This is a genomic window from Christensenella sp. MSJ-20 (assembly GCF_044357945.1).
In the GTDB taxonomy this organism is placed as follows: domain Bacteria; phylum Bacillota; class Clostridia; order Christensenellales; family QAND01; genus QAND01.
Window position 1 is genome coordinate 1373592 of sequence record NZ_CP076563.1, and the last position, 114615, is coordinate 1488206.

At 52.5% G+C, this 114615-nt stretch carries 119 protein-coding genes and 1 riboswitch (2 of these 120 running past the window's edge); of the genes, 72 read left to right on the forward strand and 47 right to left on the reverse strand.

Annotation, left to right across the window (positions count from 1 at the left end):
* The 6 genes from KP626_RS06985 to KP626_RS07010 all read right to left on the reverse strand — a co-directional run.
* Nucleotides 1-1756: the 5' portion of a DUF859 family phage minor structural protein gene (locus KP626_RS06985; RefSeq protein WP_395976130.1), read on the reverse strand. The gene continues 71 nt to the left of window position 1, outside the view; 1756 of the gene's 1827 nt are visible here — the first part of the coding sequence; the start codon lies at nt 1754-1756; its stop codon lies off the left edge, out of view.
* Between the two features lie 12 nt (nt 1757-1768).
* Nucleotides 1769-3649, reverse strand: a complete 1881-nt coding sequence (locus KP626_RS06990) for a hypothetical protein (protein WP_395976132.1) — start codon at nt 3647-3649, stop codon at nt 1769-1771.
* A complete protein-coding gene (locus KP626_RS06995) occupies nt 3642-3992 on the reverse strand; it encodes a hypothetical protein (RefSeq protein ID WP_395976134.1) in 351 nt (116 codons plus the stop codon). Before KP626_RS06995 ends, KP626_RS06990 begins: the two co-directional genes overlap by 8 nt.
* A gap of 203 nt (nt 3993-4195) precedes the next feature.
* Nucleotides 4196-4507 (reverse strand): hypothetical protein, encoded by a 312-nt coding sequence (locus KP626_RS07000; protein ID WP_395976136.1) that lies wholly within the window; start codon nt 4505-4507, stop codon nt 4196-4198.
* A 477-nt stretch (nt 4508-4984) separates the two neighbouring features.
* A complete protein-coding gene (locus tag KP626_RS07005) occupies nt 4985-5179 on the reverse strand; it encodes a hypothetical protein (RefSeq protein WP_395976138.1) in 195 nt (64 codons plus the stop codon).
* Nucleotides 5180-5190: 11 nt separating this feature from the next.
* On the reverse strand, nt 5191-5397 hold the full coding sequence (locus tag KP626_RS07010; protein WP_395976140.1) for a helix-turn-helix domain-containing protein: 207 nt from the start codon (nt 5395-5397) through the stop codon (nt 5191-5193).
* 520 nt (nt 5398-5917) lie between these two features.
* Between KP626_RS07010 and KP626_RS07015 the strand changes: the two genes are divergently transcribed.
* The 5 genes from KP626_RS07015 to KP626_RS07035 all read left to right on the forward strand — a co-directional run bounded on the left by KP626_RS07015 (nt 5918) and on the right by KP626_RS07035 (nt 9469).
* Nucleotides 5918-6259, forward strand: a complete 342-nt coding sequence (locus KP626_RS07015) for a helix-turn-helix domain-containing protein (protein ID WP_395976142.1) — start codon at nt 5918-5920, stop codon at nt 6257-6259.
* A gap of 221 nt (nt 6260-6480) precedes the next feature.
* Complete coding sequence (locus KP626_RS07020) at nt 6481-6828, forward strand: hypothetical protein (protein ID WP_395976144.1); 348 nt, start codon at nt 6481-6483, stop codon at nt 6826-6828.
* A gap of 46 nt (nt 6829-6874) precedes the next feature.
* Entirely contained in the window at nt 6875-7702 is an 828-nt protein-coding gene (locus tag KP626_RS07025; protein WP_395976146.1) for a hypothetical protein, read from the forward strand.
* A 75-nt stretch (nt 7703-7777) separates the two neighbouring features.
* Nucleotides 7778-8848, forward strand: coding sequence for a tyrosine-type recombinase/integrase (locus tag KP626_RS07030; RefSeq protein WP_395976148.1), 1071 nt, complete (start codon nt 7778-7780; stop codon nt 8846-8848).
* A 24-nt stretch (nt 8849-8872) separates the two neighbouring features.
* Nucleotides 8873-9469: an epoxyqueuosine reductase QueH gene (locus KP626_RS07035; RefSeq protein WP_395976150.1), complete on the forward strand. Its 597-nt coding sequence runs from the start codon at nt 8873-8875 to the stop codon at nt 9467-9469.
* A 407-nt stretch (nt 9470-9876) separates the two neighbouring features.
* Here the strand turns inward: KP626_RS07035 and KP626_RS07040 are convergent, their stop codons facing one another.
* The 8 genes from KP626_RS07040 to KP626_RS07075 all read right to left on the reverse strand — a co-directional run bounded on the left by KP626_RS07040 (nt 9877) and on the right by KP626_RS07075 (nt 21640).
* Nucleotides 9877-10932 carry a sulfatase-like hydrolase/transferase gene (locus tag KP626_RS07040; protein WP_395976152.1) on the reverse strand — a complete coding sequence of 352 codons (1056 nt, stop codon included), beginning with the start codon at nt 10930-10932 and terminating at the stop codon, nt 9877-9879.
* A 446-nt stretch (nt 10933-11378) separates the two neighbouring features.
* Nucleotides 11379-11702, reverse strand: coding sequence for a hypothetical protein (locus KP626_RS07045; protein ID WP_395976154.1), 324 nt, complete (start codon nt 11700-11702; stop codon nt 11379-11381).
* Between the two features lie 4 nt (nt 11703-11706).
* The gene (locus KP626_RS07050) at nt 11707-13161 is read right to left on the reverse strand and encodes an oligosaccharide flippase family protein (protein WP_395976156.1); all 1455 of its coding nucleotides are present in this window, start codon (nt 13159-13161) and stop codon (nt 11707-11709) included.
* Nucleotides 13162-13454: 293 nt separating this feature from the next.
* Nucleotides 13455-15599 carry a VWA domain-containing protein gene (locus tag KP626_RS07055; RefSeq protein WP_395976158.1) on the reverse strand — a complete coding sequence of 715 codons (2145 nt, stop codon included), beginning with the start codon at nt 15597-15599 and terminating at the stop codon, nt 13455-13457.
* Complete coding sequence (locus KP626_RS07060; RefSeq protein WP_395976160.1) at nt 15596-16600, reverse strand: hypothetical protein; 1005 nt, start codon at nt 16598-16600, stop codon at nt 15596-15598. The genes KP626_RS07055 and KP626_RS07060 overlap by 4 nt, the downstream gene beginning before the upstream one ends.
* 372 nt (nt 16601-16972) lie before the next feature.
* Complete coding sequence (locus tag KP626_RS07065) at nt 16973-18805, reverse strand: ABC transporter ATP-binding protein (RefSeq protein WP_395976162.1); 1833 nt, start codon at nt 18803-18805, stop codon at nt 16973-16975.
* Nucleotides 18802-20622 carry an ABC transporter ATP-binding protein gene (locus tag KP626_RS07070; RefSeq protein ID WP_395976164.1) on the reverse strand — a complete coding sequence of 607 codons (1821 nt, stop codon included), beginning with the start codon at nt 20620-20622 and terminating at the stop codon, nt 18802-18804. Before KP626_RS07070 ends, KP626_RS07065 begins: the two co-directional genes overlap by 4 nt.
* 133 nt (nt 20623-20755) lie before the next feature.
* Nucleotides 20756-21640, reverse strand: a complete 885-nt coding sequence (locus KP626_RS07075; RefSeq protein ID WP_395976166.1) for an amidohydrolase family protein — start codon at nt 21638-21640, stop codon at nt 20756-20758.
* 140 nt (nt 21641-21780) lie between these two features.
* Between KP626_RS07075 and KP626_RS07080 the strand changes: the two genes are divergently transcribed.
* Nucleotides 21781-22719: a 1-phosphofructokinase family hexose kinase gene (locus tag KP626_RS07080; protein WP_395976168.1), complete on the forward strand. Its 939-nt coding sequence runs from the start codon at nt 21781-21783 to the stop codon at nt 22717-22719.
* A gap of 87 nt (nt 22720-22806) precedes the next feature.
* Here KP626_RS07080 and KP626_RS07085 read toward each other — a convergent pair whose 3' ends face one another.
* The 6 genes from KP626_RS07085 to KP626_RS07110 form a co-directional block, all read right to left on the reverse strand.
* On the reverse strand, nt 22807-23796 hold the full coding sequence (locus KP626_RS07085) for a tyrosine-type recombinase/integrase (protein WP_395976170.1): 990 nt from the start codon (nt 23794-23796) through the stop codon (nt 22807-22809).
* A complete protein-coding gene (locus KP626_RS07090; RefSeq protein ID WP_395976172.1) occupies nt 23784-24026 on the reverse strand; it encodes a hypothetical protein in 243 nt (80 codons plus the stop codon). Before KP626_RS07090 ends, KP626_RS07085 begins: the two co-directional genes overlap by 13 nt.
* 210 nt (nt 24027-24236) lie before the next feature.
* On the reverse strand, nt 24237-24719 hold the full coding sequence (locus KP626_RS07095) for a hypothetical protein (protein WP_395976174.1): 483 nt from the start codon (nt 24717-24719) through the stop codon (nt 24237-24239).
* 2 nt (nt 24720-24721) lie between these two features.
* Entirely contained in the window at nt 24722-25159 is a 438-nt protein-coding gene (locus tag KP626_RS07100; protein WP_395976176.1) for a helix-turn-helix transcriptional regulator, read from the reverse strand.
* A complete protein-coding gene (locus KP626_RS07105) occupies nt 25159-25560 on the reverse strand; it encodes a hypothetical protein (protein ID WP_395976178.1) in 402 nt (133 codons plus the stop codon). Before KP626_RS07105 ends, KP626_RS07100 begins: the two co-directional genes overlap by 1 nt.
* 147 nt (nt 25561-25707) lie before the next feature.
* Entirely contained in the window at nt 25708-26046 is a 339-nt protein-coding gene (locus tag KP626_RS07110) for a helix-turn-helix domain-containing protein (protein WP_395976180.1), read from the reverse strand.
* Nucleotides 26047-26221: 175 nt separating this feature from the next.
* Here KP626_RS07110 and KP626_RS07115 point away from each other — a divergent pair, with 175 nt between their 5' ends.
* Nucleotides 26222-26545 (forward strand): hypothetical protein, encoded by a 324-nt coding sequence (locus tag KP626_RS07115; protein ID WP_395976182.1) that lies wholly within the window; start codon nt 26222-26224, stop codon nt 26543-26545.
* Nucleotides 26546-26736: 191 nt separating this feature from the next.
* Here KP626_RS07115 and KP626_RS07120 read toward each other — a convergent pair whose 3' ends face one another.
* Entirely contained in the window at nt 26737-27027 is a 291-nt protein-coding gene (locus tag KP626_RS07120; protein WP_395976184.1) for a helix-turn-helix domain-containing protein, read from the reverse strand.
* 156 nt (nt 27028-27183) lie between these two features.
* Here KP626_RS07120 and KP626_RS07125 point away from each other — a divergent pair, with 156 nt between their 5' ends.
* From KP626_RS07125 to KP626_RS07300, 36 genes are all read left to right on the forward strand, one after another.
* Nucleotides 27184-27369: a helix-turn-helix domain-containing protein gene (locus tag KP626_RS07125; protein ID WP_395976186.1), complete on the forward strand. Its 186-nt coding sequence runs from the start codon at nt 27184-27186 to the stop codon at nt 27367-27369.
* A gap of 56 nt (nt 27370-27425) precedes the next feature.
* Entirely contained in the window at nt 27426-27866 is a 441-nt protein-coding gene (locus tag KP626_RS07130; protein ID WP_395976188.1) for a helix-turn-helix domain-containing protein, read from the forward strand.
* Entirely contained in the window at nt 27863-28069 is a 207-nt protein-coding gene (locus tag KP626_RS07135) for a hypothetical protein (RefSeq protein WP_395976190.1), read from the forward strand. The genes KP626_RS07130 and KP626_RS07135 overlap by 4 nt, the downstream gene beginning before the upstream one ends.
* A 421-nt stretch (nt 28070-28490) precedes the next feature.
* Nucleotides 28491-28631, forward strand: a complete 141-nt coding sequence (locus tag KP626_RS07140; protein ID WP_395976192.1) for a hypothetical protein — start codon at nt 28491-28493, stop codon at nt 28629-28631.
* An 11-nt stretch (nt 28632-28642) separates the two neighbouring features.
* Nucleotides 28643-29506 (forward strand): PD-(D/E)XK nuclease family protein, encoded by an 864-nt coding sequence (locus KP626_RS07145; protein WP_395976194.1) that lies wholly within the window; start codon nt 28643-28645, stop codon nt 29504-29506.
* A complete protein-coding gene (locus KP626_RS07150) occupies nt 29499-30164 on the forward strand; it encodes a hypothetical protein (protein ID WP_395976196.1) in 666 nt (221 codons plus the stop codon). Before KP626_RS07145 ends, KP626_RS07150 begins: the two co-directional genes overlap by 8 nt.
* On the forward strand, nt 30161-30697 hold the full coding sequence (locus KP626_RS07155) for a hypothetical protein (RefSeq protein WP_395976197.1): 537 nt from the start codon (nt 30161-30163) through the stop codon (nt 30695-30697). Before KP626_RS07150 ends, KP626_RS07155 begins: the two co-directional genes overlap by 4 nt.
* A gap of 312 nt (nt 30698-31009) precedes the next feature.
* Nucleotides 31010-31363, forward strand: coding sequence for a single-stranded DNA-binding protein (locus KP626_RS07160; protein WP_395976199.1), 354 nt, complete (start codon nt 31010-31012; stop codon nt 31361-31363).
* 14 nt (nt 31364-31377) lie between these two features.
* Entirely contained in the window at nt 31378-32211 is an 834-nt protein-coding gene (locus KP626_RS07165; protein ID WP_395976201.1) for a hypothetical protein, read from the forward strand.
* Nucleotides 32211-33941: an AAA family ATPase gene (locus KP626_RS07170; protein ID WP_395976203.1), complete on the forward strand. Its 1731-nt coding sequence runs from the start codon at nt 32211-32213 to the stop codon at nt 33939-33941. The genes KP626_RS07165 and KP626_RS07170 overlap by 1 nt, the downstream gene beginning before the upstream one ends.
* An 11-nt stretch (nt 33942-33952) precedes the next feature.
* The gene (locus tag KP626_RS07175) at nt 33953-34132 is read left to right on the forward strand and encodes a hypothetical protein (protein ID WP_395976205.1); all 180 of its coding nucleotides are present in this window, start codon (nt 33953-33955) and stop codon (nt 34130-34132) included.
* The gene (locus KP626_RS07180; protein ID WP_395976207.1) at nt 34119-34496 is read left to right on the forward strand and encodes a DUF1064 domain-containing protein; all 378 of its coding nucleotides are present in this window, start codon (nt 34119-34121) and stop codon (nt 34494-34496) included. Before KP626_RS07175 ends, KP626_RS07180 begins: the two co-directional genes overlap by 14 nt.
* A gap of 552 nt (nt 34497-35048) precedes the next feature.
* Nucleotides 35049-35336 (forward strand): hypothetical protein, encoded by a 288-nt coding sequence (locus KP626_RS07185; protein WP_395976209.1) that lies wholly within the window; start codon nt 35049-35051, stop codon nt 35334-35336.
* Complete coding sequence (locus tag KP626_RS07190; protein ID WP_395976211.1) at nt 35333-35950, forward strand: zinc finger CCCH domain-containing protein; 618 nt, start codon at nt 35333-35335, stop codon at nt 35948-35950. The genes KP626_RS07185 and KP626_RS07190 overlap by 4 nt, the downstream gene beginning before the upstream one ends.
* 70 nt (nt 35951-36020) lie before the next feature.
* Nucleotides 36021-36242, forward strand: coding sequence for a helix-turn-helix domain-containing protein (locus tag KP626_RS07195; RefSeq protein ID WP_395976213.1), 222 nt, complete (start codon nt 36021-36023; stop codon nt 36240-36242).
* A gap of 311 nt (nt 36243-36553) precedes the next feature.
* Entirely contained in the window at nt 36554-37024 is a 471-nt protein-coding gene (locus KP626_RS07200) for a hypothetical protein (RefSeq protein ID WP_395976215.1), read from the forward strand.
* 561 nt (nt 37025-37585) lie between these two features.
* On the forward strand, nt 37586-37984 hold the full coding sequence (locus tag KP626_RS07205) for a hypothetical protein (protein ID WP_395976217.1): 399 nt from the start codon (nt 37586-37588) through the stop codon (nt 37982-37984).
* 363 nt (nt 37985-38347) lie between these two features.
* On the forward strand, nt 38348-39127 hold the full coding sequence (locus tag KP626_RS07210) for a metallophosphoesterase (protein WP_395976219.1): 780 nt from the start codon (nt 38348-38350) through the stop codon (nt 39125-39127).
* A gap of 127 nt (nt 39128-39254) precedes the next feature.
* Entirely contained in the window at nt 39255-39656 is a 402-nt protein-coding gene (locus KP626_RS07215; protein ID WP_395976221.1) for a terminase small subunit, read from the forward strand.
* Nucleotides 39656-41044, forward strand: coding sequence for a phage terminase large subunit (locus KP626_RS07220; RefSeq protein WP_395976223.1), 1389 nt, complete (start codon nt 39656-39658; stop codon nt 41042-41044). The genes KP626_RS07215 and KP626_RS07220 overlap by 1 nt, the downstream gene beginning before the upstream one ends.
* Nucleotides 41035-41679 (forward strand): hypothetical protein, encoded by a 645-nt coding sequence (locus KP626_RS07225; protein ID WP_395976225.1) that lies wholly within the window; start codon nt 41035-41037, stop codon nt 41677-41679. The genes KP626_RS07220 and KP626_RS07225 overlap by 10 nt, the downstream gene beginning before the upstream one ends.
* Nucleotides 41672-43003 (forward strand): hypothetical protein, encoded by a 1332-nt coding sequence (locus KP626_RS07230; RefSeq protein WP_395976227.1) that lies wholly within the window; start codon nt 41672-41674, stop codon nt 43001-43003. Before KP626_RS07225 ends, KP626_RS07230 begins: the two co-directional genes overlap by 8 nt.
* Nucleotides 43004-43015: 12 nt before the next feature.
* Entirely contained in the window at nt 43016-43534 is a 519-nt protein-coding gene (locus tag KP626_RS07235) for a hypothetical protein (protein ID WP_395976229.1), read from the forward strand.
* 75 nt (nt 43535-43609) lie between these two features.
* Nucleotides 43610-44551, forward strand: a complete 942-nt coding sequence (locus tag KP626_RS07240; RefSeq protein ID WP_395976231.1) for an N-acetylmuramoyl-L-alanine amidase family protein — start codon at nt 43610-43612, stop codon at nt 44549-44551.
* A gap of 13 nt (nt 44552-44564) precedes the next feature.
* Nucleotides 44565-44912, forward strand: a complete 348-nt coding sequence (locus tag KP626_RS07245; RefSeq protein ID WP_395976233.1) for a hypothetical protein — start codon at nt 44565-44567, stop codon at nt 44910-44912.
* Between the two features lie 14 nt (nt 44913-44926).
* Nucleotides 44927-45181, forward strand: a complete 255-nt coding sequence (locus KP626_RS07250; RefSeq protein ID WP_395976235.1) for a phage holin family protein — start codon at nt 44927-44929, stop codon at nt 45179-45181.
* 58 nt (nt 45182-45239) lie between these two features.
* The gene (locus tag KP626_RS07255; protein ID WP_395976237.1) at nt 45240-45362 is read left to right on the forward strand and encodes a hypothetical protein; all 123 of its coding nucleotides are present in this window, start codon (nt 45240-45242) and stop codon (nt 45360-45362) included.
* A 94-nt stretch (nt 45363-45456) separates the two neighbouring features.
* A complete protein-coding gene (locus tag KP626_RS07260; RefSeq protein WP_395976239.1) occupies nt 45457-46206 on the forward strand; it encodes a hypothetical protein in 750 nt (249 codons plus the stop codon).
* A gap of 191 nt (nt 46207-46397) precedes the next feature.
* Entirely contained in the window at nt 46398-46604 is a 207-nt protein-coding gene (locus KP626_RS07265; protein WP_395976241.1) for a hypothetical protein, read from the forward strand.
* A 15-nt stretch (nt 46605-46619) separates the two neighbouring features.
* Nucleotides 46620-47651, forward strand: coding sequence for a hypothetical protein (locus tag KP626_RS07270; protein ID WP_395976243.1), 1032 nt, complete (start codon nt 46620-46622; stop codon nt 47649-47651).
* Between the two features lie 88 nt (nt 47652-47739).
* Complete coding sequence (locus KP626_RS07275; RefSeq protein WP_395976245.1) at nt 47740-48642, forward strand: hypothetical protein; 903 nt, start codon at nt 47740-47742, stop codon at nt 48640-48642.
* A complete protein-coding gene (locus KP626_RS07280; protein WP_395976247.1) occupies nt 48642-50507 on the forward strand; it encodes a hypothetical protein in 1866 nt (621 codons plus the stop codon). The genes KP626_RS07275 and KP626_RS07280 overlap by 1 nt, the downstream gene beginning before the upstream one ends.
* Before the next feature lie 11 nt (nt 50508-50518).
* Nucleotides 50519-51373: a hypothetical protein gene (locus KP626_RS07285; RefSeq protein WP_395976249.1), complete on the forward strand. Its 855-nt coding sequence runs from the start codon at nt 50519-50521 to the stop codon at nt 51371-51373.
* Nucleotides 51374-51385: 12 nt separating this feature from the next.
* A complete protein-coding gene (locus KP626_RS07290) occupies nt 51386-51916 on the forward strand; it encodes a DUF859 family phage minor structural protein (RefSeq protein ID WP_395976251.1) in 531 nt (176 codons plus the stop codon).
* 15 nt (nt 51917-51931) lie between these two features.
* The gene (locus KP626_RS07295) at nt 51932-52837 is read left to right on the forward strand and encodes a hypothetical protein (protein ID WP_395976253.1); all 906 of its coding nucleotides are present in this window, start codon (nt 51932-51934) and stop codon (nt 52835-52837) included.
* A 2-nt stretch (nt 52838-52839) separates the two neighbouring features.
* The gene (locus KP626_RS07300; RefSeq protein ID WP_395976255.1) at nt 52840-59403 is read left to right on the forward strand and encodes an LPD23 domain-containing protein; all 6564 of its coding nucleotides are present in this window, start codon (nt 52840-52842) and stop codon (nt 59401-59403) included.
* Between the two features lie 10 nt (nt 59404-59413).
* Here KP626_RS07300 and KP626_RS07305 read toward each other — a convergent pair whose 3' ends face one another.
* The 7 genes from KP626_RS07305 to KP626_RS07335 form a co-directional block, all read right to left on the reverse strand.
* On the reverse strand, nt 59414-59866 hold the full coding sequence (locus tag KP626_RS07305; RefSeq protein WP_395976257.1) for a hypothetical protein: 453 nt from the start codon (nt 59864-59866) through the stop codon (nt 59414-59416).
* Between the two features lie 25 nt (nt 59867-59891).
* Nucleotides 59892-60329, reverse strand: a complete 438-nt coding sequence (locus tag KP626_RS07310; protein ID WP_395976259.1) for a hypothetical protein — start codon at nt 60327-60329, stop codon at nt 59892-59894.
* A 12-nt stretch (nt 60330-60341) separates the two neighbouring features.
* Complete coding sequence (locus tag KP626_RS07315; RefSeq protein WP_395976261.1) at nt 60342-61061, reverse strand: zinc ribbon domain-containing protein; 720 nt, start codon at nt 61059-61061, stop codon at nt 60342-60344.
* 48 nt (nt 61062-61109) lie between these two features.
* On the reverse strand, nt 61110-61511 hold the full coding sequence (locus tag KP626_RS07320; protein ID WP_395976263.1) for a hypothetical protein: 402 nt from the start codon (nt 61509-61511) through the stop codon (nt 61110-61112).
* A 462-nt stretch (nt 61512-61973) separates the two neighbouring features.
* Nucleotides 61974-62462 (reverse strand): type III toxin-antitoxin system TenpIN family toxin, encoded by a 489-nt coding sequence (gene tenpIN, locus KP626_RS07325; RefSeq protein ID WP_395978989.1) that lies wholly within the window; start codon nt 62460-62462, stop codon nt 61974-61976.
* A gap of 638 nt (nt 62463-63100) precedes the next feature.
* The gene (locus KP626_RS07330) at nt 63101-63892 is read right to left on the reverse strand and encodes an SDR family NAD(P)-dependent oxidoreductase (protein WP_395976265.1); all 792 of its coding nucleotides are present in this window, start codon (nt 63890-63892) and stop codon (nt 63101-63103) included.
* Complete coding sequence (locus tag KP626_RS07335; protein WP_395976267.1) at nt 63889-65073, reverse strand: aminotransferase class I/II-fold pyridoxal phosphate-dependent enzyme; 1185 nt, start codon at nt 65071-65073, stop codon at nt 63889-63891. The genes KP626_RS07330 and KP626_RS07335 overlap by 4 nt, the downstream gene beginning before the upstream one ends.
* Nucleotides 65074-65374: 301 nt before the next feature.
* On the opposite strand from KP626_RS07335, the gene pstC reads away from it, so the two are divergent.
* From pstC to typA, 13 genes are all read left to right on the forward strand, one after another.
* On the forward strand, nt 65375-66304 hold the full coding sequence (pstC, locus tag KP626_RS07340; protein ID WP_395976269.1) for a phosphate ABC transporter permease subunit PstC: 930 nt from the start codon (nt 65375-65377) through the stop codon (nt 66302-66304).
* Entirely contained in the window at nt 66291-67148 is an 858-nt protein-coding gene (gene pstA / locus KP626_RS07345; protein WP_395976271.1) for a phosphate ABC transporter permease PstA, read from the forward strand. Before pstC ends, pstA begins: the two co-directional genes overlap by 14 nt.
* A 4-nt stretch (nt 67149-67152) precedes the next feature.
* A complete protein-coding gene (gene pstB, locus KP626_RS07350; protein WP_395976273.1) occupies nt 67153-67914 on the forward strand; it encodes a phosphate ABC transporter ATP-binding protein PstB in 762 nt (253 codons plus the stop codon).
* A 298-nt stretch (nt 67915-68212) separates the two neighbouring features.
* Nucleotides 68213-68890, forward strand: a complete 678-nt coding sequence (gene phoU, locus KP626_RS07355; RefSeq protein ID WP_395976275.1) for a phosphate signaling complex protein PhoU — start codon at nt 68213-68215, stop codon at nt 68888-68890.
* Nucleotides 68891-68925: 35 nt separating this feature from the next.
* Nucleotides 68926-69642 carry a response regulator transcription factor gene (locus KP626_RS07360; RefSeq protein WP_395976277.1) on the forward strand — a complete coding sequence of 239 codons (717 nt, stop codon included), beginning with the start codon at nt 68926-68928 and terminating at the stop codon, nt 69640-69642.
* Nucleotides 69639-71366, forward strand: a complete 1728-nt coding sequence (locus KP626_RS07365; protein WP_395976279.1) for an ATP-binding protein — start codon at nt 69639-69641, stop codon at nt 71364-71366. Before KP626_RS07360 ends, KP626_RS07365 begins: the two co-directional genes overlap by 4 nt.
* Nucleotides 71367-71474: 108 nt before the next feature.
* Nucleotides 71475-72002, forward strand: coding sequence for a GNAT family N-acetyltransferase (locus tag KP626_RS07370; protein WP_395976281.1), 528 nt, complete (start codon nt 71475-71477; stop codon nt 72000-72002).
* A complete protein-coding gene (locus tag KP626_RS07375; RefSeq protein ID WP_395976283.1) occupies nt 71999-73816 on the forward strand; it encodes an NAD(+) synthase in 1818 nt (605 codons plus the stop codon). Before KP626_RS07370 ends, KP626_RS07375 begins: the two co-directional genes overlap by 4 nt.
* 94 nt (nt 73817-73910) lie before the next feature.
* Nucleotides 73911-74924 carry a polysaccharide biosynthesis protein gene (locus KP626_RS07380; protein ID WP_395976285.1) on the forward strand — a complete coding sequence of 338 codons (1014 nt, stop codon included), beginning with the start codon at nt 73911-73913 and terminating at the stop codon, nt 74922-74924.
* The gene (locus KP626_RS07385; protein WP_395976287.1) at nt 74921-76042 is read left to right on the forward strand and encodes an NAD-dependent epimerase/dehydratase family protein; all 1122 of its coding nucleotides are present in this window, start codon (nt 74921-74923) and stop codon (nt 76040-76042) included. Before KP626_RS07380 ends, KP626_RS07385 begins: the two co-directional genes overlap by 4 nt.
* Nucleotide 76043: 1 nt before the next feature.
* Nucleotides 76044-77168, forward strand: a complete 1125-nt coding sequence (gene wecB / locus KP626_RS07390; RefSeq protein ID WP_395976289.1) for a non-hydrolyzing UDP-N-acetylglucosamine 2-epimerase — start codon at nt 76044-76046, stop codon at nt 77166-77168.
* A 1-nt stretch (nt 77169) separates the two neighbouring features.
* Nucleotides 77170-78354, forward strand: a complete 1185-nt coding sequence (locus KP626_RS07395; RefSeq protein WP_395976291.1) for a glycosyltransferase — start codon at nt 77170-77172, stop codon at nt 78352-78354.
* A gap of 141 nt (nt 78355-78495) precedes the next feature.
* Complete coding sequence (gene typA / locus KP626_RS07400) at nt 78496-80322, forward strand: translational GTPase TypA (RefSeq protein WP_395976293.1); 1827 nt, start codon at nt 78496-78498, stop codon at nt 80320-80322.
* A gap of 40 nt (nt 80323-80362) precedes the next feature.
* Here typA and KP626_RS07405 read toward each other — a convergent pair whose 3' ends face one another.
* From KP626_RS07405 to KP626_RS07415, 3 genes are all read right to left on the reverse strand, one after another.
* Entirely contained in the window at nt 80363-81019 is a 657-nt protein-coding gene (locus KP626_RS07405) for a nucleotidyltransferase domain-containing protein (RefSeq protein ID WP_395976295.1), read from the reverse strand.
* Between the two features lie 61 nt (nt 81020-81080).
* Entirely contained in the window at nt 81081-82220 is a 1140-nt protein-coding gene (locus tag KP626_RS07410; RefSeq protein WP_395976297.1) for an aldo/keto reductase, read from the reverse strand.
* A 184-nt stretch (nt 82221-82404) separates the two neighbouring features.
* A complete protein-coding gene (locus KP626_RS07415; protein ID WP_395976299.1) occupies nt 82405-83541 on the reverse strand; it encodes an aldo/keto reductase in 1137 nt (378 codons plus the stop codon).
* A 496-nt stretch (nt 83542-84037) separates the two neighbouring features.
* Here KP626_RS07415 and glmS point away from each other — a divergent pair, with 496 nt between their 5' ends.
* Nucleotides 84038-85855 (forward strand): glutamine--fructose-6-phosphate transaminase (isomerizing), encoded by a 1818-nt coding sequence (glmS, locus tag KP626_RS07420; RefSeq protein ID WP_395976301.1) that lies wholly within the window; start codon nt 84038-84040, stop codon nt 85853-85855.
* Between the two features lie 108 nt (nt 85856-85963).
* Here the strand turns inward: glmS and KP626_RS07425 are convergent, their stop codons facing one another.
* The 4 genes from KP626_RS07425 to KP626_RS07440 form a co-directional block, all read right to left on the reverse strand.
* The gene (locus tag KP626_RS07425; protein ID WP_395976303.1) at nt 85964-86416 is read right to left on the reverse strand and encodes a DUF4368 domain-containing protein; all 453 of its coding nucleotides are present in this window, start codon (nt 86414-86416) and stop codon (nt 85964-85966) included.
* 5 nt (nt 86417-86421) lie between these two features.
* Nucleotides 86422-86721: a DUF6809 family protein gene (locus KP626_RS07430; protein ID WP_395976305.1), complete on the reverse strand. Its 300-nt coding sequence runs from the start codon at nt 86719-86721 to the stop codon at nt 86422-86424.
* Nucleotides 86722-87010: 289 nt separating this feature from the next.
* Nucleotides 87011-88204, reverse strand: coding sequence for a winged helix-turn-helix domain-containing protein (locus KP626_RS07435; RefSeq protein ID WP_395976307.1), 1194 nt, complete (start codon nt 88202-88204; stop codon nt 87011-87013).
* Entirely contained in the window at nt 88183-88878 is a 696-nt protein-coding gene (locus KP626_RS07440; protein ID WP_395976309.1) for a VanZ family protein, read from the reverse strand. Before KP626_RS07440 ends, KP626_RS07435 begins: the two co-directional genes overlap by 22 nt.
* A 184-nt stretch (nt 88879-89062) precedes the next feature.
* Nucleotides 89063-89181, forward strand: a riboswitch (molybdenum cofactor riboswitch).
* On the opposite strand from KP626_RS07440, the gene KP626_RS07445 reads away from it, so the two are divergent.
* The 4 genes from KP626_RS07445 to KP626_RS07460 all read left to right on the forward strand — a co-directional run bounded on the left by KP626_RS07445 (nt 89176) and on the right by KP626_RS07460 (nt 91842).
* Complete coding sequence (locus KP626_RS07445; protein ID WP_395976310.1) at nt 89176-90039, forward strand: substrate-binding domain-containing protein; 864 nt, start codon at nt 89176-89178, stop codon at nt 90037-90039. Its footprint overlaps the riboswitch before it by 6 nt.
* Nucleotides 90040-90153: 114 nt before the next feature.
* On the forward strand, nt 90154-90834 hold the full coding sequence (locus KP626_RS07450; protein WP_395976311.1) for an ABC transporter permease: 681 nt from the start codon (nt 90154-90156) through the stop codon (nt 90832-90834).
* Entirely contained in the window at nt 90831-91508 is a 678-nt protein-coding gene (locus KP626_RS07455; protein WP_395976312.1) for an ATP-binding cassette domain-containing protein, read from the forward strand. Before KP626_RS07450 ends, KP626_RS07455 begins: the two co-directional genes overlap by 4 nt.
* A gap of 109 nt (nt 91509-91617) precedes the next feature.
* Nucleotides 91618-91842, forward strand: a complete 225-nt coding sequence (locus KP626_RS07460) for a hypothetical protein (protein ID WP_395976314.1) — start codon at nt 91618-91620, stop codon at nt 91840-91842.
* Here the strand turns inward: KP626_RS07460 and KP626_RS07465 are convergent.
* Nucleotides 91839-92375, reverse strand: coding sequence for a cysteine hydrolase family protein (locus KP626_RS07465; RefSeq protein WP_395976316.1), 537 nt, complete (start codon nt 92373-92375; stop codon nt 91839-91841). The two genes, KP626_RS07460 and KP626_RS07465, sit on opposite strands and share 4 nt — an antisense overlap.
* Before the next feature lie 441 nt (nt 92376-92816).
* Nucleotides 92817-93059: an AbrB/MazE/SpoVT family DNA-binding domain-containing protein gene (locus KP626_RS07470; RefSeq protein WP_395976318.1), complete on the reverse strand. Its 243-nt coding sequence runs from the start codon at nt 93057-93059 to the stop codon at nt 92817-92819.
* Between the two features lie 145 nt (nt 93060-93204).
* Here KP626_RS07470 and KP626_RS07475 point away from each other — a divergent pair, with 145 nt between their 5' ends.
* The 6 genes from KP626_RS07475 (at nt 93205) to KP626_RS07500 (ending at nt 98525) form a co-directional block, all read left to right on the forward strand.
* Nucleotides 93205-93780: a nucleoside recognition domain-containing protein gene (locus tag KP626_RS07475; RefSeq protein WP_395976320.1), complete on the forward strand. Its 576-nt coding sequence runs from the start codon at nt 93205-93207 to the stop codon at nt 93778-93780.
* On the forward strand, nt 93781-94287 hold the full coding sequence (locus tag KP626_RS07480) for a spore maturation protein (RefSeq protein ID WP_395976322.1): 507 nt from the start codon (nt 93781-93783) through the stop codon (nt 94285-94287).
* A 164-nt stretch (nt 94288-94451) separates the two neighbouring features.
* Nucleotides 94452-95171, forward strand: a complete 720-nt coding sequence (locus tag KP626_RS07485; protein ID WP_395976324.1) for a 2-phosphosulfolactate phosphatase — start codon at nt 94452-94454, stop codon at nt 95169-95171.
* A 27-nt stretch (nt 95172-95198) separates the two neighbouring features.
* A complete protein-coding gene (gene metG / locus KP626_RS07490) occupies nt 95199-97151 on the forward strand; it encodes a methionine--tRNA ligase (protein ID WP_395976326.1) in 1953 nt (650 codons plus the stop codon).
* On the forward strand, nt 97148-97915 hold the full coding sequence (locus KP626_RS07495; RefSeq protein ID WP_395976329.1) for a TatD family hydrolase: 768 nt from the start codon (nt 97148-97150) through the stop codon (nt 97913-97915). The genes metG and KP626_RS07495 overlap by 4 nt, the downstream gene beginning before the upstream one ends.
* Before the next feature lies 1 nt (nt 97916).
* Complete coding sequence (locus tag KP626_RS07500) at nt 97917-98525, forward strand: TatD family nuclease-associated radical SAM protein (protein ID WP_395976331.1); 609 nt, start codon at nt 97917-97919, stop codon at nt 98523-98525.
* Nucleotides 98526-98580: 55 nt separating this feature from the next.
* Here the strand turns inward: KP626_RS07500 and KP626_RS07505 are convergent, their stop codons facing one another.
* Nucleotides 98581-99270, reverse strand: a complete 690-nt coding sequence (locus tag KP626_RS07505) for a zinc metallopeptidase (RefSeq protein WP_395976333.1) — start codon at nt 99268-99270, stop codon at nt 98581-98583.
* Between the two features lie 72 nt (nt 99271-99342).
* The gene (locus KP626_RS07510; protein WP_395976335.1) at nt 99343-100392 is read right to left on the reverse strand and encodes a hypothetical protein; all 1050 of its coding nucleotides are present in this window, start codon (nt 100390-100392) and stop codon (nt 99343-99345) included.
* Between the two features lie 126 nt (nt 100393-100518).
* Here KP626_RS07510 and asnS point away from each other — a divergent pair, with 126 nt between their 5' ends.
* The 5 genes from asnS to KP626_RS07535 all read left to right on the forward strand — a co-directional run bounded on the left by asnS (nt 100519) and on the right by KP626_RS07535 (nt 104580).
* Nucleotides 100519-101901: an asparagine--tRNA ligase gene (gene asnS, locus KP626_RS07515; protein WP_395976337.1), complete on the forward strand. Its 1383-nt coding sequence runs from the start codon at nt 100519-100521 to the stop codon at nt 101899-101901.
* 181 nt (nt 101902-102082) lie between these two features.
* Nucleotides 102083-102721, forward strand: coding sequence for a hypothetical protein (locus tag KP626_RS07520; protein ID WP_395976339.1), 639 nt, complete (start codon nt 102083-102085; stop codon nt 102719-102721).
* A gap of 88 nt (nt 102722-102809) precedes the next feature.
* Nucleotides 102810-103568 (forward strand): GNAT family N-acetyltransferase, encoded by a 759-nt coding sequence (locus KP626_RS07525; protein WP_395976341.1) that lies wholly within the window; start codon nt 102810-102812, stop codon nt 103566-103568.
* Nucleotides 103561-103815 carry a hypothetical protein gene (locus KP626_RS07530; RefSeq protein ID WP_395976343.1) on the forward strand — a complete coding sequence of 85 codons (255 nt, stop codon included), beginning with the start codon at nt 103561-103563 and terminating at the stop codon, nt 103813-103815. The genes KP626_RS07525 and KP626_RS07530 overlap by 8 nt, the downstream gene beginning before the upstream one ends.
* A 15-nt stretch (nt 103816-103830) precedes the next feature.
* A complete protein-coding gene (locus KP626_RS07535) occupies nt 103831-104580 on the forward strand; it encodes a class I SAM-dependent methyltransferase (RefSeq protein ID WP_395976345.1) in 750 nt (249 codons plus the stop codon).
* 96 nt (nt 104581-104676) lie between these two features.
* Here KP626_RS07535 and KP626_RS07540 read toward each other — a convergent pair whose 3' ends face one another.
* From KP626_RS07540 to KP626_RS07575, 8 genes are all read right to left on the reverse strand, one after another.
* On the reverse strand, nt 104677-106023 hold the full coding sequence (locus KP626_RS07540; protein WP_395976347.1) for an amino acid decarboxylase: 1347 nt from the start codon (nt 106021-106023) through the stop codon (nt 104677-104679).
* Nucleotides 106020-107399 carry a thioether cross-link-forming SCIFF peptide maturase gene (gene scfB, locus KP626_RS07545; protein ID WP_395976349.1) on the reverse strand — a complete coding sequence of 460 codons (1380 nt, stop codon included), beginning with the start codon at nt 107397-107399 and terminating at the stop codon, nt 106020-106022. The genes KP626_RS07540 and scfB overlap by 4 nt, the downstream gene beginning before the upstream one ends.
* Before the next feature lie 73 nt (nt 107400-107472).
* On the reverse strand, nt 107473-107622 hold the full coding sequence (gene scfA, locus KP626_RS07550; RefSeq protein WP_395976351.1) for a six-cysteine ranthipeptide SCIFF: 150 nt from the start codon (nt 107620-107622) through the stop codon (nt 107473-107475).
* A gap of 128 nt (nt 107623-107750) precedes the next feature.
* Nucleotides 107751-108419 carry an RluA family pseudouridine synthase gene (locus KP626_RS07555; RefSeq protein ID WP_395976353.1) on the reverse strand — a complete coding sequence of 223 codons (669 nt, stop codon included), beginning with the start codon at nt 108417-108419 and terminating at the stop codon, nt 107751-107753.
* On the reverse strand, nt 108416-109273 hold the full coding sequence (locus tag KP626_RS07560) for a class I SAM-dependent methyltransferase (RefSeq protein WP_395976355.1): 858 nt from the start codon (nt 109271-109273) through the stop codon (nt 108416-108418). The genes KP626_RS07555 and KP626_RS07560 overlap by 4 nt, the downstream gene beginning before the upstream one ends.
* A 9-nt stretch (nt 109274-109282) precedes the next feature.
* A complete protein-coding gene (ileS, locus tag KP626_RS07565; RefSeq protein ID WP_395976357.1) occupies nt 109283-112405 on the reverse strand; it encodes an isoleucine--tRNA ligase in 3123 nt (1040 codons plus the stop codon).
* A 655-nt stretch (nt 112406-113060) separates the two neighbouring features.
* Entirely contained in the window at nt 113061-114395 is a 1335-nt protein-coding gene (locus KP626_RS07570) for a TldD/PmbA family protein (RefSeq protein WP_395976359.1), read from the reverse strand.
* Nucleotides 114396-114402: 7 nt separating this feature from the next.
* On the reverse strand, nt 114403-114615 hold the 3' end of the coding sequence (locus KP626_RS07575) for a TldD/PmbA family protein (RefSeq protein ID WP_395976361.1). 1170 nt of this gene lie beyond the right edge of the window; 213 of the gene's 1383 nt are visible here — the last part of the coding sequence; the start codon falls outside the window, past its right edge; its stop codon occupies nt 114403-114405.

Genomic DNA, 114615 nt, shown 5'->3' on the forward strand with positions numbered 1-114615 from the left:
TTGTGGTAAAGCGAAAAATTAGGTTGACGTCCGCCGCCAACAGGAGATGCCCACGTCCATTGTCATCGGAAGGTGAGACCACCCAGGCCTCACCGCCTTTGCTTCCATCCGTTGAAACCGGCAGAAACGCGCTTGTTGCATAGTGTGTGGCCCAATAGTTTTGGGTACCAATCACCAGCAAAAACTTGTATTCGTAGATAGACTTTGTGAGAGTTATTGTTGTGTTATTGGCTGCAAGACTGCCGCGCCATACCACCTCTCCACCAATTCCAAGTGGTAGTGTGACCCCATTTACAGCAAAGCCAGTTGCAGCATTGATCACCCCTTCCGGTAATCCTTCCGGCATCATCTGGCCCACGGAAATGCCGTCCTGGGTCATATGCATTGTGGGAATGCCCCGATCTACGAGGGATTGGCCTGATCCGGAAATTGGAACGGCATCTGTGATTTCCAGCAATACATCAAAAGATGAGGTAATCGTGAACCCATCCACCCCTAGGTCCCCGGATATCATATCGTTGAATTGCCATGAATCCTCATTGATGGTCAAGGTTATGGCGATTGGATCAGAATACTCCTGAGCCGTTGTCAGCTTATATCGGTACTGTGCCGATAGGGTGTTTGTTACCAAGCCAAAGGACTTGTTGTCCCAGACGCCCTGAGCCTGTAACGAAACGGCACTATCCACGCTGTTTGCCCTTTGTGTGGTAATACTGGACACCCTGGGCGGGGTATACGGAATTAGCGTACCGAGCTTGGTTACAATGGTCTGATTTCCACGGCTGTCCACTGCTGCTACGGACACCGTACCGCTTGCCGCGTTTGGAACCTCGATGTACACATAGGAATCCTCGCTCCATGGCGCTTCTGCCGTAGCGTTGCCCACCGAAGCTATGTACTTCACGATAGCGGCTGATGTGGTGGATGTAGCTTTATTTGCCACAGGAATTGTGACTGTTACACTGGATACCCCGCTTATGATCTTGCTGCTATCCCCGGTAAGATCGGTTCTGGAGGCTGAGAAATCAAAAGCGGAAAATATGGGGGCGGCTCTTGACGGGACAACGCGTATGGTGCCATAAACGGTTTTGCGTCCCACCTCAGTGTTGCCACTATATGTAACGCACACAAGGCCATAGGAACCAGTGTTGCTGTTTGGAAGCGAAGCATAAAGCGCCGCTACATCGGCATCCGAAAAGGTGAAGGTTCCACTGGTTCCAACCCCACTAATAACCGGATCAAGACTACCCGCGTAAAGATACAGGTCATGGGTAAACGCAGAAGAAGCCCGGGAGATCGAGATGGTCAAATCATCCCCGATTACAAGGTCTGGTGCATTAGGGGTGCTGGCTCTTGGGATTGTGGGCAATGTGATAGAATAACCCTGATAATCACCGCTTAATCCCGCGCCTGGAATGCTTATTTTTCCGTAGACTGTAAGCCCGCGGGTGCCATCCGCGGAATGATAAATATTGACGTTCCGCTCAAATAAAGTAATGGGCGAGCCCATGTCTGACCCAACAATCCTTTGGCTGGGGCTGACCGCCTGGGTATACTCGGTGCCGTCAATCTGCGCATAGCATGTGCCGGTACCATAGGTTTGGTACCCGGTGTTCGTCCTGCGATAAATTTCGCGCACCGTTACGTTGCTGTAATTTCCCTCAATGCTCTGGCTCTCAAGGACAATCTGGATATTAAATACGATGTATTGGTTGCTGGTGGGAAGGTCACCGCTTGTATAGGTTCGGATTGCCATGCGTTCACCTCCTTAATCGTTAATTACGAACATCGCACCGTCCGACACCGGTAGGATGCGAAGGGCGTGGGCGGCGCTTGCACTTCGTCTTACGCTTAACTGATCCATAATGGTGGTATTGGCGAGTTGCGAACTGTCCTTGTCGACATAAACAATCCGCTTTCTGGTATCCTTGTTCAAAATCTCCCATTGTGTACTGTCAAGATGTGCCTTATATGCTTCCTCCTCACGGGTCATGGTGATGCCCCGGTCGTCTATCACCGTATTGGCAGTCACAATCTCGTTGGGCGCTTGCTGCCATACCGACACACCAGCCCCTTCTATGAGAATTAGATCTGCTACATAGAGCCGACACGCCGTAGCAGATAGGATCACCTCGGCATCGGTGCTCTGCGCCTGAAAAACGCCTGTCGCCTCCTGCCATGCTTCGCTTGTCGTTAAAGGCACTTGCAAGCTCGCCAGAGATACGCCAAACTCAGATCCCGAGGTTGTATTGGTTCGGTACTTGAAATAGTAGGCGTAGGTCTTCCCGGACACCAGGCGCACTGTCTGAGAAAGGACACTGGTTCCCTGTGCACCGTTGCCTACCTGGATATATCCGCCGCTGGTGGTCTCGTTGCTGTTTCCCCCAACTGCATATCCATTTTCAGACAGCGTCCAGTCCTCAAGACCGGTGCGGCCAGCAGTGCCAAGAATAAGGTTAGCGCCACCACTAATGGACACCGCCGCAGTTATCCCCTCCGCTAGTTGGGTTATGAGGGTACTGTTGGTTTGGGCCGTATCCATGGCAGCTTGAGATGTGTCGCTGACACTGTCAATGGTTTTGGCTAGGGAGGTGATTTCGCCCGTTGCTTTATTGACAATGATTTCAGTATGGCGGATTAGCTCTGCCTCAGTCGGATAAAACTGGTACTGCACATCACTATCAATTACACTTGGCGCGCTGGTTGCGCTTGTAACGCCGTTTGGAGAAACGTAGTCGGCCCTGAGAATGTAGCTCGTTGCATATGACCCGTCCATCAATTCAACCTTGATTGGAGTACCACAGGGCAGGGCGGGATCCGCACATCCGACCAGCTCAAACGCTGTGTATCCGTATCCATATACCTGATCATATAAAGCATCAATCAGCGCTTCTCTTTTTTCTTGGGTATAGGCAAACGGGTTGTCAGAAACCACAAGCTGAATTTGTTCTGTGCTGCCGTCCGTCTTAGTGACGTTCTCTCCTTCTATCTGGCTATTTCTAATGATGACCGTATTTATTGGCCTGGTTTCACGCTTGATTTCAACACTGGCATAGTCATAAATGCTTATGGTTTGCTGTGTCCCGATGGATAAAGCAAATACCAGCTCATCTCCGATGATCTGGGCAAAGGTCCCGCTGATTCCTGCAATAGCCTGTATAACCTGGGTATAATATTCGCCAGACGTAAACTGATTGCTATCAACAACAAAATCGCCGTTTGCCAGTGTCTGACCGGGTTTTAGTGCTACTCCACAGGCTGTACATGCTTCTTCCAGAACGTCCATAACCGTGATTTCCCCGGAAGCATAGTCAAGGGCTGATTGGTAGGGGACAGCAAATTTGAGCATGTCATCCATGGCAGTGATGGACGATATCCCGGTGGTGTTATCATAGGCTCGGTCTGTTACATGGAAAGTGCCTATGTTGGAATAAGTAAGGCCTGAGGCATCGTCCCCAGCCCCGGCATGGTACTGAAACGGATTGTTTCCAATCGGATCACCTTCAACGGAAAACGTAATGGATTTTGCGATTGCTGTACCAACTACGTTACCATTCAGATAACAATCCCGGTGCAGTTTTACATCCTGCACCGGGTAAGCAACATTGTTTACTAAAATCCTATCATCCTGGTATACGGGGCTAAACATTTGTGATCACCCCTTTCTGGGTCAATGTCAGTGTATAGCCATCTGTGATTGGGTCGCTTTGCGCGGTGATCACCGTGACAGGTTCAAGATCAATGTAAAAATCGCCTATCTTGTAGCACTGATCCCGCAAGCTCCAAAAGGTAAATGTTGCTGAGGCGGTATTTAGGGCTGATAGGTACGAAGCAAGAGAACCGCTGTCCATATTATCGAGAACGGCAACAATAGTGGTACGGCCTAGCTTTCGGTAGGTTCGTTTGTCTAGCCCAGAAGCGGTCACAATGGTACCAGCAATGGAGGGAGCATCCTCCTGAATGCTATACCCGCTAGCCTGTATTTCGTCCAATGGCGTACTGCCTACAAACAAAAGGGAGTCTGTCACGTTATCACCTCATCCCATACTGCAATTTCAGCATTTGGTTCTGCCTGTTGTTGCTCTCAGCTATCGCCTGACTTCCTCCTCCAACCGCTCAACTTCAAGCTTAAGGATCCCGTTATATTCAAGATGGGTGTCAAACATCTTTTCCACCGTTTCATCATCAAACCGAATCATAGCTGCACCTCCTTGACAGCTCTCCGCCGCCGTGCTATATTAGTTATGCAGATATCTCTTGCCTGTGTCCCGGTGGCTGTCCTCCCCTGGGGCACATTTTTTTCTAGCTCTTTTACCGCAGCCCTCCTGCAAAACGCCTGTATGGTCTCGTTAGCCCGCTCGCACGCCGCTTGCAAGCGGGTATATTCATCATCGGACAATTTAAAGGTAATCTGACCACTCGGAAATCCATGAAATATTACCATCCTTTCTTTTGCGTTTTTTCTTATTAAGAATATCCTAAAAAATTGTCTTGCAATTCGAGACATTTAAGAGCATCCTAGTAGTGCAGCATTTTATTGGGTCGTCTCGCCGAGCGAAAGCCCCCGGGGCGATTCTAAATTTTACTGTTGACTTTTGCTTTCAGATGTGGTATCTATTTAGTGACTTTTTCCCTTGTACGCTTTCCGAGTTTGCAGCCTCGGGGGCGTATTTTTTATGTATTGAACCATTTCCTTTCTCCTTCCCTAGTCCGCTCTAGGACTTTGAGTGCCATTCTGGCGTGGCACAGCTCCTGCTCGTAGTGCCGTCTAATTTCGTCCATCCTCCTTGCGTCCCCGGATCGGTACGCCGCAACCATAAGCCCACCGAACACCGCTCCTACAAATAGCCCCAACGTGAACCCTGTCATAGCTCAATGCCCATCCCGATCAGAACAAGGAGGAAAGCCGCAATCCTTGCGCCATGGATAGCCATGTCTGCTATGCTTCCTGGACGAACCTTGAATTTCATTATGCCTCCCTCCTTTATGACATCTGCCTGGCGAGCTTGACCTTGCTGATCCGGTTGAATCTGTCAAACTCGAACCGCCTTTTTAGTGTCCTGTAATCTCGGTAGCCGGTGATTTCACCGACCTGTTTGATGTTCAACATTTCTCCGCCAGGGAAGGCAGCTTCAATGCGGGCTAAATTCTCCCTATAATCCTGCTTTTCGCGAGGCATGAAAGCACCTCCTAGTCTCTATTCAGTTCGTCAACCGTTTTGCCGAACGCATCAGCAATTCGAAACAGCATCTTATTTCCGGGGGTTTTCACTCCGCTTTCGTACATCTTGTAGACGCGAAGTTCGACGCCAAGCCTATCGGCCATTTCGGACGGCTCAAGCCCGAGAGATTCCCGCCCACGCTTGATGTTGACCATGATTGCATTTTCGTTTAGCACTTATATACCTCCTAATTATTGGAATTTGCACCCGCTAGTGTTGACTTTGATTTCCTAATCCTGCATACTGTACTCATAGCCTAAGGGCTAGGAAAGGGGGCGGTTTTTATGACCAACCTTTTGACTAAGCCCTGTTCCCTTATTCCATGTGAACCGCGATGCTGACGGGCTGAAAAACATGGCTGTTCCGGCAGAAGCCAAAGTGAGCGGAGTACCAAGAAGCACAGGGTATTATGTGCGCGGGGAGTGGACAAAGGTGTGCAACATACTGGAACAGACCAGACTAAAAAAGGTATTGCACAACCGTGGAGCCGTATCCCGGCGGGGGAATAAAACTCGCGTAATGCGTCCACGGGTTCCCCTTGCTGCAATGCTTAAGGGTACAAATTTGCCGGAGGTTGTTTCTGCCGTGAATACCCACGGCAGAGCAGCCTTTCACCAGCGGGTACGGTTATAGTATATATCTATATAGTTAGATAGTCAATAGTTTTATATCTATTTTTTTAGCTAGGAGTTTGAAATGAAGTTTCAGGATAGAATGTCAAAATTGATGGATGAAAAAAAACTAACGGCTTATAGGATTTCAAAGGACACCGGAATATCGACAAGCCTATTGTCTTATTGGAAAAATGGGGAAAAGCTTCCTGGAGCCGAAAACCTCGAAAAACTCGCGGACTATTTCGGCGTGTCCGTGGACTATCTTTTAGGAAAAGAAAAACCCGCCATCCAGGAAGATGACGGGCTGACCGATGCAGAGCGGGAGCTTATGGAGCTTTTCGACAAGGTTCCAGAGGACAAGCAGGAGTTTGTCCTACAACAGGTGGAAGCGGCTTTGCGGCTTGCTGGATTACTTGACGAGTGAGGGCAATGGCTTTCTGGTGGTCCCTAGATCGGCGGATGAGTTTAAGCAAACGTTGTTTTCGCAAAGTGCCTCCTCCTTAATATACGGTTTTATATAAAAATGCAAACTAATGTTCGTGTTTTTACTATATGCATAGCGTGATGTTCTGTCAATGCCTTCCAAGGTACAGTAGAGAAAAAAATAGTTGGATGTATTTTCAATATGGTATAGGAGGGGTTTTTTTGAAAAGGTCTATTGCTGTTATATTGACCCTTGTCATGTGTCTCTCGTTGATCGGTTGTGGCGGTGTGCCGGATGGGATGAGCAAGAGCGCCTACGAAATTGGGGTGAAAGCTTTGAAAATCACGGACCAGTATATTGATGCTGATATTTCTGCTGATGAGGCTCATGCAAAATTATCCGATTTGTCAGATAGAATAGATAGCTTGCCTTATTCAACGGAAAATATCAAAGATAGGATGGTGGGAATTTATATTGACAGCATTTCTTATGAGCTTATTCGGTTTCAGATGGACTATTCTAGCATTGTAGAGGATCGTGATAAATTAGCGAATGTGCTAGGAAGATAACAAATATGTTGGGCTACAATAAAACCATACAGTAGGAGGACTTGAGATGAAAAAGTTTGCTGCGGTTCTTTTGGCTATTGGGATGTGCCTTGCCATGGTTGCCTGTGGAAATAGCACTCCAGAAAGCTCTTCGTCTGGGAATAATAGCCCAAACGAAAAGGTCTATCTCGAGGAAAGTGAAGTCACAAGCATGCACGCCAACCCCAAGTCATTTGAGGGTAAATATGTAAAGCTTTCTGGAAGAGTGTTCGGGCCTGTCGAACAAAATAGTGGCTCCATTGCTTTTCAAATGTGGTGCGATCCCGTTGGATATGACCTTGATGTGGCTGTGATATATAACAATAATGATGTAAGTATAAAAGAGAACGACTATGTGATTATTGATGGTATGATATTGGGAGAAATGAGCGGGCAAAACGCTTTTGGAGGTACGATAACATCGCCAATGATAGCGGCGGACACTTTGGTGTTATCATCCTATGCTGAGGTTGTAAGCCCGACACAGAAAACAATTACACCTGAAAACGCTACAATTGATCAACATGGGTGTGTGGTTACTATTGAAAAGATTGAGTTAGCGGAAAATGAAACGCGTGTGTATATAAAGGCCACGAATAATTCGAGCGAGAAAATGTCTGTTTATACGTTTAATATGAAGCTTGTGCAGGGAAATAAGCAGTATGAAGAATCTTACCAGTTCGGCGCTGATTATCCAGAGTTACCGTCCAGTATATTGCCTGGCATAGAAGCTGATGGAGTCGTCGTGTTTGATCCAATTTCGCCAGATGAAGCCATAAAGGTTTATGTGGAGGCCGGAAACGATAATTATCGCCTTGATTTTGAGGATTATGTTTTTGAAATCCCGGTTCAATAATCAATTTAGAAGCTTAAGTCAAAAGCCCCGCACAAACGGCGGGGCTTTGTAAAAAATGAGTATGCGAGGTTAGTTTTGCCCAAAAAGAAAACAATGTATAAACGACCAGATGGTCTATACGAGAAAATGCTCATTATTAACGGAAAGCGGAAAGCGTTTCGTGGGAAAAGCGAGGCGGAGGTTTTTCGGAAGATAGCTGCCTACAAGGGTGAAGTAGAGAAAGGGCGCGCCTTTAAGGTAGTAGCAGAGGAATGGCATGACAAGCTCTGGCCGACGCTCGCTCACAACACTACAAACGGGTACAACGCCGCATATAGACGTGTTGTAGATGCATTTGGCGATCTATCAATCAAGGAATTGCGCCCGGCACAGATTGAGGCGTTTGTACAAGAACTTTGCTTGAAAGGCTATGCCAAAAAGACTGTGGCAATGCACTTGCAGCTAGCCAAGCAAATATGTAGTCATGCGGTCCTTAGTGGAGATATTGAGTATAGCCCAGCCATGTATGTAATGCTTCCGGGTAGGCTTCCAGAAAAACACAGGGAATTGCCTTCTGATGATCAGATTGACAGGATCATAAAAGGGCTAGAGGCCGAGTTTGGTTTATTTGCTTACCTCATTTTATACACTGGTTTGCGCCGTGGAGAGGCGCTTGCTCTCACTCACGGAGATATTGACCGGGAGCGAGGCCTTGTACACGTTACAAAGTCACTATATTGGGAGAGCAATGATCCGCATATAAAACTTCCAAAAAGCAAAGCAGGGGAGCGCGACGTGATTTTGCCAGATATTCTTGCAGACGCGATTAAACCAGGAGCAAAGAACGTACTGTTGTTTCCGGGGTTGAACGGAGAGCTTATAACATCTTCCCAGTTCCGTGCAAAATATAAAAAGTATCAAAGAGAATGTGGGGTAACGGTCACTCCCCACGAAATTAGACATGCATATGCTACAATGCTGTATGATGCGGGGGTTGACGCTAAAGCCGCCCAAGAGCAGCTGGGGCATTCATCGGTTGCGATTACGCAAGATATATATACTCTTATTAGCCAACGACGCCGTAAGGACACCCGGGAAAGAATCAACGCTCAATTTGGAACAAGAACACAGAAAATACACAGTAACAGCAAAAATGCCGATGAATAAAGAAGTTGAATATATGGGGAAAATATGAACCGCACCAATTACCAGCGGGAACTGGATGCCTTGATCAAAACCTTGGCTGAGCGGCCCAGGTTGCTGCTCCATAGCTGCTGTGCGCCCTGCAGCAGCTATGTGTTGGAGTATTTGGCTCCCTATTTTCGCTTGGAGCTGTTTTATTATAACCCCAACATCGCGCCGGAGCAGGAGTACCAAAAGCGGCTTTGGGAACAGAAAAAGCTTGCGGAGCGGCTGCAAATCCCAGTTTTAGAGGAGGCGTACCGGCCTCAGGACTTTTATGATATGGCCCGGGGCATGGAGGACGCTCCTGAGGGCGGCATCCGCTGCAAAGCCTGCTATCGGCTCCGGCTCCGAAAGACCGCTCAGCTGGCGCGGGAACGGGGGGTGGACTATTTCTGCACCACGTTATCCATCAGTCCCTTAAAGGACGCTCAGGCCATCAACGTCATCGGCCGGGAGGAGGGGGAGCAGGCCGGCGTGCGTTGGCTGCCCTCTGATTTCAAAAAACGGGGAGGATACCAGCGGTCCATTGAGCTGGCAAGGGAGTATGGCCTCTATCGCCAAAACTATTGCGGCTGTCTCTTTTCCCGGAGGGAGGAAACATGAGAAGAGCGTTTTCCTATTTGATGATGGGATTGATCTGCTAGTTGGGGATGGCTGGATGTGAAGAATCCCTCTTGGGTAATCCTAACAGCAACTGAAATTTAGATAGGACATCCCAGCGGTATGGGTAACCTATTCCAGATGCTTTGCGGTATCGGAGGAACCAGGCTATCTGGGCTTCGCATCGGCGGAGGGGAATCCTGGGGATTTATTTTTAACCTGGAAAAAGAATAAATTGGTGACGGGGGAAATAATCTATCATTTACATTTTAAGTATAGTGGACAGGATTACCAACTTTCTATATTGGATGCGCTGAGGCTGGAGCGATAGTAGGATAGTATAGGAAAGGTTAAACACGATAAAAAGGACCTGATAGCTGCTTTAGGTCTTTTGTGTTTTTTGGACTTGATCAACGATCGCACAATTCGGATTGACCGCTTGCAATGCGTTTTTCATACGCATTGGGAGTATTAAATGCATTAGGATGCGTATAAAAGTCTTCTTTGAGTGCATTAAAACGCGCTTCCAACAAACTCAACTCATAGGAAATTTTAGAATGGTTAACGGAAGATACAATGTTATGTAATTCTTGGGGATCCCGAGATAGATCGTACACATCCGTAATTTTAACATTTTCAAAAGAATCAAATATAAAAATATTTGTAATTACAGAATACGCGTCGGTACGTACACCGAGAACAATCGGCCTACGGAGCATGTCAGGACAGCCTCCACCCATATATTCAATAAACGCATGATCTCGTCCCTCGTGCGAGAGTATAGATAGTCCCGTCATTTGAGGCGGAATAGGCAGATTACAAAGATCTAAGAGTGTTGGAGCTACATCTTTACTCTCATAGAATCCCGTACGGATTTCAGGGGTTAAGCTCTCATCATAAATTAAAAACGGGACATGGTAGTTTTCTCGATGGGGGGTGTTAACATAACGATCTCGTATTGGATCATAGCTATATGAAAATCCATGGTCGGCAGTAATGACGATTGCAGTATTTTCCAATATATTGCGTTGCTTTAACTCATAGAACAAATGTTCTAAGCAGTGATCCATATATAGTAAGGAAAGGTCACTGGTTAACGATCCATGATAACGCTTGGGAAGATGTGCGATGTAATCTTGTATGGCTGAAAATTCATTATCTAATTGAGAAAAATCTGAATAATTTGTGGTAAAGAATGATTCGGGTGCATGCGCATCATCTATATGTAAATATGCAAAATAGGGCCGCGAATCATTTCTATTGTCTAACCATTCTAAATAATGATTGATAAAATTAATTGCGGGTACTGCCGCTTTAAAAGTGCTGTAGTTTTTACCAATGCGATCGTAAAGATCTTTATCCCACACTGCATTTCTATACATTGCAGCGTACTGATAGGCACTATGAAAATCACCATGAATTAATGCACGTGATAAACGCCCTAAAGGAAAAGGAAGGTTTCGCAAGTTTTTCTTTTTGTTGGTCTTATAGATTTGATCAAAAATCGGACGATAACATCGACAAACTTCCCTTTGGACTTGTGGATCAACGCGCCGGTTAGATGTCCGAACGGGAATTTGGAATAAAATGTGGTCCTGCTTTTAAATGAACAGCTGAGTTAAATACTGTTTTGGATCTTTTTGAAAGGTCTTATATTCCTGCTGAATTTTTAGAAGGTCTTGGTCCAATCCTTCCAGATCATCATTTTCATTTAATATAGAGACCAAATCGCTGCGCTGCAGTAGCTGCTCAGTAATATGGATCCAGGCAATAAAATTATCATAGAGGATATCTTAGAGCATACTGATTTCAGTTTGCGATAACTTATTTTACAAAAAGAGTGGAGCATAGTAGGAAAATCGGTAAGACCAAACCTCAGCAAATTGAAAAAAGCTTTGGTGGTGTCGAGCGTCTACTCCAGGAAAAGAGTAGGGAGGATAAATGGTTGGATAGTAATGGTTAATAAATGTTTCATACTCGTTGCTTGAAATTCTTGTAGGACTGTACGCCGATATTTAAATTTTTGTAAATATCCGCCGCTATTTAGCATTTCTACTCCGCTGAGTAGCGGAATAACGGCTGATTTGGTAAAAGGGCCTTGTGAATATTGCGTTGCTATAACACAATGCTCTTTCAATTTGTTTAAGAAGGGCATTGGGGTATGACGGTAGAGCGTTTCATCCAAATGTTCTACAGCAACAGAGTCGATTATAAAGAATAAAACGTTTTTAGCCATTTTCTCAACTTTCTTTCTTAAGCTTTTTAAAAATGATATCCAGAATTGGATCCCGACGATAAAGCAAATAAGCACCATATAAGCAGACACAAAGAATAATGGTAAAAGCAATATGTCCAATTGTACCGAGTGGAAAAGCATGGACTATGAAGGAGATTGGAATAAACAGGATTGAGATAAAAAAGTATCCAATAATCTGACGAGAGAAAAAGTTGCAATGTATATGCAAATGCTTGTTTACATATCTGGTGGTTATAATGTCAAAAAGAGCTACAGCAATGGCGGTTGTGCACATGGCGGTTAGCGGGGAAAAGATTTGTAGCCAAATCAACAGGAAATCAAAGGCTACATTAGCTAGGCCGAAGATAAGTAAGAAGCTAGTGAGCTGACGTTCACAATTATTGATGTACATTACCAGATTGCTGATTAAAGATTGATAAGCAAATGGAATCCGTGCTAACGCAGTTACAATTAAAACTGGATATACATATGTATATACATCTTTGGTATATATCCACATAATTTCTTTTGCGAGAACGAGAATTCCAAAGGATATTGGGATAACAATTGCCATATAGGTATGAATTGTTCTATGCAAAGTATTTTCATAAGAATCCTTATCATGATTTCCAATATAATAGGAAAGTCTGGGGATCGCAACCGTGACGAGGGAGAGAGGAAGCGTGCAGAGCATACCTACCAATGTAGAAGGCAATGTATATTCCGTAACCGCAATATCACTTACAAAAGGGCTTAACAATAGTTTGTCCAATTGTCCATAGAGCATCTCTACGTTTGCAAGCAAAAGAGTAATGATTAAAGGCAGGATATACGATTTTAGTTGTAAGCTCTTAAAAGAAAACTTTACATTGCGCTTAATATATGTAAAGCTTACGAAATTATTGAGAAAAATGGTCATGGAGACCACGATAGAATAGATGATAACATCGGTTGGACGGCGAACAAACGCGAAAATGGAAATAAAATATAGAAATCGAATAATAATGGTTTTTATAGTAATAAAACGGTAGTTTTCCGTTGCTTCGTTGATGAATTCGATATAAAAGACGTTGGAAGCCATTTGAATAATCATAACGGCATACACATAAAAATCAATTCCGGTAGAACGAACAGAAAAATAGATAATATAAAAGAAAGTAACAACGCAGTTAGCGATGACTCCAACAACAAATAAACTAGAAAAAATTTGAGAAAATTTTACAGGATCTTGTCTGACTTTGCTAATTTCACGAAGTCCATAGTTATATATTCCAAAGGATCCAATTACAAAAAAAACGTTGAATTCTGCGTAAACACGATTATAAATTCCATACAGTTCCGGAGAGAGCAGTCCCGCTATGTAGGGTCCAACAAACAAAGGTACTAAAAGATTGAATGCATTGAGGATGCCTTTATAAATTGCGTTTTGCCCCAGCGAAACAGATGGGCTTTTTTTCATGTGTAAATACCTCATTGTTTATCTTTATTACGCATATTATCATTGATGAATGCGTCTATTGTAAAACCATCTTTAAAAAAAATCAAACCGATATGCTTTTGAACGATAAATATCGCAGATAGTTCATTTGGATGTAAAAAAATTTTTCAGCAATAAAACCATTTTTAAAAAATACGATACGGTATGACTATACCGTATCGTATTTTTGCCGGCTGTACGATTCTTGTTAATTTAGACCAGAAGGATTTGTATCGCCGAAGTTTTGATCTCTTTCATCAAGGGGCGTTCTTAATTTATGATTTGCGCGTTTTTGCGCTCCTTTTAACGGCTATTACAACCACAGCAAACAGGATAAAAGCCACTGCGCCTCCAACGATGTAGTAAAGATAGGTATAGTCTACAACCTCCCCCGTTCCATTCTCCTTTGCACGATACTTGATATCGTACTTGCCGTCGCCGTTCTGATCCACCTTTAATTCGGTTGAACGAGCGTTTTTTGCAACGGTGTCGATTACCGTATCCTGTGTAATCACTATGTTATAGAACTCCCTGATATCGCTATACTCACCGTTTTCATCCATAAAGCCAATGGTATAATCCATCTCACCGCTGTCGGTTCCCTGGATGCGAATGTCATAGCTGGCCCCTTCTTTTAACCGCAGGATCTTGGTGCGGTCATCTGACCGATCCTCGTTTTCCTCAAAGGTCAGAGTTCCAAAATCAGTTCTGACACAGAGATTTTCCTCAGAAGAATTCAGCATTTCACCATCGTGGGATACCGTAACGTCAACGGGACAGGCAATGCGAACGTAGATGTATTTTTGTCCGTTTAGCTGATCTGCAATGTCGCCAAAGAAAAACACCAAATCATTGGCGTCCGCCACCTCATAGTGGCACCCGCTGCTTGCAATCCCCTCCATAAGCGCCTGAGCGGACGATCGATATCCGCCCATATTTTCAAAGAAGCCCAGGGTATAGATGTAGATACCGTCCTTCTTGATCTCGTCGGCATAGGAGATCAGCTCGTCGCCGACCTTGCCGTCGTTGGGCTCTCCGTCGCTCATCAACACGATGATCTTCTTTTTGGCATTGCTGTTTTGCAGCATATCACGTGCCATGGAAAGGCCGGATTCGATGTTGGTTCCGCCGCCGTCGTTGATCTGCTGAACAACGCTGGTAAGATAGCTTTCATTCAGATTGAAATCGGACAGCATCATGGAATCGTTGTCATATGTGACAATGCCGATGCTTGCATCCTCCTTGAGAACGGTGCGGATAAAATTGGCGGATGCTTTTTTTGTTTCTTTCATGGGCGCGCCCGCCATGCTCCCCGATGCATCAAGGACCAAAACGATATCCCGTTCATCGGAAGTGGTGCGAACCATCCACTCGGACTCGCCTCCATCTGCCTCCAGTTGGTCGATTTTGCTTTGCACGCATTTGGCGTAGGCCTTTGCTCCCTTGCTGTTGGGATGCATGGAATAGGCGCTCACGAAGCTCTTGGGAAATCCCGTTAAATCCTCCGACTGCGGCAACATTACTTTGTTGATATACGGGTTATCGGAATAAGCCTCGTGGCCGTTAAACGCCTCCTCAACGGAGACGAAACAGATTTTAATGCCGGATGCTTTGCAAGCATTGACCAGGTTTTCGATCTCGTTGTTGAAGTTGCTGACCGAGTCGTTGACCAAAGTGGCTTCTTCACGGCTGAAAAAGAAGCCCTTGCCAGTTTGATCGAGCAGCTTTGGATATCCGGCTACAAGGATCTTGGCTTGTGGCCCAGCCTTCTTTGAAATCGCCTCATATGCCTGTCGAAGGTCATCCCGGATTCCGCCGTCCGCATAGAACTTCTTCCAAGTATCATTCAGCTTATCCGACAGCTTGCTGGTGTGGAGATATGTGCTGCCCAGCGCCGCCTCGGTAATCACATCCGTAAAACCGGCGTCGTTTCCTCCCAGCGTTATTGTTACGTAATCCGCCTTCTTGCTTCCCAATGTGTCAAACACGTCCAACTGCGGATCCAAGGATGCCGTTCCGGAATTGCCGTCCCGATCGTACTCCTTTTTTTGCGTGTGCAGCATATGCTCCGTTTCCGCCCCGGACACCGCCGCAAAATACCAGTGCGTGTTGCGGTTTTCCGACATTGTGCCGCTTACCGATGGAAGCGTCAGCATTCCGGACCAACTGTTTTGGGACCGATGCGCAAGCCAATCGGGGTTTTTCACCTTTTTGGAGGTATCCTCGTTTTGGCCGTAAAAAGGCTCGATCCCCTCCCCGGAGGAATAGGAGTCCCCCAGCGAGACGATGATTCTATCGCCTTCCAGCGTCTCGGCGCTTGCCGCGGGCAACACCGGAAACACCATAACAAGGGCGGCTGCTATGCCAAGAAAGACTCGAAAAAACCTTGCTGTTTTTGCTGTATAATTGTATTTACTCATCGTTCATCGATCGCTCCAATGGTCAGGTTTTCCAGCGTTTCAGCGTCAATGCGGTCAACCGTTTTTACAATGAGGGACGATTTATTTGGAATCGTCTCATAGAATCGATTGGTGGTGCCGTCATAACTCATGACGGTATTGGACTCGGATAGAATGACCTGTGCGTCCAGATCTGACTGGATATTATAGGATACGGGATTCGCCATGATCGCACCATTGATCATAAAAATCGTCCAAACATCGCCGTTTTTAGAAACATAGTACGTTTGATAGGTGGGGTGTTTGGTGGATGACCCCTGGGAAATCTCCGTTGCCTCGGAGTAATCTCCGGTCATGGAATACTCCGTTGTTATGGGGTATTCATCCAACCCGCGCTCCGCAAGGGTATCACAGGTTTCGGCCTCTGTAGTGACCGTTGTGGAATCGTTTGCATCTATTTTGGATAGAATGGTTGCATTGTCTTCAAAATAGGAATCGGCGTCAGGGGGTGTAACCTCAAATGTGCCCGATGCTTGCGGCAGATCTCCATGGTCATTGGAAGGATCCTGTCCTTGATGGGGCAAGGCTTCCCGCTCCTTTAGACCCATTGAGACCAGCAAAGTTTCTACAAAGGGGATATCCACCACATCAAAATATACCAGCGCTGCCGTTGTGCCACCGGCCAAAATACCGAAAAGAAGAACGATCAGCAGCAATTTTAAGAAGAACCGGCGGACTTTCTGTCCGCGCGACATGGCAGCCCTTTTCTCCCGCTTTTTTTCCTGCTTAATCCGCTTGTTCTCCCGCTTGATCTGCGCCTTTTTTTCTTTTTTAGACGGCAGCTGCCCGCCAGCGCTTTTCTTGCTGATGGATTCCGTATTTTGTCCCTGTGCAGCAGCGCTGCGTTTTGCTTCTGGTTTTTCGTTCTGCTCTTGGCTTGTAACGGCATTTGGATTGCATTTTGGGCATAATCCGGTGGCTTCATCAAGCCTTGTTCCGCATTCTTTACAGAACTTTGCCATGTGCGTATCCTCCTTAATCCAACTATTTGATCAAAAGCGGGGAAGAGGGGCTGTGTCTCCGCTGCTTTTGATGGAATCGTATGCGTGCCTGCTTTGGGCGCCCAAGCGGCTTTTTATAACAGACGGGAAAACCTAAGGACAAGGCTGTATAGGGCGTCTGTGTACCCTTGTATTATAATGATGAAACAGAGAAAAACAACTCATAATGCGGATTGGAAAAAGCCTTTTTCGCCTGGATCATGGCTGGAACGTCCCTTTGCGGAAGCGGATCCGCCAATCCGGTCTTTTGCGTATATATGCCAGCCTTGGCGTATCCTATTGAAAGCAAAAGAAAAAAGCCCCTAAACCCGCATGGTTAGGGACTTTTTTGTCTCATTTAAAAGTGGATGCGGCCTGTTCGCTGTTAAACTGGTTGGTATAAAGCCGGTAGTAGTAGCCTCGCTTTTCCATGAGCGCCTCGTGGCTGCCCCGCTCCACAATCTCCCCATGGCGGAGCACCAGGATGATGTCGCTGTTGCGGATGGTGGAGAGCCGGTGAGCGATGATGAAGCTGGTGCGGCTGACCAAACTGGCGGCGATAGCGCTTTGGATCAGCTGCTCCGTTTCGGTGTCCACAGAGCTCGTGGCCTCATCCAGGACAAACAGGCTGGGATCATTTAAAAGGGCTCGGGCAAAGGAGATGAGCTGTTTTTCCCCGGTGGATAGACGGCTGCCGCCCTCCCCCACTTGGGTATCGTAGCCATCCCGCATGCGTTCGATGAAGGTGTCGGCATGGACGACCTTGGCGGCACGCTCCACCTGCTCCTGGGTGGCCTCCATGTTGCCGTATCGGATGTTGTCCCGGATGGTGCCCGAAAACAGATGAGGCTGCTGGAGCACGTACCCCAGATTGCTTTGAAGCCAGATCTGGGTGTGGTCCTGGATATTTTCCCCGTCGATGAGGATCTCTCCCTCGGTGGCCTCGTAGAACCGGCATAATAGGTTGACGATGGTGGATTTACCGGCGCCTGTCTCCCCTACCAAGGCTACGGTTTGGCCTGGTTCCACCGTGAGGTTGAAGTGTTCCAGCACCCGGGTGCCGTTGCTGTATTGGAATCCCACATCCCGGAACTCCACCCGGCCCCGAATGGGGGCCCAGTTTTCCTTGCTAGGGGCAAAGAAGGTGCCCTCCCGCTCCCGAGCGGCAGCGTTGTCCTTTATCTCGGGTTCGGTATCCACCAGATCCAGTACCCGCTCCGCCGCGGCCTGGGCCGACTGCATCTCGGCAAAGATACGGGCCAGCTGCTGAAGAGGCTGGAAGAACTGGTTGGTGAAGGAGATGAAGGCCGACAGGGTGCCAAACCACATGACACCGCTGGTAACCAGATATCCGCCCTGCCAGAGTACCAGGCCCAGGCCTACGGCGCTGAGCATCAGGATACAGGGCATGTAGATGCCGTTTAAGGTGGCGGCTTTGATGGATGCCGCCCGCATCTGGCCGGTGATGGCGGAAAACTCATCCAGGTTGGCCTTTTCCCGCACCAGCGTTTTGGTGGTTTTTGCTCCCATGATGCCCTCGTTAAAGCTACTGGTGATCATGGAATTGGTCCGGCGGACGATCCGCTGCTGCCGGAAGATGCGTTTTTGAAAGAAGGAAGTGGCCAGCATGAGGAAGGGAACCACCGCCAGCACGCATAGGGCTACGGTAACGTTCAGGTAGAGCATGGCGCCCACAGCCCCCAGGATCACCGCCACGGCCCAGAGGATATCCACCAGGCTCCAGGCCAGGGTTTCGGACAGGCGGTGGACGTCGCTGGTGAGCCGAGCCAGGAGATAGCCCACCGGAGTCCGGTCGTAATAGGAAAAGGATAGTTCCTGAAGCCGGGAGAAGGCCTTCCGCCGGATGTCCCGGCTCACCAGCACCTCCAGCCGGCCGGCGTTCCGCACAAAGATATAGGTAACGATGGCCTGAAAGGCGGCCACACATACCGCGCCCAGAGCAAAAAGCCCCAGGCCGTTGATGCTGTTTTGCTGGACGAAGGTATCGATGGCGTATCGAGTCAGAAGGGGGAAGGCTACCTCGCCGATGGCGATGCAGATGTTGGCGATGATGACGCCCCAGAGGTTTCGCTTGTAGACAAAGAGGTATTTACACAGCCTCCGCCAGATGGAGAGGTTGATGCGCTTGGTGTATTCCTGTTCCTGAATTCCGTAGGCTTGATTCAATTCTGCGCACCTCCCATGCTGGCTTCTGTTTCCAGTTTTCCGTAGATGTCCCATACCGCCTTGTAGGGCCCCTCCTCCTGAAGCAGCTCCTGGTGCGTGCCCTCCTGGACGATACGGCCTTCCTCCATCACCAGGATCTTATCCAGCTCAAAGAGAGTGGTTACCCGGTGAGAGATGATGAAGGTGGTACGGTCCCGTTTGTTTTCATCAAGCGCTTTGCGGATGGCGGCGTCGGTCTCGGTATCCAGGGCCGAGAGGGAATCGTCAAAGATCATGATGGGAGCGTCCTGGAGGAGCATTCGGGCGATGGCCACCCGCTGCTGCTGTCCGCCCGACAGGGTTACGCCCCGCTCCCCTACCAGGGTTTCAAAGCCGCCGTCAAATTCCCGGGCCAGGGAATCGATCTGGGCGATCTTAGCCACCTTCATGACCTCCTCCCGCTCCTTATCCGGATCGGTGATACGGATGTTCTCCATAATGGAGCGGGAATAGAGAAAGGGCTCCTGCAGCACGATGCCTACATTCTTCCTCAGCCACTTTCTTTGCATGGTGCGGATGTCGATGCCATCGATGTAGATGGCGCCCTCCGTGGGGTCGTACAGCCGCTGCATGAGCTGTACCAGAGAGCTCTTGCCGGAGCCGGTAGCTCCCAGAATGCCGATGGTCTGGCCCGCCTTTACCGAGAAGGATACGTTCTTTAGTACCTGGCGCTCCTCGTCGTCATAGGAAAGGCTCACATGCTCAAACCGCACGTCCCCCCGGATGGTGGGGGTCAGCGCGCCGGGAGCGTCCTCCTCCACGGGCTCGTGGAGCACCTCGCTGATACGGGTCAGGGAGACGAAAGTTTTGCCCAGATCGGACAACAGCCGGCCTAACTGCCTTACCGGCCAGAGAAGGGTGGTGATATACCCGGAAAAACTGATGAGCATGCCCACGGTGATGGCCCCGGTATAGGCGAAATAACACCCCGCCACGGTGGTGATGGCGATCTGCAGATAGATGAGGAAATCCGTAACCCCCCAAAACGTGGACAGGTTTAGCATCATCCGGTAGCTGTTGTCCACAAACTCCCCGGACGCTCCGTCAAACTTCTCCATCTCCTGCTTTTCCTGGCCGAAAGCCCGAACCACCCGAACTCCGGTGAGGTTTTCCTGCATCACCGTGGACAGCCGGCCCTCGGCCTCATCCACCGCTTTGAAGGTTTTGCGGACCACCTTGTAGAACCAGAGGGAAAATCCAAAGAGGGGCAGCACCACGATGAGGGAGATCAAGGTCATGGGTACGTTCATGCCCAGCATCAAGAACAGGGCAAACCCCAGGGTGCAGACGGTGCGGGTCAACTCCACCAGCTGTACCGCCATAAACCGGCGTACGGTCTCCACATCGGAGCTGCACCGCTGCAATAGATCGCCGGTATTGGCGTTGACGTGGGTGGCGTAGGGCATATGGGACAACCGGTCGTAGAGCCGGTCCCGGAGCTTTTTGATGCTGGTTTCACTGGCGGAGCTGGCCAGCCGGGCCCGCAAAAAGGAAAAGACGCTGTTGACCAGGTAGATCAGCAGCATAAGTACGCCGCAGAGCCACAGGTTGCTTAGAAATGTGGACCGGCCCCCTAGGAGATCATAGATTCCCTGCAGGTAGCCTGGCAGGGGAAAGGCCTCGCCCCCGATGACGGCATCCACCGTAAAACGGATTACCTGCTGGGGTAAAAGCCCTACCAGGGAAGTGACCGCCACCGCCACCATGGCCAAGATGAATTTCAGCTTCTGTCCCTTTAAAAGCTGAAAAAAGAGCCTCAGTTTGCTTTCCTGTTCCATTGCGCACCTCGCTTCAAAATCCGCGGGTTTTCCGCACACGCCAAGAAAGACGGGGCCCATAGGGCGCCGCAGACGATGCAAAAACGATTTGGATAAACCGCAGTGAATCCATTATAACAGGGCAGGAAAAGTTTTACAACGCCGTGGACGAGCTCGATGGCAGCAAGCCGTTGAGTTTTTGGAAGATCCGCAGGGCGTTGTCATGGAACACCTCCTGATGATGGGCTTCCGGAACGATGGCCTGCATCAGCCGCAGGTAGCTTCCCATGTCGGCCAGGGGCCAGTCGGTGCCGTACAGAAGCTTTTCATAGCTGTCCAAATAGGCCATCCAGGTTCGCAGGTGCTGCACATAGCCGCCATAGCGGGCAAAAAAGGCGTCGGGTTCGATGTCGCCAACCGCCATGCCCGATAGATCGATGGCCACATTGGGGTTCTTCTTGGCCACCTCGGTGGCTTCCACGATAAAGGGGTTGCCATAATGGGCCATAACGAATTGTACCCGTGGGAAGTTCACCGCCACGGCGTCCACCGTTAGGGGATGGGAGTATTTTAAAAGGGCGGTTGGATTGGCGGTGTCCCCGGTATGGATGACCACCGGCACGTGAAACTGCTCCGCCAGCTCATAGAAGGGATAATAGATGGGATCATCCACGTAGAAATATTGATAGCCCGCATAGATTTTAAGTCCAACGCAATGGGGCGTGGACAGGGCTCTTGCAAAAGCCTCCTGGGTGGCCTTGCGGTTGGCGTCGCACAGGCCGTGTGGGTTGATCCCTGCGCAGTAGGCGGTGTTGGGCAAAAAGTTGTATTGGGCAAGATCCAGCGGCGCGTCCATGTGGGGCAGAAGGGGCGGGATCACCCGGGGCGGGTTCTCCTGATACTGGGGGCGTCCGCTGCCCATGGCGATGGCCATGACCACGTTATTCTCCTCCATCATCCGTTTTACCTGCTGGCGCATGGGGCCGTTTTCCGCGTTGAAATTCTCAAAAAAATGAAGGTGAACGTCGATGATCTCCATGAAAATCCCCCCTAAAATCGGATAAAATCTATCATAACACAACTAATATTGAAAGAAAAGAAGCCCCGGTGCTTCCCCTAAGGTTCGGAAAATATGTTAAAATAACAGAACAAACAGGCAATTGGAAACGAGGGATCGGGATGGTCACAGCGGTATGCTTAAACCCCAGCATCGATAAAACCCTGGAGATCGACGGCTTTACCTATGGCGGTATGAACCGGGTTCGGGACGTCCGGGAGGACGGCGGCGGCAAGGGCATCAACGTGGCAGTGGTGGCTTCCACCCTGGGGGCGGAAGCGGCCTGCATCGGCTTCGCCGGTCACGATGGCTTTGCCGTGGTGCGGGAGAAGATGGACCGGGGCAGCGTTAAGTCGGAGTTTGTCAATATTGGCGGCACGGTGCGGATCAACCTTAAGGTGCTGGACAGGGAACAGGGCGTTACCACCGAGATCAACGAGCGGGGGCCGGTGGTGCCGGATTCCGCCCATGTGGTGATGAGCAACCTGGTGAAGAAATACGCGGAAAAGAGCACCACCATGGTGTTTACCGGCAGCTTGCCTCCGGGATGCAATCCGGATTATTACCGGCGGCTTATGGGCAAGGCACGGCAGGCTAATCCACAGGTGAAGTGTATGGTGGACGCCGAGGGAGAGCGGCTGGAGCAGGCCATCCAGGAGCGGCCCTACCTCATCAAGCCCAACCGGTTCGAGCTGGAAACCATCCTGGGCCGGGAGGTGACGGACCTTTCCGATGTAAAAACGGCGGCCCTGGATCTATGCCGCCGCGGCGTGGGCATCGTCATGGTCTCCCTGGGGGACCGAGGAGCATTTATTGCCGATGGCCAAACCTGTTTGGGGGCTCCCGCCATCCGAGTGCGGGTGAACAGCACCGTAGGCGCGGGGGATTCCATGGTGGGAGCTTTTGCGGTGGCGGATGCTGCTGGCATGGATCTGGAATACTGTTTCCGCTACGCCGTAGCGGGCGCGTCGGCGGCCATCATGACGCCGGGCACCCAATTGGTGCGAAAAGAGGATTTCGACATGCTGCTTAAAATGGTGGAAATTTTTCGGATAGATTAGGATAAAGGAAAAGCCCCCAACGGGGGTGCAACAATGGCCGCAAATAAAGTGATCGGCGGCGCTTGCGTTGAAATAGCGTTGAAATAGCTATAATTTATTGACGGATTCCACCTTTTTGTCGGTTCGGATATGGGTATATCCCAGGGTGGTTTGATACTTCTTATGGCCCATAATCGACTGAATAATTGCCGGAGCTATTTCTGCCTCTGCTGATCTTGTGGCAAAGGTATGGCGGCAAAACCGTGGCGGCAAATAACGGATGCCAATGCGAGACAAAAAAGCGTGGTAACGCTCGTAAAACAGCTTTGAACCGCACGAGACCAGGAGCTGGAACGAAGCGGAGCAAGCGATCTGTCTTTGAATAACCGGGAGAAGCCGATCAGCCAGTGGGATGGTGCGGTTCCGGCCTTCTTCCGTTTTGATGCCTCCGATCATGTACTGCTCTTTCAAGTGGATATCGCTTTTTTTAATTTGCCGCAGCTCACCGGGGCGCAAACCACAATAGGCCATTATAATGATCCACCTAGCCTCCTCATCGGTGCGGACATAATCCCATACAACAGTCAGCTCCTCATCTGTGAACGCATCTTCCAGCGGCTTGGCGGCGGCAGGAAGTACCACAAAAGAAAGATAGTTTTTTGCAACAATATCATTTACAAGGGCATAGTGATAGATATGCCCCAGAACGTTCTTGGCCGCTTTCTTGGTATGATATCCTCCTGGGACTGCATCGATGGCTCGTTGTAGGTCGGCGGTTCTTTGATCTGCTATTCTGACTAAGTGAAGCTGGCCTAACCGTTCCCATGCCCGTTTATATTCTTGAAGCTTTCCGGGGCTAAGATCAAGGCCAGGGAGAACCACGTCCCACACATCAGCAAAGGTCATGGCGGCGTATTCGTTTTGAGTGCCGTTGGCGTTCAATGAGACAAGAGCAGCAAGCGCTTCTTTTTTAGTGCGGCATATTTTAGACCGGGTTTTCCTTTGGCCAGTGGCGGTATAATACAACGTCACAACGGCCCTCCATTTATTGCCTTCTTTATAAACAGAACCTTGCCCGTTTCCTCTCATTTTTGGCATGATAGCACCTCCTCCCTTGGAGTAGGCACCATATCAATAGAAATCTCCACGGCGTATTGTGGGCTTAATTTGGCCTGGATACGGGCAAGGATACAAGAGACTATCTGCATGGATAGCCCCAGGCGTAGGGCGATCAATAGGGTTGTCCCTCTAACGGTGTAGAGGCTGAAGTTTGGCTCGGGAAGCAAGGGGGTCCATTCAATCAATACATCTTCAATTTTCGTCTTCATTCCATCTTTCCCCTAATTACGCAAACAAATGTTCGTGTTTTGTGCGAACATCATAGCATGAAAGGAGAAAGAAAAAAAGAGGGTTTTGGAAATTTCTTTGTCTAAATTTTGTCAATCAATATGTTGTCAGTGAAAAACAAGACTCCCATTATAATACGGGAGTCTTAGTAGTATTAACTTTTATATTCATTACATGATCTTTTATGCAACTTATGCTTTAGTTACTCGACCAGATCTCTGACCAATAAATTCCTCAGGCGTATCAAGCCCCGATCCGCCGTGTACGGAAGTGATTTGTTTAATTAGGCGAGCGTGTTCTTTAGAAATAGGGTCTAAGTGGGGAGCAAACGCTTTCATTACTTGTTCAAAGTACTGTGCATAATCTCCCTCAAGTTGTTCTTTTATAAATGTATAATCATTTTTCCCTTTATGGCGCAACTGAACCATAGAAGACACATAAATGTGGCTTTTTGCGGAGTCATCGTGAGCTGCGTCGTTTTTCCCATCATCAGCATGGACTTCACGGACAATTTTTAGTCCTGCCCCATTTTCCACAAAAGTTAGGGCAACATAATCATATATGCTTACTACGATTTCGTCAGATATTAAATACTTCATGATCTTCCAATAATCGTAACTAATGTGTTCAAGAAAAACCGGTCCAAACTCAGGAGCATTGTTTAGATTACTCATGATCACATAACCCAACCTTCAACAGCAATAGCCTTCTTTGAAGTTATTCTTTGGGACATTATCTTACTAAAAAAGCCATAAGAGCTTTCTTTTTGGGCAGGGACTTCTTCAATTTCAACCAATGTTTTGATATTTTTATACATAGCCGTTAATGCCTCCTCTGAAAATACATTTTCAACCTCTAATTCTAGAGTACAATATATTTCGACAATACGCTTAACAGAAAATTGATGCTCCCCAGATTCATATTTGGACATCATCGCTTGGGACACGGAAAGCATTTGGGCTAGTTCGGACTGAGTCAATCCATGTTCAATGCGGTATTTTATCAAATCTTTGGATACTTGATAATAGATATTAGAAAGAATCTTCTCTTCCAGTGTTTCTTCAATTCCAAGCGACTCCCTTATAGAATCAAATCCTGTTTTTTCGTAGCGCATCAAATATCACCTCTCTGTAACAGTTCATTATATCGATCAGTTGCCCGCTGAATTTCGTCATCGTAACTAAAATTGTTGTTTTTACAAAAGGCTGTCAAATAAACGGGATTTTTGTTTTGCATTACAAAAATCATTCTAATTTCTAATATGATTTTGTATCTAAGTTCATACGTTGGCAGGCCGTTAATACTGTAGTGCTTTAACCTTTTTATCCATTTTGCAGAAATAAATGGCGCTATACCGAAATCTATAATACTTGCATAGTCATGCTGCCATCTCTTTAGTAACTTGGCTTCATGTGCCTTATCTTTAATTATATCCCCAATATCCCAATCAAATCGTTCATGGTGAATTGGCTGAGGTATTAATTTTTTGACGATACTTGTTTTTCGGGATGCCAAAACCTCTCCTCCTATATAATATAACTTATAGGTTATAAAGTCAAACTAAACCAGTATTGCATACATTGAGTTTTTATAGATCTAGGAAATCCATAATATTTACCATCTGTTTAAGTCAAAAAATAGGCGCCTACTAGGGCGCTTATTTTATTTATCCTGGTTTTCTGCATCGTGTGCTCGAACCATCATATCAATAAACTTCTTAGCCTCTTCCTGCTCCTCTGGCGTGAGTTCTCGGCCAGTAGGGGTGACGTACCCCCACACTAAAGAAGGATCGTCTGTAGGGCGCTTGTAGGGCGTACGGCCTAGTAGGTAATCAACAGATACGTTGAAGTAGTCAGCAAGTTTTATTAGCCGTTCAGATGAAGGTTGGCTTTTCCCCTGTTCATAGCTCGCATAAGTAGTTACTGGTACATCAAGATAAGCTGCTATTACTTTTTGAGAAACGCCATTTTCAAGGCGTATTTTTTTTATACGATTTTCCAATGCAATACCTCTATGAAAATTTCGTACAAAATACGAAAAAATAGTTGACTATACGAAAATATCGTACTATACTAGACCCGTAGAAAGGTGATGCCGCCAGAAACGGATACACCTAATCAACAATATACCACACCGCAGAAGGGTATTTCAATCTGCGCATTATGGAGGCGAGAGAATGATTCCCGCAGAAGAATCCTTAAAACGACATCGTGAAGCCGGAAGAACAGATATAACCGAATATGAGCTTCGTGGAATGTGGCATGCACTCTATGGAGGGATACCACAAAACTATTATGAAAAGCTTGCTTGGAACCTGACGGGTGAGGCATACCACATGGCGGTATTTGGAGAAAAACGTGATCTGGATCTTGGGCCAGAGTACGAACGGCTGAAACACCTTTATGAAACAAGGAAGCTCATGGAAACAGCAAACGCTATTCGATACTTATATCGAGAACTTGCGAAGTATCGAAAGAAGGATCGTCAAGGACAGCGGTAGATGCGGCCTTCACACATTTTGTACAAATTGGGTGTTCAAAACTCTCATTGCAATCGTTGCTTTCTAAGGGAACAAGCTGGCCAGAAGGGGCTTTAACTCCAGAAACATATACTTCTCTAATTTTCCCTGGATTTCGTGGACAGCGTACTTTGATTGCGAAAGAAAACTCATTGCTCATATAGTTGCCTCCCTTACGAATCCTTCTTTGCTCTATATCCAGCTAGAAACGCTTCTACGGCAGCTTGTTCATCGGGAGTAAGGACAAGGGTAGGGGGTTCTAGCAACGGGTTGTCCGTGCGCCCTAGGAGGTAGTCCGTGGATACGTTGAAGTAGTCGGCAAGCTTATCAAGAATAACTCCATTTGGGATAGAACCATTTTTCCAGTGTGTAGCTGTTGCAGAGGAAAGGCCTAGCTCTTTGGTAACAACATTGGGTTTTATTTTATTCTCGTCGCACAATGCTGTTAATCGTTGCCAGAACATAATTCACCTCAAATATCTACAAAAGCTAAAATAAAGTATTGACTATCTACATTAATGTAGTTATACTATACCCGTAGGCAGGTGAAGCCGCCGAAAAACGGCGCACCTATCAACAATATAACACATTTCGGGCAACCGGAGCAAGGAGGTGAAAACATGGAACGGTATCTATCTGTTAAGGAGGCTGCTCCTATCCTAGGGGTCGCAGAGGATACCCTAAGGGGAATGCTCCAGGCAGGAATTGTCCCTGGATACAAGATGGGGAAAAAGCTGTGGCGGATACGTCGGGACGAGCTGGAGGAATACATGGCCAAGTCCAGGAACATTCCCAAGGAAGGTTAAGAGATCAACATTGAGATTTGCAAGATCATTATCTCACGGAAAGGAGGAAAAGCACCATGGCGGATATAGGGGAATACCTCTATGCTTCACGGCGAAAAGCGGGATTAACCCAAGAAGCTGCGTCAGAAGCCACCGGGCTGCATGTGCGGACCATCCAAAGGTATGAATACGGAGAGTTGGTTTGCCCGGATGATGCTATATGGCTGTTTGCTAAAGCGTACAAAGACCCGGGCCTATGCTATCGGGCATTGCAGTTGGATCCGGTGTACCAATCGATTCTGCCGGGGTACGAGCCTAGCGGAGTGCCGATGGCGGCGCTGAATCTGATGGCGAGGCTGCATAGCCTGGAAGACTACGCCAACGACATGATCACCATTTTGGCAGATGGGGAGATTGACAGCACCGAGGACGAGCGCTGGCAGGAGATCACAAAAGCGGTCAAACGTTTGGCGGTTGCTTGTCTTCAAGTATTGGAGGCAGGAGGTGGCAGCGTATGACCGTTGCTGAATTAAAACAGCTGGACAAGGACTTCGTGTACGCTGGGCAGGTCTGTCAGATCATGAATTCCGATGCGCAGGTTTTACGATGCCAGCTTAGAGCCAATCCGGACATGTGGGGCTTTCGAGTAACGGTTCGAGGCTCGCGTGTTCAGATACCACGCAAGCCGTTTCTAAAGATGCTGGGGGAGGACGAGGAATGATGCCTTGGGCGAAAAGTAAGAGGTTTAAAGTTCGTCAAGGAAGCATAGCAGACAAGGCTATCCATGCGACTAAGGCCGTTGCCTTTGTTTTGGTACTGATCGGGATGGGGATTGAGCTATGAATTGCCTGGTTCTAGGTTTGTTTATCGGCGCTGCAGTTGGCGGGCTTATGGTGAGCCTATACCACGCCGGAGACACCAGAAGGATAAACGCAATTAGGGATCACTACGAACAGGAACTATGTCATAGCAGGATGGCTCTTAAAGCCCTAGAGCAAATGCGGCAAGAGGAGAGGGGAAAGTAACTTGAATATAGAGAAAGAAAAAGTGCCCCAGGGGCGGCAACCCCATGGAGCACAAGGAACAAATAAACCTACTAGCAATATAGCACGGAGGCGAGAAGCCGTCAAGGAGGCGCAGCTATGAGTACATTATCTAACGAAATCATAGAGCAGATTCTTGAAAACCTGTTTGGCCAGATCAAAGAGCTAGAGGAAAAGATCGATGACTTGCAGGCTGAAAACAGGCTATTAAAGGTCAGGCAGAGCGAGGCTTTTAGATAGGAGAGAAAAACATGATTATCACCAATGAGCTGAATCTTCCCCAAGCGTTTGTACAGATGGCACAGAGGGACGAGTACGAGACGGCGAACAACGAATACCGGGTGACTTCTCTTCTAAAGGGCATTCGGGAAACCGAGCTGGAGCGGCGTCATAGCCGGGAGATTAAGCGGGATGTATCGGACATGGTTTGGCTGTTGTTTGGTACTGCCACCCATTCCATCCTGGAACGACAAAAGGAGGGAGACCGAGAGATTAAGGAAACCCGCCTCAAGATGGAAATGGATGGGATTATGCTGTCCGGGCAGTTTGATCTGTACAACGAGGAGGAAGAACGGATCACGGACTACAAGACCGCTTCTGCTTGGAAGATCATCTACGGCAATTATGAGGACTGGCGCCGGCAGCTATTGATCTACGCCTATATGCTTCGGGACGCTGGGTTCCCGGTAAAGCGGGGCAGGGTAGTGGCATTTTTAAAAGACCATAGTAAACGGGACGCCAAGGTCAAAGCGGGGTATCCCAAGCTCCCGGTTCAGCCAGTAGATTTTACTTTTTCCGAGAGGGACTTCCAGGAAATCGAAGTGTGGTTAAAAGAGAAGATCGCCCAGGTAAAGCGGGCGAGAGAATTGCCGGATGATCGATTGCCGCTCTGTACGCAGGAGGAACGGTTCAATAGCGGGGACAAGTACGCTGTTATGAAGAAGGGGAGAAAGACCGCTTTGAGAGTGCTAGATAGCCAGGAAGAGGCGGAACAGTGGATGGCGAGCAATGGCGGCGACAGCATCGAGATTCGCCCTGGTGAGGACAAGAAGTGCCAGGATTACTGCGCGGCCAAAGAGTTTTGCAGCTATTACAAAGGAGTATGTCATGAATGAGAACATGGTGCTATATGATCGGTGGAGGATGGTTCCGCAGGAAGCAAAAAAGGCAATTACGGCTGGTAGATTAAAAGGATTTACCGATATTTCTCCCATGTGGAGAATCCAGCAATTAACAGAGATGTTTGGCCCGTGCGGCCTGGGATGGGTAGCTCTAATCACTAGATCATGGATTGATGAAGGACCAAGCGGAGAAAAAGTCTGCAATATTGAAATCGCATTGAAATATCGCATTGAAGGTAAATGGTCTGAACCAGTACTTGGAATCGGTGGAAGCCTGTTGGTAGCAAAAGAGCGAAACGGACTATACACAGATGATGAGGCGTACAAAAAAGCTTATACAGATGCACTGAGCGTAGCTTGTAGGTCACTTGGGATGGGAGCGGACGTGTATTGGGAACGAGGAGGAAAATATGAGGAAAAAAGTAAAACAACGCAACCAGAAAAAGAGCCCCCCGCTGTTGAAATCCAGTACGCCGATGTGAATGCGAGAGAGGCTTTGTATGTGGCGGTGGGGAAAGACAGGGCGAAATATGAGGCCCTTTTGAAGAAGTACAAGGTTTCTAAAGACAAGATCCCCATGGATGTGTACGACAAGATGTACAAAGAGGTGTGGAACATTCCCCAAGAAGAGAAGCTGCCATGGGAGGAATGATCTTTGATCAGGCGTCCTTGCGGAATGACCATGGGGAGGTATGGCTCCAGTTAAGACTATCCCCACAAAGTTTCTTTGAAGCTAGGCGATTTATCGCCAACAAACAGGACAAGCCGTATCGAATGGAGATCAAGCGCCACTACAACAAGCGAAGCATGGATGCCAATGCCTATTGCTGGGTGCTGTGTGAAGCCATTGCGGAAGCCATACGGGCAACGAAAGAGGAAGTCTACCGGCAAGCCATTGAACAGGTGGGAGTGTTTGCAGAATTGTGGATCCCGGAGGACGATGCAAAGAGTGTTATGGAAAGCTGGGAGAGTATAGGGTTAGGGTGGCTGGCCTTCGATATGGGAACCACGAAAGGTTTTACCACCATCCATGCCTATAAGGGTTCCTCTCGCTATGACACCAAAGAGATGAGCCGATTGTTGGATTGGCTGGTGGAGGAAGCGGATGGCCTTGGGCTGGAAACCAGAACCCCGGAGGAGATCGAAAGGATGAAAAGCCTATGGGATGAAAAGCAGGCGGTCTAAAGCCACGGATATTCCAAAGAGGGTAAAGGATGAAGTATGGAACCGAGATAGAGGGCGCTGTGTGGTATGCGGGAACAGCTACAATGTGATGCCAAACGCCCACTATATTCCCCGATCGAAAGGCGGTCTAGGAATCCCTGAGAACATCGTTACACTGTGTACTGCTCTAACCCCGAACCGATGTCATGAACGCTTTGACAACGGCACAGGGGCTGAGAGAGAGTCCATTGGGAATATCATACGCGAGTATCTAAAAGCACACTATCCCGATTGGGATGAATCAAAACTAATCTATACAAAGTGGGGGTAATGATGAACAAAGTTGTGATGATTGGGAATCTCACCAAAGACCCGGAAATCCGGACCACCAACGGTGGTCACAGCGTGTGTACGTTTACGTTGGCGATCAATCGCCGGATTGCCGATAAGAACGGGGAACGCCAGGCGGATTTCATTCCGGTTGTATGCTGGCGTGCCCAGGCTGATAGCTGCGCGAAATATCTCCAAAAGGGCAGCAAGGTCGGGGTGAGTGGGACAATGCAAACCAGAAGTTATCAAACCCAGGATGGGAGTAACCGCCAAATTACTGAACTGATTGCAGATGAAGTAGAGTTTATTGCAAATATCAAGCATAAAGAACAAGACAGCGAAGATTATCCATATTAAGCGAGGGAGCGAACATGGCAAGAAAACGGATGCTTGATCCCAACATGTGGCAAAGCGAGGATATATCCAGATTATCCGTGTTCGCCAGATATCTGTTCATCGGGATGATTTCAAACGCCGATGATGAAGGACGAGGAAGGGCCAACCCGAACTATCTAAAATCAACCATATTTCCGTATGACAATATGCGCACTGCCGATATCAATAAAGCCTTATCGGAGATAAGCCGTTATACGTCCGTAGTGCTGTATGAGAGAGCCCATAGTATGTACTATGCGTTTCTTAACTGGAATAAATGGCAGAAAGTCGATAGGCCCACAAAGAGTATATTGCCTCCTCCACCATCTTCCGCAGAACTGGAAAATCCTCTCGTAGAAGCAACAGACTCCCCTGAAAATGGCGAGTTTGAGGGTATTTTATGTGATTCGTCGAATGCTCGTCGAGGGCTCGACGAACGCTCGCTCCTAATAGAAGAGAAAAGAAAAGAAGAGAAAGATATATATCGCGAAACAGGTTCGCTCAGTCGAATAGACTACCAGAAAGTTGTTGATCTGTTCCACAGCCTGTGTCCATCGTTGCCACGGGTAAGAACCGTTAGCGAGAAGCGGAAGAAAGCAATACGGGCAAGATTTAACGCCGGAGAAACCATGGAAAGCTTTGCGGAAGTGTTTAAGCTGGCGGAGGCAAGCGATTTCTTAACAGGCAGAAATGGTGCCTGGGCTGGATGCGGGTTCGACTGGCTGTTGAAGGAAGCCAACTGGATCAAAACCTTGGAAGGGACCTATGAGAACAAGGCAAAAAGCAAAGCCGGATACGAAGATGACAGATACGAAGGGGTTGTTTTGTAGTGGACGCCAACGAATTCGCGCGGATATATCTAGCGCCATACAGCGTAAAAGGGGATGAGATTATCCCAACCTACTGCCCCTACTGCAAAGGCGGAGAGCGGAAAGACAAGCACACCTTTGCACTGAATACCCGAAATCTGACGTTTAACTGCAAGCGGGGCTCCTGTGGAAAGCAGGGGCGGTTTGCGGATCTGTGCCGGGACTTTGGGGTATCGGAGCAGAAGGAATATACGCGGCCCAAGACCAAGCTGCAAAAGGCGCCGGATGCCGTGAAATCGTATTTGGAAAGCCGTGGAATTTCTGCGGCCACCCAGGATTCTTACCGGGTATGCGCCGACGAAAGCGGAAATGTGGCTTTCCCATTCTTGGATGAGAAGGAGGAACTGGTTTTCTTAAAATTCCGGCCCGTAGGAGAGGTGAAGAAAGGGGAGCGGAAGTCCTGGCGGGAGAAAGGAACAATGCCCATTCTGTTTGGGATGCACCTATGCGACCCCGGTCAACCACTGGCGATCTTCGAGGGTGAAATTGACGCCATGAGCGGACATGAGTCTGGAATCCCAAATTGCGTTTCTGTTCCTTCTGGGTCTGAAGACCTTACCTGGTTGGATACCTGTTGGGAGTTTCTGGAGCGGTACGATGACATTTACCTGTACGGGGACAACGACATCCCCGGGAAAAAGATGGTGGAAGCCCTAGCGCTGCGGCTGAACCACCACGCCATCCATATTGTGGAGCACGAATGTAAAGACGCCAATGAGCTGCTGTGTACACAGGGGAAAACCGCCGTTTTAGAGGCATATCTCACGGCGAGAGAAGTCCCGCCCCATGGATTGATTCAACTAGCGGACGTTGAGCCCATGGACATGGCGAAAATGCCAAAGGCGTTGAGCGGGATCAAGGAGCTTGACAAGGCCATTGGTGGGTTTCTCTTTGGTGATTTGTCGGTATGGACAGGACGCCGTGGAGAGGGTAAGTCAACGCTGCTATCCCAGATATGCGCGGAATCCGTGGATGCTGGGATCAGGGTATGCATTTATTCTGGTGAGCTTCGCGCGGATCGGTTTCAGCACTGGTTTCATCTTCAGATAGCGGGTTCAGATTACATCAAAAGCTTTCTGGACTCCAGCGGAAAGACCATAAACTATGTGCCAAAGCCCACCGCTTATCAGATTCGGGAATGGTACCGCGGAAGGGTGTGGATTTACGACAACACCATCTCGGAGAGCGGAGAGGAGGACAGCATCCTAAACGCCTTTGAGCTGGCGGCGAAACGATATGGCTGCCAGGTGTTTTTGGTGGACAACCTCATGACCGCGCGGTACGCGTTCAAAAGCGAAAACGGGTATTACAGGGCACAATCGGAGTTTGTGGGTCGATTGGTTGAGTTCGCCAACCGTTACAACGTCCATGTTCATCTGGTGGCGCATCCCAGAAAGAACGACGGCGGTTTGAAAAACGATGACGTGGCTGGAACCGCTGATATTACCAACAGGGCAAGCAATGTGTTCTCCCTGGAGCGAGTCGATGTAGAAGACCAGGGGCGCGTGGGCTGTGACGCGGTGTTAAGCGTCCTAAAAAACCGATGGTATGGAGCGGGAGCGAAGATTGGGCTGGACTTTGACGAGGTTTCCCGGCGGTATTATGTGCCAAGCGCGGGTAACAAAAAGGTATTTGGTTGGGTGCCGGTACAAGCAAGGCTGCGTCCCATCGAGGAAGATTCCCCGTTTTAAGGAGGTTTGAGTTGGATATTCGTGTGAAATATTTGCTGGACCGGGCGAGAAAGGACGAGTCGGCCCATAGCTTTGACGGATATATGCGCTATATCAAGATGGTAAACGGGTTTTATCCCCCGGTGAAGGACTCTGCTCAAGTGTTTGAGGCGGTGAGAAAGGCGACGGTGGGGCGCGATGAACCAGCTTGACACTATGTCGGCGGCAGAATACCTGGAATACTGCAAAACCGGGAAACTGCCTGGGAAAAAACAATCTGCTCCCAAGTATCACAATAGGCGAACGGAATATGGCGGTAGGATATTTGATAGCCAAAGAGAGGCGAACCGAGCGGCGGACCTGGAATTGATGGTTCGAGCAGGAGAGATCGCTAAAGTGCTGTACCAGGTGCCGTTTGAACTCCCCGGCGGAGTGGTGTACAAGGCGGATTTTGTGCGACTGAACATGGATGGCACCTGGAGTGTAGAGGACGCAAAAGGGGTAAGGACCAAGGAGTACAGAATCAAAGCCAAGCTGTTTCATGAACGGTACGGGAGAGAAATTGTTGAGGTGTAACGATGGAGAACAAATACGCGAACGTAAACAGCCTGTGCTGGAGTTGCGCTAAGGCATGCGGATATTGTTCCTGGAGCTGTGCGCTTGAACCCGTGAAGGGATGGAAAACCAGGGAAACACATAGCGGGCCATATTGCATTGTGTCCTGCCCTGAATATCTGGATGACAGCCACAGATTAGAGGTAATGAAAACAAAACCGATGCTATCTATGCCAGAGGCACAGGAAGCGGATAACAAAATGGAGGCATACCGGTCCGGTGAAGTATATGACTACTGGAAGGAGGGACTTTGCGATGAGGAAATCGCTGAAAAGACCGGGGTTTCGGTATGGACGGTGAGGCGGCATCGATACCGTATGGGACTATCTTGCAATCCGGACCGCAGAAATGTACCAGGGGTAAGAGTAGACCGGGACAGGTTACGGGAGCTTGCCGCGCTTGGGTATACGGATGCAGGGATGGCAAAGGAATTGGGGGTAGCTCAGTCGGCGGTATGGAGAGCTCGAAAAAGGCTTGGGATTCCGACAGTGTACCAACGGAGAGGTGAAAGCAATGGAGCAGTTAAAGGGGCAAATGTCCATAGATGATCTAATCCCCATGGAGGGATCCCCTATCAGCAAAGAGGAAGCGGCTGCCCAGCTAATGGTATGGCACAACGGAATGCCAAAGGAGGACGCAAGCGCCCTTCATACGGCGGCTATGGCGCTGCAAGGCCAGACGGTTGCAAGTGCAGCAGAAGCCGTCCAACGCCTAGAGCGAATGTTGATGGGCATTGGGATCAAGGGAAAGCTGCGTGCGGCCATTGAGATGGGGCTAGAGGCCCTTGGAGGTATGCAATGAAAAAATGGACACAGGAAGAAGTAGATCAGATAACCCCTGACCAGTACGGGGTACGCCGTTTCCCAACCGGGGATTATAGCGGGATTAAGAGCTTTGGCGAGGATTGCAGCTTTGGCAGGGGTTGCAGCTTTGGCGAGCATTGCAGCTTTGGCGAGCGTTGCGGCTTTGGCGAGCGTTGCAGCTTTGGCAGGGGTTGCAGCTTTGGCGAGCGTTGCGGCTTTGGCGAGCGTTGCAGCTTTGGCGAGTGGTGCAGCTTTGGCAGGGGTTGCAGCTTTGGCGAGGATTGCAGCTTTGGCGAGTGTTGCAGCTTTGGCGAGCGGTGCAGCTTTGGCGAGCATTGCAGCTTTGGCGAGTGTTGCAGCTTTGGCGAGCGGTGCAGCTTTGAAGCAGGGCGTATATCAAACGGGAGATACGTCGCAGTTGATCGGATCGGCTCAGAACAGAGAAAAGCCTATTTTTTCAAAGGAGACGAGGGCCTCTTTGTTCGGGCAGGGTGTTGGTTTAGCTCTCTAGAGGACTTCAAAGTGAGAGTGCGGGAAGTCCATAGCGGCACCCGTCATGAGCGGGAATACTTGGCTGCCTGTGATCTAGCGGAAATGATGCTGGAGGAATAGAAGTGGCAGCAACGATGAATAGACTTCAAGTCTGCCCTATCTGCGGAAAAAGGAAACAAGAGGTGAAACCATGGAGAAGAAAAACAAGGTCTTTGCTGAACGACTTATGCTGACAAGGCGCAGGGATTTGATAACGCAAGAGGAGCTGGCAGAGATGGTAGGTGTATCTGGTCAGACTATATCAGCATACGAGCGAAATATTCAAACCCCATCGCTGGATATAGCTGCTGGGATTGCCGATGCCCTTGGTGTCTCTCTGGATTGGCTTGCCGGGAGGGAGGAAGCGGAATGAACATCTTAAAAGAGTGGCAACGGATGTGCGTTGAAAGTATTATCTGCAGTTCTTGTCCCATTCAAAGGACTTGTATAGCCAGGGGTAATTTTCCAAGAGATATTGACATGGACGCTATGGAGCAAGCAATCACGGAGTGGGCCGAGAAGCATCCTCCAAAGACGTGCCTACAGGACTTCCAAGAGAAGTTTCCCAATATGAGACTTACAATCATGCCCTATCCACCCATTCACCCATGGAATCTAGGGTATGACGTACCACACGATATAAAAGCCCAACAGGCGTGGGATTTACCTATGGAGGAATAAGCTATGTCTACTATAACAATCAACGTTGAGAATCTGACCCAGGAGGAACGGGAGCAGCTTCTAAAGCTGGTGGAGAAGGGGCAAAAGCCTGTGGAAAGAGAGTGGCCACAGGAGGGGGATGATTATTTTTTCAGTTATTCTAACGGCATCGGGAGTTATGTGTGGGATAACGATATGGTTGATAATTACAACTGGCAAACAGGAAATTGTTTCCACACGGAAGAAGAAGCCGAGTGGTACAGAGAGCATCTAAAGGTATGCGCTGAACTCCGTAGGATGGCAGATGGAAGTGTAGAGGATGGAGCGTGGCATGTTCCATACTATGATTCGCTTAATGACCATGTTTTCGTATATATGCACGACGGCTATAGCGAGACCCCTTATATCTTTGCTTCCGACGAATCAGCTCAGAAAGCCATAGACACCATAGGAGAGGAACGGCTGAAAAAGTATTGGTTCCGGGTGGAGGATTAGGCAATGAGGCTAATCGATGCAGACGCATTGCAAAACCATATAAAAAAATGTTGCTGTGAGCCATGCGAAGCAGAAAAGAGAGATTATGACCATGTGCGTTGCCGTTCTTGCGAGGCCGGCGATGCCCTCGACTGGATAGACGATGCCCCCACCATAGAACCAGAGAGCCTAATACCCCATGGGCGGTGGGAGGAGTATATAGAGTTTTCAGATGGTCAGATTGGGAGCTATTGTTCCGAATGCCACCATGGGACTGCATATTTTCCTCAAAGACCAGACAGATATTGCAGAGGTTGTGGAGCAAGGATGGACAAGGAGGGCTAATCCATAATTGGGTAACACCGATATATCCCAGGGTCCACAAAGCCCCTGTCTACCCAGATAGCTCCTTCCCTTTCCAGACGGTCAATGATTTTAAGCAGATACTCCATAGGAAGAAACGTCTGCTTGAACAGGAAGGTAACGGTTTCTCCTGGGTAGTCTAGAAGGAGATCGTAAATTATTTGTTCGTCTCGTGTCATTTTCATGAGAACATATTACCATACTTTGTGAGGTGAAGTCATGACAGATGCGGACCTCCGCCAGGCACACAAGCTGCGGAAGGAGATAAAGCGGCTACAAGAGAATATAGAGGTGCTGCGCTCCCAGGCCGAGGCAATCACCCCTATCCTTACCGGGATGCCATATGCAGGAGGCAAGGCCGATAAGGTAGGTAATGGCGCTGTACGGATCGTTGAGTTGCAGGATCGACTATGCGATAAGATGGAAGCTCTTGGGGAGAAGCTGATTTCCATAAACTCCTGGATAGACTGCATCCAAGATTCTGCCATGCGGACACTGGCACGGGAACGATTTCTTATGGGGAAAACATGGCAAGAGGTAGCGGATTCATGCGGATATGCTACGGCAGAGAGTGCTAAAAAAACGTGGGTACGCTTTAAGAGAAAAAGTGTGATATAAAAAGTCCCACATGTTCCCCTTTGTATCCTGTATTATGGCATTGTGGTGCAATGGGGTAAGAAAGGCACAGCCCCAATGTGGTTGTGTAGCGCCCAACCTTTCATCCCATTCCTTGGTGACCACGCCTCCGGCAACCTACGGGCCCGGGGGTATATATTTGGAGAGAAGAAGGAGCTGTTTGAGGCTCCTTTTTCGTTAGGGGTATTTTACACCGTGTGATGAGCCAGGGGCGGGAGGCGTAGCGGTGTAGCAAAATTATGGAACAGCTACGGAGGACCGGAAATGGCTCCCGGCACACCCGAAAGGGTACCTGGCATGTGGGATACGCCGCCCCACCCGTAGCCCAATATGAGGAGGAATCACATGAAGGAAGTTAGGGCAGAGTTGTCTAAAGAATTCAAAATCTTGGAACTGCATACCTTTGCTGACCTCCATATTGGGGATGCTCATTGTGACTATAAGGCTATCCATGATCGGATAGAGCACGTAAGGAATACGCCCAATGCTTATTGTGTCTTAAACGGGGACATCCTCAACAACGCGACGAAAACCAGCGTATCTGATATGTACGGCGAGCTGCTTACACCGATGCAACAGGTAATGCAGGGGGTATCTTTGTTTGCGCCCATAAAAGATAAGATATTGGCTGTTACAACTGGGAACCACGAGTACAGAACGTACAAGAAGGAGGGCATAGACCTTTCCTATATCATGGCTCGTGAAATGGGGCTGGATGACAAGTTTTCCCCGGATGGGATTCTGCTATGGGTGTCCTTTGGAGAATCCTCCAGGCGTCGTTCAGACGGCAGGAAGATGACGTATTCCATTTACATGACCCATGGGGGCGGTGGCGGCAGGAAAGAGGGAGCAAAGGCTATTAGATTAGCAGATATGGCTTTCATTGTAGATTCTGATATTTATCTCCATAGCCACACCCACTTACCCATGATTATGAAGCAAGCATCGTATCGGGCGAACCCCAGCACTAGAAGCTGTGCTTTGGTAGATAAACTGTTTGTCAATACGGCAGCAAACCTAGGCTATGGCGGCTATGGGCAGGCGATGGAGTTTAAGCCCAGCAGCAAAGAAAGCCCTGTGATCTATTTGGATGGGCAACGCAGAGAAATGAAGGCGACTTTATAAATGGACCCGATGGAGCATATTAGCCTATGTTTAAGCTGTGAATATTGTGAGGACGACGATGAGGCGTTGTACTGTTTAGCAGAGACGTGTATAAAAGGGCAGGATGACTAGTGAGGAGGTGACTATTATGGCCGAATTGCCGAAAATGACAGCAAAACAAAAACGATTCTGTGATGAATACTTGATAGACTGCAATGCTACCCAAGCAGCGATTCGTGCAGGGTATAGTCCTAAAACCGCACAAGCCATAGGTTCTGAAAACCTAAAAAAACCAGTTGTAAAAAAATATATCGATGAGCATCTTGAAATATCCCATAATGACGCAGTTATGAGTGCGGAAGAGGTGTTGATGCGCTTGACGGAAATAGCAAGAGATAAAAAAGAGAGGGCAGGTAACACGTTAAAAGCGCTTGAGCTGTTGGGTAAACGCCATAAGTTGTTTGTGGATAGAGTGGAGCAGGAGTTGAATGGGGGCGATGTTCCAGTTGTAATAAAGTTTGAAGGCCCCTTAGATGACTGGAGCAAATGATGGAAGCGCCAATCTTTCGAGCGCTGCGGGAGGAAATCCCTAACCCTAAACAGAGGCTTTTTTTTGAGGCGACGGCGAGACATATTGCCTATGGGGGAGCTAGGGGCGGGGGAAAGTCCTGGGCGATGCGGCGCAAATTTGTGATGTTGGCCATGCGATATCCGGGGCTGAAATTGCTTCTGCTTCGGCGCACGCTACCAGAACTTCGAGAAAACCACATCAATCCCATGCGGGCAGAGTTGTTCGGCTATGCTCGATATACGGATACGGATAAAGCGTTTGTCTTCCCCAATGGATCCCGGATTAAAATGGGTTACTGTGACAGCGAAGCGGACATTTATCAGTACCAAGGGCAGGAATACGAAGTCATTGGGCTGGAGGAGGCAACACATTTCACTGAAAGTCAAAAAGACTTCTTACTGACGTCTAATCGTTCTACCAGGGGGGACTTTACTCCTAGGATGTATTATACTAGCAACCCGGGAAATGTGGGGCACCAATGGTTCAAGCGACTATTTATCGATAAGCAATATAAGGGTGCTGAAAACCCACAGGACTACGTGTTTATCCCCGCACAGGTTTATGATAACAAAACGTTGATGGACAATAACCCAGAATACGTACAGGCGCTGGAAACACTTCCGGAGGAAATGAAGCGGGCGCATCTTTACGGGGATTGGGATGTGTTTGCTGGACAGTATTTTACAGAGTTTAGACGAGAGATCCATGTCTTGCGGCCTTTTGAAATTCCGGTGGACTGGCTGCGATATGTTGCATTGGACTATGGGCTCGATATGCTGGCGGCCTATTGGATTGCGGTTGACCATCAAGGAATGGCGTATATTTACCGCGAGCTGTATCAACCAGGCCTCATCATATCCGATGCGGCTCAAATGATTGATGAGCTTACGGGGGATGAACAAATTGAACAGCACATTGCGCCTCCAGACCTGTGGAATCGACGGCAGGATACCGGAAAAAGCGCGGCGGAGATATTTAGCGAACATGGCATTTATCTATCCAAAGCCAACAATGATCGGATACAGGGATGGTACGAACTTCGCGAGTGGCTAAAGCCTATTGCTGATGAGCAGAGGAGGCCGGCTGCAAAAATACGAATATTTGAAAACTGCATCAATCTCATTCGAACTTTGCCATTACTGCAACACGACGAACATAATCCAAACGATGCGGCAAAGGATCCGCATGAATTGACTCACGCGCCCGATGCCATTCGCTATTTTGTGGCGTCCAGGCCTTATGCGGCAGAACCGTTAAAGCCGCCAAAGGTGAAATGGTACAAAGACCAGTTTGAAGATTATTATAACGCTGACGTGGTGGAGCAGGAACGGTTACTTATATTGAGGCGAAATCCACCTTGGGGATAACGGATACCTTCCAAGGCAAGCCGGACACGACAGCTCAGAGTGGAAAGGCGAAGCAGCTCCAGATTGAACAAAGCGCAGGACGGTTAGAGAGCAAACGGAGAATGAAAAATGCTGCTTACCAAGATTTGTTTGAATTGATGTTCAAGTTTAAGCTGGCTTATGCCGATGAGCCACGGCCTTTTGTGTCCGAGGATAAACAGGGGCATAAGCAGTATGAGCAGTTTAATCGCTACGATTTCCTAGAACAGGATGAGGCGGGGGAATGGTATTACAACGATAATTTTTTGTTTGGTGTAGATGCGTCCGGAACCCTTGCAAATAATCGAGAAGCTATGTGGCAGGAAACACGGATGAATTTTCAACAGGGTGTGTTTGGAGATCCTGCGCAGCTAGAGACGATGATTTTGTTTTGGCGTCTGATGGAGACGCTACATTATCCTATGGCAGGGAAAATTCGGGGACAGCTGGAACAAAAACTGCAACAGCAACAGGAGATGATGGCGGCACAGCAACAACAGGCAATGCAGCAGGAGGCAATGATGGCGCAAGAGCCTAGCCAGAGGCCTCCTATTGATACATCCCCGGGCCAAGGGCTTGATGAGATCATTCGAATGCTGGAGGAATGGGATGGATAGAAAGATAACGCAGGCGCTGGCGAAGCATATAAAAAAATTAAGTGCCAATACGAAGACTGTTTTTCAGCGGATCACACTGGAGATCCAGCGTTTGACACAGCGAGTAGATCAAAATGAGGCCGCAGTTCAGCAGATCGCACAGGGTATCCCTCAGGAGATAACAAAAATTTATGGTGACATGGAAGCTCGTGAAGTGAATCTTCAACGGGCTTTTTCTTTGACCGTACAAGAGCAAAATCATCTGCGTGGAATTACGAAAATGATCCAGGATAGGATTGCGGAGGTTGAACAGGAAGCTTGTAAGGGCATTGAGTTTCGAGTAGAGGGAAAAAGGCTGGAATACCGTTATGGCGGCGATTGGGAAACCATCGTTGATTTGACGGTTTTCAAGGGCGAGCGTGGCCCGAGTGGAAGAAATGGTGCGGGAATAACCCCAGATGTACAAATAGGTACGGTGTCTATGGGTGATACGCCTGGAATTACACGCCGAGGCGATAAAGAACACCCTATACTGGATTTTATGCTTCCACGAGGAGAGAAGGGAGAAAAAGGCGATAAAGGGGACAAAGGAGACACCGGCGAGATAGGTCCCCAGGGTCCGCAAGGCATTCAGGGGCTGCGTGGCGAACCTGGGATTCAAGGCCCGCAAGGGGAGCAGGGGTTGCAGGGTCCCGTAGGGCCACAAGGGGAGCGTGGCCCCGTAGGCCCTCAAGGAGAACAAGGTATTCAGGGGCCAGCAGGTCCACAAGGCATTCAAGGTCCGCAAGGGGATACTGGACCGATGGGTCCACAGGGCGAGACTGGTCCTCAAGGCCCAGCAGGACAAGATGGCATGAGCGAAGAAGAATTAAATGCCCGCCTAGCTGATTTTGTGGAGTACACGGCGGACGAAACCATATCGGGGGAGATCCCGAGCGTTGATGCGGATTATCTGGGGGGGTATCCGGCAAGCGACTACCAGATGGCGGACCGGGTAGTGGAAACTGGTATCAGTGGCATCTGGAGCTATCGGAAATGGGCAAGTGGCGTATATGAGTGTTGGGGGAACCATGAAGTCTCTGATATCGCTATTAATAACGCTTGGGGAGGCATCTACTACGGGTATGCAGAGGGCATAGCTTTTCCTGTAACCTTTACGGGGATTCCAGTGATGGAAGCAACGATAAACACACAAACAACTGGAACTGTTTTCTTGGGAACGGGCTCTGGATCAAGTTGGAGCAAAATATCTGCTGCTCAAACCGGTGCTTTTGTACTTTTTAGAGGCACATCCGGTACGTCTTCTGGGGTTATTAGTATTTCGGCGAGAGGCCGATACAAATAGGAGAGGTGGGTCATGGCAAATATCATTGCAAATCTAAAGCAGGGATTGAACAATCTCTTTCCCAAAACATTTACGAAATGTGTATATGATGAAGCAGGAAATCGATTGGACAATAAACTTTCTGTTGGACAGGCGATGCCGGAAGGATTACCGGAAGGGGTGATCAATGCTGCCGATGGATTCTATGTAAGTGGATCTCCAATTATTGATAGTGGCAACAACGAAAACGGTAATTGGGTCAAATTTTCGGACGGCACAATGATTTGTTCCAACAAGATTAGTGCTTCGGTCGACGCGACAATACCCTGTGGCAACATCTATTTTGGCTATGCTCCCGTTATCTCCTTTCCTCAACCATTCATTTCCAATCCAGTTGTAACGATGGGGCTTGAAGATAACGATTTTATAAGTATTGCTTTTTATGGGCTAAACGAATCCGGAACGGGGCAGTACAGGTTATATGTGTATTCGCCGAACTCTTTGACCAAAACGATAAGCTACTATTATATTGCCATAGGCAGATGGAAATAGGTCACACAACAATAAACAAACCAACAAGGGCGGGGGATTCTCCCGCCCTTTATCATGGAATGAGGAGGAATATTGATGGTACCAATCAGAAATATGCTTGTGCCTGAAAACAAGTATGGGATTAAGTGTCCTTATGCTATGACGGCAACCCGGGTCATCGTTCATAATACAGCAAACGATGCTCCGGCTGAAAACGAAGCCTTGTACATGGCCCGAAACAACAACGAAGCCAGCTTTCATGTGGTAATAGATGACAAAGAGGCAATCCGGTGCATTCCCTTTACCCGCAATTCCTGGAACGCGGGTGATGGGAATGGGGTGGGAAACCGCAAGGGGATCGCCATTGAAATCTGCTACTCTAAGTCTGGCGGTGAGCGGTTCATCCAAGCCGAGAAGAACGCCGCTGAATATATCGCGATGCTGCTAAAAAGCTACGGCTGGAGCATCGATAAGGTGACCAAGCATCAGGATTACAGTGGCAAATATTGTCCGCACCGTACTTTGGATATGGGCTGGCAGCGATTCCTGGACATGGTAACTGGGTATATGGGGGGTGAAGTCCCACAGCCTACTCCCGTTCCTAGTACAAAGGAGATTGATGCATTTTATCGAGTCCGCACCCAGAAGCATGGCTGGCTACCGGAGGTATGTAACCTTGCAGACTATGCTGGGTGGGAGGATAGCCCCATTACCGATGTGGCCATCGGGGTGTCCCATGGGTCGGTAAAGTACCGGGTGCATGTGATGGGTGGCGACTGGCTCCCCTGGGTAACTGGATACAACATCAATGATATCGTGAACGGTTACGCCGGGAATGGAAAGGTGATCGACGCCATCCAAGTGTATTTCTATACCCCCGATGATATTCGACCCTTTAAAAAAGCCGAGTACCGGGTGGCTCCTGTGGGCGGCGGGTATTATTCCTTCCAGCATGACAACGAGACTACGAATGGCCAGGATGGATATGCTGGGCTGTTTGGCAAGGCCATTGGCAAATTCCAGCTAACCATCGAATAGGGGGTGATTGGATGTGGAAGTAGCGTTGTCGATTCTCTCGGTTCTTGGGATCAATGGTATTTTGCTGTTCTTCATCAAGCGGTTCTTTGATAAAAAGGACGGCGAGGCGAAGGAGGAAAAAGCAGACAGGGACGCACTGATCAAAGAGGTGCGGACAGGCCTTGGCACCATTCGATTATTGGCTTATGCCAGGCTATCCGAGGAAATCGAGAGGTTGTTGAACAAGGGATACGCCACCCCATCGGAGCGGCGGATTCTGGAGGAGATGTTTTTGAATTACAAGGCCCATGGGTGGAATGGAGATATGGATTCCAGGATAGAGAAAGTCCATTCCCTGCCCACCAAGGACTTGAAACATTAAGGAGGAAATTTGTGATGAGTGAGTTTACCCAGTTTATTACCGAGAACATGTACATTGTGGCGGCTGTCCTGTATGTGTTGGGGGTATTTTTGAAATCCATCCCCAATATCCCAGACTGGACGATCCCCTTTATCCTGACCGCCATCGGCATTGCGTTTGGGGTAGCGCTGATTGGAATCCCCCAGGGGATTTTGGAGGGGGTGCTTTGCGCTGGCGCTGCGGTTCTTGTAAATCAGATGGTTAAACAGGTTCAGAAAGCCGGAAAATGATAAGCCATCCCTAGGCCACAAGGCCTTTTTTATTACCCGAAAGAAAGGAGGGATTGAAATGAAGGATGGATACACTGGACGGATTGGCCTCACTTCTTCTCAGAAAGTAGAAGCGCCTATCAAAAAAAGTGTAAAAGACGCCCCCAAAGTGAAGAAGGGCGGAGACCTCAGAAGCAAGTAAACAGGAGGCAGTTACCCTACTGGTTCGCAGGGAGAGCGGAAACATCCAAATTCGCAGGGGAATAGCGTAAAAATCCCGTTGAGAAAGGATTGTTATGGAGCAGGAATTTGTTGATATGGAAGTACAGGAGGCCCCTTCTGAGCCGGAAATTATCCCGGAAGGCGAAAACGATGCTGAACCCGCCGAACAGCAACAGGAGGAGAAACGGGAGCAGAGTCTAGAAGAACGGGCAGGGTTTGCTGCTGCTCGCCGAAAAGCCGAAGCAGAGTATTCCGCTAGACTTATGGCGGAAAAAGCGCGAATGGATAATTACGCAAAGCTAGCCGGTTTTGAATCCTGGGATAAGATGGAGCAGGAAACCAGCCGGTCGCAGTTGTCCGATGCTGGGATTAAGCCAGAGGCTTTAATCCCTATTATCAATCAAGCGGTGGAGCAGCATCCATCCGTAAAAGCAGCTCAGGAAGTCCAGGCAAGTACAGTAGTAAATCGGTTTTTTGACGAATTCAAAGCGAACTATCCAGACAGCGGAATTAAATCCGTAGAGGATTTTGCCCAGATGGAGAACTACGAGCAGTTTTATCAATATGTCTGCAATGGGCTTAGTTTCTCCGATGCTTATCTGCTTTCCAACAAGGATTCCATTATCACCAAGAAGACAACCGCTGCAAAACAAGCGGCGCTCAATGCTGTCAATGGCAAACAGCATATGAGAAGTACAACCGGGGATGCGTCGGCAGACACGGTCCATATTCCGGACGAAACCTATCAAATGTATAAAAACTGGTTCCCGGGATGGACGGACAAGCAGATCCGGGCCCATTATGCCCAATCAAAGAAAGGATGAAATCCATGTTCAAAATCAGTAAAAGCGTAGGGACTCCTACGCCCCCTTTTGAGTACCTACCCGGTACTTCTGAAGAGAGCTTCTCTGATGGAGAGGCTCTTGTTTTATCTTCTGGCAAATTGACCAAATGTGGTGCGACTGTTACTCCTGAGTTTGTTTGCGTGGGAGCACATACCGGGGATGGGGCTTCTTTGATCCCTGTTATGCGGGTCAACGAGACCCTTGAGTTTGAGAGCACCTTTGCCGCAGCGCCTACCAGCCTTAATCCTGGCGACAAGGTGACGCTGCACACCGATGGGCTTCAGGTAACGGCAACGACTACGGCTGGTGTCTTCACCCTGTCTAGGATCGACGGCACCGCTTCTGGCGCTACCTGTGCCGGATATTTCAGACGATAAGGAGGATCAGATCAAATGGCAGGAGTAGTTTTCAGTAAAGGCTCTGGGGTCAACGACTCTATCTTTGGAAAATCCCAGGAGCCGATTCGGGCTATCATTGAGCAGAACGTAGAGGCCTTTGAAAAGGGGCGCTCGCAGATTGACAATATCTTTGTGGTGGAAAAGACCAACCGCTATGCGGAGAAGTTTACCACGGAGACCGCCTTGGGTAACTTTGCTCCCGTAGGCGAGGCGGGGGCTTATCCGCTAAATAGCTTCCAGGAAGGTTATAGCCAGGTCATCGAGCCTGACACCTGGAAGAATTCCTTTGAGGTAACCCAGGAGATGGTTGAGGATGCGCTGATGGGCAAGATCAAGCAGAGAGCTTCCGCGTTTACGCTGTCCTATAACCGCACGCGGGAGCTATTTGGCGCAGCTATGCTGATGAGCGGTGTTTCGGGCACTATGAAGTTTGGGAAGGAACAGAAGGTTTTTTCCACCAAGAGTGCGGATGGGAAAAACATGTTTGCTACCAATCATAGCTCCGTTACCAAAGGAACCGGCAATCAGTGCAATCTGTTCGCCGACGCATTTAGCTATGACGCCCTTTGCTATGTCCAGGAGGCCATGCAGAAATTCACCGATGATGACGGCAATCTTTTGGGCGTATCGCCGGACACCATCATCATTCCCAACGACGCTATGCTGAAAAAGGCGGTGTTTAACGCCATTGGCGCGGAGGGTTTGCCCGATACCGCCGATAACAGCATGAACTTCCAGTACGGCCTGTGGAACGTGATTATTTGGCCTTATTTGGATCAGTTTGTCCCCTCTAGCGCCACCAGCAAGCCCTGGTTCCTGATGGACAGCGAGTTCAATAAGGCATACTACGGCGCGATTTGGCTGGATCGTGTGGCCTTGTCGGTGCGAAGCGAGATCGCACCCAACGATAACAACATCTTTAGAGGCCGTGCTCGGTATAGCGCTGGCTTTAACAACTGGCGCGCCATGTCCTGCTCTTTTACGGGCTCCGGTGGTACGGCATTGGTTCCCTCTAGCGGATCCTAACAGTTGGAGGGCCTATGCCCTCCGCATGAATCCATGGGAATAAGCCGGGTTCAACTCCCGGCGGATTCAGATTGAAAGGGTGGTAAGTTTGAAAACCTGGAAGGATTTAAAAGACGAAACGCTCCAGCTCATGTTTTCCTATTCCAATTTGGGAGCGCTGGACCTATCCGATGTAAACAAAGACTACTTGCTGGCCATGCCTGCCGCTGCCAATTATGCGATGATTGAGCTTGCCAGCATTCGCCCTATCACAAAAGTGGTGCGGATCAGTCAGTACCCTGTAAATAACCTGTTGGGAACGGAGCCGGGAGAAATGATTCACTGTGAGGGGGACATGGAATTCACCGCTCAGAATCCCCGATCCTATTATTTTGAGGTACAGGGAGATATTACATTTTCTTTGGAAAAGGACGGGGCACAGATTGCTCGCGGGAGCAATACCGAGCAGCGGGGGTTTACGGCGTACCGTGGAAGCATAGAAGAACATGGGAAAATAACGATTCGGTTTCATGGAGAAAACGGGTATGCGATTGCCAACATTGCTATGTATGAGGAGTCCTTTGATTCGGCAGATCTTATCCCTGCTTTTCGCACGCAACAGACCTATGATATTCGCGCGCTGGGGGAAGGATATATGAGAATCGCCCCGGAACAACCGGTTTGGTACAAGGGCCGTGATATCTCCGCTTATGTCATTCGAAACAGGGACAAGGTCATAGTTGACGGGGGAATGGCGGGGGAAATTCAGGTTTATTACCACGCTTACCCTGCTCGCATTACAGTGAATACCCCGGATGAAACAAGGATGGAACTGGACGACGAGGCGTTGGAACTGGTCCCCCTATATATGGCTTCTCGGTTGTACATGGATGATGACAGCGGGGTTTCGACCCTCTATTACAACATGTACGACGCCCGGAAATTGGAGTTGCAAGCAGCGCAGGAGTTTTCGGCTTCCGATGGATTCATCAGTGAAAGCGGGTGGGTTTAATGGCGCAGATGCGAATTCCGGCGGCGCGGAAGGTCTATACAAAAAAGTACGCGACTTTTCGGGGCGTGGATTTCTCAACGGATCCTGCGATGGTGGATGAGACACGAAGCCCTGACGCCAAGAACATCATCAGTGATGCGGGGGGATACCCGGAGAAGCGAATCGGATGGGAGACAAAAGCAACATTTGAAGGCCGCATCAACGGCCTTTTTTCTTTATACGCCGATGGAGAGACAACGGTTTTTGTTCATCATGGAACAAAATTGTCCACCTTGGATGACATTCTAATCGCCAGCGATATGAACGACCATGATTCCACCGGGTTTGTATACGAAGGGAAGCTCTACCTTTTAGATGGAGCGCAATACCGCGTGGTGGAACGCAGATACCTGCAAACCGTTCCACCCAGCACCCAGTGGGTGATTGATGTTCCCCATGGGTTTACCCCGACAACCATTGTAGGGGCAAGCCCGGCAGGGGATGGGAAAGCGCTGGAAGCGGTGAATCTAATAAGCGCTAGAAGGAAAAACAGCTTCTATGGAGACGGGAGTTCTAAAACATTTCATTTGGATGCTTCACATCTTGATTCTGCCGCGGTATATGCGACGGTAGACGGGGTTGAATCTTTTGAAGGAGATAGCAGTTTTACAGTTGATCGAACGGCTGGAACGGTTACCTTTGTCCATGCCCCATCGGATAGCGGGGGAGTAGACAATGTGGTGATTGAGTTCTCTAGAACGATAGAAGGAAACGCCGATGTAATCAACAAATGCACCTTCGCAACCTGGTATGGCATGGGAAACGATTCAAGGGTATTTGTTTCGGGGAATCCGGATCATCCCAATATGGATTGGAATAGCGGGCTTTATGACCCAACCTATTTTCCAGATACGGGCTATACCAAGTTTGGCACGGACTCATCCCGGATTATGGGTTATTTGAAGCAGTACGACAATCTTTTGGTGGTAAAGGAGGACAACGACCAAGACGCCACGATCTTTATGCGGTCTGCTGAAATCGACAGCAATGGCATAGCATATTTCCCGGTGTTTCAAGGGGTGTCTGGCGTGGGGGCGATTGCCATGAAATCCTTTGGAGCGCTGAACGATGATCCTCTTTTCTTGGCCAAGGAAGGGGTGTTTTCTCCAGTGTTGACCTATGGGGTAAAGCAGGAACGGACGATGCAAAACCGCTCCTATTTTATTGACGCTAGGTTAACCAAGGAGGAGGGACTTGAAAACGCGTGCAGCGTATCCTGGAACGGATTTTATCTTCTCTGTGTCAATGGAAATTGTTATGTGGCGGATCAGAGGCAAAAGAGTAAAGGGAATAACACCAGCTCATACAGCTACGAGTGGTTTTTCTGGGATAACATTCCGGCCAGAACCTTCCTAGAATTAGATGGTAGTTTGTACTTTGGCACGGAGGATGGGAGGGTGTGTCGCTTTAAGACGGATGTTGTGAACTCCAGCAGATACAACGACGATAGCATGCCAATCGATGCAGTTTGGTCCACAAAAATGGATGACGATGGAGATTTTATGCTCCAGAAAACCATTCCAAAGAAAGGCTCTGGGATCATGATCAAGCCCTATTCCCGTTCTGGCATCGACATCTATGTGAGAACCAACAAGGACCTGGGGCGAAAGGCCAGAACTGCCACCATGGACGTGTTTGATTTTAACGATATTGATTTCTCGCGCCTCACCTTTGAAACCAATGACAGCCCAAAGATTGTTCCAATCAACATGAAGGTAAAGAAGTATTCCTCTATGCAGATCATGATGCGGAACAACGCGCTGAATGAAGGGTTCGGGGTTTATGGCGTGGTCAAGCGGTACTATGTCGGGAATTACATGAAATAAAGGAGGACTCCATGAGCGATATTACCAGCTTAACCGATTTGAAGTTTGTAACGGCTGACTTTGCCGGGAAGGGGATCAGCGTATTGTCGGACCGGCCCAATGATGATGGCCTTACGGCGGCGCAGCTAAAGGCGGCATTTGACGAGCTGGTGGAGGATGTTGTCTCCACCAGAGTGAATCAGATCCTCGACGTGTTAGCGGCAAGCGGTGGCAGCCTGCTTGGAACCGCCGCGGTACCGGGGGTTGCAGGAGAGACCGTGGCTGATCAGATTGCAAGCCTATATAGCCAGCTGATTGATATTACCCAGGGCAGTGTAGCCAACGGCAGTATCACCGACGAAAAGCTGTCCACCGCTTCTGTGGATTTACTTGCTAGATTTGCGGGGCATGACGGTGATACCGAAAAGCATTTGACCTATCTTGGAGTCACCCAGGGAACCGCATCGGAATACACCACAGCAGATGAAATGGTTACAGGAATCTATCTTATGAAAGCGCATATTACCAACGCCCAGGGAGCAACGCTAAATGGCAAGAGCATCATCCCCAGCGGGTTCTCTGTGCTGGAGGCCGGACAAATCAAGCAAGATGGGGTTTATCTGGTTTATTTTGACGGATCGCTGGTGCATTTGCTAAACCCAGAAACCCATAGCCATACCCATGCAACGGGAGAAATTACGGGGCTTTCGTCTTCCCTGGGAGGCAAAGCGGACGCAGTGCATTCCCATACCATATCCCAGGTGACCAATCTACAATCCACCATCAGTACCATGAACAGCAGTATATCGTCCAAGCAACCCAAGATTACATATGGCACCGGGAATCCATCCGGAGGGTCATCTGGGGACGTGTACATCAAATACTAGGGGGGTGACGATTTGGCGGCGGTATATGGATCCTGTACAGGCTCGGCAAGCGATAGGTACAACATTTGGTTGGAGTATAGCCTTGGAAGCCAAAGCATCGAGAATAACACCACCCCTCTTTCCGTAGGCGTTTATCTGCAAAGAAATGATGGATATGCGAATTCGGCTTGGAATCGCCAACAGCTTAGCTCTGCTTATTTGGATTGTACAGGATTTAGTCAGAAGTCCAATTCGCTTTATATCGATACCCGGAATAGCGCTATTGTTACGCTAATAACCGGCAGTTATACCATTACGCACAACGATGACGGTACAAAATCAATAAGCTTAGGAGCAAGCTTTTCCATGCCAGGGATCCCGCAGCTTACAGGGGGATCGGTCTATGCCTCGTTTTCTCTTCCTACCATCCCAAGAGGAAGGATGCGGGTAAATGTTGGCGGCACATGGAGAAGCGGCCAGGCTTATGTCAACGTGAACGGGGTATGGAAACAGTCCACCGGCGTTTTTATGAATGTTGGCGGTTATTGGAAAAGAGGAATCTAAAAAGGAGGATCAATCATGGCAAAGAACCCTTATGATTTTTACACGCCCATAGATTATACGGCGTCCTATGACAAAATGGCCCAGGCGCAGAAAGACGCTTTGGATGCCGCTTATAACCAAAAAGTGAACGAGCTTAACGCCCAGCTTCCGAAGATCAAAGAAACCTATGACACTCAGAGGAACCAGACGTATCAGAATGCCCGTGTGACAGCTCTTGGGAACAACGAGGGATTGGCGGCGCGGGGGCTTGCAGGGAACGCCTATTCAGCCCCTATGACGGGCTACAGCGAGACTTCTCGTATTGCCGAGACCAACGCATTGCGGAACGCGTTAAACGCCTTAAACAAGCAGCAGCAAGGCCAGGAGGATACCATCGGCACGGAGATTCGGCAAGTGGGATATGATCGGGACAACGCCCTTGCCCAAGCCCTGGCGCAGATTGAGCAGAACCGTATTGCAGCGCAGCAGTCTGAGAACCAGTTTGGTGCCAACTATAACCTGAACGCATGGCAGGCCCAGCAGAATCAGGAGTATCAACAGCAGCAGCTAGCCTATGAAAAGGCTATGAACGAGCTGAACTTATTTGGCCGTATCATGACCCAGGAAGCCGCCAACGCCATTGGACTACCCGTGGGGACAACTCTTGCGAAATACAATGCCAGCGGTGGGAGCCGGAGAAGCGGTAGTGGAGGCGGCGGAGGGAACACCCCAAAGCAGTCCTATAGCTTTGATGGGCTAGTTTATAACAATAGTGTGAACGATCAATACAATAGGACCCGCACCATAAAAAATATTTTGGATAAATATGGAGCTAGTGCCTCAGCTGCGAATGAAGCTCTGAATGCAGCGGTAAATCGAGGAATCATTTCTGCGTCCGATGTAGAGTTTTATAAAAAACCTAGTTATTCAGGGGGAAGGTAAGAATGCAATTCTTTACTGAAGATGAATTTCAGAGGATTACAAAGCGTGATGGGATTAATCCTGCTAGAGAAAGTACGTCTTCTTCCAGCGAAAATACTCCACGAGACAAGAAAGGTGAATTTATATTTTTTACAGAGGACGAGTTTCAAAAGTTGAACTCCTTTCATGCTTCTTTGCCAAGTTATACGCCGCTTACTAAACAGCAATTAATGGTGAAGAAACAGTTTGATGCGTTAGGCCGTAGCGATTACACAAAGGAAAGCGCGCTAGTTGAGTTTGACGATGGATGGAAACGGAAAGGGTATGATTACGATCCGGCAAATTTGCAGGATACGGAGAATAAAGCGTTGGGCTTGCCTCCACAGGCGGTATTAGACCGCTATGACCTTTCGGATAAAGATGATGTTGAACGCTTAAAGGAAGGGAAACTACCCAAAAACCTTGAAGGGAATATTTTTACTCCTGTTGCGTATTTTGGAGAAAATGTGCTGGAGGGCGGCAGACAGGTCATTGAGAATGCCATACAGAATGGGGAGTACAATGCCCAGGAGTGGTTGGCGAATGTTCGCCGAGAACACGTAGATAGTTGGCTTAATGATTTGGATTTTGCTGCCCTGGGGGAGCAGGGGGAGAGCCTCAAACAGGCGCTAGAAACCAAATTCAAACCGGGGCAGGAGAAGTTAATTGCCGAGGGCCAAGACAAGGCCATACAAAAAGGTCTTGATCTGCAAAATGCCCAGCAGCAGAGGCAGAGTAATCTGGAAGAACGGTATCGGAATTTGGATAAAGGGTGGGCTAAGGATGTTCTTCGCATCGGTGGGCAAGGAGTTGGCCAGGTGGGGACGATGCTTGCGGCCAACGCCCTTGTTCCGGGGTCTGCACTGGGCTCTATTCCTGGTTCTGCATTGATGTTTGCGAGCGGATCGGGGGCAGGGACCACAGAGGCCTTGAGCGAAGGGGCAAGCTATGAGGATGCCAGAAAGTACGGGACAATGAGTGCGCTTGCTGAAACTGCGATTGAATTTGCATCTGGCGGCATTGGCGGTCTTAAAAACACCGGACTATTGAAAACAGTAACGAACCAAATTGACAACCTGGGATCACCCTTTGCAAAAGCCGCTATTCGGAAGTTGGCTTCTGGTAGCGGTGAGGCGGCTGAAGAAATTATTTCTACCCTGATCAATCCTGTCATTAAGCGGGCGACTTATGATCCAGACGCCGCCTCTGCGACCATAGAAGAATACATTCAGTCTGGCATCGGCGGTTTCCTTCCTACTCTAATTCTGGGATTTGGTGTGGATGTACTAAACACTGGGACGCGCAGGAATGCAAAAACCATTGGAACGGCTGTAAACAGTGAGGCAAATACTCTTTTTACTGTGGATGGGGGATTCAACACCGACAAAACCAACGCACTGTTTCAGCGTGGAGATGACGGCAAACTTCACGTCGTAACGGATGATAGTGGAAAGATTAAGCTAGACACTGAAAATAAGACTCTGCAACAGGCGGAGATTAAGTCGAGCAAAGGGAACCGGTTTATTGCTAAGAACATAGCCAACAACATGGAAGCACAGGTTGCCGTACGCAACTATATCAAGGAGCAAGGCATTGAGGCGTATGGTATCGATGGCAATTCTCCCTTTGCAAAGATGCTTGGACTGGAATTAAAGGCCGAGGAATCCTCGGATGTTCAGAATAGTGGAACCGAGGTTGAAGTAGGAGAAACTGCGGCTATAAATAATAGCGTCGTGAGTGCTGATAAAGTCTTTGACACAAACACCGATGTGGCCGCAGATGTGATTAACGAGGCTGATCCCAATGTTAAGGTGATCCAAACGCAGAGTGGCCAAACCAGGATTCGGCGGGTTGCTGATGATCAGATGGAAGCCATCAAGGGGATTGACAAGAAACGAGTAAAGCAAGTCAATCGTGTGGCCAAGAAACTTGGACTGGATGTACAATGGGCGTGGCTTATTGATGGGCAGGATAGCAACGGGAATTTTGTCAGCAATGGGGCCTACGATCCCTCCACAAAGACAATTTACTTGTCCATGGACGGAGAGGCTAGCGGGGCATCTAACCCCTATATGGCGATCCTAGGCCACGAGGTGACACACTCTCTTGAAGGCAGCGCAGAATACAATAAGCTCCTGGATTATGCGGTTCAACGGGCCAAGGAGAATGGAACCTACAACCAGCAGATTTCCCAGCTTCAGGCGGCTTACAAGGGGCAGGATGCGGCGATTCAGCACGAATTAACCAGCAATCTCATGATGGAGATGTTTGGAGATGAACGCTTTGTCCGGCGTTTTGTCAACGAGAACAGGGGAATCGCTGGAAAAATTTTGAACGCGCTAGATAGCATCTTGGCCAAGCTAAAAGGTGATGAGAGCTTTGCCGAGTTTGAGAAGATCCGGAACTTATTTGCTGCTGCTTTTAACAACCAGGGCGAAGCTTCAGGCGATCTCCAGCACAGTATTAGTAACAACGGTAGGTATGTAATTCTTGACCGTAATATATTTGAGGGGACATCACGAAGTGAAAGAGCAAGAGTTCTATTAGACTACCTAGAAAAAAACTTGAAGGGCAAAGCCATACAAACGATTGATCAAAATTCAGGCATAGGCAGCGATAAGACAAAAGTTGTTTATGTAGCTGATGATCGGGATAGAGTGAAAGGGAAAAAAGCAATAAGAAAACTTGTATATCCAAAGAAAGGAGATAGCCCATTAAGGCAAGAAACAGTCTCGCATGTTGACGAAGTTACACAGGTATCTTCATATCTTGGAGCTCTAGCGGATAAAGGAAATCGCCACGGCAACTTTGCGATTAATGGTTGGGAATATCGTAAAGCATATCTAATGACACCAGATGGTCAAATATGGGAGTGTTTGTTGGATGTTGGCGTTGGGGAGAGAGACGGAAATCCTAGAAATGTAATTTATAACGTCCATGAACCGAAAAGAATTACAGATCGGAAAACAATAAAAGAAATAAAAGAAAAAGAACCTGACCGGAACGTGATGTCTTATCATAGAAGAAATAAAACTTCTGATGATAAGACGATGCAAGCGAATGTTTCGCCGCAGCATTCCCGTCGCCAAGTTCTTTTAACTGACCAAAGCATATCACAGGATAATGCAGAGGTCAATACTAGTGTACGCTCTGGGCAGTCGGATGATACACCCGATGTACAGCACTCTATCGCGGGAAGACGGGCGGCAAATGCAAACCAGAGTTTGATGAATCAGGCGATGGTTGAGGCTGAACAGGGCAGAAGCGCCGATGAAATTTGGCAGGATACGGGATGGATCAAGGGCCAGGACGGGAAGTGGCGGTTCGAAATAGACGATTCCACCGCGAGTTTAGTTGGAGGAGCGTTCCAAAACCTTAAAAATGGTCAGCAGATGGATCTCCAGGATATTTTGCATCATCCGGAATTGATGGACAATTATCCTCAACTTAAGGGAATCAAGGTAACGCTGGACGGAAATTTAAGAGGATATGATGCGGTTTATGAGCCGTCCAATCGTACGATTCGCTTTTCAGGTGAGGGAGTTAAAAACAGGAGCAGGGCTTTTAATGCTTTGTTGCATGAGACACAGCACGCAATCCAGGTAATTGAGGCTTTTGATACGGGCGGAACCCCTGATGTTGAGGGAAGGTGGCTTGTACGGCAGCGCTACGGAGATGTGGTGGCCAAGGAGGAGCCCGGGTATTGGAACGCCTCTCCTGAGCAGCAAGAAGCGATGATTATGGATTATATCTATCGCCGTTTCCCCAATGCAAAAGCGGAACAGATTGATATTGATATGCTGGCCCTTTCTGAGTATCAGAAACTATTGGGGGAGAGAGAAGCGAATGAAACGGTGGACCGTGCGTCTATGGATACAGAAGTACGCAGACAGAATCGGCCACAGGCGTATGATGACGGGGTGGTTTTACCAGAGAGACAAACGCAATCAGCGTTACAAAATCAAGCCGAGAAACAGAAAGCACCGGAATCCGGTGCTTCTTCTTTTGAAGACTCTGATGCCCAACCGATGAAAAAGCGAAGCCGTGTTGTGGATTCGATTCTGGAAAATGATTCGCTGAACGAAGAGAGCAAGAAAAGGCTTGCCACAGAGAAAGTACAAGGCTTTGGGGAGTATGAGGTGGTTTCCGACAGGGAGTCCATAACAAAAGCCATGAAGAAGCTGGAGAATAGAACTGCTAGAGCGGCAGCGGAGGATGTCCATGAGAATATCCGAAAAGGCTTGTCTGGGAAAGAAGAAGTGGTGCATGCGGAAGCTGCCCTCCTGAAAGCTTCAAAAGAGGGCGATATGGATAGCTTTATGCGGATTGCTGCGGATCTTCAGATGATCCTTACTGAGGCCGGGCAGACCGTACAAGCGGCACGTTTGCTTAAAAAACTCACCCCTGAGGGCCGCATTATGAGGGCGCAGAACACCGTTAATAATGTAAATAGACAGCTGAAAGAACGTAAGAAAGGGAATGTAGCCGTTAAGCTAAACCAGGATTTGGCCAAGCGCATGAGTAAGGCTAAAACTGCAAAGGAAATGGATGCCCTGGATACCTTGATTGCAAAGGACATTGGTCAACAAGTACCTGCTACTATAGGCGAGAAGCTAACGGCATGGCGGTATATGTCAATGCTAGCGAACCCCCGCACCCACATCAGAAACATCGTGGGGAACGCGGTTATGTACTTAACGGTGGGCAATAAGAACCTGTATAAAAAGGCAATGGAAGGGATGTATTCCAGCGTTCGTCCAAATGCAAAAATGGAGCGCTCTGCATCTTTCTATAATCCAAACTCTGCAAAGGCCAAAGCTGCAAAAGCATTTTCCAAGCAGGACGCGACAGAAATGCTTGACTTGCTTCGCAATGGAGGAAAAGAGAATAGACAATCTGGTGTGATGACGCATCAGCGGATTTTCAATACCAAAGCTATCGAGTGGATTCGCAAGCTAAATGATGGGGCGCTAGATGCCGAAGATGCATGGTTTTTATCTGCGAACTATAGCAGGGCGATGACGGATTACATCATGGCCAATGATCTGGACGTCAAAAAGATGGATACTACCACTCTACAAAAGGCAAGAAATGTGGCCACGCAGGAAGCACTAAAAGCAACTTTCCGTGATGCAAACAAACTGGCTGAAATGCTGTCTAACGTAGAGAACAAGGGTAAAGTCTGGGGCGTTTTGGTCGGAGGCATTATCCCCTTCAAAAAAACCCCTATGAATATTTTAAAGCGCGGCGTGGAGTATTCTCCGTTGGGCTTAATTGATGGACTAACGAGGGGAGCGTATCAGCTTAAAACGGGAGAAATCACCACGAATCAGTTTATCGACCGCATTGCATCGGGGCTTACAGGGACCCAGCTTGTAGCCATTGGTGCTTGGATGGCGTCGATTGGGCTGCTTCGTGCATCCGGAGCAGAGAATGACAGGGAGGAAAATTTTGAAAAATATCAAGGCGAGCAACCCTATTCGCTTAGAATAGGCGGATATAGTTATACCCTGGACTGGCTGAACCCAGTGAATATGCCTTTGTTTGTAGGATGCGAGCTAAATAATCTTTTTAGCAACGAATCCACCTCCGATAGGGCGCTACAAAACCTCTTTGATGCGCTAACCACTACTACGGATCCCTTGATGCAGCTTTCCTGCTTGCAGGGAATCAACGATGCAATCAGTCGATTTGGGGATAAGGATGGCGGTGCAATAACTGATCTTGCGGTGGCTGGAATATCTGGCTATGTTGGGCAGTATATCCCAACCATATTCGGTCAGGTTGCCCGAACAATTGATCCTAAGCGGAGGCTGACGTATGCTGCTAAGGATAGTAAATATACACAGATAGGGGAGCAGTTTGCCAGGAAAATGGCAAATAAGATTCCCGGGTTAAACAGCAAATTACAGCCATATGTTGATCTATGGGGAGAAGAAGATCCGGGAACGGAAAACTTGCTTATGCGAGGGCTGGAGCAGCTTATTTTTCCGTGGTACAGCAATAAGATCGAAGAATACGATTCTGTTGATGCGGAATTGGAACGCCTTTATATAGAACTGGATGATGCTGCGGTTTTGCCGAGCACTCCTAAGAATTCGGTAGGATTCCAAAAACAGACCTATTATGTAGAGAGTAATAACATCTCAAATTATAGGAAAAAGTATGGACAAACTGCGCGGGTTATTTTAGAGGATGCTATGGATAGCAGCATTTATGAAGGAATGGGTGACACTGAAAGAGCAAAATTAATTAAAACGACGTATGAGTTTGCTGGTGCATACGCGAAAAAGACTGCCTTGCCGAATGTCCCATATAAATATCCTGACGAATGGATGAGCGAAGCAGAGAAAGGGCTCAAAGACTACGGTATTCCGGTAGCTACCTATCTGCTTGTGAGACAGGAGTGTAACAGCTTTAGGGCGGATATAAACGCAAAGGGAAAACCGATTAATGGGTCAAAAACGAAAAAAGTCTATGAGTATGTTAATCAACAGGGATTAACTAGTAAGCAAAAATCATATTTGTACGAGTGCTTGAAGCCGTAAAAAGGGAGGGTTACACCCCTCCCTTTTTTTCTCCATTGTACGCCATGATGATTGCAACACCAGAGAATATTATTGATGCTGCATAACTAACATAGTACATCCAAGAATCCTGCAACTCATAATAGTTGAGGTCAAGTATGACGCGAGAGAAAACGAGAACAGAAATTAGGCAGATAGCTACAATACAGTTAATCAAACATACGACTGCCTTTGATTTGGGCGCAAAACCAAAAGATAGATATCCAGCTAATAAGACAGAGATTGGCTGAAGCAGGATAGATATTATGATAGCAAAGATATTCTCAAATAATCCACCTCCGCCTGCCCAGCGGAGCGAAAGATTATATAGAAAGCCAACTAGATAGGGACCAAATATAAAAGCTAGCCAAAATACAATAAATGCACACGGCCAACGCAACCAATTTGGTAGTTTTTTTGCAAAGTCCATTTCTGTATAATGCATTGTGTTTCCTTCTCCGATAATATAGTCAATGGCAATAGGGGCACGGGGAATATCCTTTATATTCAGCCTCTCCTGTGTAATCGAATCCCTTAAACTTAGATAGATCTAGATATTCACACCCATATTTGTGATAAAGGCCGCTGCCATCACTTGGGATGATGGCGACCGAGGTGTCATAAAAGTGGGCTTTATCCTCTAATTGGGCAATTTCATCCTCCAACTCATTTATGCGGTTTTTCCTTATGGCCATATTATGCTCATAGTTGTTTATCAATTGGGATGTTTGTTGCCCTTTAATGAGGATATATATTAGTTCTCCTCCGGCCAATGCCAAAGATATTGCTAGTAGAATGGACAGGGTAACTGTTGCCTTTGGTCGTTTCTTTTGAGCAATCTTTTCTCCACAAAAAATACAAAACTCGCTCTTATTTGGGATTTCTTGATTGCAATGTGGACAATTCATGTGATGTGCCTCCTATATCTTTGGGACCTTTTTCCCGCACTTAGGGCAGAAAGCGCTGCCTTCTGCAAGCTTTGCTCCACATTTATAGCAAAATGAAATGGGAGAAGTTTTTTTGATAGAAATAGAACTATCTATTGCTGTAGCACCTTGCCTTAGAGGAATGCCTGTTAAATCCTGGGTATCGGGTAAATCTGGGTTGATCTGCTTGATGGAGTAACCACACTCTCCACAAAATAGGCTGTTAGACTCAATTAATTCTCCACAGGCAGGGCAGGGAGATAAGGATGCCCTGTAGTTTTTAAATTTTTTGTGGACAATGAGATAACCAATGAAAATAGCAGGGATAATGAACACAAAACCAATTAATTGATTTGTAGTAGATGTGGTTAAATCACCGAAATATTGATATGACCGCATAGTCCACTGTACTGAGGAAAAATAAAAACAGCTTTTTAACACGGCCATAAGGTAGATCACGCCAATATTCTTAAATTTAGCGCTATGACAGAACATAGTAAGAGTTAGGTAGGCCAATAATGGCGCAAGTAGGTTTGCAACACAACGAGATATTATAATCCCTATTGATGTGAAAATCTTTAAAGCATCAAAAGTAGTAAAAATTACAGAGGATAACGAAAGTATAAACCCACAAGCAAAATACAAAATGATATGCCAGACAGGATCAAGGAGGCAGTATCCAATATTTAAGTACCATTTATTTGATTTGTTCATAACACTATCTACTCCAGTAAAAGAAGAGAGAAAAAGATGACTTAACCCTTATGGATTACAAACCTTGCAGGGTTCGTAACCTCTAGATTTTGCATTTGAGAGAGATATAGCGATTTTGGACTTGCGCAGATATCTGCATCCTGATCTATGGTATTTCTCTCCAGTATTTGTTATATAAACAGTTTCCTCTACAGGCTCCGGTGCAATAGTTTGCTCTGGAACAGGAGTAGCCGTAGGTTTCGGAACAGGGGTAGGTTTAGGAGTGGCTGTAGGTTTAGGAGTGGGGGTAATTTTAGGCGTAGCAGTAGGAGTGATTGTAATAGTCGGAGAAATGGTTCTCCATGGAATATTCGATGTAGATTTTGGGTTGCTTGATACAGTACTTTCAGTACATCCAGCCAAGATGCATAAACTGCATAAGAAAGATAAAAACAGAGATAGACGTTTCAAAAGGTACCCTCCTACTTGTTACTTCGGCAACAAAAATCGTGGAAATATCTTCTAATCACCAAATTATCACAAATAACGGGGAAAGCAATAAACATATTGGTAAGTATTGGAACTCTTCAAGTTAATGAGATGGGGATAGGGGAGAACGTTTTTTGATGAATCGGCCAATGTTTATTGTGTGGAGGTTTTTGCAAAAGGATAGAAAACGAAAGAGCCCGGAGTAATCCGAGCTCTCTGTTGGTTATTGGTAGGGCGGCGTATCCTACATGCCAGGTACCCTTTCGGGTGTGCCGGGAGCCATTTCCGGTCCTCAACAACCATCAACGGGAAAGACCCGACAAAAGCCAGGTCTTCCGATAAACGTTTTTGGTGGGGCGGCGTATCCCACATCTCTTTCAGACCATAAAGGCGCGGCGGGTGCCAGTTCCGCCCTCAAAAACCATTCAATATTATATAACCTAATTATTCAAGGCTCAATATATTATGGAAGTACTTTATAGTGGAATATCTATATCTTCTTTCAAATTCCCTTAAATGCAAAGGGCGATTCCCCTTTTGATGTTCTATATAGTCATTGATATAACTTGAAATATCCCTTGCTATTTTATGATAATTTTTTACCGCCTCGTTATATTCGTCTTGATCTACTATAGATCGCCCAATAACTAGATATTCCAAGTTTTTTACTAAAACAACTTTTGTATAGTCCAACCCAGATTTTGAGCTTTTTGATCTAATTGTATTTTTAAAAAAATACGCGCTATTGTGACGGATGTGCGATCTAAAAGGTATGCATATGTAATAACCGTTGTCTGCTTTGAGAAGAAGGCAAGCATATGGGCGCTCTGGCTTATCCATCAACTCCGGATAAGCATCCTTTGGATAATCGCAAAAAAACTTTTTTGACAAGCACGCTATTGTGATCCTATGCTCCACCACAACACACCCCATAAAGAAGAAGGCCGGCAAAATAGCCAGCCCGCTCCTTTCTTCGCTCGGTCATTTTTATTTTACCGATGTGTCAGAACCGTCACACATCTTCTTCGCTCGGTCATTTTTATTTTACCGATGTGTCAGAACCGTCACACATCTTCTTTAGCGAAGAGCTGGTTTTAGGTGCCAGCCCACCTAGGCGATATTATCGCCTCATTAAAACAAACTCATACGAATGGATGATATTCTAAGCGTCATCCCCGCACACATAGTATATGCTAATCCTTGCGCATTGTAAACATGTTTTTTCTACCATTACATCCATTGATCAATTTCGTGACATCGCGAAAATGATATCATAGCTTTACCAGCAGATAACATTCGTTTTCTGTTATGGGGCTCGGCGTTTGCTGGGCCCCTATTTTTATTTATACCACCGCATGGTTTCTGGGGAAATTCGCGTTGAAATAGCCGTTGAAATAGCAAGCCGTTTATTTCAACTTCATACTATTTTTTTGAAACCGAGGCTGATGGGATGGAGAGAGGACGATCCGTGTATTTAAGCCGTTCCCCGGCGATTCAAGCCATCTTCGGTCCATAATCCGATGGATAAAGGAAAAGCCCCCAACGGGGGCTTTTCCTTTATCCTTTTTCTTTTATCCTCCGTAGAGTTTTCCTACGATCCAGGCGGTAAGGCGGCAGGGAAGCAGACGGCAAAGCACCAGGAACAACTGGTATTTGACGCCCAGGCCGTACTGGGGTTTGACCCTCTGCCTCAGGGCGATTCGGGCGATTCGCGCGCCAGCTGCCCTTGCGGACATACCATGAAGCTCGTCCTTTTCCATGGTGGCCACCGATCGGGAGATACGGCCCTGGTAGAGGTCGTCTCCCTCTATGACCTTCTGCCGGGCGCCGGTAAACCCCGTATGAATATCCCCGGGCAGTACGGCGCATACCTGGATGCAAAAGGGGGCTACCTCGCTGTAAAGGGCGGTGCAGTAGGCGGTAATGGCGGCCTTGGATACGGAATAATAGGTTTGAAAAGGGATGGGGATGGCCGCGGCCACCGAGCTGATGCAGACGATGCGTCCCCCTCCCTGCTGGCGCAGGATGGGCAGCACCGCCCGGACGCAGTTGTCCATGCCGAAAAAGTTGACCTCCATCTGGGCCCGAACCTGCTGGCCAGAGGTAAACTCCACAGCGCCGGAGATACCGAAGCCGGCGTTGCTGATAAGGATATCCAGCCGGCCTTCCATCTCATATATCCGGTTCAGTGCCGCCCGGACGGCTCCTTCATCGGTGACATCGCAGGTGATGTGGAGGACGCCATCCTGGCTTTTTCCATGGCGGCTCAGCTCATAGACCTTGACGCCTTGCTGACAGAGGGCCAGAGCGGTTTCCCGTCCGATGCCGCTGCTGCCCCCGGTTACGACGGCGATTCTGCTCATGGCTCTAGCCCATGCCGCTTTAGCACCTGGGCGATGATCCCCACGGCCTCGTCGATAAGGGAGGGGGTATGGGTGGCCATGAGGCTGGTCCGCAGCAGGCATTGATCCTCCGGCGTGGCGGGTGGCAGGACGGGGTTCACATATACCCCTGCTTCATACAGCTCCTTGTTGATGGTAAGGGTAGTGATGGCGTCATAGGTGAAGATAGGGATGATGGGCGTCTCGGAAAGCCGGATCTTGACCCCGGCCTCTAACAGCTTTTGCCGCATGTAGCCGGAGATCTGGCTTAGCTGATCCACCAGCTGAGGCTGGGCGCAAAGCTTGCGGAGCGCCGCCAGGGCTACGGCACAGCTGGCCGGGGTGATGGAAGCGGAGAAGATAAAGGGACGGGAGTTGTGGCGTACATAGTCCGCCACCTCCTGGCTGGCGGCCATGTAGCCGCCCAAGCTGGCCAGGGATTTGGAGAAGGTGCCCATATAGATGTCCACTTCCTCCTCCAGGCCGAAGTAGCTGGCGGTGCCGCGCCCTCCCTCGCCGATGACCCCCAAGCCGTGGGCGTCGTCCACCATAATGCGTGCGCCATAGGCCTTAGCTAAGGCTACGATTTCCGGCAGTTTTGCGATGTCGCCGCCCATGGAGAACACCCCGTCGGTCACGATCAGTTTTCCGGCGCTTTCCGGCACCTTTTGCAGCTGCCGTTCCAGATCCTCCATATCGTTGTGCCGGTAGCGCAGCATCTTGCCGTAGCTGAGCTTGCAGCCATCGTAGATGGAGGCGTGGTTTTCCCGGTCGCAGAGCACATAGTCGTTCCGGCCAACCAGAGCGCTGATGATGCCCAGGTTGGACTGGAATCCGGTGGAGAAGGTAACCACCGCGTCCTTGCGGAGAAATGTCGCCAGTTCCCGTTCCAGCTCCAGGTGCAGGGACAGGGTGCCGTTGAGGAACCGGGAGCCGGAGCAGCCGGATCCATACCGTTCAAAGGCCGCTATGCCCGCCGCCACGATATCGGGATCGGTGGTAAGCCCTAGATAGTTGTTGGAGCCCAGCATGATGCGGCGTTTGCCCTCCATGATGACCTCTACATCCTGCCGGGATTCCAGGGCATGAAAATAGGGATAGATGCCCATGCTTTGTATCTCTTTGACCAGGGTGAAGTCCTGGCACTTTTTGAATAGATCCATCGTTTTTTCATTCCTATCCTAATTTGGATTTAGCGCCGGCAGCCAGCGCCTCGGGAAGGCGCCCCTGGACTATATCATATTAATACGGCACCATATAAAAATAATATTGGATGGGCGCGGCCCGTGTCAACGCTTTCCCTAAAAAATCACCGATCTTTGTAGACATTTTCTCGGCCCAATTTTCCCCGCTTCTCGGTCTGTTTCGGCCTTAACGGGAATTTAATATCGGCATAATAATGGAAAAATACGAGAGGATTATAACAAGGATAATAGGTAGGAGAGCTTGGAGGGCAGGTGTGCCATGAGAAAGCAGTTGATGATAGAAAAAGGAGCAAAGGGCCTGTTTTTGATCTGCGCGTCCCTTTCGGTGCTGATGGTGGCCATCATCTCGGTATTCATCTTCTTTAAGGGCGCGCCCGCCATGTTCAAAATCGGGGTGCTGGATTTTATCTTTGGCACCACCTGGCAGCCCACCGCTGAAATATTTGGTATTTTCCCTATGATCGTGGCCTCCCTTTTGGCCACTGCCCTTTCGGTGGCATTTTCCACCTTTGTGGGGATCATGGTAGCGGTGTTCCTGGCGGAGCTGGCTCCAAAGAGGACCGGCCGGGTCATCCGCTCAGCCATTGATCTACTGGCGGGCATTCCGTCGGTGGTATACGGATTCTTCGGCATGATGGTCGTGGTACCCTTTGTCCGCAGTCTTTTGGGAGGCCCGGGCAACAGCCTCATGGCCGTGGCCATCATCCTGTCCATCATGGTGCTGCCCACCATCATCAGCATCAGCGTGGACGCCATCCAGGCGGTACCCCGGGAGTATAAGGAAGGCGCCCTTGCCCTGGGGGCGTCCCAGATACAGACCATCTTCCGGGTGATTCTTCCTGCTGCCAAACAGGGAATCATCGCCGGGGTGGTGCTGGGGGCCGGCCGAGCCATCGGCGAGACCATGGCGGTGGTATTGGTTGCGGGCAACCGGCCCGCCATTCCCCAGGTGGCGTTGGATCCCTCCCTGGGCATCGGCAGCTTCTTTACCAACATTGGGCTGACCATCACCGGATGGCTGGGCTCTCCCGTGCGAACCTTGACGGCCAATGTGGCCATGGAGATGTCCTACGCTTCGGGGCTGCACCAGGAGGCCCTGTTTGCCACCGGCGTGGTGCTGTTCATCTTTATTATGATCCTAAACCTCATCGTCCGCCTGGTGGTAAGGAGGGGAAATGGCAATGCGTAATTCCATCAAAACCCGCCGCAAAGCAAAGGACGGCTTCACCTATGGAATCATCTATTTCTGCGCGTTTTTTACGGTGGCTGCCCTCATCGCCATTGTGGGATATATTTTGATCAACGGGCTGGGCGGCATCAACTGGGAGTTCCTCTCCGCCCTTTATAAACCCGGGTTGGGACAGGAGGGCATCTGGCCCATGATCGTCTCCACCCTGATGCTCATCGGCCTTACGGTGATCATTGCCACACCCATTGGCATCCTGTCCGCCATCTACCTCAGCGAGTACGCCAAGAAGGGAGCGCTGCTGGAGCTGATCCGGTTTGCCACCGAGTCCCTGTCCGGGATTCCGTCCATCATCTACGGACTGTTCGGCTACGCCTTTTTTGTGGTGGTATGCGGGCTAAAACTCAGCATCCTGTCCGGCGCGCTGACCCTATCCATCATGGTGCTGCCCATCATCATCCGTACCACAGAGGAGGCGCTTTTAGCCATCCCTCAGTCCTATCGGGAAGGGTCTCTGGCCCTGGGAGCCGGCAAGCTCACCACCATCCTTCGGGTGGTGCTGCCCAGCGCCATCGGAGGGATTCTTACCAGCGTGATCCTGTCCATCGGCCGGATGGTGGGGGAGACCGCCGCCCTTATCTATACCATGGGCAGTTCGGTCAATGTACCTCAAAGCCTGATGAACGGCGGACGGACCCTCTCCGTTCACCTGTATTTTCTGGCCAAGGAGGGCACCGATATGGGCCAGTCTTTTGCCACCGCTGCGGTGCTGCTGATCCTGGTGGCCTTTATCAACTTCCTTGCCAAATCCGTGGCAAACGTCCTTCAGAAACGAAACAGGGGGTAATACCATGCAGATTCAAACGCCTATTGTACAGACCAAGGACCTACACCTGTTTTATGGGGAAAACGAGGCCTTAAAGGGCATCACGCTGGATGTGGACGCCAACCGGGTAACGGCGCTCATTGGGCCGTCCGGCTGCGGCAAGACCACCTTTCTAAAGACCATCAACCGGATGAACGACCTCATCGAAGGGGTACGGATTACCGGCAAGGTGCTGTTTGAGGGGGCGGACATCTACGGGGATTATGAGCTTACCGATCTGCGAAAGCGGGTGGGCATGGTGTTTCAGAAACCCAATCCCTTTCCCATGAGCGTATATGACAATATCGCCTACGGTCCCCGGGTTCATGGCATCAAGAAGAAGGCGCAGTTGGATGAAATCGTAGAGCGGAGCCTTAGGGGAGCCGCCCTGTTTGACGAGGTGAAGGACCGGCTGAAAAAAAGCGCGTTGGGGTTGTCGGGAGGACAGCAGCAGCGGTTGTGCATCGCCCGAAGCCTGGCGGTGGAGCCCGAGGTGCTGTTGATGGATGAACCTACCTCCGCTTTGGATCCCATCTCCACCAGTAAGGTGGAGGATCTGGTGGCCCAGCTGAAGGAGAAGTATACCATCATCATCGTAACCCACAATATGCAGCAGGCGGCCCGGATCGCCGACAATACCGCCTTTTTCTTCAAAGGGGAGGTCATTGAGTACGGCGATACCGGCACCATGTTTAACAATCCCAAGGAAAAACAGACGGAGGACTACATCACCGGCCGCTTCGGCTGAGCGGCGGCGAGTCGCCGCTGACGTGTCGCGGGAAGGGCTAAAGCGGTAGGAAGCCTATGGAAGTCATCGGCACCGGGCCGTGCCCGGAGACATGTCGCGGGAAGGATTATGGTGGTAGGAGACCTATGGCGACCATCGGTAGCGGCGCTGGATAGGCACACACCCGCAACTGCGTAGCGGATGCAAAATGGAACCGGGCACTGACCGGCGGCAAGATGTAGGATAGTAGTACGCCCGCAACCGCAGAGCGGTTGCAAAAAGGGTGCAGGCTCAGCCTGCAAGAAAAGAGGATGAAACCATGACCAGAAACTATTTTGATAAAGAGCTGCTCAAGCTGCACCGGGAGCTGACCGAAATGGGCCGCCGGGTGGACGAGATCATGTCTGAAACCCTGTTTGCCCTAAAGCGCCAGGATCGGGAAGCCGCCCGCCGGGTGGTGGAGGGGGACGACGAGATCGACGGCATGGAGAATCAGATCGAGCAGATGTGCATGAACCTCATCTGCCGGCAGCAGCCCATGGCCGGGGATCTTAGAGTTATTACCGCCACCTTAAAGCTGATCACCGACGTGGAGCGCATCGCCGACCAATGCGCCGACATCGGGGAGATCCTCATCAAGATGGGGGAGGCTCCCTATGTAAAACCCCTCATCCACCTGCCCCTTATGCTGGACACCGCCCGCAGTATGTTTGCCCGGGCCATCAAAGCCTATATCACCCGGGATGTGGAACTTGCGAAAGCCGTCTGCATGGACGATAATATCATTGACGACAACTTCTCCACCGTGGTGATGGAGCTGTGCAATATCATCGCCGAAAAGGGAACCTCCGTCCGGCAGGCGGTGGACCTTCTTCTCATTGCAAAATACATCGAACGCATCGGCGACCATACCACCAACATCGCCGAGTGGGTAATCTTTATGGCGACGGGGGAGCATTTGGACCTCAACGTACACGAAACCCCCGCTGGGGAATAGGCGCCCCGAAAAATGGATTAGGAGGATAGACCGCTATGGCTGAATTGGTATACATTGTGGACGATGAACCAAACATCCTGCAACTGGTCTCTCTGGGCCTGGATGACGCCGGGTTTGACACCCAAACCTTTTCGGATGGGGAGAGCTTTTTGGCTGCCGTCAAAAAACGGATGCCGGACGCGGTGATCCTGGATTGGATGATGCCCCCGCCGGATGGCATGACCATCTGCCGGATCCTGCGGGATGACCCAAACACCCGCCCCTTACCCATCCTGATGCTGACGGCAAAGGGAGACGAGGTGGACCGGATCGTAGGCCTGGAGCTGGGAGCGGACGATTACATCACAAAGCCTTTTTCCGTCAAGGAGCTGGCGGCAAGGGTTAAGGCGGCCCTCCGGCGGAACGAGTACCTGTTTGGCAAGGCGGGGGCCGGCAAGGTGCTGTCCCACGGCCCTCTTATCATGGATTTGGATCGCCGTCGGGTCACAAAGAACGGCAGAACCATCAATCTGACCATGAAGGAATTCGATATTCTGGCGGTGTTGATGGAAAACAAGGGAAGGGTTTTTACCCGGGATATGCTGCTGGATCAGGTTTGGGGGCTGGACTATTACGGCGACGCCCGGACGGTGGATGTCCACATCCGGTACCTGCGTCAGAAGATCGAGGACACCCCCGATAAGCCCCGCTGGATCATCACGCTTCGGGGCGTAGGCTACAAATTCAACGATGAGGAGGACGATCCTCAATGAGAAAAAAGATGCTCCGCGGGACCATCACCACGGTGATCATCGCGCTGATTGCCGCTTTTGCCCTGGTGTTCCCCCTGATTGACGGCATCTACCAGGGGGCGGTGGAAAACGAGTTGACCGGGGTGCTGGCCATGATGTCCGCCTCCTATGAGGCCGACGATGACCCGGCCCGCTATGTGGAACAGAACGCCGAGCAGCTGAGCGCCATGGAGGGGAAGGAGATCCGTCTTACCTTGATCGACGGCGCCACCGGCAGGGTGTTGGCGGACAGCGCGGGTCTTACTCCATTGGATGACCATAGCCAGCGGCCCGAGGTGGCCGCCGCTATGGAGGGCAAAGTGGGGGTCAGCACCCGGCGGAGCGCTACCACCGGAAAGAACTACTACTATGTGGCTGTCCAAAGAAACGGCATCATTTTCCGTGCCGCCCAGAATCTGGACAAGGTATACGCCATCCGGGGCAGCATCCTGTTGAGCTGCCTGGTGGGCCTTGTGGCGGGCGTGGTGGCCGCGGCGCTGTTGTCCCGCCGGCAGGCCAAGCGGATGCTGCGGCCGGTGGATGAGCTGATCTACGCCGCAACATCCATGGAGTCCGGGAACCTCTATATAAGGGTTACCCCCGGCGAGGACGAGATCGGGGTGCTGGGCGCGGCCTTCAACGATATGGCCTCCTCCCTGGTGGCCACCCTGTATAAGCTCAACGAGAAACGGTCCCAGCTGGGCGGGGTGCTGCAGAGCATCCAGGATGGCGTGGTGGCGGTGGATGAGGACGGCCGCGTCCTGATCTTCAACGATAAGGTCGGAGAGCTTCTGGGGCTGGATGATGTGACGGCGGGAGCGCCCCTTTCCGGAAGCACCGGGGCCTTGCATCTGGCGGCCCTGCTTCGGCAGACGGCGGAAAACCAGGAGGCTGCCGAGGGAACCATCAGCCTGGCCACCACTCCCGAGCGGATTCTGGAGGTTCATACCGCCTGCCTTACGGTGGAGGAGAAGCCCATGGGGGCGGTGGCGGTGATCCGGGATGTGACCCACCTAAGAAAGCTGGAGCAGATGCGCAGCGAGTTTGTGTCCAACGTAACCCATGAGCTGAAGACCCCTCTTACCTCCATCCGGGGATATGTGGAGCTGCTGAAGTCCGGCGAGCGGGATCAGGAGACCCGGGAAAATTTCTATGAGATCATCGACATCGAGGCGGAACGGCTTCATGCCCTCATCGAGGACCTTCTGCAGCTCTCGGAGATTGAGAACGGCAAGGACGATCCGCGGAACCTGTCGGCAAACGTGGAAGAGACCCTCTCGGATCTGGAGCGCATCTTCCGGGGCAAACTCCAAGAACAGGGGGTAACCCTTACTCTGGAGGCGGAACCTGGGCTGGTGCTTCCCATGAACCCCATCCGCCTACGTCAGCTGTTTACCAACCTCATCGACAACGCCATCAAGTACAATGTGCCGGGAGGATCGGTGTCCGTCACCGCGCGCCGGGACCGGAATCGATGCGTCATCCGGGTGGCGGACAGCGGTATTGGCATTCCCCAGGAGGCCCAGGAGCGCATCTTTGAGCGGTTCTACCGGGTGGATAAGGGCCGTAGCCGTGCCATGGGCGGAACGGGATTGGGACTGGCCATCGTAAAGCACATCGTACTTTCCTACGGCGGAGAAATCCAGGTAACCAGTACAGAGGGGGAGGGAACCGTCTTTACCATCACCCTGCCCATAAACCAATAGAGGCGCCGCATTGGGGCCCGTCCGGCAGCAGATCCGGACGGGCCCTTGATTTGTTCTGGGCAAATGGGGCTCCTTTGGCTATAATAGGGCCGTAGGAGGATCGATCCAATGGAGTTTTGTGTGAGGCCCCCGGCGCCGGACGAGTTGGCGCAAATCGGGATGGTCTATGACCAAGCCGCCGCCTTTCAGAAGGCCAACGGTATCGTGCAGTGGGAGCCGGGGGTGTATCCCACGGTTAAGGTCGCCCGTGACGCCCTGTCACGAGGGATCCTATATGGATTTTATGTGGACGGAACCCTGGCGGGAACCTATATCCTGGACCCCGTCCAAGGGGAGTTGTATGACAGGGTAGCCTGGGGATATCCAGGCGCGCCTCTAACGGTTCACGCCCTGGCGGTGGATCAGGCATACCAAGGACAGGGCATAGCCAGCCTAGCCATGGAGTGGGCGGAGGCCATCGCCAGAAGGGAGGGCAAGGACGTGATGCGGGTGGATACCAACAGCGACAACCGGTTTGCTCAAGCGCTGTTTCTGCGGTGTGGGTATCGGTTTGTCTGCTCTTTGACCTTCCCCCATCGTCCAGCGGCCCATCAGACCTATTATTGCTATGAGAAAAGATTGGAGAAACAGCCATGAAAGACGGATTCATAACGGTGGGTGCCGGCAATTTTGCCATCCGGGCGGGGGATCCAGCCTATAACGGCGGGGCCGCCCTTGCCGCCCTGCGGCGGGGGGCTGAGCAAGGGGTTAAGGTTATGGTCCTGCCCCGGCTGTGCCTAACGGGAGCTACCCTGGGGGACCTGTACCGCCAGGAAGCGCTTCTGGCGGCAGCTTGGGATGCCCTTTTGCGACTGGCTGCCAACGCCAAGAGCCTGGATCTATTGGCGGTGGTGGGATTGCCGGTCCGCCAAGGTGGACGGCTGTACGACTGCGCGGCGCCCATCGGGGGAGGAGAGGTGCTATGGCTCTGTCCCCGGCGGGAGGCACAGGCCCCTTTTTCTCCCGGACCTGAGACCGGCGTTTTTTCCCGAGGTGGCAGCTCCATTCCCCTGGGCTGGGGCTATCATCTGGCCTGTTTGGAACTTTCCGGACTGGAGCTTGGCATCGGGCTGGAGGAAGACGTATTTGAAACCCGAGCCCCGGTGCTGTTAAATCCCGCCGCCGCCTTTTTTTCGGTGGAGGATCGGACCATGGCGGATCTGAATGGGTTCAGCCATCGGTGCGGCGCCGCTCTTCTGCGGGCGGGAGCTGGGGAGGGGGAATCCACCACCAACGGCGTTATGGACGGCCGCTGCGCTGTGCTGGAGGCCGGGGAATCCTTAAACCGCACCGGCGTTTTTGAGACAGGCCTGGCGGTGGCTCAATTGGATCTGGAGCGTGTAAGCTCCTCCTCCCGGGGAGAGGCCATCCCCTTCTCCCTGGGCATAGCCGAAACCCAGCTCACCCGGACCGTAAACCCATCCCCCTTTCTGCTGCCTCAGGATCGGGCAAAAGAGTTGGCCCAAACCATCCTATCGGCCCAGGCAAAGGGTCTGGCCCATCGTATGGAGCGTGCCTTTTCCAGGCGGGCGGTCATTGGAATCTCCGGCGGGGTGGACTCCACCTTGGCCCTTTTGGTGGCGGTCCGCGCCATGGAACTGCTGGGCCGGGATTTTCAGGAGGTGTTGGCGGTAACCATGCCCTGCTTTGGCACCAGCAATCGTACCTATCAAAATGCGCAGGCCCTGTGCCGGGGACTGGGAGTGGAGCTGCGGGAGATTCCCCTAGGGGAAGCGGTGGCGGGCCACCTTCGGGACATCGGCCATGACGGGGTCACCCAGGATGCAGCCTATGAGAACGCCCAAGCCCGGGAGCGCACCCAGGTGCTGATGGATCTGGCCAACATGGAAGGGGGCCTGGTGGTGGGCACCGGGGACCTATCCGAGCTGGCCCTGGGCTGGGCTACCTATAACGGGGATCACATGTCCATGTATGGGGTCAACGCCAATCTGCCCAAAACCTTGATTCGCCAGATGCTGCTTCTGCTGGCCCAGGAGCCGGCCTACGCCCCAGCGGCTGAGGCCATTCGGGATATCGTGGATACTCCCGTGAGCCCCGAGCTTCTACCGGGCGCCGACGGGGAGATTGGCCAGATCACCGAGGAGGTGGTAGGGCCCTATGAGCTTCACGATTTCTTTCTGTACCACTGCTTAAAATACGGCAGTGGGCCCAGAAAAATTTTGCGGTTGGCTGAGCGGGCCTTCCATGGACGGTATGAAAAAGACACCATCCTTCGCTGGATGGAGCTGTTCTATAAGAGATTCTTTGCGGCCCAGTTCAAGCGGTCCTGCCTGCCGGATGGGCCCGGCGTTTATGGCGTGGGCCTCTCCCCTCGAGGCCAGTGGGTCATGCCCAGCGACGCCTATGCCAGCATCTGGCTGAATCAGGTGGAAGAATTGATGCAGGAATAGCCTCTTTCCTCGGTTTGGGGTGGCAAAATCCCCACGGATGCAGTAGAATAACCATGATTATAGATGCCAATGATGCCATATAGGAGCGTTCTTTATGTTTCGTGATAAAACCCTTTTGATTACGGGGGGGACGGGGTCCTTTGGAAATGCCGTCCTGCGCCGGTTTTTGTCCAGCGACATCGGGGAGATTCGTATCTTTTCCCGGGATGAAAAAAAACAGGACGATATGCGCAAGGCCCTGGGCAACGATAAGGTCAAGTTCTACATCGGGGATGTGCGGGACTACCATTCGGTGGAGCAGGTGATGCCGGGGGTGGATTATATCTTCCACGCCGCCGCCTTAAAGCAGGTACCCTCCTGTGAATTCTTCCCCATGGAGGCGGTCAAGACCAATATTATGGGGACGGAGAACGTCCTCTCAGCCGCCATCGCCTACGGGGTAAAACGGGTGGTCTGCCTTTCCACCGATAAGGCGGTGTACCCCATCAACGCCATGGGTATGAGCAAGGCGCTGATGGAAAAGGTCATGGTGGCCAAATCCAGAACCTGCGGCGGCACGGTAATCTGCGGCACCCGGTATGGCAACGTCATGGCTTCCCGGGGTTCGGTAATCCCCCTGTTTGTGGAGCAAATTCTCTCGGGGCAGCCCATCACCATCACCGACCCCAACATGACCCGGTATTTGATGTCCCTTTCCGACGCTGTGGACCTGGTGCTCTATGCCTTTGAAAAAGGCCAGCCCGGAGACCGCTTTGTGCAGAAGTCCCCGGCCAGCACCATCGGCGATTTGGCGGTAGCCATTCGGGAGGTGATGGGGGTACCGGATCATCCCATCAGCTACATCGGTACCCGCCATGGGGAGAAGCTCTATGAAACCCTGGTGACCAAAGAGGAGATGGCCCACGCCGTGGACCTGGGGGAATACTACAAGATCCCCGCCGATAACCGGGATCTGAACTACAACAAATATTTTACCGAAGGAAAGATTCAGGAGGAGTACGGCTGGGAGTATACCTCCCACAACACAACCCGCCTGGATGTGGAGGGAACCAAACAGCTGCTGCTGCGGCTGGACTATATGCAAGAGGTATTGGAGAACTTAAAATGAACGACGCCATTTTGGTAACGGGCGCCAGGGGCTTTGTGGGCAAAAACCTGGTGCAGTGGCTCATGCAGGAGGACCCCCGGCGGGAGGTCCTTTGCTACGATGTCGCGGATTCCCCGGCCCGGCTTAGGGAGTATGTGTCCCGAGCCGGGTTTGTCTTTCACCTGGCGGGGGTAAACCGGCCCCAGGATCCAGAGGAATTCGATACCGGCAACCGGGGCTTTACCCAGGAATTGCTGGATTTGCTTCTGACCCAGGAGCGGCCGGTACCGGTGGTGCTGTCCAGCTCCATTCAGGCAGAACGGGAAAACCCCTACGGCAGGAGTAAGCGGGCCGCCGAGGAAGCGGTGTTTGCCTATGGGGAGCGGTCGGGGGCTCCGGTCTATGTGTACCGTCTGCCCAACCTCTTTGGCAAATGGTGCCGTCCTAACTACAATAGCGTGGTGGCCACCTTCTGCCATAATATCGCCAGAGGGCTTCCGGTAACGGTAAACGACCCCTCCGCCCGTCTGTCCTTGGTCTATATCGACGACCTGTGCCGGGAATTCCTCCGGGCGCTGGCGGGACGGCCCCATCAGCGGGATCGGTACTGCGGCGTGTATCCGGAGTATCCCATCACCGTGGCGGATTTGGAGCTCACCCTCCGCTTTTTTGCCGAAAGCCGGGAAAACCGGCTGGTGCCCCATCTGGATCCGGACGGCCTTACTGCTAAGCTGTATGCCGCCTATCTCAGCTATCTGCCGGAGGATGGATTCGCCTATCCCCTTCTGACCCATGCCGATGAACGGGGCAGCTTTACCGAGTTCCTCCGTACCCCAGACCGGGGCCAGGTGTCCGTCAACGTGGCAAAGCCTGGCGTTACCAAGGGCAACCACTGGCATCACACCAAGAACGAGAAGTTCCTGGTGGTCAAGGGGGAGGGCCTCATCCGTTTTCGGCGCGTTGGACAGGAGGATGTGACGGAATACCGGGTGTCGGGGGAACGGCTTATGGTGGTGGATATCCCCACCGGCTATACCCATTCCATCACCAACGTAGGCCGGGACGACCTGGTGACGGTGATGTGGGCCAGCGAAAGCTTTGACCCCCTCCATCCCGACACCTTCTACGAGGAGGTTTAGCATGGAAAAGCTAAAGGTGATGACCATCCTAGGCACCCGTCCTGAGATCATCCGGCTGTCCGAGGTGATCAAGGCCTGCGACCGGTATTTCCGCCATGTGCTGGTCCATACCGGCCAGAATTGGGATTATACCCTAAACCAGGTGTTTTTTGAGGAGCTGGGCCTTCGGGCGCCGGATCATTACCTCAATAGCGCCGGAAAGGGCTTGGGGGAGACCATGGGAAATATCATTTCCCGGAGCTACGAGGTGCTGCAAGAGGAGCGGCCGGACGCCCTTTTGATCCTGGGGGATACCAACTCCGCCCTATCCGCTATCTCCGCAAAACGGCTGAAGATTCCCATCTTCCATATGGAGGCGGGCAACCGCTGCTTTGACGAGAACGTGCCCGAGGAGATCAATCGGCGGATTGTGGATCACATCTCTGACGTAAACCTGCCCTACACCGAGCACAGCCGCCGATACCTTTTGTCCGAGGGGATTCCAAAGGAGCGTATCTTTGTGACGGGCTCCCCCATGGCCCAGGTACTGGAACGGAACCGGGAGCGCATTCAGGCCAGCGACGTGCTGGAGCGGCTGGGCCTTACGGCTGGGCAGTACATTCTGGTATCCGCCCACCGGGAGGAGAATATCGACCAGGAGGAACATTTCTTCTCCCTGATGACCGCTATCAACCACATGGCAGAGACGTATCAGATGCCGGTGATCTATTCCACCCATCCCCGGAGCCGTAAACGCATTGAGAGCCAAGGGTTCCGATTCCACCCTCTGGTGCAGAGCCTGCCCCCCTTCGGGTTCCTGGACTACAACAAGCTCCAGATGAACAGCTTCTGCGTGCTTTCGGATAGCGGCACCCTGTCGGAGGAGAGCGCTCTATTGGGCTTTGTGGGGGTTTTGCTTCGCACCAGCACCGAGCGCCCCGAGGTGTTGGATAAGGGCACCGTGGTGCTGGGCGGCATTACGGGGGAGGAGGTCAATCAGGCGGTGGAGCTGGCGGTGGCCATGGCCAGGAACGGGGAAACTGGCATCCTGGCCCCCGATTACCGGGATACCAACGTTTCGACAAAGGTGGTCAAGCTGATTCAGAGCTATGTAAAGATCGTAAACCGGGTGGTATGGGGAAACTAGCATGAAGGTATTGATGATCAACTCCGTCTGCGGCGTGGGCAGCACCGGACGCATCGCCGCGGATCTGAGCCGGGTGCTGGAGCGAGAGGGGCACCAATCCATCGTGGCCTATGGGCGGAAGGAGCCCATGGGGGAGGTGGAGCATATCCGCATCGGCACCGATCTGGACGTGAAAGCCCATGGGGCATACGCTCGGCTTCTAGACCGGACGGGATTTGGATCCCGGGGAGCCACCAAGGATTTTCTCCTCTGGGCGGAGGCCTATGACCCGGATCTGATCCATCTGCATAACCTTCATGGCTACTACCTCCATGTGGGGCTGCTGTTTGATTACCTTCGGAAGACCGGGAAACCGGTGGTCTGGACCCTCCATGACTGCTGGCCCTTTACCGGCCACTGCGCCTATTTCGATTACGTTGGCTGCGGGCGCTGGCGGGAGGGGTGTTTTTCCTGCCCCCAAAAGGGGGAATACCCCGCTAGCCTGTTGCTGGACAACTCCAAATCCAATTACCGGAAAAAGAGAGCTCTGTTTACCGGTCTGCCCCGGATGACGGTGGTGACCCCTTCCCGCTTTTTGGGGAGTCTGGCGCGGGAGTCCTTTCTGGGGGAATATCCCCTAAGGGTGATCCCCAACGGCATCGACCTTGAGACCTTCCGGCCCAGGCAAGGGACCGCCCGGGAGAAGTACGGCCTGGGGGACGGCCCTATCGTCCTGGGGGTGGCCAACGTTTGGGAAGACCGTAAGGGGCTCCGGGATTTCTGCCAACTGGCAGAACTGCTGCCTGAGGAATACACCGTGGCTTTGGTGGGGCTCAGTCCTCAGCAGATGGAGGGGCTTCCTGCAAAGATCAAGGGGATTCCCCGGACGGATAGCACGGAGGAGCTGGCTCAGCTCTACTCCCTGGCCCAGGTGTTCGTAAATCCCACTTGGGAGGATAACTTTCCCACCACCAACCTGGAAGCCCTGGCCTGCGGCACCCCGGTGATCACCTACGCCACGGGGGGAAGTCCCGAGACCTTGGACGAGACCTGCGGCCTCACGGTGAATAAGGGAGATGTGGAGGCACTGGCTCGAGGGATCCAAGAACAAAGGTTTTCCCGGGAGGCTTGCCTTGCCCGATCCCGGCGTTTTGGCAAGGACGGCATGTTCGAGGCGTACCTTGCGCTGTACCAGGCCCTTCTATAAAAAAACCAAAAGAAGCCGTCAAGGCTTCTTTTTTTGTTTTCAGAGGGTTTGCGGGAAAAACATCCTTGTTGTATAATAAACATTTGTGAAAACACAGACAATACAACGAAAATCGGGATCGCGGTTAGGAGCAGAATTGCAATGATACGGAATGATTTACGGAATATCGCCATTATCGCCCACGTGGACCATGGCAAGACCACCTTGGTGGACGAGCTGCTAAAACAGGGAGGCGTGTACCGGGAGAACCAGGTGGTGGAGGAACGGGTCATGGATAACAACGACCTGGAGCGGGAGCGGGGCATTACCATCCTGGCGAAAAACACCTCGGTGCACTATAAAGACGTAAAGATCAACATCGTGGACACCCCTGGCCACGCCGACTTCAGCGGCGAGGTGGAGCGGACTCTGGGGATGGTCAACGGCGTAATCCTCTTGGTGGACGCTGCCGAGGGCCCCATGCCCCAGACCCGGTTTGTGCTGCAAAAGGCCCTGGAGATGAACCACCGGGTCATCATCGTCATCAATAAGATCGACCGGCCGGACGCCCGGATCCACGAGGTGGTAGATGAGGTGCTGGAGCTCTTGATGGACCTCAACGCCAATGAGGAGCAGCTGGACAGTCCCATCATCTACTGTTCCGGCAGGGCGGGTACCGCTTCCCGCAGCCCCGATCACCAGGACGCCGATTTACGGGCTCTCTTTGAAACCATTTTGGAATATATCCCCGCCCCCGAGGGGGATGGAGAGGGCGAGCTGCAGATGCTGGTGTCCTCCATCGACTATAACGATTATGTGGGGCGCATCGCCATTGGGCGCATCCAGCGGGGCGCCGTTCGGCAGCAGCAGGAGGTCATGGTCTGCGATTACCATGAAAAGCACGCCCCCTATCGGGCAAAGGTGGTCAACCTCTACCAGATCGATGGCCTGAAGCGGACGGCGGTGGAATCCGCCCGGATGGGGGATATCGTCTGCATCAGCGGCCTGGTGGACATCACCATCGGGGAGACCATCACCTCCCTGAGCCAGCCCGAGGCCCTGCCCTTTGCCAGGATCAGCGAGCCCACCATCGAGATGACCTTCTCGGTAAACGACAGCCCCTTTGCGGGCCGGGAGGGGAAGTTTGTCACCTCTCGCCAGCTTCGGGAACGGCTGTACCGGGAGCTTTTAAAGGATGTGTCCCTAAGGGTCAAGGACGGGGACAGCACCGATAGCTTCCTGGTGGCTGGCCGAGGTGAGATGCACCTATCCATCCTCATCGAGACCATGCGCCGGGAGGGGTATGAGTTCTCCGTCAGCACCCCCCGGGTGCTGTACCGGGAGGTGGACGGCAAGCGCTTTGAGCCGGTGGAGCGGCTGGTCATCGACGTACCCGAGGAAAGCGTGGGGGCCGTCATGCAGAAGATCGCCCAGCGAAAGGGGGAGATGCTCCAAATGACCCCCCAGGGCAGCCGCACCCGGCTGGAATATTTAATTCCCTCCCGGGGCCTGCTGGGTTACCGCAGCGAGTTTTTGACGGATACTCGGGGAGAGGGCATCATGAACTCGGTGTTCGACAGCTACCAGCCCTTCCGGGGAGAGGTGACCCGGCGGTTTACCGGCTCCCTGATCGCCTTTGAGACCGGGGAAGCGGTGGCCTACGGCCTCTTTGGGGCCCAGGACCGGGGCGTGTTGTTCATTGGCCCCGGCACCCCGGTGTACGAGGGCATGGTGGTGGGATATTCCCCCAAGCAGGACGACATCGCCGTCAACGTCTGCCGAAAGAAGCAGATGACCAATATGCGGGCGTCGGGCAGCGACGAGGCCCTGCGACTGGTGCCGCCCCGGCGGATGAGCCTGGAGGAATGCCTGGAATTTCTGGCGGACGATGAGCTTTTGGAGGTGACCCCCCAAAACCTGCGGCTCCGCAAGCGCACCCTCAACAACAGTCAGCGGATGAAGGAACAGAGCCGGGCCAAAAAAGGTTGACGGCTTCCAATGAAAAAGCCCTGGTGTTCCAGGGCTTTTTCTATTCTCCGTATTGGACGATGAGCCGTCCCGCCCACTGGATGAGCTCCCCGTAAAGGGCGGGATCCTCTTCGGCGGCCTCCATGGAGCGGCCTAGGATGATCCGGTCCTCCCCCGTCAGCCGGGAAAAGAGCTCCGCTTTGGTGGCGGTGGCCTCCCCGGTAGCCAGCTCATGCTTGGCCCGCAGGACGAAATAGGCGCCCTTGTATAGGCCGGATAGCTGGGCGGTAGGGGCATCCTCATAGAGATAGGCGTGAACGGCACTGTGGTATAGGTTGGCGGCTCCCACCGCCACCGCTTCCCGGATGTCCTCCCGGGAGAAGGGCCCCAGCAACCCGTGGAGAGAACCCAGTATGGGCCGGGTGTCCCGGAAAAGCTGATAGGCGTCCTGTTTAGGCCAGGCACGGAGCTCCTCCGCTCCCGAGAGAAATCCGCAGGGGGGATAGGCTCCTTCCATAGAAGCGGCCAAATCCCGATAGGTTTCCAGATCCGCTAAGGCGATCCGGTCCAGGACGGTCACCAGGTCGATGTCGCTGTTTGGCCCAGCCTCCTGCCGCCGCCAGCTTCCCTGGAGCCCTAGAAACAGTAGCCGGGAGCCAAAGGCCCCTTGCAGCTTTGTGGAAAACGAGTGTAGCCAGCTTTCAATGGAAAACGCCATGATGCACCTCCTAATAAATAGAGCGCCGCTTGGGGCGGCGCTCTATTTTAGCGGAATCCCGTTACTTTGTAAAGAAAGCGTGGGCCTCCTTCAGCTTCTCCATTATGGGCACCCCTTGGGGGCACTTGGTCTCGCACAGGCCGCACTGCACGCATTTGTCCACACCCCGGCCCTGCTTGTTGAGAATATCCAGATAGTGCTCACGGGCGGCCTCCTCAGCGTCAAACATGGAGACCCGGTTGTACTGGTTGAAGATCTGGGGGATGTACACGTCCTGAGGACAGGGCTGGCAGTAGTTGCAGCCGGTGCAACCCACGTTGGTGAGGCCGGCGTAGATGGCCCGGATGTCGTCGTACATGGCGCTTTCCTCTTCGGTCATAGAGCCGGCGGGGGGCAGGGTGTCGAAGATCTTAAGATTCTCCTCCAGCTGCTCCCTTGCGGTCATGCCCGAAAGGATGCACTTAACGGCGGGATGATCCGCCACAAACCGGAAGCCCCACTCCGGAGGCGTGCGCTTAAGACCGGTGGCGTCATACCGCTCCTGAACCGCCTTGGGTACCCGGGCCAGATCGCCGCCTCGGAGTCCTTCCATGATCACCACGGAGGTGCCCTTTTGATAGGCGTCGTCCAAGCCCTGGATGGTGGCTTGGTTGAATTTATCCAGGATGTTGTACTGTACCTGAACCATGCCCCAGTCGTAGCTGTCCAGGGTCTTTTTGTATCCCTCGTAGCCGTTGTGGCAGCTAAAGCCTGCCATGCGGATCTTGCCGCAGGCCAGCGCTTCGTCCAGGAACCGGGTGATGCCCAGCTCCAGCATGGCGTCCAGCCGCTTCAGACCAAAATTGTGCATCAGGTATACGTCGATGTGATCGGTCTGGAGCCGCTCCAGGCTTTTGTCCAGCTCCCGCATGTAATCGGCGTATTCGTGGATGTACCCCATGGCCAGCTTGGTGGCGATGAGAGCCTTTTCCCGGTAAGGGGCGATGGCGATGCCAAGAGAGCGCTCGTTGTTGCCGTCATGATAGGCCCGGGCGGTGTCAAAGTAGTTGACCCCGTTCTCGATGCAGGTCTTCACCAACTCATCGGTGATGGCCTGGATGGGCCGTTCTCCACCCTCGGCGGTGGGCTCTGCGGGGATGCGCATGATGCCCATTCCCAAAAGGGAAACCTTGCCCAAAGAACCCAGTTCGCGGTATTGCATAAGAACCACTCCTTTTCCGATGGCGCCTTAAGGGGCGCCATTGATATACATATGCCTTCCATGTAAAAATACATATACAATATTCCGGCGCTGGATGGAAGAGCCAGGAATGAATTTCCAAAATATGAAAACAAAAAGGGGACAAAAAAGGCCTGGCCGGGAGCGGCCAGGCCTTTTTTGAAACCTATCGGTTGAAGAAGCGATGAATCTCCTGAAGCTTCTCGATGATGGGGATGTTCTGGGGGCACTTGGGCTCACAGAGGCCGCATTGCACACACTGGTCCGCGCCCCGCCCGCTGGCTACGGTATCGTCATAGAGCTTTTTGCTGTCCTCCATGGCGTCAAACATGGTTACCCGGTTGTATTGGGTCATGATGTAGGGGATGCGGACGTTTTGAGGACAGGGCTGACAGTAGCTGCACCCGGTACAGGGAACCTGGATCAGGGTTTCATAGGTTTCCCGGACCCGGTCGCAGACGTCAAACTCCGCCTGGGTAAAGGCGTTGGGGACAAGATCACTGAAGATGCGCAGGTTATCCGTAAGCTGTTCCATGGTATTCATGCCGGAGAGGATGCACTTCACCTGGGGATAGTCGGCGATGAAGCGGAAGCCCCACTCCGGCGCCGTCCAGCCCTTGCCGGTGGCATCGTAGATGTCTTGAACCGCCTTGGGGGCCCGGGCTAGATCCCCGCCACGGAGGCCCTCCATGATCACCACCGGCACATTCTTTTTGCCGGCGTATTCGATGCCCTTTACACTGGCCTGGTTGAACTTATCCATGATGTTGAACTGTACCTGGGTCATGCCCCAATCATAGCTGTCCAGGGTCTTCTGAAATCCATCATAGCCATCGTGGCAGCTAAAGCCCGCCATGCCGATCTTCCCCTGTGCCAGAGCCCGGTCCAGGAACTCCCGGCCGCCCAGCTCCAAAAAGAGGTCCAGCCGCTTGAGGCCCAGGCCGTGGATGAGATAGATATCGATTTTATTGGTCTGGAGCCGCTCCAACTGCTCGTTCAAGAAGCGGTCCAGGTCGGCGGCCTCTTTGACCATAAAGATGGGCAGCTTGGTGGCGATGGTCACCTGGTGCCGCACATCGCGGAGGGCCTCCGCTACGGCGGCTTCATTGAATCCGCCGGTGTAGGGATAAGCGGTATCGAAGTAGTTGACCCCAGCGTCTACCGCCGCCCGAAGCAAACGGTTGGCCTCGGCCTGGATAGGCCGCTTATCGCCGTCGGGGGTGGGCTCGGTGGGCAGCCGCATGCAGCCGAAACCCAAGAGGGAAACCGGCCGGTCAAGGGTACCAAAATCTCTGTAAACCATGGAAATACCTCCTTTGCCGGACGGAGAAAGCCGCCCCGCAATGATTTAAAATGAAAAAACAGAACTGCCTCGGATGCCGGTAAAGGCTCCGCAGAAACAGCTGCATGTGATTTGTGCGCTTTCATAATATACCATAAATTGGAGGGAAAGACCAGGGGAAGGAACAAAAACAACATAGTGAATCCAACGGGATTTTTTTGTAAAATAACGAAAAAAAGAACAAAACAACATTGCATTTCCCCACATAATATGGTATGATCGCCATCACGTGAAAACGGTCCGTATAATCCAAACGCCTGGGAGGGGCGGAAAAACGAGACGTACGGGAAACATTAGCGCCAGGGCTGGGAAACCAGTTGACGAGGTTTGGGGTAATCGAAAGATTCGGCGGATGCCCCAAGAGCTCTGCGCCGGCTGAATCCCCACAAAACCGTGGAGCAATCCACCAACAAAGCGGGATCGTGGCGTAAATTCAGTTGTGAGGAGAAATCCAAAGATGTGTGGAATCATTGGCTGCGTGGGCAAACGGCCCGCGGCGGCTTTGTTGTTGGACGGCCTTCATGCCTTGGAGTACCGAGGCTATGACAGCGCCGGGATTGCGGTCATGGACGGGGAAACCGTCTCGGTGGTAAAGACCAAGGGTCGGGTAGACCGGCTGGAGGAAAAGCTGCGGGAGCATCCTTTGCAGGGAACCATGGGAATCGGCCATACCCGTTGGGCCACCCATGGGGAACCCTCGGACGTAAACTCCCATCCCCACACCAGTATGGCGGGGGACATCGCGCTTGTGCACAACGGCATCATTGAAAACTACCTGGAGATCAAACGCTGGCTGATGGATCGCGGCTACCGCTTTGCCAGCGATACCGATACCGAAGTGGTGGCCCATCTGGTGAGCCACTACGACCAAGGAGACCTGGTGCGGGCGCTGCACCTGGCCATGACCAGGCTTCGGGGCTCTTATGCTCTGGCGGTGATGTCGGTGCGGGAGCCGGATCGGATCGTCTGCGCACGAAAGGACAGCCCCCTGGTTATCGGTTTGGGGGAGGGGGAGAACTTCATCGCCAGCGATATCCCCGCCCTGCTCACCCACACCCGGGAGGTGATCCTCCTGGAGGATGGCGATGTGGCGGTGGTGACCAGGGAGAGGGTCCATGTGGTGGACGCCAATCTGGATCCGGTGGAGCTCCAGCCCTTCCATGTGGATTGGGATGTATCTGCCGCTGAAAAGGGCGGTTATGCCCATTTCATGCTCAAGGAGATGATGGAGCAGCCCCAGGCCATCCGGGAGACGGTGTCCCCTCGGGTAAGGGATGGGCGTATCGCCCTTTCGGAGATCACGGAGGAAGCCCTTTCCGCCGCTCGGCGCGTGGTGATCTGTGCCTGCGGCACCGCCTATCATGCGGGCTTGGTGGGCAAATATATTATGGAGGATCTGGCCCGAATTCCGGTGGAGGTGGACATCGGCAGCGAGTACCGCTATCGCCGCCCCATCATCCATGGGGATGACCTGTGTATCGTCATCAGCCAATCAGGGGAGACGGCGGATACCATCGCCGCCCTTCGCACCATGAAGGAAGGCGGCGCCCGGGTGCTGGCCATCACCAACGTGGTGGGTTCCACGGTGGCCCGGGAAGCCGATTCCGTCCTCTATACCTGGGCGGGGCCGGAGATCGCCGTGGCCTCCACCAAGGCTTACACCACCCAACTAGCCGCTCTGGTGCTTCTGGCTCTGGAGCTGGGCCGGGTCCGGGGCACCGTGGAGGAGGCCGCCTATCGGGAGATTCTCACAGCACTTACGGAGGTTCCCGCCCGCATACAGGAGATTTTGCAGGATCAAGGGGCCGTCCAGCGCGCGGCGGGCCGGCATTTCCACCACCGGGACGTGTTCTTCATCGGCCGTGGATTGGATTATCCGGCCACCATGGAGAGCTCCCTAAAGCTAAAGGAGATCAGCTATATCCACAGCGAGGCCATGGCGGCGGGAGAATTGAAGCACGGCACCATCGCCATGATCGAGGAGGGAACCCTGGTCATCGCCGTATGCACCCAGGATGTTCTTCTGGAAAAGATGGTCTCCGCCATCCGGGAGGTAAAGGCCCGGGGCGCTCATGTGCTGGCGGTGACCTATAAGGACTGCTCCGCCATTCTGGATCAGGTGGATGAAGCCATCTGTATTCCCCGGACCCACGGCGCTCTGGCGGGAATGGTCAGCGTGGTGGCGGCGCAGCTGTTCGCCTATTATTGCTCGGTTCAGCGTGGCCTGGATCCCGATAAACCCCGGAATCTGGCAAAATCCGTCACCGTGGAATAATTTTGAACGATAAAAACACCGGACGTCAGTTAGGACAGACCACGTAAGGAAGTATTTTATGTAAGGTACGGTGTAACCCCGTAAAAGGGGTTGCACCGTTTCCTTTTGCTATGCGGCAAGGCGGTATTCCTCCGGATTCTTTCGTATATCCTCCATCATAGCAAGGAGTTCTTCTTCGCTTGGGATTGAAATCATTCCTACACCGGTGAAGTAAACATCCACTTTTACATAGCAATGACCGCTGGTCTTATCGTTATTGTGAACTTCGATGCGTTCAATCAGTTTATTCACAATAATCGGTGTCAGTTCCTTAATATCCGTCATTTCTCTAAAGGTACGGATTAAAAGCCTTGTGTCAGCAGATTTTTGTTCCGAAGATTGTAATACTTGCTCCCCATTGGCAACAGCCATTGTGAGTTCCTTTTGTTCCCGTTCGTAATTCTTCATCATCATTTGGAAGAAATCATTAGCAATAAGGTTGTTTCGCATTTCATTCAAGCAGTTCACAACCACCCGCCATTCAAAATCATCAAGTGCTATGTAATACTTCTTATCACGCATATCACTCACTCCTTCAGCAAGTCTTGAAATGGGGTATCGGTTGCTACAAAGGTATCGTATGCAAAGTTTGCTCCCAAGCGAAATCCCATCATAAAACTGTCGAGATTGGATTCGCCGTTTACCACGCTCCACGCATTTACAAAGTCAAGGAATTTCTTTTTGTTTTCGCCGGAAAGCCTTTCGGTCAAAAAGTCCTCATTGAGCATCAAAACCTCCATTTGTTTCTGCACGGCTTTGTTCTGCTTGGTGCTTCGTGCCTGCGGGTCAATGTTGCCGTAATAGAATTCTTCTATAAATTTGCCCATATTTTTTCCTCCTTTGATTTTCTACCATAATTGTACTCAAAGGCGGTTTGATAGTCGAATGTACCGCTATAAACAGAAAATACCGAGAAAAACCTTTTACAGTTCTTCTCGGTATTCATCTTTTTGTTTTGCCCTTTTGCAACGCCCATAAGTTAGTATTTTGAAATTACTGCCTTATGTGGCGTGTGCTTTGACGCCTGGTGTTTTTTTATCCGTTTTTCCGCAAAGCCGATGTTGCGCCGCCCCGCTTGTGCTTCATGGGCGGAGGGATGGCGCGAAAGGAAAGCCGCTAGGGCCGTTCCCACTCCACGGCTTGGCATCCATTCAACTTAGCGAACCGGGTAAAGCACCGAAGCAGCTGGCCCTTTAGGGCCTTTGTCATCTTGACCTCCGGCTCCAGCCACAGGCCCTGGATACGGAGGATTCCAGCCTTACGGTCGCAGACGGGCTCCGCTCTGCCGATGAACCGTTCCCCCTGCAGAATGGGCAGCACATAATGGCCATACTGCCGGTCCTTGGCGGGCGTATATACCTCCCACTTGTAGGAAAAGTCAAAGAGAGCTTGGATAAGTTTTCGATCCCATAACAGATTATCCAGGGGAGCCAGAAGCTCTGTTCGCGCTCGAAACCGGATATTGCTACAGGCGCTTTCCAAGAGTGCCCGGTCGGAGCGGAGACAGTAGAGGGGTTCCGACAGCCCCTCCACCGCCACCGGAAGGAGATGGCCTTCCGTTGTGAGCCGGTAGAAGGTGGCATTTCGGTCTTTGGCGGAAAGCTTCCGCACGTCCAGCCAGGCGTCGGAGGCCCGGTTCCAGAGCAACCCTACGCCGCCGACACGCCGGGCCACCCGCCAGCAGAGGCCGTCCAGGGGAGAGGGAAAGGGATCTTGATCCGAGAGCAATTCTAGGGGCAGGCAGTCCTGGGCCCGGGCATAGTATTTGACGGTTCCTTCCTTGTGGTGGATTACCAAATCCCCACGGAAGTATAGGGCTTCCAGAGCGGCCCGGGCCAGATTGGTATTGCTCCAGTACCAGTCCACCTTCTGAGGATAGTTCAGATCCCGGGAACAGGCATATCCCATGCGCCCCACGGCGTCCAGGATCTCCTGGGCTACGGTTTCCACCGCCTGATGGCTTCTTATCCGGCTCTGATACTGGGCGCGCACGCCGTGGAAGTAAGGCCAATCAGCCGTTGGAAAGATGGCCATCATCTTATCAAAATGATCCACAAGCGCCCGATCCCGGTATAATAGGGTATACAGCATGGATTTGCGGAAGCCCTTGACCCGCGCCTGGAGCGCGATCTCGGGGCTTTTTCCGCAGATGTCCACGGGATCGAACTGGATGCATCCCGCTTGGGCGATGTAGTCGAGCACCCCTTGTTTGCCCTCAAACCGACGGGCACCTAGAAGCCCCTGTTTGAGAAGAAGAAACCGGCGGGCCTGGGCTTTGGTTAAGGGGATCATGGCTGCGCTAGATAGCATTTTTGAAGCAACCGCTTCACGGGGGGAATCGCTACCATCCCGTATGCCAGAAGGGCGCCGGCCAGATTTAAAATTACGTCGTCCACATCACAGCTGCCGGTGCCGGTAAAGAGCTGTACGCCTTCCACCAGAAGAAGTATTGCCAACATAGTAAAAAGGAAGATCCAAAATCTGCGTTGACGGTGAAATAGGCAGGGAAGGGCGGCGCCTACCGGTGCAAAGAGAAAAAGATTTCCCAGAAGGTTTTCCACTACGATGTTTTGGTTGATGGTATCGTTGGCCCAGGCCGATAGATAGGACCCGATGGTGTGGAAGGGGATAAAGTTGGCCCGCAGCGCCAGAGGCGTGGCCCAACCCCCGTTTCCACCGTATCGCCGCACTCCGCCAAAGAATAGGAAGATCAGCAGAACCAGGGCGTATCCCATCAACAGGCCGCCCATCAGGAGGGCTCCCGCCCGCTGCTTTTGCAATCCCGTTTCCCGGGTTCGGATGAAGAATGTACCGGCGATGAGAATCGCAAGCAGAACGGTGCCCCCCATTAGCAGGGTGCCCTCATAATCCAAGGAGAGGCCGGGGGTGAGGATTACATAGAGGAGCAGTGCTATGACGGCTCCCGCCACCGTTAGAAGGAGGATCCAAAGCAGCTGGCGATAGGGAGAACGACTGGGGTTCATGGAGCACCTCCGATTATTACAATATTGTAATAATATACCCCGGGACATGGTTTGTCCAGCTTTGACAGAAGGAATCTACGGAGAAAAAAGGAATTTAACAAAATATCATGGTTTTTTCAAGATGTTTTTCCCGGTTATTTGACTGGGCAACTAGAATTTTGCACCGCTTTAGGGTATAATTCCCATAGCATACGGGCTCCGATCCCTAAGCCCTTGGAGATTCCTCCGTGGATTAGGGACGCTAGGGCATATCTGGAAACGGACATGCCTCCCGAATTGGAAAGGAGAACGATTCCCATGAAAAAGAGACTGTCCCTGCTGCTGGCAGTTCTCGTGGTGATGGGTCTGGCTCTGGTTGGCTGCGGCGGAACCGCTACAGAACCCGAACAGAGCGCTGTCCCCACTCCCGAGAACCCCACTATCCGCCTGTCCACCACCACCTCGGTGAACGATTCCGGGTTGCTGCCCTACCTCCAGCCCACCTTTGAGGCCAAGACCGGCTACAAGCTGGAGATCACCAGCAATGGCACCGGCGCGGCCATCAAGCTGGGCGAGAGCGGCGACGCCGACTGCCTCCTGGTGCACTCCAAGTCCGCTGAGGAAGAGTTTGTCAACAGCGGTTTTGGCGTAGAGCGGATTCCCTTCATGTACAACTACTTTGTCATCGTAGGGCCGGCCGATGATCCCGCCAAAGTAAAGGATTGTGCCACCGCCACCGATGCCTTTAAGGCCATCGCCAACACCGAGGGCGCCCAGTTTGTGTCCCGTGGAGACAACTCCGGCACCCACAACGCAGAGAAAAAGATCTGGCAGGCTGCCGAGATCGAACCCGATGGACAGGATTTCTACATCTCCGCCGGCGCTGGCATGGGCGCTTGCCTGAACCAGGCCAATGAGCGGGGCGCCTATATCCTTACCGATAAAGGCACCTATCTGTCCATGAAGGAGAACCTGGATCTGGAACTGCTTCTGGAGAAGTCCGATGAGATGAAGAATACCTATTCCGTCATCGCCGTGAATGCGGAGAAGCATCCTGACACCAACACCGATGGCGCTAACGCCTTCATCCAGTGGATCACCTCCCAGGAAGCCCTGGACCTCATCGCCGAGTACGGCAAGGAAGAGTACGGCGAGGCCCTGTTCTATGTGCTGGAAAAATAACGGTTGAGCAAGAGGGGAGCAGGAGGGGAAACCCGCCTGCCCCTTTTCTTTATAGGAGCGCGGGTCATCAGGCCGGCGTTTTCCGGTCCCTTGGAAGAGGAGAGGAACGCACCGATGGAAGTATTCGCGGAGGCCCTGGGACTATTGTTTGGAGCCGATTGGGAGCTTCGGCAAATTCTATGGGTTACCCTTAAGATGTCCCTGTCCAGCACCGCCATTGCGGTGTGTATCGGCGTGCCCCTGGGGGTGTTGCTGGGCACCGGGAAGTTCAGGGGCCGCAAGCTGATTCTAAAGATAATCCACACCCTGATGGGCCTGCCTCCGGTGGTGGCGGGATTGATCGTGTTTTTGCTCCTTTCCCGGAGCGGCCCTCTGGGCAGCCTGCGGCTGCTGTTTTCGGTGCCCGCCATGGTCATCGCCCAGGTGGTGCTTATTACCCCCATCGTCACGGGGCTCACCTCCTCCATGGTATCGGCAAAAGCTCCGGCAGTGATGGAGACTGCGGCGGGCATCGGCCTTTCCCGGTCCAGAACCCTATGGCTGATCCTGCGGGAATGCCGGCCCCAGCTGGTGTCCGTGGTGCTAACCGGATTCGGAAGGGCCATCTCCGAGGTAGGAGCCGTCCAGTTGGTGGGAGGCAACGTCCAGTACAAGACCCGGGTGATGACCACCACCATCATGCTGGAGACCAATAAGGGCAACTTTGGCTTGGCAGTGGCCCTGGGCATTCTCCTGCTCCTCATCGCCTTTGTGATCAACGCCCTTGCCGGCAAACTGCAGGAGGAGCGGCCATGATGGAACTGGTATCCCTGAGCAAAACCTATCAAGGCCGCCGGGTGCTAAACATACCGGCGCTAACCTTGCTGGAGGGGCAAACCTATGCCCTATTGGGGGCAAATGGTTCTGGGAAATCCACTCTGCTGCGCATTCTGGCCGGGGTGCTTGTCCCCGATGCCGGCCGGATGCGTTTGCCGGAGGAGTCCGGTCAGGTGGGCTATCTGCCTCAGCGTCCCTACGGGTTCCAGAGGAGCGTGTTGAAAAATGTGACCATGGCCCTATCATCCTCCTACCCGCGCCCGGAGGAGGCGGCGCTGGCCGCTCTTGGCCGGGTAGGCATGGAGAACATGGCAAGGGAAAACGGCAGCCGGCTTTCGGGAGGCGAGACCCAGCGGATGGCCTTTGCCCGGATGATCGTCCGACCCCGGAAACTGCTTCTTTTGGATGAGCCCACCTCCGCCACCGACATCGCGGGGAACGATCTGGTGGAGGCGGCGCTGTTGGAGTATCAGCGGGAGACGGGCTGCACCGTGCTCATGGCCACCCATTCCCTGGCCCAGGCGGCGCGCCTATGCCGGCGGATGATCTTTCTCCATCGAGGGGAGATCGTAGCGGAGGGTCCCATTCGCCAACTGCTGGACGCGCCGGAGGATCCCCACCTAAGGGAATTTTTAGCACATTGGCGTATTTAATCGCGAAAAAACAGGGCATCGGAATTCCGATGCCCTGTTTTTTATCCGCTCACCACGGGCAAAGCGCCCTTTGCCGTCATAGGATAGAGGGATGGAAAGTGGTGATGAGATGAGACGGGATCGACAGGACGCCGGGGACCTGCTGGTGACCACCAGTATCCTGGCGCGCCACATCATGGAGTGCTGTACCCCGGATGAAGCCCACTTCCTGGGGGATTTTTTTATCAATCTAGGCTCCAACCTGCTGTTCCTATGCCGGTATCCCGACCCCTGCCAGCCTCGGCCCCATCCGCCTCATAAGCCAAAGACGGAGGAGGAGAAGGCGGAGGATTAGGGTAGCACCTGCATCAGGAGGCTTTCCATAACGGAGAGGGCGCTTTTGTGAAGGGTACGGTCCCCGCCGCCGCAGAGGCTTCCATGGATGATAAAATCCGATTCCGGGAAATGGGCCTTTAGGAGGGCGGCGTTGCTGATGACGCAGATATTGGTGACCAGCCCCATAAGATGAAACGCATGAGGGCCCTCCCCCTGGCGTTCCTGGACAAGCCGGGCCAGCTCCACCGATCCAAAGGTGGGCTTTTCCACCAGGGTTACCCGGGTATCGCCATGGTATTGGGCCAGATCTCCATAGAGCTGCCATCCGGGGGTGCCAGCAATGCAGTGGGGCACCGGCAGTCCTTTTCCCTCCTGGGTTTGCAGATAGTCCTCCCCATGGGTGTCCAGGGTAAAATAGACGGGATCACCCGCCGCCAAAAAGGCTTCCACTTGATCCCGGATACCGGGGAGCAGCGATTCTGCGCCATGATAGCCCAGAGCGCCATCCACAAAATCCTTTTGATAGTCCACCACCACTAAAATCCTTGCCATAGGGCCACCTCCTATTGTTGACGCCAGCATAGCATGGCGGACAAGGAAAATCAAACCGCCGACAGAGAATGGGAAACCGGTAAAAAAACTATGGGAATGGGTCAATCAGCCAATCTACACGGCCATGAAATAAATTCCAATTTTTGTATAAAACAAAAGAAAAATCAAAAAAGATTGTAGGAATTCGTGTGATTTATGTGAAAACCAGGTGAGAAATTCAGAATAATTTCTAATAAAAGAGATTTTCTGGAAAGTGATTCCAACGTAGCTTCAAAAACTAGATCATAAAAATGTAGCCAGACAGGTGCTTGGATTTCTTGCTTCCAGCTGTAATAAAAAAGTGGATGGATATGTGCCGCCTTTGGCTCATAGACATAGCAAAAGGGCGAAATAGAAAAAGTGTACCCGGACGCTGCCCGGGTACACGGGGTGGATAAATGCTTATTCCTGGGAGAGAGATTCGATGCAGGCACGGCAGACGTTGTAATCGCCATGTTCCACAAGATCCTTCTCACTACCGCAGAAAATGCAGGCAGGCTGGTATTTCCGCAACACAATGCGATCCCCCTGAACAAAGATTTCTACGGGATCCTTTACGTCCATTCCCATGGTGCGGCGCAGCTCGATAGGGAGCACCACGCGGCCCAGGGAATCCACTTTTCTAACAATACCGGTCGACTTCATTTTGATTACCCCTTGTCCTTTGTTTTATCAGTTACGAGTAAAGTATCGTAATTAATGACTGAATTTTACCAGAAATTAACTAAGAGTACAACCATATTTTTGTTTTTTTGTACAAAATATATGTATATTTTTGGAGGTGGGCCATATGACAAAGAATATATGGACGAATCTTGTTGTTTTGTCCGCATTGTTCGGACTGTGCTGGGGCACCTTGGGGGAGCTGCCCACCGCTGCTATGGATGGTGCGGCCCAGGCGGTGGAGTTGACGGTGACCATGGCGGGGGCGTATATGCTGTGGATGGGCCTGTTGGAGATTGGCCATCAATCGGGGTTCAACGATAAAATGGCGAGGGGATTGGGCAAGATACTGGGCCCGCTGTTCCCGGGGGTACGGCGGGACAAGGAGGCCATGGGCGCCATCTGCATGAATATCGCCGCCAATACCCTGGGCATGGGCAGCGCCGCCACTCCGTTTGGACTCAAGGCCATGGAACGAATGAAGAAAATCCAAAATGCCAAATCCGCCACCTATGATATGATCATGTTTCTGGTGCTCAACACCAGCAGCCTGCTTTTGATTCCCACCTCCATCATCGCTTTGCGCACCGCCTGTGGCAGCACCGACCCTTTTTCGGTGACGCTCCCCATCATCCTGGATAGCTGCATCATGACGGTGGTGGGAATTGCAACCGCCATCCTCATGGGAAGGAGGATGCGCTAGATGGATATCACCCCCTATTTTATGGCGGTATTCATCGGTGGCATCGTGCTGTATGGCGCCGTAAAAAAGGTGGATTGCCTGGAGGCCTTTACCGCTGGAGCCAAGGAGGGGCTCTCCACCTGCATCCGGATCCTTCCCTATCTCTGCGCCATGCTCATCGCGGTATCCATGCTGCGGGCCAGCGGCTTTTTCGACCTCCTGGTGCGGGTGCTGGCCCCGGTGGCAAAAGTCTTTGGGCTGCCCCCGGAGGCCCTTCCCGTCGCGGTGATCCGGCCCTTTTCCGGCGGCGGCGCCATGGCGGTACTGGCCGATACCCTCATGGCCTATGGCCCCGACAGCTTCATTGGACGGACGTCCTGTATCATTCTGGGATGCAGCGAAGCGGTGTTCTATACCGCGTCCATCTATTACGGCAGCATCGGCATCAAGGATTGGGGCCATACCATTCCCGCCTGTATGCTGCATACCATCGTGGGGATGGTCTGCGCCAGCTTTTTGGCGCGGTGAAAAATATAAATTGGAACGCGAACCGTTCTCCCAATTGTGAAAAGATGTGCTATAATAACGGGTATCCCATTTTAGGGACGCGTTTCGGTCCGGGCTCGGCATCGGCAGCCGGAACTGCCCCAGCTCTGGACGGGCATTCTATTTGTAACGATTGGATGGTTTTTATGAAGATTGAAGTATATGCTTCCAATACCCATGTGTCCAAAAAGGATATGGACGGCAAGGTAGTGGTGGCGGTGGATACCCTGAGGGCCGCTACCACCATCATCACCGCGCTGCACAATGGCTGCGCCCAGATCATCCCGGTGGAGGATGTGGAAAAGGCCATGGAGCTGGCTGCCAACATGCAGCTGAATAACGCGGTATTGGGTGGGGAGCGCAACGCCAAGAAGCTGCCGGGGTTCGATTTCGGAAACTCTCCGCTGGAGTACGTTCCCGAGGCCATTGCAGATAAAACCCTGATTCTTTCCACCACCAACGGCACCGCCACCATCGCCCGCGCCGTCGACGCCAAGCGGCTGTATATCGGGGCCTTGATCAACGCTACCGCTCTGGTGGAGGAGCTGGTCCGCCTGGGAGAGGACTTCACCATCCTCTGCTCCGGAACCCATGGCAAGTTTTCCACCGATGATATCCTCACCGCCGGCTGCTTCATCCATCTGATCCGCCAGCGGAAGGTGCCCCTGGAGCTGGACGACCTGGGCCGGGTGGCAGAGGATCTTTACAACCGGGCCAAAAAGGGCGTTCCCAAGGCGCTGCAGGGTTCCGCTCATTTTGAGCGGCTGATGTCTTTAGGCCTGGCCCAGGATCTGGATTATTGCTTGACCCAGGATATCACCGATGTGGTCCCCGTGTTTCGGGATGGCCGCATCGTGTTACAATAGAAAAACATCTAAGCTTAGGAGGACGCCATGAACAAGGGACCATTCTACATTACTACGCCCATCTATTATCCCAGTGACAAGCTGCATATCGGACATGCCTACTGCACCGTAGCGGCGGATTCCATGGCGCGGTTCAAACGGCTCCAGGGCTATGACGTGATGTTTTTGACGGGTACCGACGAGCACGGCCAGAAGATCGAGCGCCGGGCTAAAATCGCCGGAAAGACCCCCAAGGAGTTTGTGGATGACATCGTTTCCGGCATTCTGGACCTGTGGAAGCTGATGAACATCAGCAACGACGACTTCATCCGCACCACCGACGAGCGCCACGCCCGGGTGGTCCAGCAGATCTTCCAGCGGCTGTACGACCAGGGGGACATCTATAAGGGGGAATACGAGGGCTGGTACTGCTCCCCTTGCGAATCCTTCTGGCTGGAGCGGCAGCTGGTGGACGGCAAATGTCCCGACTGCGGACGGCCTGTGGAAAGGACGCGGGAGAGCAGCTATTTTTTGCGGCTTAGCAAGTATGCCGACCGCCTGATCCAGTATATCAACGACCACGAGGAATTCATCCAGCCGGCGTCCCGGAAGAACGAGATGCTCAATAATTTCCTGCTCCCCGGCCTGGAGGACCTGTGCGTGGCCCGGTCCAGCGTCAAATGGGGCATCCCCGTCACCTTTGACGAAGACTGCACCGTTTATGTGTGGATCGACGCCCTGAGCAACTATATCTCCGCCCTGGGATATTTAAGCGAAGACGACAGCAAATTTCAAAAATACTGGCCCGCAGATATCCACCTGGTGGGCAAGGAGATCGTGCGGTTCCATACCATCATCTGGCCCATCATGCTCATGGCCCTGGATCTTCCCCTGCCCAAGCAGGTGTTTGGCCATGGCTGGCTGGTCATCGACGGCGGCAAGATGAGCAAGAGCAAGGGCAACGTGGTGGACCCGGTGGAGCTGTGCCACCGGTACGGGGTGGACGCCGTCCGGTACTTCCTCATGCGGGAGGTGGCCTTTGGCAGCGACGGCAACTACAGCCAGGAGGCCCTTCTTACCCGGATCAACAGCGACCTTGCCAACGATTTGGGCAATCTTCTATCCCGGTCGGTGGCTATGACCGCCAAGTACCGGGAGGGGCTGGTGCCTGCATATACCACCATGGACGAGCACGATGCCCATATTGAAGCCCTGGGCAATGGGCTTTCATCGGAGGTAACCGCCGCCATGGACCAGCTGCGGTTCTCGGATGCCTTGGGCATTATCTGGAACTATGTGGGAGCTCTTAATAAATATATCGACGTGACCATGCCCTGGAAGCTCAGTGGGCCGGAACACGCTGCCCGGTTGGATTCCGTTCTGTACCACCTCATCGAGGGACTGCGGCTCATTGGCATCTTCATCACGCCCTTTATGCCGGACAGCGCTGGAAAGCTGTTCGCCCAGATCGGGGCGCCGGAGGAGCTTCAAACCTACGAGTCCGCTTCCTTCGGCCGGATGCCGGTAGGCGCTCGAGTGGAGAAAGGGGACGCCCTGTTCCCCCGGATCGATATCAAAAAGGAGCTGGAGCTGTCCGCCGCTCCCCAGGAGGAGCCCAAGAAAAAGGCTGCCAAACCCCAGAAGGCCAAGGAAGAAGCCGCTCCCCCCGCTGAGATCGACTATGATACCTTTGCTCAGATGGAGCTTCGGGTAGCGCGGGTGCTGGAATGCCAGCCGGTGGAGAAGGCGGACCGTCTCCTGCAGTTCAAGCTGGACGTAGGGGGCCAGGAGCGCACCATCGTGTCGGGCATCCGGAAGTTCTATCCCGATCCCAGCGCCCTTGTTGGCAAGAACGTGGTCATCGTGGCCAACCTAAAGCCAGTGAAGATTCGGGGCATCCTCAGCCAGGGGATGATCCTGTCCGCTGCCGACGACGCCGATGAAAACCTGTCCGTCATCACCACCCTGGGAGAGATGGAAAGCGGCGTGACGGTGCGATGATCGACTCCCACTGCCACCTTTTGGAGGAGCGCTTTGATTCGGACCGGGAGGAACTCATTGCCGGCCTGGGCGGGGCGGGAGTATCCGCTGTCATCGAGGCAGGAACCAATCTTGCGGATAGCGTTCAGGCCCGGGACTTGAGCCGGGCCCACCCCATGATCTACTTTCTGGCAGGGGTGCATCCCCATGAGGTTGCCGGCGTGCCGGAGAATTATCTTGGCCGCCTAGGAGAGCTGTACCGGGACGAAAAATGCCTGGGTATCGGGGAAATCGGGTTGGATTACCACTATGATTTCTCCCCACGAGCGGTTCAGCTCCGGGTATTCGATGAACAGCTTTCCCTGGCAAAGGCTCTCTCCGCTCCCGTCTGCATCCATAGCAGGGAGGCTACCCAGCATGTGCTGGAGGGCCTAGCCCGGTACCGGGGAGAGGTCATCGGGGTGCTGCACTGCTTTTCCGGCAGCGTAGAGACCGCAAAGGCCTGTTTGGACTTAGGGTACTACATCTCTTTCGCGGGTCCAGTCACGTTCAAAAATGCCAACAAGCTCCTGGATGTGGCTAAAATGGTGCCGGATGACCGGATCCTGATCGAGACCGACAGTCCCTACCTGGCCCCTGTCCCCATGCGGGGAAAGCGGAACCAGCCCGCCTTTGTGGCCCATACCCTGGACCGGCTCTGTGAGCTGCGAAATCAGAACCGGGAGGCGTTGGAGCGGCTGACGGAGGAAAATACCCAGAGACTATACGGGAAGATGGTGAAGTAATATGGAACGCAGCGATGTTTACGCGTATCCCTATGAGGGAAATCTCTATATCAATCTGACCAACCGCTGTACCAACAACTGTGAATTTTGCGTCCGCCGCGGCGCTGATGGGGTGGGCGGCCACTACCTGTGGATCAAAAAGGAGCCCACCGCCCAGGAGGTCATCGCCCAGATGGACCACCTGGATCGGTATCGGGAAGTGGTGTTCTGCGGCTTTGGGGAGCCCATGATGCGCCTCCCGGAGCTTCTGGAGGTGGCGGCCTACGCCAAGGAAAAGGGAAAATATACCCGGATCAACACCAACGGCCAGGCCAACCTCATCTACGGCCGGGACGTGACCCCGGACCTTGCCGGCCTCATCGACTGCGTGTCCATCAGCCTCAACATGGGGGATGCCCAGTCCTATGAGGACCTGTGCCACAGCCGGTTTGGGCTGGAAGCCTTCCCTGGCCTATTGTCTTTTGCAAAGGCGGCTAAGGAGCATGTGCCGGAGGTGATCCTTTCGGTGGTGGATACCATCGGTGAGGCGGAGATTGAAAAATGCCGGAAGCTTGCGGAGGCCTGCGGCGTCCCCCTTCGGGTGCGCGCCTTTATCGAGCCGGAGCGGTGAACGAAGAACAACGCAAAAAAAGACCCGGATGTTCCGGGTCTTTTTTTGCGTCCATTCAATCCCGGCGGGAGCCGGTGATGGCCAGTAGGCGCAAAAATTGCAGGAGGGACAGCAGAAAACTGGCGATGTAGGTGAGGGCCGCCGCCCGCAGCACCTTCTGAGCCCCCTGAACCTCCCCGTAATCCAGATAGCCCTCCGCCGCCAGAATATCGGTAGCCCGGCGGGAGGCGTTAAACTCCACCGGCAGGGTGATGAGCTGAAACACAATGGCGGTGGCGTATAGGATGAGGGCTACGTCGTATAGAGCCGCCACCTCCAGCAAAAGGCCGGCCAGCAGCAGGGGGATGGCCAGGCTGCTGGCAATCCGCACCACCGGGAAGATGGCGTTGCGCACCTTCAAAAAGGCGTAACCCTTGCCGTGCTGGATGGCATGTCCCGCCTCATGGGCGGCGATGCCCAGGGCGGAGATGGAGCTGGAGCCGTAAATCCCCTCCGATAGGCGTAGAACCCTGGCGCGGGGATCATAGTGGTCGGTCAGATGGCCGGCGGTGGGCTCCACTTGTACCCCATGGAGGCCGGCGTCGTCCAAAATCCGGCGAGCCACGGTATGGGCAGGGAGGCCGCCATGGGTGGCCACAGCGCTATATTTGCGATAGGTGGAGGAAACATAGGATTGGGCGAAAAGCGCCAACAAAATCCCGGGGATCAGAATCAACAGGGTGGAATCCCAGAAGAAGTATGGCATGGATAATCCTTTCTTTTAGAAGATTGACGCCTATTGTAGCAGACGGAGGGCGCCCGCGCAAGAGAGCAGACGTCAAAACTCATCGGGGTCCTCCTCCTGTATGTTGTCCACCAGGCCGTTCTTTAATGTAAAGACCAGGGTATTGAGGGTATAGCAATTCTCCTCCTTGGGGTAGGATAGGGTAAGGGCCACCCGGCTTCCGTTTTCCCGGTACAGGGGGCGGATATCGTGAAAATCGCCGATGAAACCGGCCAGGCCAGAACCATCGATCTGCTCCCGTAAGGAGGGGGTTAGGAGGCCCATGGCCTCCTCCACCAGGCCCAGTTTAACGCTTTGGCATAGGCCGATGCAAAGCTGAGGGCCATTTAGCTGCCGTCGCTGACTGGAGAAATACCCATAGGAACCGGATTCCTGGAGCTTGCCGTTTTCCATGCGATAGATTCGCTGATACTGATGGCCGGACAGATCCCCCAGGCTCTCAAGGGTGTAGAGAACCCCCTGCCGGAATTCCCCCTGGGCGTAGTCGTCCACAATGGGAGCGTAGTCCTCCCGGGCGGAGAACACCAAAAACCGATGCCCACAGGGGCCTTGGCCGGTAAGGATCAGGTCGTCGTGGGTGCAGGAGAAGGGATGGGCCATGAGCCTTCCATCGGTGAGATCCCGGGGCGCGTGGAGGGCGATCATCACATCGCTTTTGGGATCCTCTACCGCCACCCGAAGGCCATTTTCCCGGTATAGGGTGGCGACATAGGTGCCGCGCTCTCCCCGCAGCTCCACCCGGCTGAGGCCGTAGGGCACCGAGGGCTCCGGGGCGGGGGGCAGAAGGGGCAGCGTTACCGACAGCTCAATCAGGCCGGAGGGAGCGCAGTATGCTTCCACCCCTTGGGGCAGCGGCCCTGTGAGGGCCCCATCCTCCAGCCAGAGGCGGATGGCCCGGGGCAGCAGCGCCCCTTCCTGAGGCTGTACAAGAGGGGTTATCGTAAGGTAGCAGGGGCCGTTGGGCGCGACGGGGACGGCAGGGGAATCGTCGGTTTCCCCGATGAGGGTGCTGCCCAGGGTGATGAGACAGTTGACGCCGGGGCAGGAGATCATCAAAACCGGAAGGGCGTATGCGGGGGTCATGGAAATCAACTCCTATCGGAATAGCTTATGCAGAGTCTCCCGCCCATATCCCACTCCATGGGTTCAAGAGGAGGGACAACCACCCGCCGGTATGCTATAATGAGAAAAAAACTTGGGAGGCAGAACATGGCGCAGAAGATCATGCCGCTGTTACGGCATCCGGATGCCTATATGGAAAAAGAGGTTACCCTCATGGGCCGGGTGCGGTCGGTGCGGGATATGAAATCCGTGGTGTTTTTAAACCTATGGGATGGAAGCTGCCTGGGGGATATCCAGGTGGTGGGAGCCGAGGAGATCGGCCGTCAGATGAGCCGGTGCTCCACCGGAGACGTGGTGGAAGCCACCGGGCGGGTGGTGGCTTCGGCCGGGGGCAAACAGGCGGTCGAGCTAAGCTGCCAGAGGTTTGCCGTGCTGTCCAAATGCCCCAGCGATTATCCCCTTCAGAAGAAGCGCCATTCCCTGGAATATTTGCGGACCATCGGCCATCTGCGGCCCAGGACCAACACCTATTACGCCGCCTTTAAGGTGCGAAGCCTTCTGTGCCATGCCATCCATCAGTTCTTCCGGGAAGAGGGGTTTGTATACGTCCATACGCCGCTCATCACCGGCAGCGATTGTGAAGGCGCCGGAGAGATGTTCCAGGTGACCACCCTGGATCTGGAGAACCCCCCTCGGACGGAGGACGGTCAAGTGGATTACAGCCAGGACTTCTTCGGCAAAAAGACCCATCTGACGGTGAGCGGCCAGCTCAACGTGGAGGCCTTTGCCCTGGCCTATGGGGATTGCTATACCTTTGGCCCTACCTTCCGGGCGGAGAACAGCAACACCGCACGCCATGCGGCGGAGTTCTGGATGGTGGAACCCGAGATGGCCTTCTGCGACCTTATGGGCAATATGGACAACGCCCAGCGGATGATCAAATCCTGCGCGAACTATGTGCTGGAAAACGGCGCTGAGGAGATGGAGTTCTTCGACCGGTTCATCGCCAAAGGGGTGATCGACCGGCTGGATGCCGTCCGTACCGCGGATTTCGGCCATGTGACCTACACCGAGGCCATCAATCTTCTGCAAAAGGCCGACGAGAAGTTCAACTATCCTGTAAGCTGGGGGATCGACCTGCAGACCGAGCACGAGCGGTATCTCTGTGAGAAGGTCTTCCACCGTCCGGTGTTCGTTACCGACTACCCCAAGGAGATCAAGGCCTTCTACATGCGGATGAACGAGGACGGCAAAACCGTGGCCGCCATGGATCTCCTGGTCCCCGGCGTGGGGGAGATGATCGGCGGCAGCCAGCGGGAGGAACGGTACGACGTGCTGCTGGATAAGATGAAGGAGGCCGGCCTGGATGTGGACGCCTATGGCTGGTATCTGGATCTGCGGAAATACGGCGCCGTAGTCCACTCCGGCTATGGCCTGGGGCTGGAGCGGGCGGTCATGTATATGACGGGCATCGCCAATATCCGGGACGTGCTTCCCTATCCCCGGACCCCCAAGAACGCCGATTTCTAGCGTTCTATCCCCTATATTGCTGTCATAGGATATACTACACGAAAGCGGAAACAGTAGGAGGTTTCCGCTTTTTTCTGTCCCAAAAGACGGGGGCGCCGCCTTGGAATTGCCTCTTAAAAATGGAATAAATATGGGAATCGCGTCAATAATAGGTCTGTAATCAAAGACAGGGGGAACGAGTATGACCCAGATAGCAAAGAAATCCGCCCGGCAGGGCTGGCAGGAGGAGGAACGGCAGCTTTTGTATGAGCGGGTGCGGACGGCCCGGGAGCAGGGGCAGCCTCTGCGCTCCGCCTTTGAGAGCATTGCCCAGGCTACGGGGCGGAAGCCCAACAGCGTGCGCAACTACTACTACGCCGCCGTGAAGGAGGGAGAGCTCACGGTGCCCGGCGACCAAAACGCCTTTACCCCCTTTACCCAGGAGGAGATCGAAACCCTCATTGAGACGGTGCTCTCCGCCCAAGCCCATGGGATCAGCGTGCGGAGCATCACCATGACCATGGGGGAAGGGGATAAAAAAGCCATGCTGCGGTACCAGAACAAGTACCGGAGTATGGTAAAGAACTATCCCGAAACGGTGCTGGCGGTCTACCGACGGATGCAGGAGGAGGGCAAGGACACCTTTAACCCCTATTCCCAGCAACGGCCCCATAAGAGTGGTCGGAAGCCGGGATCCAGCCAGCCGCCCGAGGTGGACGAAACCGTCCAGGAGCTGGTGAGGACTCTCCGGGATATCAAGACCATCGACGCGGCGGCGTTTTTACAGCAGCTGGCCACCCTGGTGAGCATGGCCAGCCAGGCCCGGGACAACGCCGGCTAAAGAGATCCTCCTAAGCGGGAGCTTTGCTCCCGCGTTTTTTCTTTTTGGCGTTCTGTGGTACACTGGCAGGGAAAAGAGGGGGAAGGCATTGGAGCAGGAGATCAAGGGATTTTTGGATGAAAAAGGGCGGATTGCCATATGGCCCGCTAAACAGGCAAAAAAACGCATGGTAACGGCATATCTTGCCGGTAAATTCAGCGAAAGCCATGTCTATACCGAGGGGGAGGTAAATGCTCTTATCGGCGAATGGCATACCTTCGACGATTATTTTTTGCTGCGCCGGAGCCTGGTGGAGTACGGGTACCTGGATCGAAAACGGGACGGATCCGCCTACTGGGTGCGGGGCCGGACGCGCATTCAACCCTTTGCGCCGGATCAGGCCGGCGCCCTGTGCGCGCTGATACGCCGTACCATCCGCCAGGTGAATCTTAGGGACTATGGACCGGAGCGGACGGAGCGGTATGCCCTTTCCTATACGCCGGAGGGGCTGGCGGTGGCCAGCGCCAAGCGGCATATCCTGGTGGCCATGGAGGAGGAACGTATCCTGGGAACCCTGGGGATCGAACGGGCCTGGCAGGGCGCCGGGGCGGACTACTGTTTCCTTACGGTATTCGTGGAGCCTGGTGAACAGGGGAAGGGCATAGGACGCCAACTGATCCAAGCGGGAGAAGCCTATGTGAGAGGGCAGGGAGGCGCCAGCGTGCTGATCCCCTCCTCCATTACGGGCAGAGGATTCTACCGAAGGATGGGATATCTGGAGATAGACGGCCCGGAACCCGACGAGGAGGGGATCATTCCCATGAGAAAACAGCTAAAAGCACGTCCCGAGGAGGCGCCCATTGAGTAAAAAACTGCAAAATATCCTATCCTTTGGCCTCATTGTCCTCTACCTGTTGGCAGCAGCCATTTTCAAGGATGTTCCTCTGGTGGGGCAGCTGGGGCTGGCGGTCCTGGTATTAGGGGAGATTGGAGTCTCCGCGGCTTACTGCCTTGTTAACCGTCCCATGGAGCGAAAGGAACTCATAGGAGAGGTCGCCTTCAATGCCGTCCTGACGGCTGCGGCCGTCATTTTGGCGCTAAGCGGCCTAGTTTAGCAGGGTAATTTGGAAATGGCAAATGAAAATATATTTACAACTAAGGTAAGGGAATATGCTGTTAGCAGACCGTCTTATGCCCCAAAGGCGATTGATAGAATCGTATCGACAATGCTAAAGGAAGGCGATTCAATCGCTGACATCGGGTCTGGAATAGGTATTTTTTCAAAAGAATTTCTGTTGCGAGGCTATGAGGTTTTTTGTGTTGAGCCAAATGATGCAATGCGTCTAGAAGCAGAAAAAGCCTATGGAGGGAATGCATCGTTTCACTCGATTTCATCCACTGCGGAGCAGACAAATTTGCCAGCAAATAGCATTTCACTGGTTACGGCTGCATCAGCATTTCATTGGTTTGATATCCATTCTTTTTATAAAGAATGTAAAAGGATATTAAAGCATAATGGTATCGTCTGTATCGTTGCTAACGCGCGTATCTATGATTCTTTTACAGAAAAGCAGCACCAGATTTGCAAACAATATTGCCCCAGCTACGTATCCCTAACGCACGGCGTTGACAAGGTGCTTAGGAAAGCAGATGCTTTTTTCAAAGGGGATTTCTGTCTGGAAAGATTTTATTATCCATTGCATTATACAAAGCAGAAATTCATTGCCCGTAGTTTATCGTCTTCATATGCCCCCGAAAAAGATACTGATTATTACAAAGGATATATTCATTCATTGCAAGCGCTTCTGGATGATACGTTTCCTGATGACGGTATCGTTATCGAAAATGAAACTGTAATGCTGTGGGGAAAATTGAGTTAAACAGATAGCGGCAGTAAGTTAGCAAAAAACCACAGGATCGAGGGGTCTCCCGTCCTGTGGTTTTATTTTCGGCTCCAGGGTATTCCTTTGCCCGCGTCAGGATTCCACCGTCACGCTGACCTCCTCCACGCCGTAATAGAGCAGCAGATCCCGGACCTCCTCTGTGATCCGCTCCCCGCTGACCGCTACGGGCACGGCAGGGGGACAGGATACCGTAGGAGCGGCGCAAATTCTGCCCACCGCTTCCCGGGCGGGGATCCGCTCCTGGGGAGCAAGCAGCGCCTGCCGGATGCCCATGGCTGGAAGGCCACAGGCCATAGGCGGCGGGAGATCGGGGGCTTTGCGGTCCGCCGGAAGGGACTCCATGGCCAGTAGCAGCCGTTGGTAATCCCTCTCCTGGTTTTGTGGCGTAAACATCAATACCATGTGATCCCGGTCAGCGTACTCGCATTCCATCCCATTTTCCCGAAGAAATGCCGCCGCTTCCATGCCGGTCATGGCAAGGGATTGAGCGGATAGGGCGAGTTTTAAGGGCTCCTCCGCGCTGTCCCTTAGTCCCCGGAGGGAAAGGACGGCCTTTATCTCGGCCACCCGCGAAACGCATTTTCTAAGAGCGGCTGGATAGGTGGAAGCAAGGAGGCGGTTGCAGAGATCCAGGGATTGGAGGATCAGGTAGGAGGGGCTGGTGGAGCCAAACAGGGACATCCCCTCCTGGGCGGCCTCCTCTAGATGCGCGGATTGTCCTTTGGCCAGATGCAGATAGGCTCCTCCCGTCAAAACGGGCAGAGTCTTGTGGGCGGAATCACAGCAGAGGTCGGCCCCCAGGGCAAGGGGATGCCGGTCCTGCTCTAGAAAGCGCAGATAGGCCCCATGGGCGTTGTCCACCAGCAGGGGGATTCCGGATTCATGGCATACCGCCGCCAGTCCCCCAATGTCTGACGTTCCCCCCAGATAGTCCGGGGACGTAATATAAACGGCGGCCGGACGTTGCTCTGCCCGTTGCAGGGCCTGGCCCAGCTGTGACGGCGTGATGGTACACCGGCAGAGGCCGCCGGGAGCTTGTCCATAGAGCCATTGAACGTCAAAGTCCAAAAGGGCGGCGGCGTAGAGAAAGGCCTTGTGGGCATTGCGTCCCGCCAGGATAAGGGGACGCGCCCCGTGGGGCCGGCTTTGCTGGAGAACGGCAAACAGCATGGCCTTGATGCAGAGGGTAGCGCCCTCCGCTGAGTAGAGCGTTCGCCCGGCGCCAAACAGCCGGGCCGCGTTTTCCTCGCTTTCCCGGATGATCCCCCGAGGGGCGTACAGCTCATCGGCCCCCCGGATCTCCGTGATGTCATAGGGCTCGCAGCCCAAAAACGCCTGTCCCTTATGGCCCGGCATATGAAAGCGCGCGGTGTCGGTACCCACATACGCCTTTACAAAATCGCAGATAGGGGTGGTCATAGGGGGTCCCCGCTCCGGGCCACCTGCATCATGATGGCGCACTCCATCCGCTTTTTAAACAGTTCACAGCCGTATTCATAGATCCCGGCAACGCTGCCGGTGGCGTGGTAGGCGTTGGCGGCGCACCCCCCCGAGCAGTATAGCTGGGCCCAGCAGTCCCGGCACTCCGGACGGGCATAGGCGTTGCACCGCCGGAACTGCTCCTGGATCTCCTCGTTACAAACGCCTTCATAGATGCTGCCCAGGCGGTAGCGTTCATCCCCCACAAACTGGTGGCAGGGGTAAAGATCCCCCCAGGGGGTTACCGCCATATACTCCGTTCCGGAGCCGCATCCGGCAATCCGCTTATAGATGCAGGGCCCGTGGGCCAGATCCAGCATATAATGATAGAATGTAAAGCCGTTTCCAGCCTCTTCCCGCCGGAGCATCTCCTTGGCCAAAAGCTCGTACTGTTCAAACAACAGAGGCAGATCCTCCTCTGTCAGGGCGTAGGGATCCTCCGGAGCGCAGACCACCGGCTCCATGCTCAGCTCTCGGAAGCCCAGATCCGCCATATGCAGGATATCCTCGGTAAAGTCCACGTTGTTGTGGGTAAAGGTTCCCCGGATGTAGTAGTTTTTGCCGCCCCGCCGCCGCACAAACTCCTGAAATTTGGGTACGATGCGGTCATAGCTGCCCTGGCCCGCGTAGTCCTTCCGCAGGTGATCATGCACTTCCCGCCGGCCGTCCAGGCTCAGCACCACGTTGCTCATCTCCCGGTTGCAGAACTCCATCACATCATCGTCCAGCAGCATACCGTTGGTGGTGAGGGTAAAGCGGAACCTCTTGTGGCGAGGGGTTTCCTGCTGGCGGGCATAGCGCACCAGCTCCTTTACCACCTCAAAGTTCATCAGCGGTTCGCCGCCAAAGAAATCCACCTCCAGATTTCTGCGGCCCTTGGATTGCTCCATCAAAAAATCCAGAGCCCGTTTGCCGGTCTCCAGGCTCATCAAGGCCCGGTCCCCATGATAATTTCCCTGGCTGGCAAAGCAGTAGGAGCAGTTGAGGTTGCAGGTATGGGCCACATGGAGGCAGAGGGCCTTCAGCGTTCCATTGTGATTTTTCATATCCACGGCCATGTCTTGGTAGGGATCGGGGGAAAACAGCTTGCCCGCCGCTTCCAGCTCCCGGATGTCCGTCAAGCAATCCATAACATCCTTGCGGGTAATCCCTTCCTTGGGGCCATACAGAGCCAGGATCTCCTCTATCAGCGCCTCCTCCGGTTTCGTCTTGTAGAGGGCAATGATGTCGTAGGCTACCGGGTCCACCGCGTGGACCGAGCCGCTGGAGGTGTCCAGCACGATGCAATATCCGTTCAGCTTATACTGATGTACCATAATAAGATTCCTTTTCCGTAAGAAATAAGAAAAAATGCCGTCCATGCAGGCGGCATTTTTCAAAGCAAAGCACTTATTCCTGTTCGCTGTTTTCGCACTGCTGGTTTACAACGCCGCAGGAGGTTTTGCAGGCCGACTGGCAGGAGGTCTGGCACTCGCCGCAGCCGCCGTTCTGAACGCTCTTGCCCAGGTCGCGGGTTTCAATGGTACGAATTCTCTTCATGACGCATCGCTCCTAATCTAAATGACAGAATCGAAATATGGTTTCATTTCGCATCTGAGTATAGCATATCAAAAATACGATAGCAAGGCGTGGAAAGCCCCTAGAGGGCGAAACCCGACCGCCGTTTGTTATCCCCGCAAAAGCCGGTTAAACCGGTTCTCGCAGCCGTCGCTTACAAAGTCCATCCGCTCCTGTTTGGTGGGGTGGATCAGGGAAATCCCCGTGGCATAGAGAGCCAGCTGCCGCCCCCCGCTGCCATACCGGGCGTCCCCCACAAGGGGCATGCCCCGGGAAGCAAACTGCACCCGGATCTGATGGGGCCTCCCGGTGACGAGATCGATCTCCACCAAGGACCGGTTGTTCCCATGATCCAGCATTCGGTAGTGGAGTACCGCCCTCTTGGCGCCGGGGGTGTCGGCACGCGCTACCCGGGAGAGGTTTCCTTCCCCCTTGACAAGATAGTCGGTAAAGGTGCCGGCGTCGTCCGGCACCCCCTCCACCACCGCCCGGTAGGTCTTTTGAAACGCACCGTTCTGGATCTGGCGGCTGAGCCGTTCCGCCGCCTTGCTGGTTCGGGCAAAGACCATAACCCCGGCGGCAGGCCGGTCCAGCCGGTGCACCAGGCCCAGGTACACCGCCCCGGGCTTGCCATAGGCTTCCTTTACATACCCCTTGAGATAGGTAAGGATATCCATATCCCCGGAGGAGTCCGCCTGGGTGGGCATGTTGGGCGGCTTTACCGCCACCAGCAGATGGTTGTCCTCGTAGAGGATCTCCACACCGTAATTCCCCCTCATGGCCGCCACCTTGCCGTAGCACCGCAGGGCAGATTGAGCCCCGCCTCGCTTAGAAGTCCAATGTTGTCCGCCTCCACCACGCCGCCTGGCAAAGCGGCGGTAAGGGCGTTTTGGGCCACCGCCGGGGCAAAGCCGCTGGTGTAGCTGTTGAGAAGGAAAAACAGGGGTTCCCCGTCCAGCAGCTTGGCGCATTCCTCGATGAGGGGATAGACATGGGTCTCAAACCGGAACATCTCCCCGTCGGGCCCCCGGCCATAGGAGGGAGGATCCATGACGATGCCATGATAGGTCCGTCCCCGGCGCTGTTCCCGGCGTACAAATTTCAGACAGTCATCCACCAGATACCGGATGGGGGCGTCTTTGAGGCCGCAGAGCCTGGCGTTGTCCTTGGCCCAGGCTACCATGCCCCGGGCGGAGTCCACATGAGCCACCGCCGCTCCGGCCCTGGCGCAAGCCATGGTAGCTCCGCCGGTGTAAGCAAACAGATTTAAAACCCGAAGTTCCTCCCTGGGAGCGGCTTCCTTCCGCGCCTGGATACAGGAGGCCATGTAGTCCCAGTTGACGGCCTGCTCCGGAAACAGGCCGGTATGCTTAAAGCCGGTGGGCCGCACCAAAAAGGTCAGGTTCCGGTACCGGATGTTCCAGCCATCGGGGAGGGGCTTTGTAAACTCCCAGCTGCCGCCCCCTTTGTCGCTGCGATGGTAGACCCCATGGGCTTCCCGCCACCGGCCGGGGTTTTGCTTGGGCCACACCGCCTGGGGCTCGGGCCGGGCCAGCAGGTAGTTTCCCCACCGCTCCAGCTTCATGCCGTCGCCGCTGTCCAAAAGGGAGAAATCCCGAAAGTCCTCACACATCCACATGGGCTATACCCGCGCGATGGTGATGACAGCGCTCTTGCCGTTGATATCCCATTCCTTGGATACCCCCGTAAGGCCGTCCGCCAGCTCATCGGCCAGCACGTCGGCCATGAGGCCCTCCCGTCCGGCATCCAGGGCAGCCATGAGCTCCGCATCCCCCTGAACGGAAAGCCGGATATGGTCGGTCACGTCAAAATCCGCGTCCCGGCGCATGGTCTGGATCTTGCTGACCAGCTCCCGGACGTACCCCTCCTGGATCAACCCGGGGGTGAGGGCGGTATCCAGCACCACGGTGACGCCCCCTTCGCTCATGGCGGAGAAGCCCTCCCGCTGAGTGGTGGAGACCAGGATGTCGTCGGGGCCCAGGACCACCTCCGCACCGTCCACCGTAAAGGCGTATCGGCCGTCCCGATCCATGGCGGATACGATGGCGGCGCCGTCGGCCTCCCGGAGATGGGCGCCGATCTTAGGCAAAAGCTTGCCGTATTTAGGCCCTAGGGTCCGCATCTGGGGCTTCACCTGGTAGGCGATGTAGGAGCTGGCGTCGTCCACGCTCTGAAGCTCCTTGACGTTGAGCTCCTCTAGGATGATCTCCCGGAACAGAGGGGAGGGCACTCTGCTTCCGCTGACCAGCATGCTGGAAAGGGGCTGGCGGTTTTTGATACCGCTGCTGTTCCGGGCGCTGCGGCCCACGGTAACCACCTTTAGAACGAAGTCCATCTCCTCCATGAGGGCTTGGTCGATCAGGGCGGGGTCAGCCACGGGATAGCTGCACATATGAACGCTCTCGGGAGCGCCGGGCTCCACCCGCCGGACGATGTTCTGATAGATGCTCTCAGCCATAAAAGGCACAAAGGGAGCGGTGAGCTTCGCCATGGTGGATAGCACCGTGTAGAGGGTTCGGTAGGCGGCGGATTTATCGGGGGTCATGCCGCTGCCCCAGTACCGGTCCCGGCACCGGCGCACATACCAGTTGGAGAGTTCCTCCACAAAGGAGCCGATGGCCCGGGCCGCCTCGGTAACCCGATACGCGTCCATATGCTCGGTGACGGTGGCGATGAGGCTGTGAAGCCGGCTCTGTACCCATCGGTCCATAACGGTGTATTCCGGTGCGGGCAGGGTTTCATCATAGGGATTGTAGCCGTCGATGTTGGCGTACAGCACATAGAAGGCGTAGGTGTTCCAAAGGGTGCCCATGAACTTCCGCTGAGCCTCGCTGATGGCCTCGTCATAGAACCGCTTGGGCAGCCAGGGAGCGGCGTTCACATAGAAGAACCACCGGACAGCGTCCGCCCCCTGCTTGTGCAGCACCGACCAGGGATCCACCACATTGCCCTTGTGTTTGCTCATCTTCTGGCCGTCCTTGTCCTGGACATGGCCCATGACCAAGCAGTTTTCAAAGCTGGATTGATCGAACAGGGCGGTGCTGATGGCAAGGAGGGTATAGAACCATCCCCGGGTTTGATCCACGGCCTCGCTGATGAAGTTGGCGGGGAAGTTCTTTTCAAAGGTTTCCTTGTTTTCAAAGGGATAGTGCCACTGAGCAAAGGGCATGGAGCCGGAATCATACCAGCAGTCGATGACCTCGGGGACCCGGGTCATCTCCTTGCCACAGACGGGGCAGGTGAGGTGAACGGCATCGATGTAGGGCTTGTGAAGCTCGATATCCTCCGGCACGTCGATGCCCTTCTCCCGCAGCTCCGCGATGCTGCCGATGACCTCCCGGTGCCCACATCCGCACTCCCAGATGGGCAGGGGGGTGCCCCAGTACCGTTCCCGGCTAAGGCCCCAGTCGATGACGTTGTCCAGGAAGTTGCCCATGCGGCCCTCCTTGACGTTGTCGGGCATCCAGTTGACGGAACGGTTGTTCTGCATCAGCTGGTCATGGAGCTTGGTCATCTCAATGAACCAGCTGCTCCGGGCGTAGTACAGAAGGGGGGTGTCGCAGCGCCAGCAGAAGGGATAGCTGTGCTCAAAGTCCAGGGCGCGGAAGAGGAGCCCCCGCTCCTCCAGAGCTTGGAGGATCAGAGGATCGGCGTCCTTTACAAAGGTGCCGGCCCAGGGGGTGCCGGGTACGAATTGCCCGTGGCTGTCCACCAGGTTGACAAAGGGCAGGCCGTTTTGCCGGCAAACCCGGTTGTCGTCTTCGCCAAAGGCCGGGGCGATGTGAACGATGCCGGTGCCCTCGGTCAAGGTGACATAGGGGTCAGCCACCACAAAGAAAGCCTTTTTGTCCAGGATAACGTTCTGGGGCAGAGGGAACAGGGGAACGTATTCCATCCCCACCAGGTCGGCGCCCAGACAGGTGGAGCGGATGTCCGCGTCCTCCCCAAAGTGGGTTTCCACCAGGGCCTTGGCCAGGATGTACTCCACGCCGTCCGCGGCCACGGTAGCGTATTCCTCCTTGGCGTTGACGCACAGGCCCAGGTTGCTGGGCAGGGTCCAGGGGGTGGTGGTCCAGGCCAATAGATAGAGGTTCTCCTTGCCCGCCACCTGGAACCGTACAATGGCGGATTTTTCCTTCACGTCCTTATATCCCTGGGCCACCTCGTGGGAGCTGAGCGCAGTGCCGCACCGGGGACAATAGGGCACCACCTTGTATCCCTTGTAGAGCAATCCCTTTTCGCTGAGCTGTTTTAGGGACCACCATTCGCTCTCGATGTAGTTGTTGTCGTAGGTGACATAGGGGTCCTCCATATCGGCCCAGAAGGCGATCCGCTCGCTCATGTCCTCCCACTCTTTTTTGTACTTCCAGACGCTCTCCTTGCATTTCTGGATAAAGGGCTCCACCCCGTATTCCTCGATCTGCTCCTTGCCGTCCAGGCCCAGGAGTTTTTCCACCTCCAGCTCCACCGGCAGGCCATGGGTATCCCAGCCCGCCTTGCGGAGGACGTCGTAGCCCTGCATGTATTTGTACCGGGGGAATAGATCTTTGAAGCTGCGGGTCTCCAAGTGCCCCACATGGGGTTTGCCGTTGGCGGTGGGAGGACCGTCGTAGAAGGAGAAGGACGGGGCTCCCGCATGGGCGGTTAGGGTCTTTTCAAAGATGCGGTTCTTGCGCCAGAACTCCAGCACCTTTTCCTCTCGCTGGGCAAACTGCAAGTCCGTAGATACCTTTTCGTATAACATGGAATCCTCCTTCGGCTCATGGCCGGTTCCTGATGGTAGATGTAAAAAAACAGCCCTTTCATCCGCAACGGGACGAAAGGGCTGTGCTTCCGCGGTACCACCCGAATTGACGCGAAACGCGCCCACTCGCGCCCGGTAACGGCGGGCTGCCGTCGGCCTTTGGGCAAACGCCCTTGTGCCGCCCTCCGGGGTGATTCCCATCCAACAAGCCGCCCGGCTCCCACCATCCCGGGCTCGCTGATGGCTTGGGCCTTGGATGGCCGTCCCCATCACGGGTTTTACTGTACCCAACATTATACTGGGACAATCCCACTTTTGCAAGCAGCAGGCTGAGCCTGCACCCATGTTGCAACCGCTATGCGGTTGCGGATATGTTCTTCAGCCAACGCTTTGCCGTGGCCTTAACAGTTTTCAACTGAAAACCCTCGCCTGCGATATGCGTACTTCTAACCAACATTTTACCGTTGGACACCATAGGTTTCTAACAGCGCGGCCTTTCCTGCGATATGGCAGCGCCTACTAGGCGCCGCCCGGGCAGTGCTCAGACCCACGTTGCAACTGCTCCGCAGTTGCAGGTTGTACTTCTATCCAGCGTCTTACCGTTGGATACCATAGCTTTCTAACTGCTAACCTTCGCCCGCGGCAAGAGTGCAGGCTAAGCCTGCCCGGCCATGGAGAGGGACTTGACTAGCACCGAGGGCGTGGTGATGGAAGCAGCGGGGGAAGGGCTTGTAAAGCTGTCGCTGCCCACCGCCTGGATGTCCTTTAGCAGCTGATAGAAATTGCCGGAGACCACCGCCTGGGTAAAGGGAGTGGCGAGCTCCCCGTTTACGATCTCCCGCCCCTTGCATAAGAGGCTGAAATCCCCGCTGGTGGGGTTGGCCCCGGCGTGGAGGCCGCTGATCTCGTAGAGCAGGACGCCGTTCCCCGCCTTCCTGGCCAGATCGGAAAGACTGTCCGTACCGGGCTGGAGCACCAGGTTGTTGGGGGAGATCATCACCGTGCTGGAATACCCCCGGGCGCCATTGCCGGTAGGGGCCTTCCCCGCCTTTCTGGCGGTCTTAACGTCATAGAGCAGGGTGGTAAGCACGCCCCTGTCGATGAGGTTTCGCTCCACCTTGGGAACCCCTTCCCCGTCAAAGAGAGAGGTGTAGCCATAGAGGGGGCTTTCGGGGCTGTCGGTAAGGGTAACGCAGTCCGCCGCCACCGGGACACCCTCCTTTCCCCGAAGCAGGGAAAGGCCATCCTGGGCCTTCTGAGCCGAGAAGATGGAGGAAAAGGTGGCGATCAAATCGGTAAAGGCCTCGGCGTGGATCACCACGGGGCAGGCCCGGGACTGGGTAGGCACCGCCCCATCATACCGCATTCCCCGGTCCACCGATTGCCGGGTCAGCGCGTTGAGGTCCGCGCCTTCAATGACCTTTCCAGCGTAGAAGTCCATGCCGGTTTCCCGGTAGTCCCCCTTTTGTACGATGGGAGCCGCCACCACCTCGCAGGTTTGATACCCCTGATGAAGGTAGGCGCCCCGGGTGTTGGCGTAGTAGAAGGCCGCAGTGCCCACGCCGGCGGCGCACCGCATCACATCTTCTACCAGCTCATGTTGAGACAGGGAAGCGTACAGGGCCTTTACGGTGTCCAGAACCTGGGCCTCGTGGAGGGCTGCGTCGTACTCCCCGGAGCCGCTGGGGCCATAGGGGCCGGGGAACAGCCCCGCGTCGGGATCGGGATCGCTTACCTCCGCGTTGGCCACCGCCGCGGCGGCCAGCTCCTCCATATCCTGGGGAGCGAGACTCTCGCTGTAAGCATAGCCCACCCGGCCGCCCAGGAACACCCGCAGGCCAACCCCCTGGGTTTGGGCATGGTTGTATTCGTCCACCTCGCCCTTGTATACGTTGGCGTCCAGGCTCTGGCGCCGGGTTACGATGGCGTCGGCGTCCTGGGCGCCCAGGGCCGTCGCCCGTTGCAATAGACCGTTTAACAACTCCTTCATGATACCACTAGGCCTCCCTTCCGCCCACCAGGATGGAGCTGACCCGGATCATGGGCTGGCCCACACAGGTGGGGATACTGCCGGACTCGGCGCCGCACATGCCCTCGCTGTGGGCCAGATCGCCGGACACCATATCGATGCGCTGAATGATCTCGGAACCCTTGCCGATGAGGGTAGCGCCCCGTACGGGGGAATCGATCTTCCCGTTTTTAATGAGATA

What these genes read in the sequence shown, in the direction of transcription:
- KP626_RS06990 (WP_395976132.1), bottom strand. Translation starts at nt 3,649, where the DNA reads ATGTTTAGCCCCGTATACCAGGATGATAGGATTTTAGTAAACAATGTT.
- KP626_RS07000 (WP_395976136.1), bottom strand. Translation starts at nt 4,507, where the DNA reads ATGTCTCGAATTGCAAGACAATTTTTTAGGATATTCTTAATAAGAAAA.
- KP626_RS07005 (WP_395976138.1), bottom strand. Translation starts at nt 5,179, where the DNA reads ATGCCTCGCGAAAAGCAGGATTATAGGGAGAATTTAGCCCGCATTGAA.
- KP626_RS07015 (WP_395976142.1), top strand. Translation starts at nt 5,918, where the DNA reads ATGAAGTTTCAGGATAGAATGTCAAAATTGATGGATGAAAAAAAACTA.
- KP626_RS07025 (WP_395976146.1), top strand. Translation starts at nt 6,875, where the DNA reads ATGAAAAAGTTTGCTGCGGTTCTTTTGGCTATTGGGATGTGCCTTGCC.
- KP626_RS07035 (WP_395976150.1), top strand. Translation starts at nt 8,873, where the DNA reads ATGAACCGCACCAATTACCAGCGGGAACTGGATGCCTTGATCAAAACC.
- KP626_RS07045 (WP_395976154.1), bottom strand. Translation starts at nt 11,702, where the DNA reads ATGGCTAAAAACGTTTTATTCTTTATAATCGACTCTGTTGCTGTAGAA.
- KP626_RS07050 (WP_395976156.1), bottom strand. Translation starts at nt 13,161, where the DNA reads ATGAAAAAAAGCCCATCTGTTTCGCTGGGGCAAAACGCAATTTATAAA.
- KP626_RS07055 (WP_395976158.1), bottom strand. Translation starts at nt 15,599, where the DNA reads ATGAGTAAATACAATTATACAGCAAAAACAGCAAGGTTTTTTCGAGTC.
- KP626_RS07060 (WP_395976160.1), bottom strand. Translation starts at nt 16,600, where the DNA reads ATGGCAAAGTTCTGTAAAGAATGCGGAACAAGGCTTGATGAAGCCACC.
- KP626_RS07070 (WP_395976164.1), bottom strand. Translation starts at nt 20,622, where the DNA reads ATGGAACAGGAAAGCAAACTGAGGCTCTTTTTTCAGCTTTTAAAGGGA.
- KP626_RS07075 (WP_395976166.1), bottom strand. Translation starts at nt 21,640, where the DNA reads ATGGAGATCATCGACGTTCACCTTCATTTTTTTGAGAATTTCAACGCG.
- KP626_RS07080 (WP_395976168.1), top strand. Translation starts at nt 21,781, where the DNA reads ATGGTCACAGCGGTATGCTTAAACCCCAGCATCGATAAAACCCTGGAG.
- KP626_RS07085 (WP_395976170.1), bottom strand. Translation starts at nt 23,796, where the DNA reads ATGCCAAAAATGAGAGGAAACGGGCAAGGTTCTGTTTATAAAGAAGGC.
- KP626_RS07090 (WP_395976172.1), bottom strand. Translation starts at nt 24,026, where the DNA reads ATGAAGACGAAAATTGAAGATGTATTGATTGAATGGACCCCCTTGCTT.
- KP626_RS07095 (WP_395976174.1), bottom strand. Translation starts at nt 24,719, where the DNA reads ATGAGTAATCTAAACAATGCTCCTGAGTTTGGACCGGTTTTTCTTGAA.
- KP626_RS07100 (WP_395976176.1), bottom strand. Translation starts at nt 25,159, where the DNA reads ATGCGCTACGAAAAAACAGGATTTGATTCTATAAGGGAGTCGCTTGGA.
- KP626_RS07115 (WP_395976182.1), top strand. Translation starts at nt 26,222, where the DNA reads ATGATTCCCGCAGAAGAATCCTTAAAACGACATCGTGAAGCCGGAAGA.
- KP626_RS07120 (WP_395976184.1), bottom strand. Translation starts at nt 27,027, where the DNA reads ATGTTCTGGCAACGATTAACAGCATTGTGCGACGAGAATAAAATAAAA.
- KP626_RS07125 (WP_395976186.1), top strand. Translation starts at nt 27,184, where the DNA reads ATGGAACGGTATCTATCTGTTAAGGAGGCTGCTCCTATCCTAGGGGTC.
- KP626_RS07130 (WP_395976188.1), top strand. Translation starts at nt 27,426, where the DNA reads ATGGCGGATATAGGGGAATACCTCTATGCTTCACGGCGAAAAGCGGGA.
- KP626_RS07135 (WP_395976190.1), top strand. Translation starts at nt 27,863, where the DNA reads ATGACCGTTGCTGAATTAAAACAGCTGGACAAGGACTTCGTGTACGCT.
- KP626_RS07140 (WP_395976192.1), top strand. Translation starts at nt 28,491, where the DNA reads ATGAGTACATTATCTAACGAAATCATAGAGCAGATTCTTGAAAACCTG.
- KP626_RS07145 (WP_395976194.1), top strand. Translation starts at nt 28,643, where the DNA reads ATGATTATCACCAATGAGCTGAATCTTCCCCAAGCGTTTGTACAGATG.
- KP626_RS07150 (WP_395976196.1), top strand. Translation starts at nt 29,499, where the DNA reads ATGAATGAGAACATGGTGCTATATGATCGGTGGAGGATGGTTCCGCAG.
- KP626_RS07155 (WP_395976197.1), top strand. Translation starts at nt 30,161, where the DNA reads ATGATCTTTGATCAGGCGTCCTTGCGGAATGACCATGGGGAGGTATGG.
- KP626_RS07160 (WP_395976199.1), top strand. Translation starts at nt 31,010, where the DNA reads ATGAACAAAGTTGTGATGATTGGGAATCTCACCAAAGACCCGGAAATC.
- KP626_RS07165 (WP_395976201.1), top strand. Translation starts at nt 31,378, where the DNA reads ATGGCAAGAAAACGGATGCTTGATCCCAACATGTGGCAAAGCGAGGAT.
- KP626_RS07180 (WP_395976207.1), top strand. Translation starts at nt 34,119, where the DNA reads ATGAACCAGCTTGACACTATGTCGGCGGCAGAATACCTGGAATACTGC.
- KP626_RS07185 (WP_395976209.1), top strand. Translation starts at nt 35,049, where the DNA reads ATGGAGCAGTTAAAGGGGCAAATGTCCATAGATGATCTAATCCCCATG.
- KP626_RS07190 (WP_395976211.1), top strand. Translation starts at nt 35,333, where the DNA reads ATGAAAAAATGGACACAGGAAGAAGTAGATCAGATAACCCCTGACCAG.
- KP626_RS07195 (WP_395976213.1), top strand. Translation starts at nt 36,021, where the DNA reads ATGGAGAAGAAAAACAAGGTCTTTGCTGAACGACTTATGCTGACAAGG.
- KP626_RS07200 (WP_395976215.1), top strand. Translation starts at nt 36,554, where the DNA reads ATGTCTACTATAACAATCAACGTTGAGAATCTGACCCAGGAGGAACGG.
- KP626_RS07205 (WP_395976217.1), top strand. Translation starts at nt 37,586, where the DNA reads ATGACAGATGCGGACCTCCGCCAGGCACACAAGCTGCGGAAGGAGATA.
- KP626_RS07210 (WP_395976219.1), top strand. Translation starts at nt 38,348, where the DNA reads ATGAAGGAAGTTAGGGCAGAGTTGTCTAAAGAATTCAAAATCTTGGAA.
- KP626_RS07215 (WP_395976221.1), top strand. Translation starts at nt 39,255, where the DNA reads ATGGCCGAATTGCCGAAAATGACAGCAAAACAAAAACGATTCTGTGAT.
- KP626_RS07220 (WP_395976223.1), top strand. Translation starts at nt 39,656, where the DNA reads ATGGAAGCGCCAATCTTTCGAGCGCTGCGGGAGGAAATCCCTAACCCT.
- KP626_RS07230 (WP_395976227.1), top strand. Translation starts at nt 41,672, where the DNA reads ATGGATAGAAAGATAACGCAGGCGCTGGCGAAGCATATAAAAAAATTA.
- KP626_RS07235 (WP_395976229.1), top strand. Translation starts at nt 43,016, where the DNA reads ATGGCAAATATCATTGCAAATCTAAAGCAGGGATTGAACAATCTCTTT.
- KP626_RS07240 (WP_395976231.1), top strand. Translation starts at nt 43,610, where the DNA reads ATGGTACCAATCAGAAATATGCTTGTGCCTGAAAACAAGTATGGGATT.
- KP626_RS07250 (WP_395976235.1), top strand. Translation starts at nt 44,927, where the DNA reads ATGAGTGAGTTTACCCAGTTTATTACCGAGAACATGTACATTGTGGCG.
- KP626_RS07255 (WP_395976237.1), top strand. Translation starts at nt 45,240, where the DNA reads ATGAAGGATGGATACACTGGACGGATTGGCCTCACTTCTTCTCAGAAA.
- KP626_RS07260 (WP_395976239.1), top strand. Translation starts at nt 45,457, where the DNA reads ATGGAGCAGGAATTTGTTGATATGGAAGTACAGGAGGCCCCTTCTGAG.
- KP626_RS07270 (WP_395976243.1), top strand. Translation starts at nt 46,620, where the DNA reads ATGGCAGGAGTAGTTTTCAGTAAAGGCTCTGGGGTCAACGACTCTATC.
- KP626_RS07280 (WP_395976247.1), top strand. Translation starts at nt 48,642, where the DNA reads ATGGCGCAGATGCGAATTCCGGCGGCGCGGAAGGTCTATACAAAAAAG.
- KP626_RS07285 (WP_395976249.1), top strand. Translation starts at nt 50,519, where the DNA reads ATGAGCGATATTACCAGCTTAACCGATTTGAAGTTTGTAACGGCTGAC.
- KP626_RS07295 (WP_395976253.1), top strand. Translation starts at nt 51,932, where the DNA reads ATGGCAAAGAACCCTTATGATTTTTACACGCCCATAGATTATACGGCG.
- KP626_RS07300 (WP_395976255.1), top strand. Translation starts at nt 52,840, where the DNA reads ATGCAATTCTTTACTGAAGATGAATTTCAGAGGATTACAAAGCGTGAT.
- KP626_RS07305 (WP_395976257.1), bottom strand. Translation starts at nt 59,866, where the DNA reads ATGCATTATACAGAAATGGACTTTGCAAAAAAACTACCAAATTGGTTG.
- KP626_RS07310 (WP_395976259.1), bottom strand. Translation starts at nt 60,329, where the DNA reads ATGAATTGTCCACATTGCAATCAAGAAATCCCAAATAAGAGCGAGTTT.
- KP626_RS07315 (WP_395976261.1), bottom strand. Translation starts at nt 61,061, where the DNA reads ATGAACAAATCAAATAAATGGTACTTAAATATTGGATACTGCCTCCTT.
- tenpIN (WP_395978989.1), bottom strand. Translation starts at nt 62,462, where the DNA reads ATGGGGTGTGTTGTGGTGGAGCATAGGATCACAATAGCGTGCTTGTCA.
- KP626_RS07330 (WP_395976265.1), bottom strand. Translation starts at nt 63,892, where the DNA reads ATGAGCAGAATCGCCGTCGTAACCGGGGGCAGCAGCGGCATCGGACGG.
- KP626_RS07335 (WP_395976267.1), bottom strand. Translation starts at nt 65,073, where the DNA reads ATGGATCTATTCAAAAAGTGCCAGGACTTCACCCTGGTCAAAGAGATA.
- pstC (WP_395976269.1), top strand. Translation starts at nt 65,375, where the DNA reads ATGAGAAAGCAGTTGATGATAGAAAAAGGAGCAAAGGGCCTGTTTTTG.
- pstA (WP_395976271.1), top strand. Translation starts at nt 66,291, where the DNA reads ATGGCAATGCGTAATTCCATCAAAACCCGCCGCAAAGCAAAGGACGGC.
- pstB (WP_395976273.1), top strand. Translation starts at nt 67,153, where the DNA reads ATGCAGATTCAAACGCCTATTGTACAGACCAAGGACCTACACCTGTTT.
- phoU (WP_395976275.1), top strand. Translation starts at nt 68,213, where the DNA reads ATGACCAGAAACTATTTTGATAAAGAGCTGCTCAAGCTGCACCGGGAG.
- KP626_RS07360 (WP_395976277.1), top strand. Translation starts at nt 68,926, where the DNA reads ATGGCTGAATTGGTATACATTGTGGACGATGAACCAAACATCCTGCAA.
- KP626_RS07365 (WP_395976279.1), top strand. Translation starts at nt 69,639, where the DNA reads ATGAGAAAAAAGATGCTCCGCGGGACCATCACCACGGTGATCATCGCG.
- KP626_RS07370 (WP_395976281.1), top strand. Translation starts at nt 71,475, where the DNA reads ATGGAGTTTTGTGTGAGGCCCCCGGCGCCGGACGAGTTGGCGCAAATC.
- KP626_RS07375 (WP_395976283.1), top strand. Translation starts at nt 71,999, where the DNA reads ATGAAAGACGGATTCATAACGGTGGGTGCCGGCAATTTTGCCATCCGG.
- KP626_RS07380 (WP_395976285.1), top strand. Translation starts at nt 73,911, where the DNA reads ATGTTTCGTGATAAAACCCTTTTGATTACGGGGGGGACGGGGTCCTTT.
- KP626_RS07385 (WP_395976287.1), top strand. Translation starts at nt 74,921, where the DNA reads ATGAACGACGCCATTTTGGTAACGGGCGCCAGGGGCTTTGTGGGCAAA.
- wecB (WP_395976289.1), top strand. Translation starts at nt 76,044, where the DNA reads ATGGAAAAGCTAAAGGTGATGACCATCCTAGGCACCCGTCCTGAGATC.
- KP626_RS07395 (WP_395976291.1), top strand. Translation starts at nt 77,170, where the DNA reads ATGAAGGTATTGATGATCAACTCCGTCTGCGGCGTGGGCAGCACCGGA.
- typA (WP_395976293.1), top strand. Translation starts at nt 78,496, where the DNA reads ATGATACGGAATGATTTACGGAATATCGCCATTATCGCCCACGTGGAC.
- KP626_RS07405 (WP_395976295.1), bottom strand. Translation starts at nt 81,019, where the DNA reads ATGGCGTTTTCCATTGAAAGCTGGCTACACTCGTTTTCCACAAAGCTG.
- KP626_RS07410 (WP_395976297.1), bottom strand. Translation starts at nt 82,220, where the DNA reads ATGCAATACCGCGAACTGGGTTCTTTGGGCAAGGTTTCCCTTTTGGGA.
- KP626_RS07415 (WP_395976299.1), bottom strand. Translation starts at nt 83,541, where the DNA reads ATGGTTTACAGAGATTTTGGTACCCTTGACCGGCCGGTTTCCCTCTTG.
- glmS (WP_395976301.1), top strand. Translation starts at nt 84,038, where the DNA reads ATGTGTGGAATCATTGGCTGCGTGGGCAAACGGCCCGCGGCGGCTTTG.
- KP626_RS07425 (WP_395976303.1), bottom strand. Translation starts at nt 86,416, where the DNA reads ATGCGTGATAAGAAGTATTACATAGCACTTGATGATTTTGAATGGCGG.
- KP626_RS07430 (WP_395976305.1), bottom strand. Translation starts at nt 86,721, where the DNA reads ATGGGCAAATTTATAGAAGAATTCTATTACGGCAACATTGACCCGCAG.
- KP626_RS07435 (WP_395976307.1), bottom strand. Translation starts at nt 88,204, where the DNA reads ATGCTATCTAGCGCAGCCATGATCCCCTTAACCAAAGCCCAGGCCCGC.
- KP626_RS07440 (WP_395976309.1), bottom strand. Translation starts at nt 88,878, where the DNA reads ATGAACCCCAGTCGTTCTCCCTATCGCCAGCTGCTTTGGATCCTCCTT.
- KP626_RS07445 (WP_395976310.1), top strand. Translation starts at nt 89,176, where the DNA reads ATGAAAAAGAGACTGTCCCTGCTGCTGGCAGTTCTCGTGGTGATGGGT.
- KP626_RS07450 (WP_395976311.1), top strand. Translation starts at nt 90,154, where the DNA reads ATGGAAGTATTCGCGGAGGCCCTGGGACTATTGTTTGGAGCCGATTGG.
- KP626_RS07455 (WP_395976312.1), top strand. Translation starts at nt 90,831, where the DNA reads ATGATGGAACTGGTATCCCTGAGCAAAACCTATCAAGGCCGCCGGGTG.
- KP626_RS07460 (WP_395976314.1), top strand. Translation starts at nt 91,618, where the DNA reads ATGAGACGGGATCGACAGGACGCCGGGGACCTGCTGGTGACCACCAGT.
- KP626_RS07465 (WP_395976316.1), bottom strand. Translation starts at nt 92,375, where the DNA reads ATGGCAAGGATTTTAGTGGTGGTGGACTATCAAAAGGATTTTGTGGAT.
- KP626_RS07470 (WP_395976318.1), bottom strand. Translation starts at nt 93,059, where the DNA reads ATGAAGTCGACCGGTATTGTTAGAAAAGTGGATTCCCTGGGCCGCGTG.
- KP626_RS07475 (WP_395976320.1), top strand. Translation starts at nt 93,205, where the DNA reads ATGACAAAGAATATATGGACGAATCTTGTTGTTTTGTCCGCATTGTTC.
- KP626_RS07480 (WP_395976322.1), top strand. Translation starts at nt 93,781, where the DNA reads ATGGATATCACCCCCTATTTTATGGCGGTATTCATCGGTGGCATCGTG.
- KP626_RS07485 (WP_395976324.1), top strand. Translation starts at nt 94,452, where the DNA reads ATGAAGATTGAAGTATATGCTTCCAATACCCATGTGTCCAAAAAGGAT.
- metG (WP_395976326.1), top strand. Translation starts at nt 95,199, where the DNA reads ATGAACAAGGGACCATTCTACATTACTACGCCCATCTATTATCCCAGT.
- KP626_RS07495 (WP_395976329.1), top strand. Translation starts at nt 97,148, where the DNA reads ATGATCGACTCCCACTGCCACCTTTTGGAGGAGCGCTTTGATTCGGAC.
- KP626_RS07500 (WP_395976331.1), top strand. Translation starts at nt 97,917, where the DNA reads ATGGAACGCAGCGATGTTTACGCGTATCCCTATGAGGGAAATCTCTAT.
- KP626_RS07505 (WP_395976333.1), bottom strand. Translation starts at nt 99,270, where the DNA reads ATGCCATACTTCTTCTGGGATTCCACCCTGTTGATTCTGATCCCCGGG.
- KP626_RS07510 (WP_395976335.1), bottom strand. Translation starts at nt 100,392, where the DNA reads ATGACCCCCGCATACGCCCTTCCGGTTTTGATGATCTCCTGCCCCGGC.
- asnS (WP_395976337.1), top strand. Translation starts at nt 100,519, where the DNA reads ATGGCGCAGAAGATCATGCCGCTGTTACGGCATCCGGATGCCTATATG.
- KP626_RS07520 (WP_395976339.1), top strand. Translation starts at nt 102,083, where the DNA reads ATGACCCAGATAGCAAAGAAATCCGCCCGGCAGGGCTGGCAGGAGGAG.
- KP626_RS07535 (WP_395976345.1), top strand. Translation starts at nt 103,831, where the DNA reads ATGGCAAATGAAAATATATTTACAACTAAGGTAAGGGAATATGCTGTT.
- KP626_RS07540 (WP_395976347.1), bottom strand. Translation starts at nt 106,023, where the DNA reads ATGACCACCCCTATCTGCGATTTTGTAAAGGCGTATGTGGGTACCGAC.
- scfB (WP_395976349.1), bottom strand. Translation starts at nt 107,399, where the DNA reads ATGGTACATCAGTATAAGCTGAACGGATATTGCATCGTGCTGGACACC.
- scfA (WP_395976351.1), bottom strand. Translation starts at nt 107,622, where the DNA reads ATGAAGAGAATTCGTACCATTGAAACCCGCGACCTGGGCAAGAGCGTT.
- KP626_RS07555 (WP_395976353.1), bottom strand. Translation starts at nt 108,419, where the DNA reads ATGAGGGGGAATTACGGTGTGGAGATCCTCTACGAGGACAACCATCTG.
- KP626_RS07560 (WP_395976355.1), bottom strand. Translation starts at nt 109,273, where the DNA reads ATGTGTGAGGACTTTCGGGATTTCTCCCTTTTGGACAGCGGCGACGGC.
- ileS (WP_395976357.1), bottom strand. Translation starts at nt 112,405, where the DNA reads ATGTTATACGAAAAGGTATCTACGGACTTGCAGTTTGCCCAGCGAGAG.
- KP626_RS07570 (WP_395976359.1), bottom strand. Translation starts at nt 114,395, where the DNA reads ATGAAGGAGTTGTTAAACGGTCTATTGCAACGGGCGACGGCCCTGGGC.